This window comes from Paenibacillus sp. JL3B1040, assembly GCF_057063165.1.
In genome coordinates, this window is the sequence record NZ_CM169317.1 from 4,905,172 (window position 1) to 5,020,514 (window position 115,343).

The 115,343-nt window shown below is 52.9% G+C and carries 88 protein-coding genes and 1 pseudogene (2 of these 89 only partly in view); 13 read left to right on the forward strand and 76 right to left on the reverse strand.

The window, feature by feature from the left end; all coding sequences use genetic code 11:
* The 12 genes from ACZF99_RS22555 to ACZF99_RS22610 form a co-directional block, all read right to left on the reverse strand.
* Positions 1–720, reverse strand: the 5' portion of a protein-coding gene (locus ACZF99_RS22555; RefSeq protein ID WP_483607186.1) for a hypothetical protein. 138 nt of this gene lie to the left of the window's left edge; the window shows 720 of its 858 coding nt (coding positions 1–720); its start codon is at positions 718–720; the stop codon falls past the left edge of the window.
* On the reverse strand, positions 704–1,324 hold the full coding sequence (locus ACZF99_RS22560) for an RNA polymerase sigma factor (RefSeq protein WP_483607187.1): 621 nt from the start codon (positions 1,322–1,324) through the stop codon (positions 704–706). The genes ACZF99_RS22555 and ACZF99_RS22560 overlap by 17 nt, the downstream gene beginning before the upstream one ends.
* A 48-nt stretch (positions 1,325–1,372) precedes the next feature.
* A complete protein-coding gene (locus ACZF99_RS22565; protein WP_483607188.1) occupies positions 1,373–2,086 on the reverse strand; it encodes a hypothetical protein in 714 nt (237 codons plus the stop codon).
* A gap of 8 nt (positions 2,087–2,094) precedes the next feature.
* Positions 2,095–4,275: a hypothetical protein gene (locus tag ACZF99_RS22570; RefSeq protein ID WP_483607189.1), complete on the reverse strand. Its 2,181-nt coding sequence runs from the start codon at positions 4,273–4,275 to the stop codon at positions 2,095–2,097.
* The gene (locus tag ACZF99_RS22575; RefSeq protein ID WP_483607190.1) at positions 4,272–5,162 is read right to left on the reverse strand and encodes an ABC transporter ATP-binding protein; all 891 of its coding nucleotides are present in this window, start codon (positions 5,160–5,162) and stop codon (positions 4,272–4,274) included. Before ACZF99_RS22575 ends, ACZF99_RS22570 begins: the two co-directional genes overlap by 4 nt.
* A 221-nt stretch (positions 5,163–5,383) precedes the next feature.
* A complete protein-coding gene (deoC, locus tag ACZF99_RS22580) occupies positions 5,384–6,034 on the reverse strand; it encodes a deoxyribose-phosphate aldolase (protein ID WP_483612906.1) in 651 nt (216 codons plus the stop codon).
* A 77-nt stretch (positions 6,035–6,111) separates the two neighbouring features.
* Positions 6,112–6,693: a peptide deformylase gene (def, locus tag ACZF99_RS22585; RefSeq protein ID WP_483607191.1), complete on the reverse strand. Its 582-nt coding sequence runs from the start codon at positions 6,691–6,693 to the stop codon at positions 6,112–6,114.
* On the reverse strand, positions 6,686–6,877 hold the full coding sequence (locus ACZF99_RS22590) for a helix-turn-helix transcriptional regulator (protein ID WP_483612908.1): 192 nt from the start codon (positions 6,875–6,877) through the stop codon (positions 6,686–6,688). Before ACZF99_RS22590 ends, def begins: the two co-directional genes overlap by 8 nt.
* 68 nt (positions 6,878–6,945) lie before the next feature.
* The gene (locus ACZF99_RS22595) at positions 6,946–7,305 is read right to left on the reverse strand and encodes a hypothetical protein (protein ID WP_483607192.1); all 360 of its coding nucleotides are present in this window, start codon (positions 7,303–7,305) and stop codon (positions 6,946–6,948) included.
* Positions 7,306–7,431: 126 nt separating this feature from the next.
* Positions 7,432–7,701 carry a YqkE family protein gene (locus ACZF99_RS22600; RefSeq protein ID WP_483607193.1) on the reverse strand — a complete coding sequence of 90 codons (270 nt, stop codon included), beginning with the start codon at positions 7,699–7,701 and terminating at the stop codon, positions 7,432–7,434.
* Between the two features lie 138 nt (positions 7,702–7,839).
* Entirely contained in the window at positions 7,840–8,418 is a 579-nt protein-coding gene (locus ACZF99_RS22605) for a TetR/AcrR family transcriptional regulator (protein WP_483607194.1), read from the reverse strand.
* The gene (locus ACZF99_RS22610; protein WP_483607195.1) at positions 8,396–9,169 is read right to left on the reverse strand and encodes an MBL fold metallo-hydrolase; all 774 of its coding nucleotides are present in this window, start codon (positions 9,167–9,169) and stop codon (positions 8,396–8,398) included. The genes ACZF99_RS22605 and ACZF99_RS22610 overlap by 23 nt, the downstream gene beginning before the upstream one ends.
* 169 nt (positions 9,170–9,338) lie before the next feature.
* On the opposite strand from ACZF99_RS22610, the gene ACZF99_RS22615 reads away from it, so the two are divergent.
* The gene (locus ACZF99_RS22615) at positions 9,339–9,971 is read left to right on the forward strand and encodes a LysE family transporter (RefSeq protein ID WP_483607196.1); all 633 of its coding nucleotides are present in this window, start codon (positions 9,339–9,341) and stop codon (positions 9,969–9,971) included.
* Between the two features lies 1 nt (position 9,972).
* On the opposite strand, the gene ACZF99_RS22620 is transcribed toward ACZF99_RS22615, so the two are convergent.
* Entirely contained in the window at positions 9,973–11,367 is a 1,395-nt protein-coding gene (locus ACZF99_RS22620) for an amino acid permease (RefSeq protein ID WP_483607197.1), read from the reverse strand.
* A gap of 190 nt (positions 11,368–11,557) precedes the next feature.
* On the opposite strand from ACZF99_RS22620, the gene ACZF99_RS22625 reads away from it, so the two are divergent.
* Positions 11,558–11,860 carry a hypothetical protein gene (locus tag ACZF99_RS22625; RefSeq protein ID WP_483607198.1) on the forward strand — a complete coding sequence of 101 codons (303 nt, stop codon included), beginning with the start codon at positions 11,558–11,560 and terminating at the stop codon, positions 11,858–11,860.
* Between the two features lie 139 nt (positions 11,861–11,999).
* On the opposite strand, the gene ACZF99_RS22630 is transcribed toward ACZF99_RS22625, so the two are convergent.
* The 8 genes from ACZF99_RS22630 to ACZF99_RS22665 all read right to left on the reverse strand — a co-directional run bounded on the left by ACZF99_RS22630 (position 12,000) and on the right by ACZF99_RS22665 (position 21,021).
* On the reverse strand, positions 12,000–13,454 hold the full coding sequence (locus ACZF99_RS22630; RefSeq protein WP_483607199.1) for a SulP family inorganic anion transporter: 1,455 nt from the start codon (positions 13,452–13,454) through the stop codon (positions 12,000–12,002).
* Between the two features lie 274 nt (positions 13,455–13,728).
* A complete protein-coding gene (locus tag ACZF99_RS22635; RefSeq protein ID WP_483607200.1) occupies positions 13,729–14,661 on the reverse strand; it encodes a manganese-dependent inorganic pyrophosphatase in 933 nt (310 codons plus the stop codon).
* A gap of 636 nt (positions 14,662–15,297) precedes the next feature.
* Positions 15,298–15,759 carry a GNAT family N-acetyltransferase gene (locus ACZF99_RS22640; RefSeq protein ID WP_483607201.1) on the reverse strand — a complete coding sequence of 154 codons (462 nt, stop codon included), beginning with the start codon at positions 15,757–15,759 and terminating at the stop codon, positions 15,298–15,300.
* Positions 15,760–15,899: 140 nt separating this feature from the next.
* Positions 15,900–17,180: a GTPase HflX gene (gene hflX / locus ACZF99_RS22645; protein ID WP_483607202.1), complete on the reverse strand. Its 1,281-nt coding sequence runs from the start codon at positions 17,178–17,180 to the stop codon at positions 15,900–15,902.
* A 326-nt stretch (positions 17,181–17,506) separates the two neighbouring features.
* The gene (locus tag ACZF99_RS22650) at positions 17,507–18,202 is read right to left on the reverse strand and encodes an ABC transporter ATP-binding protein (protein ID WP_483607203.1); all 696 of its coding nucleotides are present in this window, start codon (positions 18,200–18,202) and stop codon (positions 17,507–17,509) included.
* The gene (locus tag ACZF99_RS22655) at positions 18,202–19,461 is read right to left on the reverse strand and encodes an ABC transporter permease (RefSeq protein WP_240271036.1); all 1,260 of its coding nucleotides are present in this window, start codon (positions 19,459–19,461) and stop codon (positions 18,202–18,204) included. Before ACZF99_RS22655 ends, ACZF99_RS22650 begins: the two co-directional genes overlap by 1 nt.
* A gap of 7 nt (positions 19,462–19,468) precedes the next feature.
* Complete coding sequence (locus tag ACZF99_RS22660) at positions 19,469–20,554, reverse strand: ABC transporter permease (protein WP_483607204.1); 1,086 nt, start codon at positions 20,552–20,554, stop codon at positions 19,469–19,471.
* Positions 20,555–20,652: 98 nt separating this feature from the next.
* Entirely contained in the window at positions 20,653–21,021 is a 369-nt protein-coding gene (locus tag ACZF99_RS22665; protein ID WP_240271038.1) for a hypothetical protein, read from the reverse strand.
* Between the two features lie 274 nt (positions 21,022–21,295).
* On the opposite strand from ACZF99_RS22665, the gene ACZF99_RS22670 reads away from it, so the two are divergent.
* The gene (locus ACZF99_RS22670) at positions 21,296–21,736 is read left to right on the forward strand and encodes a DUF2500 domain-containing protein (RefSeq protein WP_483607205.1); all 441 of its coding nucleotides are present in this window, start codon (positions 21,296–21,298) and stop codon (positions 21,734–21,736) included.
* Positions 21,737–22,002: 266 nt separating this feature from the next.
* Here ACZF99_RS22670 and ACZF99_RS22675 read toward each other — a convergent pair whose 3' ends face one another.
* Together ACZF99_RS22675 and ACZF99_RS22680 are read right to left on the reverse strand one after the other, a co-directional pair.
* Positions 22,003–22,131, reverse strand: coding sequence for a hypothetical protein (locus tag ACZF99_RS22675; protein WP_483607206.1), 129 nt, complete (start codon positions 22,129–22,131; stop codon positions 22,003–22,005).
* A gap of 152 nt (positions 22,132–22,283) precedes the next feature.
* Positions 22,284–23,177: an SDR family oxidoreductase gene (locus ACZF99_RS22680; protein WP_483607207.1), complete on the reverse strand. Its 894-nt coding sequence runs from the start codon at positions 23,175–23,177 to the stop codon at positions 22,284–22,286.
* Between the two features lie 127 nt (positions 23,178–23,304).
* Here ACZF99_RS22680 and ACZF99_RS22685 point away from each other — a divergent pair, with 127 nt between their 5' ends.
* Positions 23,305–24,282, forward strand: coding sequence for a helix-turn-helix transcriptional regulator (locus ACZF99_RS22685; protein WP_483607208.1), 978 nt, complete (start codon positions 23,305–23,307; stop codon positions 24,280–24,282).
* Positions 24,283–24,546: 264 nt separating this feature from the next.
* Here ACZF99_RS22685 and ACZF99_RS22690 read toward each other — a convergent pair whose 3' ends face one another.
* From ACZF99_RS22690 to ACZF99_RS22750, 13 genes are all read right to left on the reverse strand, one after another.
* Positions 24,547–25,407, reverse strand: coding sequence for an MBL fold metallo-hydrolase (locus ACZF99_RS22690; RefSeq protein WP_483607209.1), 861 nt, complete (start codon positions 25,405–25,407; stop codon positions 24,547–24,549).
* Between the two features lie 22 nt (positions 25,408–25,429).
* Positions 25,430–27,184: a glycoside hydrolase family 2 protein gene (locus tag ACZF99_RS22695; protein WP_483607210.1), complete on the reverse strand. Its 1,755-nt coding sequence runs from the start codon at positions 27,182–27,184 to the stop codon at positions 25,430–25,432.
* Positions 27,185–27,416: 232 nt separating this feature from the next.
* The gene (locus ACZF99_RS22700) at positions 27,417–28,355 is read right to left on the reverse strand and encodes an ArsR/SmtB family transcription factor (protein WP_483607211.1); all 939 of its coding nucleotides are present in this window, start codon (positions 28,353–28,355) and stop codon (positions 27,417–27,419) included.
* 90 nt (positions 28,356–28,445) lie between these two features.
* Positions 28,446–29,861, reverse strand: coding sequence for a family 43 glycosylhydrolase (locus ACZF99_RS22705; RefSeq protein ID WP_483607212.1), 1,416 nt, complete (start codon positions 29,859–29,861; stop codon positions 28,446–28,448).
* An 8-nt stretch (positions 29,862–29,869) separates the two neighbouring features.
* Positions 29,870–30,805 (reverse strand): carbohydrate ABC transporter permease, encoded by a 936-nt coding sequence (locus tag ACZF99_RS22710; protein WP_483607213.1) that lies wholly within the window; start codon positions 30,803–30,805, stop codon positions 29,870–29,872.
* Between the two features lie 14 nt (positions 30,806–30,819).
* Positions 30,820–31,791 carry an ABC transporter permease gene (locus ACZF99_RS22715; RefSeq protein WP_068783572.1) on the reverse strand — a complete coding sequence of 324 codons (972 nt, stop codon included), beginning with the start codon at positions 31,789–31,791 and terminating at the stop codon, positions 30,820–30,822.
* Between the two features lie 123 nt (positions 31,792–31,914).
* On the reverse strand, positions 31,915–33,660 hold the full coding sequence (locus tag ACZF99_RS22720) for an extracellular solute-binding protein (RefSeq protein WP_483607214.1): 1,746 nt from the start codon (positions 33,658–33,660) through the stop codon (positions 31,915–31,917).
* A 279-nt stretch (positions 33,661–33,939) separates the two neighbouring features.
* Positions 33,940–34,914: a glycoside hydrolase family 43 protein gene (locus ACZF99_RS22725; RefSeq protein WP_483607215.1), complete on the reverse strand. Its 975-nt coding sequence runs from the start codon at positions 34,912–34,914 to the stop codon at positions 33,940–33,942.
* Positions 34,915–35,117: 203 nt separating this feature from the next.
* Positions 35,118–36,887 carry a glycoside hydrolase family 2 protein gene (locus ACZF99_RS22730; protein WP_483607216.1) on the reverse strand — a complete coding sequence of 590 codons (1,770 nt, stop codon included), beginning with the start codon at positions 36,885–36,887 and terminating at the stop codon, positions 35,118–35,120.
* A 4-nt stretch (positions 36,888–36,891) separates the two neighbouring features.
* Positions 36,892–38,667 (reverse strand): glycoside hydrolase family 2 protein, encoded by a 1,776-nt coding sequence (locus tag ACZF99_RS22735; RefSeq protein WP_483607217.1) that lies wholly within the window; start codon positions 38,665–38,667, stop codon positions 36,892–36,894.
* A gap of 17 nt (positions 38,668–38,684) precedes the next feature.
* Entirely contained in the window at positions 38,685–40,115 is a 1,431-nt protein-coding gene (locus ACZF99_RS22740; protein WP_483607218.1) for an ABC transporter substrate-binding protein, read from the reverse strand.
* 32 nt (positions 40,116–40,147) lie between these two features.
* Positions 40,148–40,981: a carbohydrate ABC transporter permease gene (locus ACZF99_RS22745; RefSeq protein ID WP_483607219.1), complete on the reverse strand. Its 834-nt coding sequence runs from the start codon at positions 40,979–40,981 to the stop codon at positions 40,148–40,150.
* Positions 40,982–40,997: 16 nt separating this feature from the next.
* Positions 40,998–41,702, reverse strand: a complete 705-nt coding sequence (locus tag ACZF99_RS22750) for a carbohydrate ABC transporter permease (protein ID WP_483607220.1) — start codon at positions 41,700–41,702, stop codon at positions 40,998–41,000.
* A 561-nt stretch (positions 41,703–42,263) separates the two neighbouring features.
* On the opposite strand from ACZF99_RS22750, the gene ACZF99_RS22755 reads away from it, so the two are divergent.
* Positions 42,264–43,334, forward strand: a complete 1,071-nt coding sequence (locus ACZF99_RS22755; RefSeq protein ID WP_483607221.1) for a GntR family transcriptional regulator — start codon at positions 42,264–42,266, stop codon at positions 43,332–43,334.
* Positions 43,335–43,397: 63 nt separating this feature from the next.
* On the opposite strand, the gene ACZF99_RS22760 is transcribed toward ACZF99_RS22755, so the two are convergent.
* The 7 genes from ACZF99_RS22760 to ACZF99_RS22790 all read right to left on the reverse strand — a co-directional run bounded on the left by ACZF99_RS22760 (position 43,398) and on the right by ACZF99_RS22790 (position 53,905).
* Positions 43,398–45,470, reverse strand: coding sequence for a beta-galactosidase (locus ACZF99_RS22760; protein WP_483607222.1), 2,073 nt, complete (start codon positions 45,468–45,470; stop codon positions 43,398–43,400).
* A gap of 366 nt (positions 45,471–45,836) precedes the next feature.
* Positions 45,837–47,426 carry a DUF3502 domain-containing protein gene (locus ACZF99_RS22765; protein WP_483607223.1) on the reverse strand — a complete coding sequence of 530 codons (1,590 nt, stop codon included), beginning with the start codon at positions 47,424–47,426 and terminating at the stop codon, positions 45,837–45,839.
* A gap of 74 nt (positions 47,427–47,500) precedes the next feature.
* Positions 47,501–48,436, reverse strand: coding sequence for a carbohydrate ABC transporter permease (locus ACZF99_RS22770; protein ID WP_483607224.1), 936 nt, complete (start codon positions 48,434–48,436; stop codon positions 47,501–47,503).
* 83 nt (positions 48,437–48,519) lie between these two features.
* Entirely contained in the window at positions 48,520–49,440 is a 921-nt protein-coding gene (locus tag ACZF99_RS22775) for an ABC transporter permease (RefSeq protein ID WP_483607225.1), read from the reverse strand.
* Positions 49,441–49,652: 212 nt separating this feature from the next.
* Entirely contained in the window at positions 49,653–51,227 is a 1,575-nt protein-coding gene (locus ACZF99_RS22780) for a response regulator (protein ID WP_483607226.1), read from the reverse strand.
* Between the two features lie 86 nt (positions 51,228–51,313).
* Positions 51,314–53,017, reverse strand: coding sequence for a sensor histidine kinase (locus ACZF99_RS22785; protein ID WP_483607227.1), 1,704 nt, complete (start codon positions 53,015–53,017; stop codon positions 51,314–51,316).
* A gap of 294 nt (positions 53,018–53,311) precedes the next feature.
* Positions 53,312–53,905 (reverse strand): TVP38/TMEM64 family protein, encoded by a 594-nt coding sequence (locus ACZF99_RS22790; protein WP_483612910.1) that lies wholly within the window; start codon positions 53,903–53,905, stop codon positions 53,312–53,314.
* 237 nt (positions 53,906–54,142) lie between these two features.
* Between ACZF99_RS22790 and ACZF99_RS22795 the strand changes: the two genes are divergently transcribed.
* Positions 54,143–54,736 carry a Uma2 family endonuclease gene (locus ACZF99_RS22795; protein ID WP_483607228.1) on the forward strand — a complete coding sequence of 198 codons (594 nt, stop codon included), beginning with the start codon at positions 54,143–54,145 and terminating at the stop codon, positions 54,734–54,736.
* 29 nt (positions 54,737–54,765) lie between these two features.
* Here the strand turns inward: ACZF99_RS22795 and ACZF99_RS22800 are convergent, their stop codons facing one another.
* The 6 genes from ACZF99_RS22800 to ACZF99_RS22825 all read right to left on the reverse strand — a co-directional run bounded on the left by ACZF99_RS22800 (position 54,766) and on the right by ACZF99_RS22825 (position 61,653).
* Positions 54,766–55,383: a glycerol-3-phosphate acyltransferase gene (locus ACZF99_RS22800; protein WP_483607229.1), complete on the reverse strand. Its 618-nt coding sequence runs from the start codon at positions 55,381–55,383 to the stop codon at positions 54,766–54,768.
* Positions 55,380–56,474 carry a glycosyltransferase gene (locus ACZF99_RS22805; RefSeq protein WP_483607230.1) on the reverse strand — a complete coding sequence of 365 codons (1,095 nt, stop codon included), beginning with the start codon at positions 56,472–56,474 and terminating at the stop codon, positions 55,380–55,382. The genes ACZF99_RS22800 and ACZF99_RS22805 overlap by 4 nt, the downstream gene beginning before the upstream one ends.
* Before the next feature lie 233 nt (positions 56,475–56,707).
* Positions 56,708–57,754: a glycoside hydrolase family 130 protein gene (locus tag ACZF99_RS22810; RefSeq protein WP_483607231.1), complete on the reverse strand. Its 1,047-nt coding sequence runs from the start codon at positions 57,752–57,754 to the stop codon at positions 56,708–56,710.
* 17 nt (positions 57,755–57,771) lie between these two features.
* Positions 57,772–59,316 (reverse strand): DUF3502 domain-containing protein, encoded by a 1,545-nt coding sequence (locus tag ACZF99_RS22815; RefSeq protein ID WP_483607232.1) that lies wholly within the window; start codon positions 59,314–59,316, stop codon positions 57,772–57,774.
* Positions 59,317–59,798: 482 nt separating this feature from the next.
* Positions 59,799–60,677: a carbohydrate ABC transporter permease gene (locus ACZF99_RS22820; protein WP_483607233.1), complete on the reverse strand. Its 879-nt coding sequence runs from the start codon at positions 60,675–60,677 to the stop codon at positions 59,799–59,801.
* Positions 60,678–60,714: 37 nt separating this feature from the next.
* A complete protein-coding gene (locus tag ACZF99_RS22825) occupies positions 60,715–61,653 on the reverse strand; it encodes an ABC transporter permease (RefSeq protein WP_483607234.1) in 939 nt (312 codons plus the stop codon).
* A 271-nt stretch (positions 61,654–61,924) separates the two neighbouring features.
* Between ACZF99_RS22825 and ACZF99_RS22830 the strand changes: the two genes are divergently transcribed.
* Positions 61,925–64,255, forward strand: coding sequence for a helix-turn-helix domain-containing protein (locus ACZF99_RS22830; protein ID WP_483607235.1), 2,331 nt, complete (start codon positions 61,925–61,927; stop codon positions 64,253–64,255).
* Between the two features lie 392 nt (positions 64,256–64,647).
* On the forward strand, positions 64,648–69,423 hold the full coding sequence (locus tag ACZF99_RS22835; RefSeq protein ID WP_483607236.1) for a polysaccharide lyase family 8 super-sandwich domain-containing protein: 4,776 nt from the start codon (positions 64,648–64,650) through the stop codon (positions 69,421–69,423).
* A 126-nt stretch (positions 69,424–69,549) separates the two neighbouring features.
* On the opposite strand, the gene ACZF99_RS22840 is transcribed toward ACZF99_RS22835, so the two are convergent.
* Together ACZF99_RS22840 and ACZF99_RS22845 are read right to left on the reverse strand one after the other, a co-directional pair.
* Positions 69,550–70,230: a DUF554 domain-containing protein gene (locus ACZF99_RS22840; protein WP_483607237.1), complete on the reverse strand. Its 681-nt coding sequence runs from the start codon at positions 70,228–70,230 to the stop codon at positions 69,550–69,552.
* A 72-nt stretch (positions 70,231–70,302) separates the two neighbouring features.
* A complete protein-coding gene (locus ACZF99_RS22845) occupies positions 70,303–71,088 on the reverse strand; it encodes a methyltransferase domain-containing protein (protein WP_483607238.1) in 786 nt (261 codons plus the stop codon).
* A gap of 542 nt (positions 71,089–71,630) precedes the next feature.
* Between ACZF99_RS22845 and ACZF99_RS22850 the strand changes: the two genes are divergently transcribed.
* Positions 71,631–72,743, forward strand: a complete 1,113-nt coding sequence (locus tag ACZF99_RS22850) for an NADH:flavin oxidoreductase (RefSeq protein ID WP_483607239.1) — start codon at positions 71,631–71,633, stop codon at positions 72,741–72,743.
* A 122-nt stretch (positions 72,744–72,865) separates the two neighbouring features.
* On the opposite strand, the gene ACZF99_RS22855 is transcribed toward ACZF99_RS22850, so the two are convergent.
* The 8 genes from ACZF99_RS22855 to ACZF99_RS22890 form a co-directional block, all read right to left on the reverse strand.
* Complete coding sequence (locus ACZF99_RS22855) at positions 72,866–73,042, reverse strand: hypothetical protein (RefSeq protein WP_483607240.1); 177 nt, start codon at positions 73,040–73,042, stop codon at positions 72,866–72,868.
* A 114-nt stretch (positions 73,043–73,156) separates the two neighbouring features.
* A complete protein-coding gene (locus ACZF99_RS22860; RefSeq protein ID WP_483612912.1) occupies positions 73,157–74,236 on the reverse strand; it encodes a Gfo/Idh/MocA family protein in 1,080 nt (359 codons plus the stop codon).
* Between the two features lie 24 nt (positions 74,237–74,260).
* Positions 74,261–75,412: a Gfo/Idh/MocA family protein gene (locus tag ACZF99_RS22865; RefSeq protein WP_483607241.1), complete on the reverse strand. Its 1,152-nt coding sequence runs from the start codon at positions 75,410–75,412 to the stop codon at positions 74,261–74,263.
* Positions 75,413–75,427: 15 nt separating this feature from the next.
* Positions 75,428–77,047, reverse strand: coding sequence for an extracellular solute-binding protein (locus tag ACZF99_RS22870; protein WP_483607242.1), 1,620 nt, complete (start codon positions 77,045–77,047; stop codon positions 75,428–75,430).
* Between the two features lie 115 nt (positions 77,048–77,162).
* Positions 77,163–78,035 (reverse strand): carbohydrate ABC transporter permease, encoded by an 873-nt coding sequence (locus tag ACZF99_RS22875; RefSeq protein WP_483607243.1) that lies wholly within the window; start codon positions 78,033–78,035, stop codon positions 77,163–77,165.
* A 16-nt stretch (positions 78,036–78,051) separates the two neighbouring features.
* Positions 78,052–78,999, reverse strand: a complete 948-nt coding sequence (locus ACZF99_RS22880) for an ABC transporter permease (protein WP_483607244.1) — start codon at positions 78,997–78,999, stop codon at positions 78,052–78,054.
* A gap of 236 nt (positions 79,000–79,235) precedes the next feature.
* Complete coding sequence (locus tag ACZF99_RS22885; protein ID WP_483607245.1) at positions 79,236–80,852, reverse strand: extracellular solute-binding protein; 1,617 nt, start codon at positions 80,850–80,852, stop codon at positions 79,236–79,238.
* Positions 80,853–80,886: 34 nt separating this feature from the next.
* Positions 80,887–83,106: a helix-turn-helix domain-containing protein gene (locus ACZF99_RS22890; protein ID WP_483607246.1), complete on the reverse strand. Its 2,220-nt coding sequence runs from the start codon at positions 83,104–83,106 to the stop codon at positions 80,887–80,889.
* 194 nt (positions 83,107–83,300) lie between these two features.
* Between ACZF99_RS22890 and ACZF99_RS22895 the strand changes: the two genes are divergently transcribed.
* Positions 83,301–85,706 (forward strand): hypothetical protein, encoded by a 2,406-nt coding sequence (locus tag ACZF99_RS22895; protein WP_483607247.1) that lies wholly within the window; start codon positions 83,301–83,303, stop codon positions 85,704–85,706.
* Positions 85,703–87,259 carry a stalk domain-containing protein gene (locus tag ACZF99_RS22900; RefSeq protein ID WP_483607248.1) on the forward strand — a complete coding sequence of 519 codons (1,557 nt, stop codon included), beginning with the start codon at positions 85,703–85,705 and terminating at the stop codon, positions 87,257–87,259. Before ACZF99_RS22895 ends, ACZF99_RS22900 begins: the two co-directional genes overlap by 4 nt.
* Positions 87,260–87,282: 23 nt before the next feature.
* On the opposite strand, the pseudogene ACZF99_RS22905 reads toward ACZF99_RS22900, so the two are convergent.
* Positions 87,283–87,375 (reverse strand): annotated as a pseudogene (locus ACZF99_RS22905) (hypothetical protein); the annotation flags it as partial.
* 398 nt (positions 87,376–87,773) lie between these two features.
* Here ACZF99_RS22905 and glf point away from each other — a divergent pair.
* The gene (gene glf / locus ACZF99_RS22910) at positions 87,774–88,877 is read left to right on the forward strand and encodes a UDP-galactopyranose mutase (RefSeq protein WP_483607249.1); all 1,104 of its coding nucleotides are present in this window, start codon (positions 87,774–87,776) and stop codon (positions 88,875–88,877) included.
* A gap of 145 nt (positions 88,878–89,022) precedes the next feature.
* Here glf and ACZF99_RS22915 read toward each other — a convergent pair whose 3' ends face one another.
* The 10 genes from ACZF99_RS22915 to ACZF99_RS22960 form a co-directional block, all read right to left on the reverse strand.
* Positions 89,023–93,930, reverse strand: coding sequence for an S-layer homology domain-containing protein (locus ACZF99_RS22915; RefSeq protein WP_483607250.1), 4,908 nt, complete (start codon positions 93,928–93,930; stop codon positions 89,023–89,025).
* 73 nt (positions 93,931–94,003) lie between these two features.
* Positions 94,004–95,278 (reverse strand): ABC transporter substrate-binding protein, encoded by a 1,275-nt coding sequence (locus tag ACZF99_RS22920; RefSeq protein WP_483607251.1) that lies wholly within the window; start codon positions 95,276–95,278, stop codon positions 94,004–94,006.
* Between the two features lie 112 nt (positions 95,279–95,390).
* Positions 95,391–96,992 (reverse strand): response regulator transcription factor, encoded by a 1,602-nt coding sequence (locus tag ACZF99_RS22925; RefSeq protein WP_483607252.1) that lies wholly within the window; start codon positions 96,990–96,992, stop codon positions 95,391–95,393.
* Positions 96,989–98,782 (reverse strand): sensor histidine kinase, encoded by a 1,794-nt coding sequence (locus ACZF99_RS22930; RefSeq protein ID WP_483607253.1) that lies wholly within the window; start codon positions 98,780–98,782, stop codon positions 96,989–96,991. Before ACZF99_RS22930 ends, ACZF99_RS22925 begins: the two co-directional genes overlap by 4 nt.
* 104 nt (positions 98,783–98,886) lie before the next feature.
* A complete protein-coding gene (gene pgmB, locus ACZF99_RS22935) occupies positions 98,887–99,567 on the reverse strand; it encodes a beta-phosphoglucomutase (protein WP_483607254.1) in 681 nt (226 codons plus the stop codon).
* Complete coding sequence (locus ACZF99_RS22940; RefSeq protein ID WP_483607255.1) at positions 99,564–101,924, reverse strand: glycoside hydrolase family 65 protein; 2,361 nt, start codon at positions 101,922–101,924, stop codon at positions 99,564–99,566. Before ACZF99_RS22940 ends, pgmB begins: the two co-directional genes overlap by 4 nt.
* A gap of 29 nt (positions 101,925–101,953) precedes the next feature.
* Positions 101,954–102,769, reverse strand: a complete 816-nt coding sequence (locus ACZF99_RS22945) for a carbohydrate ABC transporter permease (protein WP_483607256.1) — start codon at positions 102,767–102,769, stop codon at positions 101,954–101,956.
* Positions 102,770–103,720, reverse strand: coding sequence for a carbohydrate ABC transporter permease (locus tag ACZF99_RS22950; protein ID WP_483607257.1), 951 nt, complete (start codon positions 103,718–103,720; stop codon positions 102,770–102,772).
* A gap of 920 nt (positions 103,721–104,640) precedes the next feature.
* On the reverse strand, positions 104,641–106,575 hold the full coding sequence (locus ACZF99_RS22955) for a hypothetical protein (RefSeq protein WP_483607258.1): 1,935 nt from the start codon (positions 106,573–106,575) through the stop codon (positions 104,641–104,643).
* A gap of 95 nt (positions 106,576–106,670) precedes the next feature.
* Positions 106,671–106,811 (reverse strand): hypothetical protein, encoded by a 141-nt coding sequence (locus ACZF99_RS22960; RefSeq protein ID WP_483607259.1) that lies wholly within the window; start codon positions 106,809–106,811, stop codon positions 106,671–106,673.
* 177 nt (positions 106,812–106,988) lie between these two features.
* Here ACZF99_RS22960 and ACZF99_RS22965 point away from each other — a divergent pair, with 177 nt between their 5' ends.
* Positions 106,989–107,816: a hypothetical protein gene (locus tag ACZF99_RS22965; protein WP_483607260.1), complete on the forward strand. Its 828-nt coding sequence runs from the start codon at positions 106,989–106,991 to the stop codon at positions 107,814–107,816.
* 132 nt (positions 107,817–107,948) lie between these two features.
* Here ACZF99_RS22965 and glmS read toward each other — a convergent pair whose 3' ends face one another.
* The 6 genes from glmS to sigW form a co-directional block, all read right to left on the reverse strand.
* Positions 107,949–109,781, reverse strand: a complete 1,833-nt coding sequence (glmS, locus tag ACZF99_RS22970) for a glutamine--fructose-6-phosphate transaminase (isomerizing) (protein WP_483607261.1) — start codon at positions 109,779–109,781, stop codon at positions 107,949–107,951.
* A 737-nt stretch (positions 109,782–110,518) separates the two neighbouring features.
* A complete protein-coding gene (glmM, locus tag ACZF99_RS22975; RefSeq protein ID WP_483607262.1) occupies positions 110,519–111,859 on the reverse strand; it encodes a phosphoglucosamine mutase in 1,341 nt (446 codons plus the stop codon).
* A gap of 100 nt (positions 111,860–111,959) precedes the next feature.
* Positions 111,960–113,348, reverse strand: coding sequence for a CdaR family protein (locus ACZF99_RS22980; RefSeq protein WP_483607263.1), 1,389 nt, complete (start codon positions 113,346–113,348; stop codon positions 111,960–111,962).
* Positions 113,341–114,171, reverse strand: coding sequence for a diadenylate cyclase CdaA (cdaA, locus tag ACZF99_RS22985; RefSeq protein ID WP_483607264.1), 831 nt, complete (start codon positions 114,169–114,171; stop codon positions 113,341–113,343). Before cdaA ends, ACZF99_RS22980 begins: the two co-directional genes overlap by 8 nt.
* 250 nt (positions 114,172–114,421) lie before the next feature.
* Positions 114,422–115,042, reverse strand: a complete 621-nt coding sequence (locus ACZF99_RS22990; RefSeq protein ID WP_483607265.1) for a zf-HC2 domain-containing protein — start codon at positions 115,040–115,042, stop codon at positions 114,422–114,424.
* A 135-nt stretch (positions 115,043–115,177) separates the two neighbouring features.
* A protein-coding gene (gene sigW / locus ACZF99_RS22995) for an RNA polymerase sigma factor SigW (RefSeq protein WP_483612914.1) crosses the window boundary here: on the reverse strand, positions 115,178–115,343 show its 3' portion. Its footprint extends 410 nt past the window's final position; only the last 166 of its 576 coding nucleotides appear in the window; its start codon lies off the right edge, out of view — the gene reads right to left on this strand; the stop codon is at positions 115,178–115,180.

Here is a 115,343-nt window from a genome sequence, read left to right on the forward strand (position 1 = left end):
CGCCAGCGTTCCGCTTTCGGCGAACAGCCAGAGAAGGTAAATTCCCGCCGCGGCAAATAGAGCCGTCTTGAGTCCGTAGCGAAACAAGGCATACATGGCGGCACCTCCGGTCAAGAGCGATATCCCCAGCCACTGCAGCAAAAACGGGATGAAAGGCATCGCGGCTTCCCCCACCGCCGTGACGCGGATGCCGACGACAACGGTGCTGATCAGCGCCCACCCGACCACGAGGGCGATCACCATCAGCATGCGGGTATAGACGACCAGGGCGGGCGGATACGGCGTAATGCTCTCCACGGCCCGCATACCGCGATCCCACGAGCGGTAGCTGTACAGCATGGAGGCGATCAGCATCAGCGGTGTAATCAGCGGGAAGACGCCCGGCAGATCGTCGCCGAACAAAAAATTGGAAAACGGACGCGCCGGATCAACCAGAAAGATCAGCATGAGAAAAACCGCTGCTCCGGTCAGCACCAGCGACCTCCGGTTCAGCCGGAACTGGCTCCACAGCAGCCGGCGCAGCGAAGGCGCCTCAACGTGCGGGTTGAAATCAAGCGGCCTTGCATCGCTTTGAGCCCGGAGCGCGTCAAATTCCGGCTGAAGCGCAGCGATCAGAGCAGCCGTTTCCGACGGCGCCGGCCCGGGCTGCAGCGCTTGCCGCAGCGGTTCGCGCAGCTCCCGCTCCAGGTGTTCCAGCTCTTTGTCAATGGATGGTTCCATGAATCGGCACCTCGCTTTCTTGTTCTTGGGATTTTTGAGGTTTGTCTTCCAAAGCGGAAAACTCCCCCGATTTGCCCAGCACGCGCTTCAGCTTGCGCAGCGCCCCGTACAGATGGGATTTCACCGAGCTGAGCGGCAATTCAAGCAATTCGGCGATTTCCTGGAGCTTCAGCTCATGAAAGAAGCGCATGCGCACGACTTCCTGCTGCAGCTCCGGAAGCCAGGCCAGCGACTCCGCGAGCTGCTGCGCCGTCTCCTGGCGTTCGATCAATTCCTCCGCCTGCGGGGATATATCCGCCCCTTCCATCAGTTCGACGGCGCCGACGGATTCCGAACGATAGGCGGCGCTGCGCCAGTAATCCCGGCACAAATTAAGCGCCACCTTGTACAGCCAGGGACGGAGCTGCTCCATCGCGCCGTGCCGCCTCAAATGCCGGATCAGCCGGATAAACGTCTCCTGGACAATGTCTTCCGCTTTGTTTCTGTCGTTGAGCTGGCTGGTGACATAGCTGAGCAACAAGCCGTGATACCTTGTCACCAGCAGCTCAAACGCTTCCTGATCCCCTTGTGCCATTCGCTCGGCCAGCAGCTGATCCGAAATCATGGTCGTCTCCCCTCCTCGTCAGCTCAAGTTCCGATCTATTCCTGAAAATTATTCCTCTTCCACCGCGATCCAGCGTTCCCGCCGTCCGATCAGCCAAACCGCAAAACCGAGCAGCAGCGCGGACGCCGTCAGCAGCGCGAACCGGTTCATCGGAAACGAATCCCCCGGCCGCAAATACGACGCGTACAGGGCCCATTGGCCCAGCCAGCTTCCTCCGCTGATCGTATCAAGCATCCAGACGGCAAATCCCAAGATCAGGCCGCCATAAATTTTGCGGAACACTACGATCCCCGCCATCGTCAGCGTAATGAGCAGCACATAAGCCGGCAAATTTTGCAGCAGCAAAGCGACGACGCTCATCTCGCTTTTCGGAATCGGGGCTGCGCCGCTCCACGGGTAGCGAACGGTCGTTATGGTTCCGAACCTCCCGAGATAGACCGACATAAGGACGGCCCCGAGGCCCAGCGTAAGCAGGATAGCCATCCCCCACTTGCGCAGTGCCAGCGCCCTCAGCGAGACGGGATAAGTGGCGATCAATTCCATGCCGCCTCCGCCAATTTCCCGTTGAAACTGCAGCAAGGTCAACATGATCGCGACCGGAAACATCCCCATTTCCGAGAAATAATAAACGGTTCGCGGCCGCTCCGGATCGCTGAGCACGATGCTGAGCAGGTACAGCCCGAATACCAGCAGCGTCACCCAGGCCATCGGCTGCTTGTGCAGCTTGACGTCAAAGCCAAGCCCCCGGCTCCAGCTTTTCATTTCCGTAATCACTCGCCCATCACCTTCTTCCATTCCCGTTCCCATGTTTCATACGGAATCTTGTTTTGAAGCGGCGCAGACTCCTTCTCTGGAGGCTCAATTTCCAAGCCTTTATCGTAAAAATAGTTCAGCACTTGCTTGACCCGCTTCTGTTTTCCTTCGTCAAGGGCGCGTCCCACCTCGTGAACCATCCGCAGCGCCAAGCCGTCCGGATCGCTCTCTTGCGGGTTGTTGTACAGATAATAGAGCATATTCCCGAATTGCCCTGTCTTTAATTCTTCCTCGGAGTAACCTTTATGTTCCCGGTAATACAGGTACCACATCAACGAGCGGATTTGCAGACGCACGTCCTCGCTTCTCTGCTCCACCCAAGCATCGCCCGCCATAGTGCCGAGCAGCATGTTGTTCATCAAAGTCTCCGCATCCTGCTCCGGCTCCCCGCTCATCCAGTACATATAGTAAGTCCGGTCGTTTTTCCGTTCAGACGTAGGCGTATGGGGATCATCGATCCAAAAATACTGCACGGTGTCCAGCTTCGGCTGATACCGCTCCACCCAGGATGTGAAATAAGCGTGCATATCCGCCCACTTCTCCAACAGTTCGCCGGCCACTCTCTCCTTGTAGGGGACGGTGATCATATTTACCGGAACTCCGGGATGGCTCAGCTCGATGAAATTTCCGCCAAGCAGCCGGATGTCGGCGACGTCCTTGCTTGCGAAGGTTTGCCCGTCGCCGTCCCGCCCGGTCTCCGTCAGATTGGCGTACAGCGGCGTTTTGAAGCCGGAGACGCGGAGGCGCACCTCCGCCGGCGGAAGACGCCGCTGATCCCAATTCAGATAGTCCGTCGCCAACTGCACCTTCGTTCGGTTAAATTCTTCCTTCAGGTACACCGAGCGGTGGCCCGCCAACGGATACCAGGCGATATATCCCGGCAGCAGAACGTTCTCTCCCTTTACGAAAGCGTAAAAAGCTCCTTGCGTATAATCCGTCGGCACGTAATCTTCGACGTTCCCGCCATATTCCATGTCCACCTCAAGGGCACCTTTCGGCGCTTCCTTCAAGTTGACGGTCAACGCTTCCCCGCGATGGGCAAACGATACCTCGGCGCCGTTTACCATGACCCGCTCTACGTTGAAAGCGCGGTTGAGCGTTAGCGGAAGCTCACGGGCTCCATCAAGCTGGCCGGCCGGAATTTCCAGCCGCAGCTTAACTTGAATTCGGTCGTTCGGTTCCCTTTTCAGGACGATATCATAACTCGAAATGCGAAAATTCGCCGGTTTCTCATCTCGAAATTGAGCTGCCGTCTTCACGGAGGGGTCATGCCATTTCGCCTCATATTCGGCATAACGCTCCTTCCAGATCATTCCGTAGGGAACAAACGCCCCGGCCGCCAGTAGCAGCGCGATTCCGGCCGCCATCCAGGACGCCGTCCGGCGCTGCGTAGGACGCAGCCGGTTCAAGACCAGTACGGACATCACCACCAACAGCAAGGAAAAAGCCAGTACAAACCCGCGCGAGGCGGCCAATTCATCGGAGATCAGACGAACCCCCCAGGTCTCGGAGTCCATGTCACCCGACACAAACAGCTTGCTGAGATGGAAAACGCTGAGGAAATACAAGGCGCTGCGGTTCAGCAGGAACAAATCCATAAAGAACGTGCCGAACATCCATGCGCAAAACGCGATCAGATAAACGGCCCGGTTGCCGATGCAAACCGCCAGCAGCATGGCCAGCGCCAGGGTAACCATATAGGACACCTCATAAGAAATCATGAAAAATGTCGCGTTATCCCACGTTATAGGGGAAGCGACGCCGGTTTGCGCCGAAGCCCAGGCATAAGCCGCGCCAGCCAGCAAAGTAAACAACGTGAAATACAGCAAGCCGGCGATATATTTCGCCGAGATGCGGGCGGCGTAAGAGACCGGCAGCGCCGCGCTCCATTCGTAGGCGGCGCGCCGGATGTCCCGGCGCACGGATAACACCCCCACCAGCATGACCAGTCCCAGGGTTAGCGTGTGCAAAAGCGACAGCAAAAGGTACGCGTCGCTATAAAATGCAGCGAACGGGCCCGTTATTTTGCCGAGGTTCCAGAACAGCAGAAGGCCAAACAACACCGGCAAAGCGAGCAGCCAAGGGTTGCGGAATATCATCCGCATTTCAAACTGAAACGGACGTTGCCATTTGTTCATCGCCGAGCCGCTCCTTCCGTCCGGCCCATACGCAACAGGGCCAAATAGCCGTCCTCCAGCGTGGGCTGGACGAGCGTCGTATCTGCCCCGGGTGGCGGCGCCGCACCGATGACCCGGCACAATAAGCCGCCGCCTTCGACCGGCCGCGTGGACACGACGGACATCGGGTCAAGACCGGCGAACTGGCTTTCCGAGAGCCGGCTCTCCCATACTTTGCCGCGCCCGAATTCCTGCAGGTCGGCCAATTCGCCGGACAGCTTGACTTTACCCTTGTCCAGCACGGCGATCTGCCGGCAGTTGCTTTCGATATCGGCGACGATGTGCGTCGACAGCAGCACGATTCGGCCAAGACTGAAGCGGGTCAGCAGGTTACGGAAGCGGACGCGCTCCTCGGGATCCAGACCGGCGGTCGGTTCGTCCACGATCAGCAACCGCGGCGAACCGAGCAGCGCCTGGGCAATACCGAGGCGGCGTTTCATGCCGCCGGAATAAGTTTGCACTCTTTTTCGCGCCTTATCCTTGAGGTTCACCTGCTCCAACAGCGCTTCGATTTCCGCCTTGCGCCGCTTCTTGTCCGTCATTCCTTTCATAACGGCAACGTAATCGAGGTATTCTTCGCCGGTTAGCTGCGGGTATACCTGGAACTGCTGCGGCAAATAACCGATGAGGCGGCGAATTTCCTCCGCTTGGCTAAGCGGCACGCCAAAGACGGTCGCTTCGCCCGAGGTAGGCGGCGTGAGTGTGGCCAAAATGCGCATCAGCGACGATTTGCCGGCACCGTTCGGGCCAAGCAGGCCGACCATGCCTTCGTTCAACGTTAAGGTGACGTCATCTAGCGCCAAACCGCCGCGCGCATATTTTTTCGATAAATGATCGATTTGTATCATAGTGTTCCTCTTTCCCGAAATAGTGATCATCAGCCTTCCGCGGTAGGCTTCTGTTCCTGTAACGGGAACGGCGGCAAAAAAGTTTTAAACTATAGTTCCCCGTATTCAAAAAAAGGATGCTACCCCACAACCGCTCTGGAATAGCACCCTGTTTCTCTATCTTTCTTCAGCTTATAGACCTATATACCGACCGGGATCGCACCGGGCCATCTTCAATCGTCTCAATAAGCGTTCTGCCCGCTTTGGCCCTGGGCGATCGCCACGCCGGCGCTCGTGCCGAGACGCGTCGCTCCCGCCCGGACCATCGCTTCGGCATCGGCCAGCGAGCGCACGCCGCCGGAAGCCTTCACCCCAACGTCCGGTCCGACCGTTTTGCGCATCAACGCCACCGCTTCCACGGTCGCGCCGCCGGTCGAAAAGCCGGTCGACGTTTTGACAAAATCCGCTCCGGCTTCGACGGACAGCTTGCTGGCCCGCACGATTTCCTCGTCGGTGAGCAGGCAAGTTTCGATGATGACCTTCACCAGCGCTTTGCCGGCGGCGGCCTGAACGACTCCGGCGATATCGCGGCGTACCAAATCGTCGTCGCCGTCTTTGAGCGCGCCGATGTTGATGACCATATCGACTTCGCCGGCGCCTTCGGCAATGGCATGGGCGGCTTCAAACGCCTTCACTTCCGGAGCCGAAGCGCCCAGCGGAAAGCCAATGACCGTGCAAACCTTGACGGGCGAGTCCTTCAGTACCTCCGCAGCGGTCTTCACCCAGGTCGGGTTGACGCAAACCGAAGCGAAGCCGTACTGCTTGGCTTCCTCGGCCAGCTTGACGATCGCGGCGCGTCCGGCATCCGCTTTCAGCAGGGTATGATCGATCATAGCGGTAATGGATAGGGCATGGGTTGACAAGGGAATTCCTCCGTTCGTGATTCAAAGTCTTTTGGGCTAAGTTAATCTTAATATAAGCTGGAAATCGTCACGCCGCTCGGCAGCTTGAACGGGTGCTCCGGATTGATATGATCATAAAACATGATGCCGTTCAAATGGTCGATTTCATGCTGCATCACGATCGCATCGAAGCCTTTGAACCGCAGCTTGACCTCGTTGCCCGCCTCATCGCAGGCCTTGATCTGAACCTTCTCATAGCGCGGAACGAATCCCTGTACCGGCCGGTCCACCGACAGGCAGCCTTCGCTTTCCGGCAAATACGTCATCGCTTGGGAATGGCTGATGATCTTCGGGTTATACATGGCGATTGGCCGATCTTGGCCGTTTTCGTCCGTCAGCAAGGCGGCGAACATCCGCTTGTTTAGTCCGATCTGATTGGCCGATAACCCCACGCCCGCGCGAAGCTTGTATTTCTTCGCCATCTCCGGATCCTGGCTGTTCTTCAGAAATTGCAGCATCGCCGCCATTTCCTCGCGGTCTTCCTCGGTTGGGGGCACGCTGACGGGCTCCGTCACCACCCTAAGAATAGGCTCCCCTTCTCTTACAATATCATCCATCGTAATGATATAATCGCGGTTGAATTTACTCATAAATAAACAGTTCATCCACCTTCGTCTGCAAAATATGCGCAAGCTTGAACGCAAGCTCTAGCGTCGGGTCGTACCGGTCGTTCTCCACGCTGTTGATCGTTTGGCGCGTCACGCCGCATTCCGCGGCCAGCTCATTCTGGGTTAAGCCCAGCCGCTTCCGAAACTGCTTGATCTTATTGTTCATCGGCATCACCAAAATGTCAAAAGTTTTGGACTTCTTCATGGTATCACGACCCGTGAAAGCTGTCAAAATCAAGATTTCATTTTGATCCCCCAGATCGAATCCTTCCGAAATCCCGCCGCTTCGCGCAGCTCCGGAAGCCGCTCATCCTCCGGATAATGCTGCTCCAAATAGCGGACGTAGGCCTCGCGCAAACGGACTTCCTGATCCAGCTTATTGTACTCGCTCGGATATCTCTCCAGCCGCTTCAAGGCGGCATCCCAGCGCGCCAGATCCGCTTTCGTCGTCCGGCCTTTACGGGTCCGGTCCGCAAGCGAGGTCAGCTCCTCGTAAGATTCTCGGAGCTTGGCCGAATATTTGAATTTTTGGTTAAACAACCCCAGCGCCACGATCAACAGGAAAAAGACGATCCACGCCCCGATGTGTTCCACTAACCGCCGCCTCCTTTTGCCTTTCGCGCAAAAATAAAAGCTCCCGCTTCCAGGAGCCGCAAGAGCCTTTGCATTCCTCGCGAATTGCTTTGTATTGTTGCTTTATTTGCTTTATCGCAAACCACCTTATTTTTTATACTTGTGCCAGTCCAGATCGCTCGTATTCAGCAGGTGCTCGAAATCGTTGTCGAGCCGTTTCTGCTCGGCCCGGCGCGCTTCCTCCTTACGGATGCGGGCCTCTTCCTGGCGGCGTTCTTCTTCCTTCTTCAGTTCATTGGCCTGCGTCTTCAGCTTGGCCAGCGTCTCCTCGCCAAGGAGGTCCTTTAGCGTGGCCGGCTTATCCGCAGCCGCATTGGCCGGGGCGCCTTGCACGGAACGTCCCTTCTTCTTACCCATGAATGCTTCACCTCGGTTTCCTTGCGATCCATTCGTTCAAGCCTAAAGTATCATAGTCGAAAAAATGTTGTCAATCGCAGGCTGCCGCGCAAACCGTCGGACGAAAATAAACCGTCCGTTCGGAGAGGGCTCGGCATTTCATCCCCGCTGCTGCGTGAGTCGTTCCAATCCGCCGAGGAACAGGCCGAGATTAAACTCCAGGCTGTCCCTCACCTCCAGCGGAAGGGCAAATGCTCTGCGGCGTTCCAGCGAAGCGAAGCCGTGAATCAAGCTCCGCAGCCCGCGGACCGCATGCAAGGCTTGCTCCTCCGTAAGCGGGTAGCTGCCGAGATAACGCAGGATCAAATCCACCAGGCGCCCACCGGCTTCCTGCAGCGATGGGTGTTCGGGACCCGGCGCCGCTTGCGCCGCATCGTACAATCCGGGAAAGACATGGGCAAACTCCAGATAAGCTTCGGCGAAAGCCCGGATCGCCGCTTCCCCCGTCCGCTCTCCGACGGCGGCGGAAATCTGTTCATATAGCCGATCCAGCGCATATTTGGCGAGCTCCGTGCGAATTTGCTCCAGGCCGTTCACGTGGTTGTACAGGGAGGGCGGCCGGATCCCCAGCTTCTTGGCGACCGAGGTGATCGTCACCGCTTCCGCCCCTTCCGCGTTGGCCACGTCCACGGCCGCCATCAGCACCGCTTTGCCGTCAATCCCGATTCTTGGCGACATGCCCATCCACCTCCCGGCCGGCCTCTGCCGCCGCGGTTGCCGCCGCTCCAAGCGCGCGTTCCGCCGCCGCGATCGCCCGGGCCATGGCGGCGGCCGGCCGCTCCAGCACCGGCCCGTGCCCGGCCGCCAGCAGCGAAGGCTTCAGACCCGCCAGTTTGCGGGCGCTGGCGAGCGCCGTTTCCTTGTGCCAGGTGGCCAGCGCGGGAAACGGAAACAGCGGGCGCAAAGTGCCGCTCACGGCGATGCCCGCCCGGGTTTGGAAGGCGTCACCCACGATGAGCGCGCCGCTGCGCGTGTCGAGCAGCGCAAACGAACCCGGCGTATGGCCCGGCGCCGCCACCGCCAGCAGCGAGCCGATGCGCTCCCCATCCGTAAACGTGACATCCGCGCGGGTCGCCAGCTTCTTCGGCACGCCGCCGCGGATCGGGGATGACGGTTCGCCCGGATCGAGCGAGACGTCCCCGCCCATCAGGCGCGCATCGCGGGCGGACACGTACACCGGAACATCGGGGAGCATCGCTTTGATGGCGTCAAGCGCACCGACGTGGTCGTCATGTACATGCGTCAGGACGATGCGGGTTAACGGTTTGCCGATGTCTCGGACCGCCTGAAGAATCCCTTTGGCGCTGTAAGGCAAAGCCGCGTCGATTAACGTGACGCCCTCCGCTTCTTCCACCAGATAACAGTTGACCGGAAACAACCGGGGCATAAACGACAGCTGCAGCAGCTTCCCGTACTTCGTTGTTCTCATCATATATCGCCTCTCTCTCATTAACTAATATCATTAGTTTAAGTTTAAACTAATGATATTAGTTTTTCAAGAAGCATTTTCCCTTTTTTTGAAGTCGTACAAGCGTACGTATTTGAATATGCTGTAGTACAAGCAGCTTTCCTAATTTCGACGGTTGGAGGTTTTCGCAATGAACAGCTTCTTTAGCTATGTGCTACTCGGCTTATCCCTATCCGCTCCTATCGGACCGGTAAATGCCGCCCAATTGGACAAAGGCATACGCGGCGGGTTCCTGCATGCCTGGTTCGTCGGTCTGGGCGCCCTCTCCGCGGATCTGCTGTACATGCTGCTCGTTTATTTCGGCGTCGTGCATTTTCTGGATACCCCGTTCATGAAAACCTTCCTCTGGTTGTTCGGCTTTTTCGTACTCACCTATATCGGGATCGACAGCCTGAAGCAAGCCGGCAAAATCCCGGCGGGCGAAATGAGGGGTAGCGAGCCGCTGAAAAAATCGTTCCTGTCCGGCTTTCTCATGTCCGTCAGCAACCCGCTGTCCATTTTGTTCTGGCTGGGGATTTACGGTTCGGTATTGGCCCAAGCCGCAGCAAGCGTGAGCACCCAAGACCTGATCGTCAACAGCGGTGCCATTATTCTGGGGCTGTTGCTCTGGGATTTCACCATGGCCGGGTTTGCCAGCGTATTCCGCAAGCTGCTGACGGACCGGATTCTGGTACTCGTTTCAGTGTTGTCCGGGGTGTCCCTGATCGGCTTCGGCCTTTATTTCGGCTATCAGGCGGCCTTGCTGCTGGCGGAACGGCTTTGATTCACGTCGTCCGCTTCGGGCGCAGGGCCAGGGACTTGGCCGGACGTCCCCGCCGTTTGGCCTGCCGCTTCGGTTTCCAGACGGCAAACTGCATGATCAGCGTCACGATCCCGATCACGCCGACAAACAACAAGCTGCCCCAAAACCCCGGCCGGCTCGTGTCATGGAACAAGGTTCCCGTTACCGCCAAGGCGATTAAGGCCATGCCTCCCCAGCGTTTGACCTGCCCAAAGACGCTGAGTTTGAGCAATTTGCCCGACGTAACCAGAATGAAGAACCAGTTATATAGCAGCAGCAATCCGGCCGACGTCGTAATGTACTCGTAAATGCGCCCCGGCATGACGAAGGACAGAACCACGGAAGCCGCAAGACCGGCTGCGGTCATGCCGATGGCAAACAACGGGCGTTCGCGCCAGCCCTTCCGGGCAAACAACGGCGGCGCATCCTTGTCTTTGGCGAGGGTGACCAGCATGGTCGTAACCGCGTACAGCGAGGCCACCATCGTGGAGAATCCGGCCACGATCAATACGCCGTTAAACACGTGGGGAATAAACGGCAGCGGATATTGGCCGAGGGCCGTTACGAACGGACTTCGCTTCGGGTCGATCGCGTTCCAGGCAACCAGAGTGACCGCAAGCCCCACCGAGAGCAAATACACCACCGAGAGCAACAGCAGCATGATTTTGCCGGATTTCGGAGCCTCCTTCGGATCACGCAGCCGAACGGCCATCATCCCCATGACCTCGATCCCGCCGAAGGCATAAAACGCAAAGATGAATCCCGACCACAAGCCCATTCCTCCGGCCGGAAAAAAGGTCTTCGCGGTATGCGGAAATTCCGGCGCCTTCCCGCCTCCCCCGGGAATCCAACCCATCAGCGCGGCTCCGGCCACCGCCAGGAACATCAGAATCGCGGCGATTTTGATGACCGACAGGACATTTTCCATCGAATCGAACACCCTGTTGCCCAGCAAAATTACGCCAAGCCCCAGCACGGCATATCCGATTGCAAATATCCACATCGGTACGCCGGGGAACCAAAACCGCGAGAACAGGGATAATGCCGTCAGTTGGCTGCCCATGATCAGCAGTTCCGAGCTCCAATAAACCCATCCACTGCCGAAGCCCGCCCAGCGCCCGAAAGCCCGTTTCGCGTAAGAACGGAAGGAGCCCTGCTCCGGCCGAGCCGCAGTCATTCGGGCCAACACCTCAAACACGGTATAGGTGCCGACTGCAGCCAACAGGAAAGCGATCAGGATAGAGGGCCCCGCCATGCGGATCCCGATTCCCGACCCGAGAAAATAACCGGTGCCTATGGTCGACGCCACCCCCAGCAAGGAGAGCTGCCACCAGCGCAGTTCTCCTTTTTTCTCCGCTCCGTTTTGCGCCTTCGCCATCACATCGTCCCCCGTTTCTTCGGATGTCTATTACCTTGTCATCCACCTATTGTGCGGACGGGGAGGGGGAAATATGTAACCCTGGTTTTACCTATAGGTTGCCGAACGGGGCAAACGAAAAATATGATATAATGTTTGCTCAGTGCAGGTTGCTCAAGGATATAACTAACTGTAAGAAGGAGGAAGGACTGTGGCGTTCGGCGTGTCGCGAGAAGAATTGGAAGCATGGAAACAAACGGTGGCCCGCGGCGAAATCGGCTTCCTGACCCACTTCTGGCTGGATCCGCGGTTTCCCGAAGCCAAGACCGTCACCAAGGTCGGCTGTTCCGATCTGGAGCGGCTCCAAGCCTGGTGCGAGGACCACGGCCTTCCCGCCCGGTACATTCATCACCGCTCGCCGTTCCCCCATTTCGACCTGATCGGGCCGAAGCAGCGGGAAGTGCTTCAAGAGGAGGGGCTCTGGAATCAACTGGAGCGGTTTCATCTTTTGTAAAGAACTATAAACAACTTAGCGCGGACACCGGGGCCGGTCGGGGAAATAACTGCAGACGTGTTTTGTTCAGCTATAGGTTCGCTTAAGTCTATCAACCGGCTCACCCCATGCTCACGCTATTTCAGGAACACTCTATTGATCAATGCCCCGACGGAGCGGACAACCCCACCCGTTCGATCAGTCTCGTGCTTTCCTCGTTCAGTCCGATGATGCGGATTTCCTTGCCGAGCTGACGATACTTGAGAATCAGCTTCGAGATGGCGTTCACCGCCGATTGATCCCATACCTGCGACTTCGAAAAATCGACCGCCACCCGTTCGGGATCGCCAGCCGCATCAAACTCCTGCAGAAAATGACTCACCGTTCCGAAGAACAGCTGACCGGCGACAACGTAGGTTTTGGCGCCCTGCTCCTCGTGAATGGAGGTCCGGATCCGGGCCATTTTCCAGGCGAAGGAAAGCGCGCTGAGCAGTATGCCGACGCCGACGCCAATGGACAGGTTATCCGTTGCCACGACGGCCACGACCGTCACGACCATTACGAGCGCGTCGGACACGGGCACTTTGCGCAGCGATTTCAAGGAAGACCAATCAAAAGTGCCGATCGACACCATAACCATGACGCCGACGAGCGCCGCCATCGGGATCTGTTGAACCACGTCCCCTAACACGATGACCAGGAACAAAAGCCCCGCGCCGGAGACCAATGTCGACAGCCTCGTGCGACCGCCGGACTTCATGTTGATCATCGACTGGCCGATCATGGCGCAGCCCGCCATGCCCCCGAAAAATCCAGTCACGACGTTAGCCAGCCCCTGGCCTTTCATCTCCCGGTTTTTGTCGCTCGGCGTATCCGTGATCTCGTCGATCAGCGTTGCGGTCATGAGCGATTCCAACAGTCCGACGCAAGCCAGCGACAGCGACACCGGGAAAATGGTCCCGAGCATTTCCCAGGACAATACGACCCCGGGAAGGTGGAACATCGGCAGCGCCGATGTCATCGCGCCCATGTCGCCGACCGTTCTGACGTCCAGTTGCAGCGTAATCGTCAAGACGGAGACCGCGATAATCGCTACCAGCGCGGAAGGAACCACCTTCGTCAACCGCGGAAACAGATAAATGATGGCGAGCGTTAACGCGACCAACGCATACATCAGCCAGCCTTGCCCGTCGAAATGGGTGAGCTGCGCCATAAAGATCAAAATAGCCAACGCATTCACGAACCCGGTCATCACCGGGTGCGGCAAAAAGCTGATAAATCGGCCCAGCTTGAGATAACCCATGATCATTTGCAATACTCCGGCCAGGACGGTGGCCGCAAACAAATATTCAATGCCGTGGTCGCGGACGAGTCCGCCCATCAGCAGCGCCATGGCGCCGGTGGCCGCCGAGATCATGCCCGGCCGACCGCCGGCGAACGCGATGACCACGGCAATGCAGAACGAAGCGTATAATCCGACCATGGGGCTAACCCCGGCCAGAATCGAAAACGCGATCGCCTCGGGAATCAGGGCAAAGGCTACCGTCAATCCGGACAATACGTCGCTCCGAACATTGGAAAACCAGGTCTGTCCGATATTCAATTGGTTGAACAAGCGAGTATCCTCCTCGTGATTTCATTTCTTTTTGGCATTCAAACAGGGGTCCGGTGCAACGCTCACGATCTCGATTATATAAAACGACGGCCTCCGCCTCAAACGGCGAGCCTGTCATAAAAACGCTTAAACGCGAGAAATGCTCGCCCATCCTGCCTGCATCCCCGGAATGCTTTAAATTTGATCGATCCCATGAAAAAAAGCCTTGCCTTGACGGCCGGCTGCTCGCCAACCTTCGCAAGACAAGACTTTGGGAAGTCGAAAAAAACAGGGATTAACGTTTATTGAAGATGTCCGTCAGCACCGGCACGATTTGCGATTTGCGGGAGACGACGCCCTTCAGCACCGCTTTGTTGTCGGCAAGCTTCACGTTATAGGCTTGCTCCACCGCATCGGCCGCTTTCCCCAGCGCCAAACCGACGGAATCGTTGTTCAGGATGTCGGTCACGACGAACAGGAACAGGTCGAGGCCTTTACTGGTGATGATCCCGTTCAAAGCGGCTTCGATTTCGGCTTGGCGGGACAAGACATCGTTTACGTCCACCGCGTTCACCTGGGCGATTTCCACTTTGGCTCCGCCCATATCGAACTCTTTGGCATCCAGCGTAATGAGCTGCTCGATCGTCTTATCGCTGAGATCCGCTCCGGCCTTCAGCATGTCCAGACCGTACTCTTCGGCGTTGACGCCGGCGATTTCGGCCAGCTCGCGCGCAGCGGCAACGTCCTGCTCGGTGCAGGTCGGCGATTTGAACAGCAGCGAATCGGAAATGATGGCGGACAGCATCAGGCCGGCAATATTGGCCGGTACGTCCACGCCGTTTTCTTTGTACAATTTATTCAGGATCGTTGCGGTGCAGCCCACCGGTTCAGCCCGGTAATACAGCGGTCCGCTCGTTTCGAAATTGGCGATCCGATGATGGTCGATCACCTCGACCACGCGCACCTGCTCGATGTCGGAGGCGCTTTGCTGGCGCTCGTTATGGTCGACCAGAATCACTTCCTTCACTTCGGCGGCCACCGCCTCGACCAGTCGCGGCGCTTCGAAGCCGAAACGCTCCAGCGCAAACGCCGTTTCTCCGTTGACGCTGCCCAGCCGTACGGACTCCACGTTCCAGCCCAGCTTGGACTTCAGGTCTGCATAAGCAATGGCCGAGCAAATCGTATCCGTATCGGGATTTTTATGACCGAAAATCAATACTTTTTCCATCTCATTACTCCCCTTTAACATGACTTCATGTCAAAAGTATAGCTTATAAGCCGAGGGGCAATCAAGAGCGCGGCCTCGGTGTCCCGTCGGCATTCAGCAAACGTTAAGCATCCTCGTCGCTGCAGCGGATTGCGAGTTGCAGGGGTCCGCTACCTCCATCGTGCATACTGGAGATATCGCAGATTAGACATGCAGGGATAGGCGCAAGGTGGATCGTTTTCGATAAAACAGATCAATGGGGCAAAAAGGGCACCTGTGCCGCGCCGCTGCGCATGTCGACTGGCGGCTGGAGCGAACGGCAAACAGCAAACAGCGAACAGCGAACAGCGAACGGCAAACGGCAAACAGCTAACAGCAAACAGCGAACGGCGAACGGCAAACGGCGAACGGCAAACAGCAAACAGCGAACGGCAAACAGCGAACAGCTAACGGACCGTAATGACGTTATTCGCCTATTTCCCGAATATTTCCCGATCTAACGGACTCAAAGGCCGTTACAACGCTCCAAATAGGGGGCTGACGGCCAATTTGAACCAGATAACGTCATCTGAGTCCGTTAGCTTTGGGCAAGGGTACGGTTCAGGCAAATAACGGCGCTGGAGTCCGTTACAACTGCTGCAAAAAAGGGATGTTGCATTATCGCAGCATCCCTTTGTAGATTCCGGGCTCCGAGCCCTCAATCACGACCGCGCCGGTCGCTTTGGCGTAGAAGTCCTTGGGGCCCGCTCCGCCGATCGCCGCATAACCGTACCCGTCCACCCGCATCAGGTAGAGCGTATGCATGAGCAGCTGTTTGCCGATGCCCCGGCCCCGCTCCTGCTCATCCACGCCGGTCGGCCCGAAGAACCCTTTCATCGTCGTGTCATAGCAGGCAAACCCGAGCAGCTTGCCGTTTTCCGTGGCAATGATGCAGGTAATCGGCGTACGGGCGAACGCCACCTCGCACTCGCTTACCCAATGCGCGTTGAAATGCTCGCCCACCCATTTGGCGACAACATGCTTCTCCGGCCCGATCGCCCGGCGGATCGTCACGCCCGTGCGCGCCTCGTACTGCTCCACCGATTCGAACGGGGGCAGATCGTATAACTTTACTAACATATCGGACATGCTTTCGATCTCCTTTGTTAGAAAGACGTGGTTTTGAGGGCTATTATACGTCTTCCTTTCCCATCCGACAACCGTTGTTTTTCGAACGATACACCCCGCCACAAGATCAGGCTAACCCCCTTGCTCTCCCCTCATTCCGCCGCCTCAATCACATATTCCTTATATCTTCCGAAGTCGCTTTGCTTACACTCCAGGGCCAACTTCGTGCCATCCTCCTCGTAGCTCGTCTCCATCACGTTGGCATGCTCGTTCAGGTAAGAAACCAGCGATCCCTTATCGTAGGGAATCAACATGGTGCACTTGATGTAGTCCTTGAAAATCCGCCGGCGGATTTCGTCCACCAGCTCGGCAATCCCGATGCGGGGCTTGGCTGCGAGGTAGATGATGTCCCCCTGAACGTCCGGGATCGTCTGTTCCGTTCGGTCGGACTTATTGTAGGCATAAATCGCCGGGATGTCGGTAATGCCGATTTCTTTGAGCGTCTGGTGGGTGATTTCGATCATCCGGGCGTATTCCGGGTTGGAATAATCAACGACGTGAATGAGCAGATCCGCCTCCGCGACCTCCTCCAACGTGGATCGGAACGCCTTCACCAAATGATGCGGCAGTTTGCTCACAAACCCGACCGTATCCGTCAGCAAAAATGCCTTATTGTCCTCCAGCGGAATGCTGCGGACCGACGTCTCCAGCGTGGCAAACAGCATATCCTTCTCCAGCACCTGCTTCTCCTGCCCGGGACTATACATCTCCAGCAACGCGTTCATGATCGTCGATTTGCCGGCGTTGGTATAGCCGACGAGCGAGACGACGGGCACGTCGTTCTTCTTGCGCTGCTTGCGCTGGGTTTGGCGGTGGGCCACCAGCGTCTCCAACTCGCGGCTGAGCGCGGTGATCTTCTCCTCGATCCGCCGGCGGTCGAGCTCCAGCTTCGTTTCCCCCGCGCCGCGGTTCTTCGTACCGACCCCGCCGCTTTGGCGGCCCAGCGATTCCCGCAGCCCGACGAGCCGCGGCAGCATGTACTTCAGCCGGGCCACCTCGACCTGAAGCTGGGCCTCGCGGGTTTTGGCCCGCTCCGCAAAAATATCCAGGATCAGCAGCGTCCGGTCAATGACCTTGCACTGCAGATCGGACTCCAGATTGCGGAGCTGCGACGGGGACAGCTCGTCGTTGAACACGACGAGATTCCCGCCGTGCGCCTCCATGAGCGCGCGAACCTCGGCGATTTTGCCCGTGCCGATATAATGCGATGGGGTAACTTTAGGCAGATTTTGCGTGAGCACGCCAACGACTTCAATGTCGCATGCCTCCGTCAAATTGGCTAACTCTTCCATCGAATAATCGAAATCCGCCTGATGATTCAAATTTACGCCAACCAAGATGGCTTTTTGCTCCAATGTTTGTTGTTCCGTCATATCTGAGTTCCTCCCTTTAGGAAAAAAATAAACACAGGCACGGCACCTGTGTTTACGCAAACGGTTCCCAAAACAGCCCGAAACCCGCCCAACGGGTGATAGCTCCCCCCGTAACGCGTTCTCGGCCAAATCAGGCATATTCTATTCTAAAGTTCCATGCGGTTCCCTTTATCATAGCACACCTATCCCGTTCGCCCTGCACAGGTGCAGAGCCTTTGGCAGTATTCAATTAGCCGCGCAAAGTGGTGAAACGGAATTTAATGTACAACACACGGAACCCTCCGTTCTTATCATAGTGATTCCAGTTTATCACAATTCGTATTCGTTCACAATCGAGGAGTTCCTTTAAGCTGGTCCGTATGGATTTTCCCGTCTACGATTTCAATGATGCGACGGCATTTTTTTGCAACCTCCATGTCATGTGTGACGATGATAATTGTCTTGCCTTCTCTATTTATTTCCTGTAATAAATCCATAATTTCCTCTCCGGTTTTTCGATCTAAATTACCGGTAGGTTCATCTGCCAAAATGATTTCAGGTTCCCCTACCAAAGCTCTTGCGATGGCAACCCTTTGTTGTTGTCCCCCTGATAATTCATCCGGCTTTTTATGCACGTGTTCTTCCAATCCCACTTTTTGGAGATAGTATCTTGCCTTGGCAACCCTCTCTTTATTTCTTAACCTTCGATAGGTGAGCGGTAGCATCACATTATCCTGTGCAGTGTAATCCTTCAGCAAGGCAAAATACTGAAACACAAAACCGATCATTTGATTTCTCGTGATATGAATCTTATGTCTTCTGACCTGATTCACAGATTGGCCCTCTAAAAAATATTCACCTTCGGAGGGGGAATCCATCAGGCCCAAAATATTTAACAAGGTGCTCTTACCGGAACCTGACGGGCCCATAATCGCAACCAACTCTCCTTGATTAATTGTCAGGTTAATGCCACTCAAGGCTAGAGTCTCATTGGATTTATGACGATACACTTTTTTAAGTTCGCGCAATCTGATCACCTCCATTATTCCATCCCTCCGATTAATGATTTGATCTCTTGTTTTCGAATATATGGATACACAATATAACTCGAACAGACCAGAATTGTCATTAAAATGATGAAAATGAGCAGAAAAATAGGACCATTCATTTTAAAATCCAATACACTAGCCATATCAAATTCGCTTGATTTCTGTAACAGTCTATTGAACTTCGATATGAAATACGCCAAAGATAAGCACGTGCCCATAACCCCAACAATTGAATTTTCAATAATGATTTGACCTAATATCCCTCGCGTGCTCTCACCTAGAGCCAATTTGATTCCAAATTCTCTTTTCCTAATCATAATGGACACGATTGTCGTAATTGCGATACTGATTATCGAGAATAGGATAAAGGAACAACCTAATATAAGTTGAGGAATTTGCGCATAGAAAGTGGCCTTTATATTTTCTCCAACATCTTTCCCTAGACTGTTTAGACTTATATTCACTTTACTCTCTGGAAGTTGAATAATCCGAGTTAACTCATTCAGATTTGCCCCTTCTCGCAACTTCAATACGGTGCCATAGAATAGCCTCGAATACATGGAATCATAGTTGTTGTATCGATCTTCAGGCATAGGAATTAACATGGCTTTATTCAAATTCAAATAAACGTTTGTAGAATTATTATTTACAATGTACTTGTCAGGCAAAAAACCGTTAATTCTGTATTGATCATTAATGAAATCACCTATTTTAAAATATTTTTTGAAATAAGATCCGACGAGAACATTGACTTGTTGATTGTGATTCTTATCGAAATCCTGTCTGGAAAAGCCTTGGCCTTTATCTAACTTCAGGTTTAAAAGGTGATAATAGTTTTCATCAATGACGATTGCATTTATATAAGGATCATCAAGCCCGTCGCTTTTGGTCATCTCCTTCATCAATCTGCTGTCGAGCGGGCCTTTTTTTTCGTCAAGTATTACAATATCCTCATAGTAAGTGCCATATGAAAGAACATCCTGATGATGATCAAGCATTCGATATAATTTCTCAACTTGTTGCTTATCATTTTTATATCTTTCAGTCTCAACCATCCCGAAATTTTTTCCGGGAACAACTAGATAAGTACTGTCCAACTCTAAAAGCGAGTTATTACTCAGGTAGTAAAAGTTATAAAATATATTGCCGGAACTTGTTATGGTAGATAATCCATATGTAAATTGAATCAGCAGAAGTACGGAAATTACCCATCTGTTTCGCAGCGCCTTCAAAGCATCTCTCATTCTGACCATAGCGCGTCTACTCCTTTAATGCTTTGGCAGGTTCAATTTTTAATATATGCAAAACCGGTACAATCGAAGTTATTAACGCAATTATCACGGTAACCAAACTCGCAAGGATAAAAACATATGAACTTGCGCTAATGAGGTAACTTGTATGCTGAAAAATTCCGGCACTTGATTTCGTCAAAAGCAACTGAATGAAGATGGAGCCAAGTGTCGCTAGAAACGCACATAACAATAACTGAGTAATAATATGCACAAATAAATTGAGATTGCTTGCTCCTAAAGCTTTTCTCAAAGCAATATCTTTTCTTTTTAGATAAATCCACAAATAGCTTACAATGATACAATTGATTAAAGCGATCGTAATAAGTTGATACGGGTAACTTAGTACTTCCTTCACCATACCCCTTGCGTCTTTTGCTTGTTTATAAACACTGGTTTCATCTTTCATGTTCGCTTTTACTTCATTATCAAGTTCGCTAATCTTGGAAATAAAAGAACTTATTTCGTACTTTGGATTTTGATTTGATCTGACCAACAACTTCAAAGATTTGCTTCGTTCGATGTTACTTTTAATTGGATCCGGCAAACTGTTCAAATGAATATATGCCTTTAAATGATATGCATCGCTTAGGCCCCTTCCAGCAATCCCTACGACATTATATTCACTGCCCAATACATTGATGGTCCCGACATGATTGGATACTATTTTACCAACGATTATCTCATTGGATTCCGACTCCATCATCGTCCCATTAAGTATTGGGGGGGACCATAACTTATTATTTAAGAGCCCTGTAATTATCATCAAGCCATGTTCCGGATCATTAACTGTGAAATCATTGGTAATTACACTTGAGTTACCAAAATTTGCTTTTGCGATTTTCTGTAGTTCATCGAGATTTATCTCCTTTAGGTTCGTTAATTCCAAAGAATAATAATATCGAAAATGACCGTTTAAGGAATCATAAAAGATTTCATCGAAATAGGACTGGGTTGAAAGAGCGATTTGTATCGGTAATATCGTGAAGAGAAATCCAACAAAAAGCATTATGAATATTTTTCTGCCTATAAAAATATCTTGTATGATCTGTCGCATTTTTCCTCCAAAATAACCAAAACATGAATAGGGCAGATTTTGCCCTATTCACATTCTGGGTTTTATTATTTCTAAGATGTTATATTTTAAAAATGGTCTTACTGAAATCGAATGCTTTTAGTAATTGGGGTACCACCATCTGTCGTGATCCACTCATGATATGAAGTACCACTGCTAACTGGACTGCTAGAAGTGAAAAAAAGACTAACTCTATCAGTCGAAGATGCTGGATTCTTAGGTACAAATCTGTAGTCGCCATTACTAAGACTAGCTGCAACAGTGATTTGGTAAGTATAAGGTTCATTTGCTTGAGCAGTGTATGCATGTACATCTGCAATTGCCCCAACTCCTGTCCAATCTGCCCAAGAGTCCCAAGTGATTGACGCAGATGCTACCGAAGAAATAGCTCCTACTAAACAGGCTGTCAATCCTAGCGTAGCAAACGATTTTTTTAATAGATTTTTCATAACGCAATCTACTCCTTTTCTTTTTTGTTGTGGCCACATCCATATTTTACCTTATGATTTCACCATATTCCATATATTTACTGAAATTTTACATATTTTACAATTTGCATCGTGCTTCACTAATTCTCTGCAATGCACCTTGCAGAGCAACCGAAACAAAGCCACTGAAACAATTTTTCCCTTTCCGCGTATATAAGGAAGAACGAAAGAACAATGGATGGCGCACGCAGTCGGCGGCCTTACGTTGTTGGTCAAAACAAAGGAGGCGGAGCATATGGGCGGATTCGATCCTTCTCCGTTTGGCGGAGGCGGCTTCGCGAGCGGCGGCGATATCATGTTTACGATCGTCCCCGTTTTTATGGTCATTATCTTTGTCATCTTCATCGTGCTGATGATTTCCAATGGGGTTCGTTACGCCAAGAACGCCCGCTCGCCGAGGGACACGAGATATGCGCGGATCGTCTCTAAGCGGATGGACGTGCGGCGCAGCTCCAGTCACATGAACGAGAATAACGCGATGCACCGCTCGTCCTCCCGGACCTACTATTACATCACGTTGGAGTTTGATAACGGCAGCCGTCAGGAATATTTGGACGTGAAAAATCTGTACGGCCTCGTCGCCGAAGGCGATATCGGTTATGCCGCCGTCCAGGGCGACTGGATTGTAGCGTTCGAGCGCGATACGGCGCCGCGTCCAAGCGGCGGTACTTGCTAACTCTGCCTCTATGCATGAGGCACCAGAAAAAGAAGGTGTTCCAAGGATGATCTTGGGACACCTCTTCGCTTGCTAGAATAGCGCGATAAAATCACCTAATTTCGCAGAAAAATAGCTAGCATTGAGAAATAGGAACATTTCATCACTCTATTTACTCCAAAAAGCCGCTTATCCGCACCCCACCTATGGATTAAGGTGATTTATTCACTCTATTGCACGCGGTTGACGCTCAATTAGGCCCAATAAGGTTAAGGCATAACGCTATTTCAATCTTTCTCCGCTTGTTGCGATTGCCCATAACCGGACGAGAACGGGCTGTCGAAACCGACATCCCCGGCGAGCTCCGCCGCCGCCTGCCGCAACAGTTCGAAGGCGTGGAGATTGCGAAATTCCACGACATCCGGGCCATCCCCCATTACTCCGCACGTCTGTGGCAACCGGTCGAGTAGCCGCATATATCCAAAAGCGCGAGTGGCGGGAGAAACTTCCTCACACTCGCGCTTCTTTTGCGCAGGCCCGGTTCCAATCCGCGTATTCAGTCGTTTGCTCAGTTCACCGGCAGCCCCCGTTCGCGCGCGAAGTTGCCCCAATGCGGTTTGCGACCGTCGATGTCGATGAACCCGTATTCGTCGGACAGCTCCCAACTCGTCAGCGCTCGGCCGGCTTTATCGCGGACGTTCGGGTCGGCCGCCAGGGCAGCCACCGCCTGCCCGACGAAATACGGCGTTTCGGATTCGGCGTATAACGGCTCCTTCTTAATAGCGTCCTGCCAATTGGATTCCTGGACGCCGAAGTAATCCAGCATCTGCTCGGACCGCAAAAATCCGGGCGTCACCGCCAATGCCGTCACGTTATGCGCCTTCAATTCCTCGGCCATAGCGGCGGCCAGGTGGATCGGCGAGATTTTGGCCAAACTGTAATAGACATTTCCCCGATAATTGTAGGTCGAACCGTCAGTTATTTCGATGACCAGACCTTCCTTCCGTCTGATCATCATCGGCACCCCGTAGTAGCTGGTAATGAGGTGGGTTCGGACGGCCCGCTCCTGCATCAGCAGTCCGTCGGCCAACGGCTGCTCCCAGAACGGCGCATTCCAATGGGTGAGGTTCTCGCCGCCCCAAATGTCGTTCACCAAAATGTCCAAGCGCCTGTCCTGTTCCTTGTCCACTCGCTCGAACAAAGCTTTGACCTGCTCCGGCGAGGTATGGTCCGTACGGACGGCGATCCCGATTCCGCCGCGGGCGGTCACCATCTCCGCCGTCTCGTCAATCGTCTCCGTCCGGCCGATGTCCGACGCCGCTCCCCGCACGCTCCGTCCGGTGCAATAAACCGTCGCCCCGGCCGCCCCCAGCATGACGGCGATGCCCCGGCCCGCACCGCGCGTCGCCCCGGCAACAACGGCCACTTTTCCCGCCAATGGTTTCTTGTCCATGGTTTTCATTCGCATCCTTTCCCGCTTGAATTTCGCACGTGCCATTGTAGAATAACAAACTATATATGACATCTATTGTCTTATATCCGTGATATAATCATTCCACTGAACCAAAAAGTTGGAGGGAGGGAATCTCGTGCGCGCGGACCGATTACTGAATCTACTGCTGTTGCTGCAAAACCAGGGAAAAATGAGCTCGCGCCAACTGGCCGAGCTGCTGGAGGTTTCGGAGCGAACGATCGCCCGGGACATCGAGGCGTTGAGCGCGGCGGGCATCCCCGTGTACGCGGAGCGCGGCTCCCGCGGCGGCTGGGTGCTGGCGGACAGCTATCGGACGAATCTGACCGGCATGCGGCCGGAGGAAATCGTCTCGCTGCTGTTGACGAACCATAACGAGCTGTTGAAGGATCTCGGGATTCAGGGGGATTTTCAGGCCGCTTACCAAAAGCTGTTGGCGGCCGCCCCCGCGCCGGTTCGGCAGGACGCCGAGCTGATCCGCGAGCGCATCCATCTCGACGGGGCCGGTTGGCATGCCCCGAAGGAGGCTTTCCCGTGGCTGTCCGCCGTGCAGGAGGCGGTATGGACCGAGCGAAAGCTGGACATCCGCTACCGCAAGGAAGCCGAGGTCGTCCAGCGCATCGTGCGGCCCCTGGGACTCATCGCCAAACGCAACGTATGGTACTTGGCGGCGGAGCAGGAACCGGACAGCGAATTTCGCACGTTCCGCATCTCCCGGCTGGAGGAAGTCCGCCTGCGGGACGAGACGTTCGTGCGGCCGGACGGATTCGATTTGGCGGCGTATTGGGAACAATCGACCGCCCGCTTCAAATCCGAGTTGCCCCGCTATGTCGCCCGGGTACGAACGACCGAAGCCGGGCTGAACCGGCTGCATAAGGAACGATTCATCAAGGTGCTGCATACGGAAGGACCGGACAACCAAGGTCGGATTCAGGCGGAGGTCGACCTCCAAACCTTGGACTGGGCGAGCGGCGTGATCCTGGCGGGCGGCCGGGAGATGGAGGTGCTGGAGCCGCCGGAGCTGCGGGAACGGGTCCTGGCCGAACTCCGGGCGATTCTCGCGTTGTATGAGGGCCCACTGCCCCTTGACGGTTAACGTCTTGGGCATTTGGGCAAACCCTCCCTGGCCGGACGCTTTGCATGATTATCCCTTTGGATCAGATGGCGAAGAGAAGAAAATCAGATTGGTTTCGGGATCGATTCGAAATTATAAGACCGGCTCGGTCCCCGCCCTAGCCTCCCCCTTAACGAAAGGGATAATGGAGCAAAGAGACCCAGCGAGGACCCCAACACACCATCCATCCCGCTAATAAAAATAGCCGATCGGAATGAAAACTTCCGGCCGACTATTTTTATATGGTTAATCCTGCAGGAAAGCGCGCGGCGATACGTAGACGAGGCGCTCGCCCCGTGCCATGACATGGACTTTTTGCTCGGGAAAATGCTCATACACATAATCCACGAAATGGCCCGGCTTCTCCGCATTCACCGCGAACAGATCATAATGCAGCGGGATTACGGTATCCACCTCGATTTCCCGGGCGAAGTGCACCGCTTCCCGGTAATCCATGTTGCCGACGATTCCGCGCTGCTGCCGGAAGTAGTCTCTGCCGTTGATCGGCAGCAAGGCAACGTCCGGCTTCAGAGCACCGACGCGATCGATCAAACCCGGATAAACCAGCGTATCTCCGGCATGGTAGAGCGTCACGCCGTTTAGCTCCAGGACGTACCCGACATAACGGGGAGAGCCGTCCGCATCCCGTTCCAGTTGCTCATGGGCCGCCGCAATCGGCGTCAATCGCAGCTTGGAGAACAGCTCCAACGGCTGCCGGTCGTCCGCGGCAACGAGCCCGGATGCCGATATCCCCATCTCCCGCAATGCCGGCATACAGCAAGCCGGCGCTACGATCGGCGCCGCCGGGCTGTTCCGGTGCAGCCAAGGCAACGTCCCGGCGTCCATGTGATCGTCATGCTCGTGCGTAATCAGGCATAGATCGACGCCTTGGATCTCTTCCGGCGCAATCGGCGCGGGGAATGCGCGCCGCCAATCGCCGCCGTCCAGATCGCCCGATACATAAGGGTCCACGTAAACCGTGATTCCTTCCCCTTTGACGATCACGCTCTCCTGGCCGAGATACCAGACGGCCAGCGTTCCGTAAGGGGCTTCCGTCCGGGCGATTTCCCGGATCAATGCGGCGCCTTTTCGATGATGTTCCGTCATTTCGTTCAGGTACTCCTTACTCTTAGGATCCCGCCACAATCGAACGGATGGTTTCCAGCGGCAGCTTCGGCTTGCGGTCATACGTCAGCAGGCCGTTGATTTCCTGCTCCACATCCGTAAACTGGGTATAGCAAAAGCCTTGAACCACCGGAGATTGCAGCATCGGTACGATTACATTCTGCAGCCGCAGCGAGAAATCCTCCTGGTCCGCCGCACCCGAATATCCCCAGCCTTCCCATTCATTCACCTTAAAAGAGATCCCGCCGAACTCCGTGACGAGGATCGGCTGTCCCTCGTAAGGGAAGCCGGGCACGAGAATCATCCGGTTGCCGGGCTGTGCGGACAAGGCCGTTTCGACATCGGCATACCGCTCGGCGAGCACCTCCCTGCGCCATTCGTAATCGTGGATCGTAACGAGATCGGTCGCGACCAGCTCCCATCCGTCATTGGAAATGACCGGCCGCGTCGGATCCAGCGATTTGGTCAGGTGGTACAGCGACAGCGCATGGTGCTGCTGCTGCTTGTCGATCAGGATATTGGTCACGCCCCAGCTTTCGTTGAGCGGGACCCAAGCGACGATGCAGGGATGGTTAAAATCCCGCTCGACGGCCTGCATCCATTCCCGGGTCACCCGGGCGACGTAAGGCTCGGTAAACCGGTAGGCATTGGCCATCTCCCCCCATACCAGCAAGCCCAATTTGTCGGCCCAATAGAAGTAACGGGGATCTTCGATTTTTTGATGCTTGCGCACCCCGTTCAGCCCCATTGCCTTCACCAGCTCCACATCCCGGCGCAAGTCGTCATCGCTTGGCGCGGTCAGCAGGCCGTCCGGAAAATAACCTTGGTCCAGCACCATTTTCATATAATAGGAACGATTATTTAAGTGCAGTTTGCCGGATTCTATGGAAATTTTGCGCATTCCGAAATAACTTTTGACCGTATCGACCGCCGCGCCGTCAACCAGCAGCGTAAGCTCCAGGTCGTACAAATTCGGACGCTCCGGCGTCCACCAGCGCCCCAGCCCATGATCGTTAAAATCGTCGAGGTGAATATGGCGGCGTCCCGACTCCTGACTTAAAGAGAAGCAATCCTCGGCGACGAATTCACCGTTAAAGGTAATAACGGCTTTCAAGCTGGCTTTGACCGGTGTGCCGCACCCCGACAAGAACACCTCGAGTCCGATGTCGTTCTTGTCGATGTCCGGGATCAGCCGAATCCGATCGATCCGCGTCTTTGGCACCGGCTCAAGCCAGACACTTTGCCAAATCCCGGTCGTCCGCGTGTAGAAGATTCCCGCCGACTGGTCCTCCCAATATTGCTTGCCCCGCGGCAGGGAGACGTCGCGGCTGTAGTCGGTTGCCTTCACGACAAGCGTATTCTCGCCTTCGCCGACCACGTCCGTGACATCGGCAGTAAACGACGTATGTCCGCCTTCATGCATCGCCACCAGTTGGCCGTTCACCCAAACCTTCGCCTCGTAATCGACGGCGCCGAAATGCAGCAGCAAGCGTCCCGTCTTGTAGTCTTCCGGGACGGTAAACGTTCTCCGGTACCAGACCTGGTCATGCACGGCCGTTTCGCCGATTCCGCTAAGCTTGCTCTGATAACAGAAAGGCACGTTGATTTTCCGGGTGAACTCATGCCCCGCATACCAAGCCTCTCTTTCTCCGGCGCCTTGGTCGTCAAATTCAAACTCCCATTCTCCGTTCAGATTCACCCACGCGTCGCGGACAAACTGGGGACGAGGGTATTCGCTGCGCAAATGCTGATTTGTCATTTTTCCGCTCCTTTTGATCTACGATAGACTTTTTGTTTTAATACATAATTTTTGTATTATTTAAGCTAAATATATCCTCGAACCCTCGTTTTGTCAACGCTTTCACTTCGTATCCCTTGGATATATCAGGTGATTTTTTATTTTCCGAACTTTTTGTAATTAAACGAACCGAAAACGAAAAAACCATCGATCCAAAGAGGAACGATGGTTTTCACACCTTTCGCCGGGCGGATTACGCTTCGTCATCCAGCGTGTACGCGACTTGGAGGAGCAAATCCTGGTCGTAATCGCCAAACTGCTTCCCGAACAAATTTACGCCGCCTTTGTGGATCGCCTCCGGCTTGACGCCGATTCGCACGCGCAAGCTTGGCCGCTGATCGATCCGCAGATCGTTTATCGTAATCTCGGAGACCTTCTGCATGTCCAACGTCGTGCGCTCGTGGTCAACTCGCCAAGTTTTCAATAAGCCGTATTGCGTCATCCAATCTTCCCACCAGGCCGGATTCAACGCGCCGCGCCGATCCCCGAAGTCGCCGGGACTCGTCCACATGCCGATCTCGACGCCATTGACCCAGACGGAAATGTCCGAAGGCCAGTCATTGTCGTAATTCGGCGCCTCCGAACACATTTCCATCGACAGCTCCAGCGACTGGATTCTCGCATTCTGCGGAACTTCCAGCGGAAATTGGTACTCCACATACCCTTTGCGAAACCATAAAATCTGCGCCGCTACATGCTTAGGATGGTAGAAGCTGGCCGGCTCGTCTTCCCTAACCAACATCCCTTCGCTGGACGCCATGCCGCACGTAGGATGAACCTCGCAATCGCTGTAATGCCCGATCGGCATTTCAACCTCGTAGAACTTCATCCCATCCTTTGACGTCCGGATGCTCGTGTTCAGCGAAATGAGAATATCATCGTAATTGCGGCTGCACACCTTCATCGCTCCGCGGACGGCCGGCAGCAATTCCGTATTGATCAGCTTGGCCGCTTCCAGCACCTTGACATTATTCGCCACCGTGGACACCGGCAGCCCTAAAGTCTCGGCAAGTTCAATGATATTCATGCTCCGCGTATTGAGCAGGCGAAGAATATCCACGCGGGAGCGCGTAGAGAGAGCGTGAGCCACTTGAACGAGCTTATCCGGCTCGTGTATACCGACTTCCAGCATAGGAACCTCCGTATCATATTCCCAGAAAATGATCTTTCTTTCTTGACTTTACTACAAAAAGCTGTAATAAATCAATATTCATAAATTTTATCATTTTCCCGGGAGCATCAACGGCACAATATCGAAGAAATCCAGCTCCAACTCCCCGCGATCCTTGGCGAACCGCAGCTTGTTCATCCCGTCCTCCAGACGGATTCTTGCGGTGGACAATCCCCAGTTATCCCACCCCTTTGCGATAACGGCGAGCGTAACGGTCATTCCCGAATTGACGCTTAATTCAACGTAAGACACCTCGCCGGCAGCGTTCCCGTTCGCAGTTCTTGCCAGCAATAAATATTCTCCCGCCGCCGCCCGGACGGAATACTCCGCATAACTATCCTCGGCCTCGAAACGCCCCGCCTTCTTCCCCCCGGAGGCCGAAGAACTCGTCAGCGCGGTCACCCCGCCGCCGAGCGTCCCCTTCTCCGCTTCATAGCGAGTGCGGCGCGCCTCCCCGGAAGGCAGGGGCAGCGGTACGTTCGGGTCGACGGGAACCCCGAGATCCGGGGTGTCGTCTTCCTTCCAAGTAAAGGGCTGCGTCCGCACTTCCCGGCTCCAGCCGGCATCCTTGTATTTGGCCACATGATAAACGATCCAATCCTCCGTACCGTCGGGAGACGTAGTGAAAGAATGGTGCCCCGGACCGTACAATCCGTTGCCGGAGACGAAAATCGGCTCATCCCTCTTGTGCCAGGAAGCGGGATTCAGCAAATCGCTGGTCACGTCCGCCGTGATCAACCCCAGACAATAATCGTTCGTCCAGCTTCCGCTCGCCGAATAAACGAGATTAATGGTTCCGTTTCGAACCGCCACCTGCGGACCTTCATTCACATGCGGGGAATGATTGGTTTCCCAGGCATGGGTCGGCCGGGCAATTTCCACGCGTTCCGAGTCGATCGTCCAAGGGTTGCTCATATGCGCGATGTACAGATTTTGACGGACATTGACATCCCCTTCCCAACCGGACCAAATAAAATACAGCTGTCCGCCCAACTGCAGGACGGTGCCGTCGATCGCCCATCGATTGGTCGAATCCGTGATTTGCCCTTTTTGCTTCCACACGCCTTGGGTAGGATCGGCCGAAGTATTCTCCATCACGTACATGCGGTGATTCACGTTGTCCCCGTCATCCATCGCGTAATAGATATACCAGGCCCCGTCGATATAATGAAGCTCGGGAGCCCAGATGCCGTGGCCGCCCGTCGGAATCACCCTCCGGGGAGCCGCATCCACGCCCGTCAAAGCGGCGGATTTCCAGACCGTGACGTCGCCGCCGGTCGTCTTCGTGAAGTAATAATATCCGTCCGTATGCTTGTAAACCCAAGGATCTGCCCCATCCTGCATCAAGAGGTTGTAGAAATCGCCCCGATCCGCGCCGTCGGCGCCGGAACCGGCACATCCCACCTGCGACAGGAGCAACAGACAAACGGCGGGCAGCAGCGCTTTTCCCATCTTTTTCTTTTCCATCCCAAAACTCATCCTTTAATCGATCCGACGTAGACACCTTTGACGAAATACTTCTGCAAGAACGGATAAACCACCAAAATCGGCACGGTGGAAACGACGATTGCGCAATACTTCACCAGCTCCCGGAAAGCGGTGGAGCTCTGGGCACTGTCGATCACGACGCCGCCCGCGCTGCCGATCGTCGTTGCCGTGGAATCGTTGGCGACCAAAATTTCTTTCATTAACAGCTGCAGCGGGAACAGCCCCCGATCCTTCAGCAGCACCATCGCGTTAAACCAGGAGTTCCAATTCCCCACTAAATAGTACAGGAAAATCACCGCCAAAGTAGCCTTGGACAGCGGCAGAATCACCCGGATCAAAATGGCGGCCTGACTTGCGCCATCAATGGTGGCCGCTTCCTCCAGTTCGGCCGGCAGCGCCTGAAAGCTCGTTCTTAAAATGATGATATTCCACGTGCTTAAAGCCGTCGGCAGTATCATCGCCCATAGATTGTTATACAAATGGAGGTCCTTCATCAGCAAAAACCACGGAATCAACCCGCCGCCGAAGAACATCGTAATCGTAATCAGAATCATGATGAAATTTTTGAAATACAAATCTTTTCTCGATAAGACGAAGGCCCCCATAATGGTCATGACCATATTGAGCAGCGTACCTAGTCCCACATAGATGATCGTATTTCTGTAACCGACCAGCAGGCTGTTGTCTTTAAAAACCAGCTTATATCCATCCAACGTGAATCCGAGCGGCTTCAGCAAGATTCCGCTATGCGCCATAAGGGCCGTCGGGTCGCTGACGGAAGCAAGCAAAATATGCAGCAGCGGATAAAAACAGATCAAGGTTATGGCCGTCAGCAAAGTGTAGTTCATTGCGTCAAAAATGCGATCCCCGGTCGTCTTCGGCTTCCAGTGCCGACGATGTTTTCTTAGCTTTCGACTGGACATGGTCGCCCCCCTTTCTACCATAAGCTCACTTCCGATGTGCGTCTGGCGATCCGATTGGTCGCCCAAAGCAGCGCAAAGTTGATCACGGCGCTAAACAAGCCGACCGCGGTAGAAAAGCTGAGACTGGCCTCCCTTAACCCCCTGCGGTAAACGTAAGAGGCGATAACGTCGGCCGTATCGTAAGTGAGAGGGTTGTATAGCAAAATGATTTTCTCGTATCCGGATGCCATCAGTCCGCCTATCGCGAAAATGAACAAGATGACGATGATCGGGGTAATTTGCGGCAGCGTAATGTACCACATCTTTTTAATTCTGCCGATGCCGTCAATCTCTGCCGCCTCATACAGGGCCGGATCGATCGAACTCATCGCGGCCAAATAAATAATGCTGTCCCAGCCGATGTTCTGCCAGATGCCGGAGAACGTGTAAATCGGCCTAAAAAAGGAGGAGTACCCGAGAAGCGAAGTGTATTCCTTGCCCGTAATCCACTGCACGACTTGCGTCACGACGCCTTCATCCGCCGTGAAGATATGAATGATCCCGCAGACGACCACCAAGGAAATAAAGTGGGGCATATACGTGATCGTTTGTACGGATTTTTTGAATTTCCCGTCGCGGATTTCGTTGAGCATTAACGCCAAAATAATCGGGGCCGTGAACCCGAAAACGATACCCCATACATTGAGGAGAAGCGTATTTTTGATAACTCTCCAAAAGTACGGTCCCTGAAAGAAATCAATGAAGTGCTTGAATCCGACCCAGTCGCTTTCGGCGAATCCAAGCAGCGGCTTGTAATCTTTGAAGGCAATGAGAACGCCCCACATCGGGCCGTAACAAAAGACGAGAAACCAAGCGACCACCGGAATGGCCAGCAAGTAGACGAACCAATTCTTCTTCAGATCCTTTTGAATCGTCTTTTTCGTGTTTTTAGGCTTCGGAACCCCGGCGGAAGGATCGATTTGACTTGATTTACGGACGATCTCCATGAACGAATCACCTACTCTTCTTATTCCGAATTCTCTGAAACAATAACGAGGGGCCCAAGGCTTATTAACACCCGGTCACCCTCGTTATCTATCGCGCATTTCCTCAGGCTGTCCGTCCTGCGATTATCTGTTGTTATAACGGTCCAACGCCGCCTGATGAATGCTCAGGAATTCGTCCAGCCCCATCTTTTTGGCTTCATCCAGGAACTTGTCATAAGCATCTACCGGCAGCTCGCCTTTGATGATTTTGGCGAAATATTCGCCTCGGAGCGTGGACAACTGGTTGCCCAACTCCGCTTCCCGCGAGGCTTCTTCTTTCGTAAACGAAATCGGAGGCATGGCCGGGCTCGCATCCATGTTCTCGGTCCAAACCTTTCTGATATCGCCGGAATAGCTGCCTTTGGCCACGATCAGCGCATTGGAATTGTGTTCGTCGCGAATGTTCGGCCAGCTGTGCCTGCGGTATTTATCCAGCGCAACGGCCACCGGTTGGCCGTCGGGATCGTTGTACATGTAGCTATTTTCCGGATAATAAGGCTTGCCGTTCTCATCGATCAGATGTACCGTACCGTATTCGCCGTAGTTATAGATTTCCCAGCCCTTTTTCGTGTAGGCGAAATCCAGCCAGGCCATCGCCGCTTCAACGTTATCGGCCTGGGTCGTGACCGCGGCTTCGGTCCCTGTACGCTTGAAGTTTCTATACGTCGTCGCGGCCTTGTCCCCTTTGTTCAGCACCGGATTCAGCGCTCCGACAAAGTCGATATTGTTCTGCTCTTTCCAGTAGCTCCACATCGTATCGGGAGAATCCATCATGACTGCGGTCTTGCTGGAAATCGCGCTGGACATTCTTTGGTTGAAGTCGGCGGTCGCCCAGTCTTTGTTCAGCAGCCCTTCTTTGTTCCATTGCTGCATCATGGCCAAATATTCTTTCGCTTTAGGTTGAGCCGGGCCCCAGGCCACCTTGCCGTTATTATCCAAGAACGTCCAGTCCCAAACACCGTAGGCGCCGTTCAAAATGCCGGTGAAAATCTGGCCATAGTTCGACCCGTAGTTCAGCGGTTCGCTGTAACCGACTTCCTTGGCTTTGGTCAGGAACGCATGCCACTCGTCAATCGTTTCCGGCACCGGAAGCCCCGTTTTGTCCAGCGCCTCCTGCTTGACCAGCATGCCGAACCACATCCATTCCGAATAAGGGGCAATGCCGTAGAAACCAAGCAGCTTGCCGCTATCGGTCACCGTCGTTTTTCTTCTCGTCTCGTCGGAATTCCGCCAGGCGGTGTAGTTCGGAGCGTTCTTCTCCATCAAATCGGTCAGATCCAAATACGCGCCGTCGTTGACGCCCGCCTCTAAACCTCCCGGATATCGGCCGGGTTCGATGATGATGTCGGGCAAGTCACCGGAAGAAATCATCAAGGTGAACGCATCCGCTTCCTGCCCTACCGGCGGGGTGATGAAGTTGACCTTGATCCCCGTCAATTTCTCCACTTGCTTCTGAATGGCGTGGTTGTTCATATCCGGAATATTGCGGTTGGCGGGCATCCAAACATCCAGCGTCACATCCCCTTTGAAAGGATAAGCGGAGTAGTCGTTCGGAATTTTCTCGTCAAAAATATCGCCCAAATAAGTATCGTTCAGCGTGGTATTGATCTCATTGATTTGCTCCGGAGTGGGCGCCGTATTCCCGCGGATGTCCGCGCTGATATCCGTAAACGTCGTGTTGTTGTTGCTCTGCGGCTCTTCGGGCGCATTCTCGGCGGTATCGTTCCGGGAAGCATTGTTCGAACCGCCCCCGCTGCACGCCGCAATCATCGAGACCGCAAGAATCATCACGAAGAGAAAACCAAAGATACGTTTCGATTTGTTGTTCATAGGATCCTCCCATAAATTAATCTCAAACTCAACGAACCCCCGATATCATCGCTCCTTCTCATCGCCCCTTTCGCATCGGTTCAGCCCCCTCCAACATCGCGTAAACACCCAAAAACCAACATTATTGTTTTATTACAATAATTTTGTATCTTTGCGTTGATTATAATCCCGAGTCAACCTGATGTCAACGCTTTCATTTAACTGATTTTTAATTTTCTTTAATGAATTCATATGGTATGGCAGATCAAACGGTTAGTTTCAAAAAAGCTGTAACTAATTTCACTTATTCGTTTCCTCTGCGGGCCGCGGAATTGGCGTGCCAATGCCGGTCGGTATCCCGAAATCCGGCATCCCGTTCGCTTTCCAGGCAAATTTTTGGATTCTTGTGCTGCGGGGTGAACCGGCCGAGCGTTGCCGATGCGCTTCGGAATAATCGTAAGCGTGGTAGACGATCCAGTCTTCGGTGCCGTCCGGGGACACGGTAAAGCTGTTATGTCCGGGGGCGTACACGCCGGATGGCGGATGCTTGGCGAAGACCGGTCCGTCGTGTTTGATCCAGGACTCTGCGTCAAGCAGGTCCGCGGCTTCCGGGATCATCGTCATGCCGAGACAGTAATCGTCCGACCACGTGGCGCTCGCCGAAAAAACGAGAAAAATCCACCCGTTGCGCCGCAAGAAGACGGGCCCTTCGTTAATCGCCATCCCGCCCTGCTTCTCCCACGATTCCGTCGGGGCCGTAATCAGCACATTCGGACCCGTCAAGGTCCACGGATCGGTCATGCGGGCCGCGTAAATCGCCGAGCCGTAATCGGGAAAATGGCCGTACCCGGAGTAGAAGAAATACAACTCCCCCCGATGCCGGATCACGGTTCCGTCCAGCCCCGGAAATTCCGTATTCACGGCGCCTCTAAACCTCCACTCGCCAATCATCGGATCATCGCCCGCGAGCTCGAGTACGCACACGCGCCTTGTCTCGTCCCCGCCGCCGTCGTTCGCCGTATAGTAGATGTACCAGCGCCCATCGATGCAATGCAGCTCCGGCGCCCATAAATTGCGGGGAAAAGGCCCGTTTGGCTCAGGAACCCATACCGTCTTCGGTTCAACCTGACCGAGGCCGCTCAGCGTTTGACTATGCCAAAGGGCGATGCGATCCCCCAGGGTAACTGTCATGTAATAACTTCCGTTGGGATGCCGAATCACCCAAGGATCGGCACCGTTTGACAAAATCGGATTCGCAAATGTTTTTGACTCCATACTCATCCTCCTAAACATAAAATAGGTCTAAAATCACAATAAAACTTTGTTTTATTACAAACATTTTATTTGGTTTTCATCACCATAATCCCTTATGGGGCGATTGTCAACGTTTTCATAGAGAGCGGCACAAAAAAGCTTATGCCAACGCTCCCTTGGCGTGACATAAGCTTTTTGTGACGGTACTTCAGTCCTCTCAGCTATTAAAATTCACGATATCCTTCGTTCATTTTCCGAATAACCTCTAACGGGATCTTGGGCTCCCTATTCCAGGTCAACAAGCCGCAAATTTCGGTTTCGGTATCCGTTAATTGCGTGTAACAATACCCTTGAATCAGTTGGGAAGACACGTAGGGATGAATCACATCAACCAATTGGGCAATAAACTGCTCATCGTTCTCCGCTTTCGGCTCCACTACAGGCGAGCTTGGCTCGACATGGTAGTTGACTCCCCCGAATTCGGTACACAGCACCGGCTCGCCTTGATAGGAAAATCCCGGGTTATAGATGAACTTACGCCCCTCGAGCCCCGGCATATCGGCAAGGATATGGTCAATGCTCGAGTATCGCCGCTCCAATATCTCAGGGTCTCTACAATAATCATGCACCGTACATAAGTCCGATTTGCAATGCTCCCACCCGTCATTGGAAATCACCAATCTCGTAGAATCAACCGATTTCGTGATATGGTACAGAGATTGCGCATGGTGCTGCTGTTTCTCGTTGTAATAGATATCCGCAACTCCCCAGCTTTCATTCAGGGGAACCCAAACGACGATGGAGGGATGATTGTAATCGCGCTCGAGGACTTCTTTCCATTCCTCGATCATTCGATAGGCATACAGCTCATTGTATACATAGGCGGCCGCCATTTCTCCCCAAACCAACACGCCTAGCTTGTCACACCAATACAGATATCGTGGATCCGCCACCATCATATGCTTACGCATTCCGTTGAATCCCATTTCCTTACACAATTCGACATCACGGCGCAGCGCTTCTTCCGTCGGGGCCGTCAACAGGCTTTGGGGAAAATAGCCTTGATCAAGCACGAGCTTCATCTTATAAGGCCGGTTGTTCAGGCATAGCTTCCCGCCATCGACCGAGATTTTGCGCATTCCGAAATAGCTGTCAACTAGATCCACCGTCTGCCCGTCCACTTTAAGCTCAAAACGAACGTCGTACAGGTTGGGTTTCTCCGGCGACCACCACCGACCCAGGCCGTGATCGTTAAAATCCCGCAGATTGACGCGCCAGCTTTCGGTTCCGGCAAGGAGGCGTCTGCGTTCTTCAGCGATCACTTCTCCGGCAAATTCGATACGCGTTTCCAATTCGATCCGATACCGTTCATCCCAGCCGTCAATAAAGGCTTGAATTTCGATTTCATTCGTATCCAGATGCGGCGTGAATCGAACCTTTTCCAAATAAACGTCATCCACAAACTCAAGCCAGACGGACTGCCAAATCCCGGTCATGTTCGTAAACCACATCACCTCTCCCTTGGCCTTCCAGTACTGCTTGCCCCGGGGAATCGTCAAATCCCGCAAATCATCCCGAGCCATCACGGTGATCCGGTTGTCCTTCCCGGCAATCAGGTCGCTGATGTCGAATGAAAAGGAAGAGAAACCGCCTCGATGGTTGCCTGCCGGCATGCCGTTCACCCAGACCCGGCACTCGTAATCCACTGCACCGAAATGCACAATCACCCGTTTCCCCGCGTATTCATCAGGGATCGTAAAGGTTTTCTCGTACCAGACGCGCTCGTGCACCCCTTTGTCCTCGATGCCGCTAAGCTCGCTTTGATAACAAAAGGGCACGTTGATTTCCATTGAAAATTCCGCTGCCCCTTGATACCACTTCTCCTTAACCCCGAGATTTCGATCATCAAACGCAAACGACCACGATCCGTTCAGGCTGCGCCACGATGATCTGACAAATTGCGGACGCGGATATTCCGATCTAGGTTCTGTCATGTAGTTATAACTCCTCCTCTGGTCCAAACTTCCCTTCGTTAAATCGCCGGATCGTATCCAAAGGAAGTTTCGGTACGCGATCAAAGGTTAGCAACCCGTTGATTTCTTGCTCCACGTCGGTTAGCTGCGTATAGCAGTAGCCTTGGATTAACGGCGAATCGTGCATGGCCTGAATGACGGCCTTCACCCGCTGTTCAAAATCCTTAAGATCGCTGGCTCCCGAGTACCCCCAACCGCTCTGAACTCCAGTCTGAAACGAAATTCCGCCAAATTCCGTCATCAATACAGGTTGACCCTCATAGCGGTAGCCCTTCACATACATATCCCGATTTTGCGGAGCGTCGAGCGCCGTTTCAATCCGGCTGTATTTTTGGGTTAAATCCTCGTAATCCCACCGATAGTCATGAATCGTGCACAAGTCCGATTGCGCATGCTCCCAACCGTCGTTGGAAATAACCAGCCGCGTCGGATCCAGCGATCTGGTGAAGTGGTACATCGCGATGGCATGCTGACGTTGCTGCTCGTCCACCTTTACGTTCGGGATCCCCCAGCTTTCATTCAGCGGCACCCAAGTGATGATCGAAGGACTGTTGAAATCGCGATGAATGGCTTCGGCCCATTCGGCCGTAAACCTTTTCGCATAATTCTCGCTGAAAGCATAGGCGTTGGCAGCCTCGCCCCAAACGACGAGCCCCAATTTGTCGCACCAATACAGAAAGCGTGGATCTTCGATCTTCTGATGTTTCCGGACGCCGTTGAACCCCATGCGCTTAGTCAGCTCCACATCGCGTCGCAGGTCCTCGTCGGACGGGGCCGTTAAGATCCCGCCCGGAAAGTAACCTTGATCCAGAACGGCCTTCATATAAAACGGACGGTTATTCAGACACAGCTTGCCGCTGTCCACGGATACCTTGCGCATCCCGAAGTAGCTGCGGACTGAATCGAGCCATTCGCCGTTAACGAACACCCGGTATTCCACCTCATACAGATTCGGATGTTCCGGGCTCCACCATCGTCCCATGCCATGGTCGTTGAAATCATGCAGTTCGATCCGTCGCTTCTGCTCCGGGGCTGTCATCTTGCATTCGTCGGCAACCAGCGTTTCTCCCTCAAAGGAAATGACGGTCTGCAGCGTGATTTCCGCCTTTTCCGTCCAGCCCTCCAGAGCGTAATGGATCCCGATTTCATTCCGGTCGATATCCGGATAATAATACACCTGGCGCAAATGTATCGGCGCTACCGCCTCTATCCATACAGGCTGCCAAATTCCTGTCGTCGAAGTATAAAAGATCAGTTCGGATTGTTCCTTCCAGTATTGCTTGCCGCGCGGCAAGGTGACGTCCTTGCTGAAATCTTGAGCACGCAACGTGATTGTGTTTGAACCGGACTCCTTCAGCGCATGGGTGATGTCCGCCTTAAACGGGGTATGTCCCCCTTCATGGGTTACCACCATCTGGCCATTCACCCAAACCGTAGAAGCATAATCCACCGCTCCAAAGTGTAAAATGATCCGCTTTCCCTTCATTTCCTCGGGAATATCGATCGTTCTCTTATACCATACGGTATCGTGGAATTCTGTAACGCCGATTCCGCTTAACTCGCTTTGATAACAGAAAGGCACACGGATCGTTTGTTCCAACTCCTTATCCCTATACCACCCTTCAGTTATCCCGACCTGTTGATCGTCAAACTGAAATTGCCATTCCCCGTTTAAGCTTAGCCACAAATCCCGCTCAAACTGGGGGCGCGGGTATTCCCCGCGCGGATTTATGCCGTTCATGCTGTTTGCATCTCCCCTCATGATTGCCCCAAGCCAACATAATTAATTTCTTTTTCAAATTCCTTCTCCATTTGATCCAGCGCTTCTTGCGGGGTTAGGAAATCCCTTAGAACCGCCTGAATCGCATTCTCCATAATATCGTTCAACTTCGATGAGACAAACGGTACGTCCGGATCGACCAGAATTTTAGCCGCCGATAAGGATTCCAGCAGGGCCGAATACATCGGATTGGAAGCCATCACTTCCGGACGTTCATAATTGGATGTCCGGGTCGGATCCATGGTGTATCCGATTTTCAACAATTCCCCGTCTTTCGAGGTAACGTATTCCAGGAATTTATAGGTCGCTTCGGGATACTTGGTCGTATTCGTCATCGCGATCGCCCAACCGCCCATCGTCGGCGACCCTCCTGGCGTAACACCAAAACCAACCTTCCCTTTGACCTTCGAGTGTTCGCCTTCGATTGTGCTGAACAGCCCAGGCCATTGTTCCATCATGGCCACCTCGCCGCTGGCGAACAACGCGTTAGCTTCATCCCATCCTAATTGAAGCCATTCCGACGGAGCATATTTGCGTAACTCAAGCATCGTTTCCATGGCTTTCAGGCCCGCTTCGTTATTGAATGCCGGTTTGAAATTTTCATCAACGTCTTTCCCGCCGAATGCCGCCAACCGGTTTTGCCAGATCAAACGGCTGTTGGTCTTGGATGCCATAGAACTATACCCGTATTGGGTCGGAGAATCGGGATTATATTTCTGCGTGAAGAACTCGGCCGTCGTCAGGAAATCCTCAACTGTAGTTGGCACCGCCAGCTCTTTCCCTGTTTTCTCCTTATACTGCTTCTGGATCTCCGGGTCTTCGAACAGGTCTTTACGATAGAAGAAAAGCTGCGAATCCGGCTTGTACGGGAAAGCAACCAACTTCCCTTTATATTTGCCATAGCTCTCCAACAAGCTTGGAATAAAGTCCTCCAAATCTAAATTAGGGCTTCCGATGGAATCAACATAAGGCTGCAAATCCTGGATCAGTCCACCTTCCGCATAACCGTGCACGTTAGCCACCGGCATCAAAACGGCATCAAAGTGATTTCCTGTATTCAGGTCGAGCTGGATTTTCTCCACGTCGGTTCCTGCCGGAAAACTTTGGACTTCCACCTTCGCGCCCGAAGCTTGTTCAAAATATTGGGCGGCATTTTTCAAAGCGTCCGCAAAATCACCCGCTCTTGTGGCAACTATAATCTTTTGTCCTTCGTATTGCCCTCCCAGTGTTCCTCCACCGTTCAGATCTTCCAACTTGATCCCAAGCACGTCAGGGGCCTGCACCGTGATTTCTTTGATATCTCCTTCGCCTTTCGGCGCTGCGGCCTCATCCTTTTTCGCACCGCATGCCCCAAGCACCAGTGTGGATGCCAATAAGCACGCCATCGTCAGTTTCCACTTTCTTCTCATCTTCAGTTCCCCCTAGAAAGTATATTCTTTTTTTAACCTTTGACTGCTCCGGCGGTAATCCCGGCTTGGACGTATTTTTGCGTCGTTAACGCAAGAATGAGGGCCGGTATGAAAGCGATGGTGCCCGCAGCAGCCAAGGTGCCGAACGGCGTGTCCTTCTGCAGTTGAATCATGCCGCTGATCCCAAGCGGAAGCGTCTTGTTTTGATCCGTGAATACGAGAACCAGCGACAAGCTGAACTCATTATAGGCCGCCAGGAATACCAAAATGGAAGCTACGACGATCCCTGGCACGATCAAAGGCAAGGCGATCCTCCAATAGGTGCCGAATTCGCTGCAGCCGTCAATGCGGGACGCTTCAAACATCTCGGTCGGCAACTCATCAAAGAAGCCCATAAACAGCCAGATGGCCAATGGCAGCGAGGCGGTAATGTAAACGATAATGAGCCCAAACAGCGTGTCGAGAATTCCTAGTTTTTGAAAAATAATATAGTATGGGATGATAAACACGAGCCCGGGAACCATCCGCATGACGATAATGGCATATTGCCAAAAGGCTTTGCCTTTGAACCTGAACCGCGAAAATCCGTAGCCGGCAAATGTGGCAACGAAACAAGTGCATACCGTTGTCGTTACGGCGACGATTAAGCTGTTCAGAAAATACGTTCCGATTTGATGCTCCGTAAAGACCTCGACATAGTTCCCTAATCCCCATTGGGAGGGAAATAATTCAGGAGGTACTTTCATGATTTGGCCCACCGACTTGAACGACGTCGTCACAGCCCAATAGATGGGAAACAAAAACAGGACGACGAATAGCAGCAACAGCAGGTAGAGCGCGCTTTTTTCGGCATAATGCTTTTTCATAGTTCTCCCCCCCTTTCTATTGTCGTTCGTTACGAAGCACTTTCAGAAATAACAGCGTGACGACGACGATGATCGCAAAGAAGATCAACGCTCCGGCAGACCCTGCCCCAACGTTCATATAACGAAACGCTGTCTTGTAAATCATCGTTCCCATCGTCTCTGTCGAGTCCCCTGGCCCACCGTCCGTCAAGATCATGATCGAATCGAATATCTTCAAAGCGTCCATCACCCGCAACGAAACGACCAGCGCTATAAAATTCCGAATCAGAGGCAGTGTAATCTTAAAGAACGTCTTGAAGCGGGTAGCCCCGTCGATATATGCACTTTCATAGATATCCTTTGGCACCGTTTGCAAAGCTGCGATCAAGATGAGCATACAAAATGGGGTGGAGCCCCAAACATCGATGATAATAATGGCGATCTTTGCCGGCAGCGTTTCTCCCGTCCAGGAGACCGCTTCCAGCCCGAGTGACTGGATTAAATAATTGATCGGGCCGTAAATGGCACCAAACAAGATCTTCCACATCGTTGTCGACACGACGGGAGCCAGCATCATCGGTAAAATAAATAGGCTTTTGAAAATCCTTGTCTGCCTGCTGACTTTCTCATTATTCAAAATCAGCGCCAGCACCATGCCTAACGTTACGTTTATAGCCACCGTGAAGAAGGTAAACACCAGCGTCCACCCGATCGACTTCATAAACGGACCATTGCTGAACATATATCGGTAGTTTTCCAATCCCCCAAACTTGATCATGCTGTTTGGTAATGAAAGGTTATAGTTCAGCATGCTGATGTATACGGAGTAAAGCAAAGGCACTATAGCCAATAAAGTGATTAGTAATACGGCGGGGCTAATGAAAATATAGGGCAGCATTCTCTCTGAAAGTTTTTTCATGCGCCCTGTATCCGCTTTCATATAAATCCCCTCACCCCTTTCTGTTGCGCTTTCCATTGCTGAATTCCTTCCCCGCAGGTTAGGTTTGTACTGCTTAACGTACTGTGCCACCTCCTAGTGAAAAACATGCAAGGTTCGAGGCAGGACCATTCAAACCCTTTGTAGAATTCATATTAGTATATATAAATAAATTATCATATACTAAATATAGTATAAAGTTTACGGTACCAAAAAAACCTCCTACTTATCACGACTTCTATCCAGAAAGTTAATATAAATGTGTGACTTCCAATTTTTGTGGACACTTCTTTGCATTAACTATATAATTAACTTAGTATACTAATTTTAGTTGGATGTGAGCGAGAATTGACCAAGGAGCAGCCATTGTATAAACAAATCCAGGAGAAGATCAAGGAACAAATTCGGCTGAGCGTATTGCGCCCCGGGGATCGAGTCGGATCGGAGAAAGAACTTTCCAAACTTTATCGTGTCAGTCAGATTACGACCAAAAACGCGCTGATTGGCCTTGCTGAAGAGGGCTGGGTTGAACGGATTCAAGGCAAGGGGACCTTCGTTTCCCTTCAATGGGACCATGCTCGCCTTCCCCCGGCCCATCCGATGATTATCGGGGTGATCTTCCCCAGCATGAAAACTCGAATTGATCAACAACTGCTGAACTATATTGAAAAATATGCCTACGAGGAAGGATTTCAAATTTTGCTGCGGATTACGCGGGAGTCTGTCGAGCGGGAAACCGAGGCCATCCGCCAATTGCTGGATTTTGGCGTAAAGGGCCTGATCATTTTCCCAACCGAAGCGGAGAACTATAACGAGACCATCATTCAACTGGCGTTCGATAAATTTCCGGTTGTCCTGGTGGATAGATTTTTCAAAAATATCCGTATGGCCAGTGTGACTTCAGATAACATGCAGGGAACTTTTGACGCGATCGACTATTTATTGTCCGAAGGACACCGGCATATTGCCTACATTTCGCCGGAAATCACGAACTCGGTCACGGAAGATCGGGCCGCTGGCTATGAAAAGGCTTTTCTTAAGCACCACTTCCCGATCGACAAAACCTTGTGGTGCACGCTTGATTTGCAGGTCCTTCAACAAAATCAGGCTAAACGGAAAATTGCTGATTTTTTAAGAGACAAGGAGCACATAACCGCCATTTTCACCGTAAATGTCCAACTAGCCAATAATGTTTACGAATACTTAAGCAGTCGGCATTTACTGGATCAAATCGAACTTGTGACCTTCGACAACCCGGAATTGCCCGGTGTGTCCTATGTGGCCCAGAACACGGAGGAGATCAGCCGCAAAACCGTTGAATTGTTGAAAAACCAACTGGACGGCCAGGATTCTCCACAACATCATCTTGAACCCGTAAAGCTCTATTTGAAGGACAGGAAGAAGATGTCGGCCGGCCTTATGCAAGAGCAGCAATAAATAAAACCCTGATTTCTTCACATGCAGAAATCAGGGTTTATTTCTTTCACCTACTAAACCACGCTAAACCTCACGCTTCAAAATGGCGATCCCGTTGACCGGCAGCTCGATCGCGGAATCCGCCGCACGGCCGGTTTCGACATCGGTATAGCTTCGTCCGTCCAGCTCGACGCGGGCCGCGCGGCCGGAGAAATTCTGCACGAAGACGTATTCGTGCTGGCCGTCCGTCCGCAGCTGCGCGGTTACTCCCGCCGGCAGGTCGGCATCCAGCGCCCGGCGTACGCCGGTGTTCTGAACCAGCTTGCCGTAGAGCGCTTCGTAAAAGGCCGGTTCACTGACGCGGGCGGCCAAATAATACGCTTTACCTTGGCCCAGCTCGTTCACCGTCAAGGCCGGCTTGCCTGCGTAGAAATCGTCACGGTAGACGCCGAGCACCTTAGATCCTTCCGCGTGGATATGCTCGCACAACTCATGAATTTCATACGTCCCGCTGAAGCCCAGCGGATTCCCGCCTTCCAGAATTAACGCGTTGCGGTCATGGTCATGCAGGCCGTCGATTTCTTCGGCCCACACGCCCAGCGTCTTGCGCAGCGGTCCCGGAAAGCCGGTCAGATGGCACAGGTCGTTCTCGTCAACGATGCCCGACCAATATGTCACAAACAAGGTGCCGCCGTCCTTGACAAACTGCTCCAGCTTGGCTCCGGTTTCCTCGCGGAGCAGGTAAGCCATCGGCACCACCAACAGCTTGTAGCCGCCGAAGTCGTCAAACGAGCCGACGACATCCGTCGGCACGCCCAACTCCCACAAGGCGCGATACTGCTGCATGACGGTCTCTTCATAATGGATCCCCTTGTTGCGGGGCCCCTGTGCATCGTTGATCGCCCAGCGATTATCCCAATCGAACAGGATCGCTGCTTCCGCCGGAACGGTGGTACCGAGCACCTCCGTTAATCCAGCAAGCGTTTGGCCCAGCGATGCGACGTCCTCAAACACGCGCGTATGCTCATGCCCAACGTGGTCGATGACCGCGCCGTGGAATTTCTCGCTGGAGCCGCGGCTTTTCCGCCATTGGAAATATTGCACCGTATCGGAGCCGTGGGCTACCGCCTGCAGCGAGGACAGCTTGTGCATGCCCGGACGTTTCAGCTTGCTGACCGGCTGCCAGTTGGTCAGGGACGGCGTGCTCTCCATCAGCATAAACGGTTTGTGCTTCAAGGAGCGGAACAAGTCGTGATTGAAGGCAAACCAGGAAGCAACGCCAGCGTCGGAGTCGGCCTCATGCCACGTGGGGTAGGCATCCCAGGAAATCACGTCCACGGCTTTCGCAAACTCGCGGTAATCCAGCCCGTAGAACAGGTCCATCATGTTGACTGTGCACGGCAGCTCCGGGTTGATTTGTTTGAGCGGTTTGATTTCATGCTTGTAAAAATCGATCGTCTGGTCCGACACGAACCGGCGCCAGTCGAGGTTCTGCCCGTGCACCATCATTTCGCCGTGCGGCGCCGGGGACTCCACCTGCGACCAGGAGGTGTACGTATGGCTCCAAAAGCAAGTCCACCAGGCGCGATTCAGCGCTTCGAGCGAACCGTATTTCCGCTTAAGCCAGGCGCGGAAGGCGTCCTGGCAGTAGTCGCAGTGGCACTCTCCACCGTACTCGTTGGACACATGCCAGCCAACTACCGCCGGATGAGCGGAGTAGCGCTCCGCCAGTCGGGTATTCATCTGCGTTACTTTTTCCCGGTACACAGGGGATGTAAAGCAATGGTTATGACGCATGCCGTGAAGGTTGCGCACGCGGTTCTTCTCGACGCGCAGCACCTCCGGATACTTCTCCGACATCCAGGCCGGCCGGGCGCCGCTTGGCGTCGCCAACCAGGCGTAAATACCGTTCTCGGCAAACGTGTCCAGCACGCGGTCCAGCCATTCGAAGCGGTAGACGCTCTCTTCCGGCTCCAGCGAAGCCCAAGAGAAGATGCCGACGGCCATCACGTTGCAATGGGCCAGCTTCATTAAGCGGATATCTTCAGCCAGCACCTGCGGATCATGTTGCCATTGGTCGGGATTATAGTCGGCCCCATGCATGAAGACCGGCAATTTGTCGCTGATTGGCGGGAATTTCATCGGTTTTGTTCTCATGGAATCGTCCTCTCCATTTCGTTTCGTATCTATATTGAAGTATATTGGATTCCCACTTGCCGCGAAATGCTAATGTGCAGTTGATTTTCCCCGTCACGCCCCGGTTGTGGCCCTTCAAATGCAAAAGTGCATCCTATTTTCAAGCCACAGTCCCTTTTTGCCTCAATCGCCTTCAACCAGATGCACTTATGCATTTCGCTCGCTTAAAGAGGAGATTTCCCCGAAAATCAAATGCACTTTTGCAGTTCGCACGCCCAAACGGTCATTAGATCATTATGTCGTTATGCCGTTAGGTCGTTAGGTCGTTCAACACAACCATGAATGAAAAGGAGGGGACAGGCGTTCCCTCCTTTCGCCTAAGCCTGCTTATTGGGATTGAGCGGCAAGGAATGCGTCGATTTGGCTCTGCAGCTCTTGTTGAATTTTATCCAGACCGGCCGCTTTCAACTGCTTGTTCAGGTCGGCTTGACCTTTCTCCAGGTCTTTGATCAGGCCGTATTCCAGCGGGATCGCGTAACGCAGCATGACGTTGCCTACGTTCGCGACTTCGTTCTTCACTTTGGTATCGTCAAACACGAAGGTTTCCAGCGGGAAATGGTACACTTTGGACTGCCAGTCATCCGACATTTGATTGCCTTCTTCCGGATAGGAAGCGTCGGTGCGGTTCAGCAGCGAGTTCCAACCCCAAACGGAATACGCCGAAAAGTTATAGTTGTTAACGCTTGGACCGGGACTGTATTTGTCGTCGCCAACCGGTTCGTAATGTTTGCCGGCAATTCCGTACATCGACAGATCATGGATTTCCTTGTCATTTTGCAGCAGGTCGATCAGCATTAGCGAACGTTCCGCGTTTTTGGATGTCGCATGAATCGCCATCCCGTTTTGCGTGGAGATCCCCCCGATTTTTTTCTTGTCCGGCGTCAGATCGGCCACCGTGACTTCCATCTCCGGTTTATCGCGGCGGATTTCACCGATATTGCTGGAGATCGTACCCAGATTATGCGAATAAGAAGAAGTTTTCCCGGCTTTAATGTCCTGGAACACGTCGTTTTTATTGCTTACGATGTTTTTGGACCAGCCGTTGTTGTCGGCCAAGTCTTTATAGTACTTCAGCAATTCGGTAAATTCCGGCGTATCGTAGACGTTGAACACTTTTCCCGCCGCATCGTCCATTTTATAAGCGAGCGGGAAGTTGAAGTCGACCAGGTTCCATTCGTTTTGCTGCTCCACTAAAATCTGGTCGAGCTCGTGCCATTTCCAGCCGTCGGCCGGTTTGGCTCCAAACGGGCTGATGCCCTTTTCGTTCGCACCGATCGCTTTCAAGTAGGCGGCGTAGGTTTCCGGGCTGTTCACCGGGTCCAGGTTGTATTTCTTGCGCAGGTCTTCGCGGATCAAAACGACCTTATCGGTCACTTCCTGGTTGTGGTTCGGCACCATGTACAGCTTGCCGTTTACTTTGGCTTGATCCCAGGAGGCCTGCGGCATGGCTTCCCAAGTCTTCGGCGCGTACTTCTGCAGCATTTCGTCGGTCAGCTCCAGGAATCCGCCCTTCAGCACCTGGTCGTTGTAGAAAGCCCAGTTCGCGGTGTAAGCGATGTCAAAATCTTCGTTGGCGGCGAATTTCAACGGGTATTTCTGCTGCCAGTCCGCCCAATCAAGGAATTCGGCCTCTACCGTCGCGTTGATTCTCTCTTTCAGCAGCTTGTTAAGCTCGCCATACACTTCATCATAATCCGTCGGCTTGGTGCCGAGCATCAAAAGCTTCAGTTTAACCTCTTGGGACGTATCGACCGCCCCTTCGCTTGCGGTATGGGCTGCCGCATTGTTCGGAGCCGCCGCGTCCGGCGTATTGCTGCTGCCGCCCGCGTTCTTGTTCCCGCCGCCGCAGGCGGACAGCAAAGCGGCCAGCGCCAATACCAGGGTCAAAAGAAACATTGCTTTCTTTTTCGGTTTCATGACTGAAGTACCCCCTAAATTTAGAATGGAGAGAATAAGAACTACCCTTATATGACAACCGGGTTTCCCCGAGGTTATCCTTTGACCGCGCCAATCGTCAAACCTTGCACAAAGTAACGTTGAATGAACGGATAAGCGATCATGATCGGGCCGGTCGCCACGATCGTCATGGCCATCTTCAGACTCTCCGTCGGGATATCCGAGGAGACGACGGCTCCCGCCGCCATCATCGCCTTGCGCATCCCATCCATGTTGCCGAGCAAGCGGTACAGATAGTATTGCAGCGGCATCAGGTCGGCATCGGAGATGAACAAGAGCGCGTTATACCAGTCGTTCCAGTAGCCCAGGGCGATAAACAGCCCGATGGTGGCCAGCGCCGGCTTCGACAGCGGAATCACGAACCGCATATAGATCTGGAAATCGCCCGCCCCGTCGATTTTCGCCGACTCGATAATCGCCTCCGGGATGCTGCTCATGAACGATTTCATCACGATAATGTAGAAGACGTTCATCAGCATCGGCAGAATCAGCACGATCAGCGTATCCTTCAGATCGAGGTAATTCACGATCAGCAGGTACCAAGGCACAAGCCCGCCGCTGAACAGCGTGGTGAAGAAGAAGAAAAACGAGAAGTGGCTGCGCCACTTGAAATCTTTGCGCGCCAGCACGTACGCCGTCATCGAGGTCAGGAACAACCCGAACAGCGTGCCCAGCAGGGTGACGGTAATCGTCACGCCGTACGCCTTCAGCATTTCCTGCGGATACTCGAACAGGATGCCGTAGGCTTCCAGCGAGAACGCGGTCGGGATGATTTGGAATCCGTCCTCGATGATTTTACTCTCCTCCGTCAAGGAGGAAGATATCACCAGGATGAAAGGAAAGAGACAAAAGACCGCCAGCAAAGTCAAAGCAACGTAGCCGATCATCTGCAGCAGCAGACGGTCGATCGATTTGCGTTTTCGGGCCTCCGGCTTAGCGGCCGGCTGCAAGTTGGGTGCCATCGTACTCATCAGCGTTAACCTCCACTCGTTTCAATCGTGTTGGATCATCCGGTAGCTAGGGGAGCTAGGGGAGCTAGCCGCCTGCACGCCTTCTAGAACAAAGCGCGGTCCTTGTCGTATTTGCGTACGGCATAGTTGGCCAGCATAATCGTTGCGAAGCCCAGAATGGACTGGTAAAATCCCGCCGCGGCGGACATCCCGATCTCGTTCGAGGTCGTGAGCATCCGGAACACGAAGGTGTCGATGACATCGGTCGAGGAGAACAATAATCCGTTGTTGCCGACCATGTTATAGAACATTCCGAAATCCCCGCGAAAAATGTTCCCGATGGCCAGCAGCACTAAAATAATCACCGTCGGATAGAGGTTCGGAATCGTAATTTTGCGAATCCGTTGGAACACGTTGGCGCCGTCGATCTCGGCCGCTTCGTACATCTCCGTATCGATGCTCGTGATGGCGGCCAGGTACATGATCGTCCCGTAACCCAGCGTTTTCCACGCCGACACTACGATGAGGATCACCGGCCAATAGGCGGCCGTGTTGTAAATGTCGATCGACTCCAGCCCGATCGCGTTCAGGAGCACGTTCAGCGTTCCGTAGTCGTAGTTAAACAGGTTATAGGCGATCGCGCCGACGACGACCCAGGAAATGAAATAGGGCAGGAACATCACCGTTTGCGTAATTTTGCGGAACCATTTGTTGGCCACCTCGAACAGCAGGATCGCCGCAAAAATTTGTACCGCGTTGTTCAACACGATAAACGCGATATTATACAAAGCCGTGTTGCGGGTTACGCGCCAGGCGTCCCCGGAGTCAAAGAAAAACCGGAAGTTGTCGAGCCCGTTCCAGGGGCTTCCGAACACCCCGCCCGTGTAGTTGTATTGTTTGAAAGCCAGGACGATTCCCGCCATCGGCACGTAGGCGAACAGCAAGAAGAACAGGACGGCCGGCGTCAGCATGAGCAGCAGAACTTTATATTTCTTCACGTCGTCCCAAAATCCGCTTCGCTTCATGTTTCGAACTCCCCTCTTGGTTGTCTCTATACCCTTCAGTATAGAGGAGAGCGCTTACTTCCGGGATTCAGGGAAACAACAAAAACTAATACAAATTCCACGATGCCAAACCATACCGAAAATAAAGGACCCCGCCTACCGTTAAGATACGGCGAGACGAGGTCGGGCAAACCTGAATTATAGGCGCACAAAAGTTAGCTTTAAGCTTCCGCTCAGATTTTATGGGCTTTCCGGTATTCTCCGGGGGTCATCCCGGTCGCCTGCTTGAATTGCCGGTTGAAGTAGATGATGTTCTTATAGCCCATCCGCTCGGCGATCTCATAGATTTTCAGCGTCGGATCGGTGAGCAGCTCGCAGATCCGTTTTGTTTTGAGCTCGTTCAGATAGTCGCTGAAATGCCGCCCCGTCTCTTCCTTGAACAAATAGCCGAGATAGTTCGGCGTAAAATCGAAATGGGCCGCAACGTCCTTCAGCGTCGTTTTTTGCTCAAGATTGCTTTCGACGTACGACATGATCTCCTGGATTAGCTTGCGTTTTTGCTTTTGCTTCTTCACGTACAGCAGCTCGGACAACTCAAAGAACCGTTTCCGCAACCAGGACGTGATGTCGTGGATCGTCTCGAACTGGAACAGCAGCACCGGCTGGTGCGAGTCCCATTTCAGCAGCTCGTACAAATTCTCGTTGATTTCGCGCAGGTCGGCATGAAGTTGGGTGGTGATGCGGATGATCAAATCGTAAACATCGTTTTTTTGCGCCAACGGAGAACCGTGGTAAAACAGCTCCAGCAGGCAGTCGTCGATCGTGACGAGATCATAGTGCAGTATCGCCTTCAGCATCCGCTCAAGAATGTCGTCCGTCCGCGAGCCGGCAAATCGGCTTTCGCCGGGATGAACCCGGCTTTCGCGGATCAGCCGGTCCTTGCCGACCAGCCATTTGGCGCTGAGCGCCGCCTGGGCATGACGATAGGAAGAACGCAGCCCCTCTTCGTCAAACGCGTAGCCTCCCACCCCGACCGTCACGGAAAACGGGGAGATCCCCCGGACCGCTCGAATCAGCTCCTCCAGCAGTTCCATAAACGTCGTCTCCGGTACGGCCGCGAGCAGGATAAACCGTGTCGGCTGGCTGACGATGAACGTGCCCAGCTTCATTTCCATGGCAAAATGCCGGATGAACGCCATCACCTTCTGAATTTGCCCGCGCCGTTCCTCCTCCGGCATATCGCAGGTCTTCCATTCGAGATCGTCGATCTCCACAAGGGCCGCCGCCGTTCCTGTTTTGAGAATCGTCTGCAGAAACCCGCGAATATGCCCTTCTACCTGTTCCGGGACAATCTCGTTCAGCCAGCGCAGCAGCAATTCCTCATTCACGAGGGTCAGCGCCTCCGTAAACGTGCGGTCCTGATCCCGTTCCCGTTCGATCGCTGCGCACAGCTCGCCCAGCATTTTGTAGAGCTCCTGGTCTTCCACGGGCTTCAGCAAATAGCCCGAAGCGCTGATCTTGATCGCCTCCTTGGCGTATTCAAAATCCTCATGGCCGCTGATGAACACGATTTTGACGCCCGGATGGATTTCCTTCGCTTTGCGGGCGAATTCGATTCCCGACATGATCGGCATGCGGATATCGGACAGAATCAGATCGATCCGCTCCCGCTCCATCGCTTTGAGCGCATTAAAACCGTTGTTGGCGGTTGCCGCGACCCGCAGATTCAAACCGCTCCCCAATACCCGGCGGCGCAGCCACTCCAGATCGACCGCCTCGTCATCAACCAGCAACATATTGATATTCATATCCGTCATTCCTTCTGGTTTTATACTCCTTACTTCGAGCATACTTGCCGTTACCCGTCCTGAACATCGCGGTTTGCAATGAAAACCTATACAAATTCACCGATCGCGGGAAGAATGATTTGGACCGTTGTGCCGCCGCCATAGATGCTGGCGATGCGGATGCCGTATTGGTCGCCGTAGCGGAGTTTGATCCGTTCGTTGACATTTTTAACGCCGTAGCCGCCGCTTTGGCTTGGACCGATCAGCAGACGGTTCGCCGTCTTCGGCCTCATGCCGATCCCGTTGTCGATCACCTTAAGCTCGATGTTGTTTCCCTGCCGTTTTCCCGTAATAACGATGGCGATCGATTCGCCGAACCAGGCATGCTTAAACGTATTTTCCACGAACGGCTGCAGGATCAGCTTCATGACCCGGACCTGCAAAATATCCGGGTCCACCTCCATATGAACGGTAAACGCGCCGGCATATTTAACCCGCTGGATGGCGAGATACGTCTCCACCTGCATCAGTTCGCTCTCCAGCGGGGTGAACACGCTGCCCTGGTTCAAGGTCAGCCGGTAAAACCGCGACAAGCCCTGCACCATGTCGGTCACTTTGGCCGTCTCGCCCAGGTTGGCCAGACTGCTGATCGTGGACAGCGTATTATAGAGGAAATGCGGGTTGATTTGCGCTTGCAGCGCCTCCAGCTCGGCTTGTTTCTTCTGGATCCCCTGCACGTATACACTGTTGATCAATCCTTGAATGTTGGCGGCCATGACGTTAAACGCGTCGGCGATATGGACGAATTCGTCGTTGCCGGAGAAGCGGATCCGCTTCTGGAAGTTCCCTTCCTGGAACGAACGGACGAGCCCGACGATCCGTTTCATTTTCCGTCCGGACAGCCGGGCCACAATATAGCCGATAAAAGCCATGCCGGCGAAGCTGAGGCCGCATACGGCAAATATCACCCGCTGCAGCTTTCCGGCATCCTTGGTCAAATACGCTTTCGGCACCAGCGCTTCAATCACGAAATCCGAACCGGGAATCGGCTCGTGCAACCTTAAGTAGCCATCATGCCGCGCTCCCATTTCGGCGTTGCCCCGCTGATATAGCAAGGCGCCGTTTGCAGCCGCGTCGGTCAGACGCACCGTGATTCCTTGCTCCACGGGGAAAGTGGAGAAGTCGCCGAGCAGGTCGTCCAGCGAGGCGGTAATGCGAACGTAGCCGATGACGGTCATACTGCCGCTGTAGGAAACGAGCCTGCGGATATGCGAGATGTTCCCGAGCCGCTGGTCCGTATCGATCTGCAGCCAGATGTTGTCCCGCTCGGAATCTTTGAATTCCTTGTACCAGGCGCTGTCCTGGATGTCCTCGAACGGCAGGATGTAGTAATCGCTGTCCTTGATCGGCTCATCCAGATTGTCGCCCGAAACGATGTTGAGCTCGCTGTTCAGCGTATACAACATCAGGCGGATATCATTCCCAAACAGCTTCAGCGGGGCGGTGATTTCCGGGACGATCTGGTCGAGCATGACGAGATAAATGTCGTAGGGTTCTCCTCTGGTCTGCAAAGCCCGCTGGAACGCCAAATTGCCGAACAGCGTGTCCGACATCCGCTGGATTTCGTCCATTTGGTAGCGGATGTTGTTTCGGGCCTGCTCCATCCCGGTCCGGATGTTCGTCTCGGCCATCTCCGTGCGGGACTGGATCAGCATCGTATACGACACGTACCCGATGATCACATCCGTCAGCAGCACGAGCAGCAGGTAAGGAATCAGCATCTTGTACGTAAAGGGGATATATCTTTTCATGGGATGAGCCCGGCTCCCTTTTCGTGAAATATGGATACATTGATGAACTCGATTGAAGGGGCGTTGCAGACGATTGAGCTGGAAGGACAAGCAGTATTGAATAAGGCGGTAAAGGATGAGTTATAGGGGGCGCGCCTTGATGTCCCTCTTGCTGCCTTTGCACGATTATCCCTTTCGTTAAGGGGGGCAGGAGCCCGGTGTGAGGCGAGCTCTTGTCCATTTCTCGGCGTTCTGATCAAAGGGGATAATCGTGCGATGCGTCCAGACAGCGTGGGGTTGATCGAAAAAGCCTGCCTATTCGGCAGGCTCGGCCGCGGCCGCCGTGAAGTAGCTCTGCATCTTCCGGTTCAACCACAAGGAAGCTGCAATAAACGCCGCGATACCAAGGAGCTTGAAGGGCTGCGCGGCAAAATCGGACAAATGCGTGCCGATATAGGACACGCAGAAGACCATCACGGCCTTGCCCAAAGCTACCGCCGCGCCGAAGGAAACGGCCGACATCCGCGTGAGTCCCGCGGCCATGTTAATTACGACGAACGGGCCTATCGGCAGCATGCTGAGCAGAAATACGAAGCTGAAGCCGTTCCTGCGCGCCCATATCATCGCTTTCCGCACCTTGGGTTTGGCCGCCCAGCGGAGCATGACGGGAGTTTCGGCCGCTTTGCGGATCAGCAGAAAGGTCACCAAACTCCCGGTTACGAGTCCGATCCAAGAATATAAAAAGCCCAGCCACATCCCGTAAATCGCGGCATTGGCCCCCACGAGCACGATCGTCGGCAGCGGCGGAACGAACGATTTCAGGAAGGTTAGCAGGATGCCGGGCAGCGGTCCCATGGAGCGGAAGCGCTCCAGAAAAAGCTCTATATTTTGTTCCGTAAAATAATCCATCATGCCAAGTTCCGTGCCTGACAATAAACTTCACCTCTTCTCTCCGTGTCCCCATTATACGCCATCCTAACAATCCCTGCCGTTTCAAATTGCAAGATTCACTAGTCCATTCCACTGGTACAAGCAGGTAATCGCCTCCAACGGCGCCGATCTCCAGTAGCTTTATCGCTCTCCGAAAGCGGCGTTTGACGAAACTGTGGTATAATTGAGAATAAACGTCGGACTAAGGAGGAAGCTATGAATTCACGGGATGACAAGGATAAACCTGTCGTCAAAGAGCAGCCCGCCACCTACGACGATTACGCCCGGTTGCCCGATGACGGAAAGCGCTACGAATTGGCGAACGGTGTTTTGGAGTTGATGACGCCTGCGCCGACGCCCAAGCATCAAGCGATCAGCTCGCAAATTCAGAATCTGCTCATGAATAGTTGCCAACAAGAATATATCATCTTTGACTCGCCGATTGATCTCATCTTGTCCAAAACCGAGGTACGCCAGCCCGATCTCATCATGATCCACCGCAGCAACCTCGAGATCATCACCCGCCGGGGCATCGAAGGCATTCCCGACCTGGTCGCGGAAATTCTGTCGCCCCATTCCGTCAAGCGGGACAAGCAGAAGAAGTTAAGGGTATACGCTGCCTACGGGATTCCGGAATACTGGATTGTCGATCCCGCTCATGAATCCCTGGAGCAGTATGTATTGGGAGACGGCAAATACGAGTTGCTGAACGTGTTTGACCGCGAGGAGCCGGTAAGTTCGGAGCGGCTTCCCTGCGTGTCGTTCACCATGGGACAAGTCGTTGACGCGGCGGCCGATTTGCCCGGGTAAACGGATCATAATCTATAAAGCGGCGGTCCTTAAGGACCGCCGCCGTCTTGTTGTCGTGCGAACGCCGTGATCGCTTGCCGGTTGGTATATGCCAACACCAGCAGGTTCATGAACCAAACGCCCCATAAGGCCAACGAATAGCCCGCAACCGTGAGGTAGATCGACAACAGCAGCATGCCGGCCACAACCTGGAACCCGTCCGCTTCCTTCGACGAATACTTCCCTTTTTTATAAAACGTAAACGCCGTCAGCAGCACCGCCAGAATCACCGCATAGGCCAAGGCCGCCTCGAACCGGGTCAAGGCGCTCCAAACCCCGAAGGTCACGGCAATCGCCTTGCCCCCTCTGAATTTCAGAAACGGCGAAAAGGCGTGGCCAAGAATCGGCGCGGCGGCGACGATCGTCAACCCGTAATCCATCCTCAATGTTCCCGATTCCACCAGAAACACCAGCGGCACGTACCCCTTCAGAAAATCCAGCGTGATGCCCGCCAAACCCCAACGGTAACCGGCGGCCCGCCACAAATTAAACGCCCCCGGATTGCCGTCCCCGACATGCTTCAAATCTTTCCGAACCGTCTTGCCGAGCCAATAGGAAAACATCAGCGCCCCGCACAGGAACTCGGCGATCGCCAGCCAAAGGATCATCGGTCTCCCCTGCTTCCTACCTGCACGTCCCGGCCTTTCCAGGCGACCGATCCGCAAAACGCCACCCGATAAGCCGAATAGAGCAGCACCACCAGAAAGAATACCGTGGACAATACGTGAAGCAGCGGCATGAACTTGCCGAATTTCCCCACGTAACGCACCAGGAAATAGAGCTGCGCCGCGTACAGCAAATACCCGAACAGCAGCGGGTAGACCCATGCCGTATTCCAAAGAAGCAACACGCTCTCCGAGGCGATCAACCCCAGCAGCCATGCGGCAACCAGCAGGGTGGTGGCCGGCCGGAGCTTGGCGGTGCTCAGCACCGCGCCTTTGCCGAACCCCTCCAGCTCGCTGTGAATCCCGTTCGGATACATGCGGAAGGAGACAAGGCCGGCGCCGAGAAAATTGGTCACGCGGATCCCCGCCGCCCGGAACTTCGCGCCCAGATTCAAATCGTCCAGCAGCTCCGAACGGATGCTGTCATGCCCCCGGATTGCCTCGTAATCGCGGCGCGTCGTCACGATGCAGGAGCCGTAAAGCCCCTTTTGCCGGCTGTTTCGCTCAAACGGCGACGTAAACGCAAATACGCCCAGGACGTTGGTGATCAGCGCCAGGCGTTCGTAGAACTTCTCCGTAACATGGAACGGCACGGCGGAAATGACGCCTCCCGTCTCGGCCCGCGCCCGCAGCAGCGACTCCAGCGCCCGGGGCGCCAGACGGATGTCGGCATCCAGAAAGGCGAGCGTATCGCCGGAAGCTTGCCGGTACCCGTTCCAAACCGCCCAAGTCTTGCCCGTCCAGCCGGGAGGCAATGCCTCGTTTCGGATCACTTTTGCCCCGTAACCGGCAGCAATGCCGTAAGTTCCATCCTCCGAAAAATCGTCCACCACGATAATCTCGTACGGTGGATAGGTTTGCCGCTGCAGCGAACCGAGCAGCTGCGGCAAATTTCCCGCTTCGTTCCGCGCCGGGATGATGACCGACACCTTCTCGCCGCCGCGATACGGCTCTTCCCGACCGGGCAACACGACTTTGCGAAACAATATAAAACCCGCGACACACCCGAATGCCCATACGATCCAAATTCCCATTGCCGCCCCACCTCTCCGTTTGCCGGATATAAAGTGAAATCACGTATATGAGTATTCTATGTACGTAAAAGCATAGATGTCCGAAAAAGAATGAGAGACTACCGCTAGTGTAGTCGACAATCCCGGATTTTTCAATGAATCCGGGCGAGATTTAAAAGAAGAGGGCGTCCCGAAAGTCATCATGGATGACTGAGGAACACCCTCTTTCTACTCATCATACCGCTATTATGATCTTAAGATAGCGTGCCAAAGATGTCGTCCAGCGGAATATCCGCCACCGCCATCACTTCGTCCGCCGCCCCATAATACATGCGGACGGTATCTCCGACCAGCAACGCACCGCAGGAGAACACGACTCCGCCGAAAAATCCGTTTACCTCATAATCCGCTTCCGGCTCGATAAACGGCCGAACCGATCGCCCGATGACTTTTCCCGGATCTTCCAGATCAAGCAGCACCGCCCCCATACAGTATCGATGGCTGGCATCCGCCCCGTGATACAACGCGAGCCAGCCGCGCTCCGTACGAATCGGAACCGCGCCTCCGCCCATTCTCGCCGAATCCCAGCCTTGCTCGCTGAGGCCCATCAGGAAGCGGTGGTTGCCCCAATGCAAGAGGTCCGGCGATTCGGCGATCCACATCTCGGGGGCACCGAACGATTTCGGAACCGGACGGTGCAGCGCGTAGTATTTGCCGCCGATTTTTTCCGGGAACAGCATGACGTCTTTATTCTCGGGAGCCAGCATCAGCCCGTGCCGTTTGAACGTGCGGAAGTCTTTCGTCTCCGCCAGACCTGCGCCAACGCCGCGAATGGACGCGGAACTGTAGGTGATGTAATACGTATCCCCGATTTGGGTGACTCGCGGATCTTCCATCCCCCAAGCTTCCAGGGCATTCTCCGGGAACAAGGCAGGCTGCGGATCGATGTCGAAATGAACGCCGTCCTTGCTTCTTGCGACACGGAGATGGGAGAGGGACGTAAGCATGATCACCCGTCCGTCCATCGCCACAAAGCGTGAGTCGGAGAAATCATAACGCGGATCGGTATCCTCATAACGCTCCACGATCACCTCGGTACCCGCTTCGTTTAACCGGGGAACCAGCACTTCACCGGACCGGACCGTAACCGGCGCTTCCGCGACGCGAAGGAGCAGGATCGTTTCGTCTTTGTATTGGGCAACACCGGCATTGAATGCTCCCAACACTTTAAAATCAGGGCGCGAGGGCTTAACATCCTCCGTTCGGATCACAGGGTTTTGCGCGCAGCGTTTAACATTCATAGATGAAGTACCTCTTTTCATTTGCCGGATACCACGGCATCGATTTGCGCTTGAATCTCATCGATGACTTTTTGCCCCCCCACGCCCATGATTTTCTCCTCCAACATCGCTTTGCCTTTATCCGCAGGCAGCACGCCTTGAGCCAGCGGCAGGAATAAAGAGTCGTGGAACGGCGTGATTTTGGCGTATTCGGTTTTCACTTTTTCAGCGTCGAAGGTGAATCCTGCCGTTGGGCTGAGCGTAAAGTTAGCCGGGTCGGCGGAGAAATCAAACCACTTCTTGTCGTCCGCCATCATCGTATCCGGCGTACGGTTGAGCGTAGGACGCCAAGTCAGCGTATAGCCCGGGAAAACATAGCTCGAAAGCACTTTATAACTTGAATCGCCGACGGGCTCCCAATCCTTCCCTTGGATACCGTATTCCATCAAATCGTGGTTTTCCTTGATCGACAACCAGTTGGCTACATCCATAGCCAGATCGGCATGCTTGGAGGACGCGGGAATGCAAAGGAAATTCCATTGTTGGAAGGCGGTATACGGTTTAGCTTTATCGCCGTTCGGCACGAAAACCTCCAGCTTGTCGCTTCCGTCCTTCAGCATTTCCGCATATTTCAGCCCCTCCACACCGTCGGCCGCATAATAAGTGGCCGCGTATTTTCCTTGTTTGAACAACGTTTCGGCATTTTGCTCCTGGGCGATGTTTTTGGACAATATCCCGTCTTTATAGAACTTGGTAACACGTTCAAAAGCGTCCGCGATCATCGGGCTTTCCCATTGCCCCACGACTTTCTTGTCTTTGGTGGAATAGGCGAACATGTTGACGCCGATTTCGAGCACTTCATCCTGGGCCATATTGGCGGAATCGCTCAGGATAAACGGCAATTTGTCCGCTTTGATCCCGTTGATGACAAACGGTTTGATGTCTTTTTCGTTTTCCTTGACCGTATACAAAAACTTCTCCAGATCGGCCAGCGTTTTCAGCTCGGGCAACCCGTATTTTTCGCGCAAGTCCTTGCGGATCAGCAGGCCGTATACCGATCCTTGCGTCGTTCCGAGCGGGATACCCATAATTTTGCCGCCGAACTTGTTGTATTCCCACATCTCGTCGGGAATGGATGCCTTCAAGTCAGGCCGCTCCTCTACCATCGCGTCCAACGTTTGGAGCGAATTGCTGGCGATCATCTGGTTCATGGACAGCCATGGCGCATCCAGGTACATGTCGAAATCCTCGCCGGCGGACATTTTAACCGCTACCGTGTTGCCGTAATCCGACCATGGGAGGAAGTTGATATTCAGTGAGGCGCCGACGTTGTCCGTTTTTAATTTGTCATTGACAGCCTGCAGCACCTCATCGAAACCGACCGGTTTATCCCCCGGAAGATAGGCCTTCAACTCCACGATTTCTTTCGGAGCATTGGAAGCGGAGCCTGCCCCCGTATTCGCATTGCCCCTATTCGCATCACCCGGCTCCGCATTTCCGCCGTTGCCTCCGCAACCGGCCAGCAGCAGCGTTGAGGCCAGTACGGTAGCCATGATTGTGCCAAACCTTTTTTTGAATTTCATTTTGTTAACCTCCTTTTAATTGTGTGTTCAAAAAGTCGGGTTTCTAGGACCGAGAAGATTGAATGAAGCTAGAAACGCCCTGTAGCACGGCTGCGTAACGGACCGTAATGACCTTATTTACCCATTTCCCGGCTATTTCCCGCTGTAACGGACTCCAGAGACTTTATTGGTCTCTCATGGCGGCCATTTAGCCGCTTTTGACCGAAATAAGCTCTCCTCGGTCCGTTAGAATCGGAAACTGCCCAAAAGCGGGCAATAGCGTTTCTGGTGTCCGTTAGCTTGCTGGAGGCTACGTGAGCAACTGAAATGTTTCCACAGGAAACACTTCGGAAGCATCCGCTTAGGCCAGGCTGAATTCAAGATTCGACGTCCAATCCTCTCCCTGAAATACTTCGTCATGGGAAGACGACTTTTCGAACAACCTCTTTAAATCATTCATCTATGCTTAACCGGAAGATTCCGGTTAATGCCGGAATCTTCGGTTACCCTTTCACGGCTCCTACCGTGAGGCCCTTGACAAAGTATTTCTGCAGCATCGGATACAGCAGAATAATGGGTCCGATCGTCAGAACGGTCGTTGCCATGCGCACGCCGTAAGTCGGAGGCGTGATCGCGATGGCTGCGCCTGAAGGAATCAGGTTTTTCGCGGCCTCCATATTGGATACCATTCGACGCAAAATCAACTGCAGCGGAAACAATTTTTCATTATCCACGAACATAAGTCCCATAAACCAGTCATTCCAATAGTTCAAGGCATAGAACAGGCCGACGGAAGCCAGAATCGGCTTCGAGATCGGCAGGATGATCTGGAAGAAAATTCTCATTTCGTTGGCCCCGTCGATCCGGGCGGCTTCCTCCAGTTCCTCGGGAACGGTGCGGAAGAAGCTGACCAGCAGAAAGACGAGAAAAGGCTGGCATAACAGTGTAAGAATAAGCACCCAGACGGTATTTTGCAAATGCAGCCACTGGCTGACAACGATATAAAACGGAATGATGCCTCCCGAGAACAACATCGGCAGATAGCAGAAGAGCAGGAAAGGCGTCCGCAAGACATTCCGTTTGTTCGCCAACGAATAGGCCAGCATGGCCGAGATGCAAAGCGCGCTTAGCGCCCCGACGGCGGTGACCAGAACCGTCACTCGGTAGCCGCTGAACAAGACATCGGACTGAAACACCGCTTCGTACGCGGCCAAAGAAAACTTTTGCGGAAATAAGGTATACCCATGCGCGATCAGTTCGCCCTCATCGGTGAAAGAACCGATGACCATCAGCAGAAAGGGGAACAGACAGAATAGGGTGAACAATAGAATGATCGTATAAGCGGTCACCGAAAAAATCCGGTCCGAAACACTCTGTCTCATCGTTTTGCCTCCTAGAAAAGTGTGCGTTCAACAACCTCTAAAATAGTGCGGATTCTTTGGATACCTTGCGGGTTACCCCGTTAGCAACGAGCACGAAAATCAGGCCCATCACCGATTGGAACAGCCCGACCGCCGAGGACATCCCGAAATCGTGCAATTGTCGCATCGAGCGGAACACGAAGGTATCGATAACGTCGGTTGTCGGATACAGCAGGGAGTTGTCCCCGATAATGGCGTAGATCATCGCAAAATCCCCGTTGAAAATCTTGCCTACAGCGAGCAGCGTCATGATCATGATGGTCGGCACCAGCAACGGCAAGGTGATGCGGAACATAATCTGCAGCTTGGAGGCTCCGTCGATGCGAGCCGCCTCATACAAATCCTCCGGAATACCGGTAATCGCCGCCAGGAATATAATCGAAAGATATCCCGCTCCTTGCCAGACCCGAATCACGGTTAGAATGGCAGGCCACAACCTCGACTCAAACATCCAGTTGACCGGTTCCATGCCGATATTTTGCAGCCAAGTGTTAAGCATCGGCTCTTCCCCGCCGAACATGGACTGAACAATCATCCCGACGACGATCCAGGACATGAAATAAGGCAGGAAGATGAGGGATTGCGAGATCCTCTTAAAATACTTGTTGCGAATTTCATTGAACATTAGCGCGATAAGCACGGCGGCGACTGTCGTAAAGAAGATAAACAGCACGTTTAGCACCAAAGTGTTGCGCAAGACGGTCCAAAAATCGTCCGAGGTGAAGAAATAGTCGAAGTTTTTGAAGCCGACCCACTCGCTTCCCGTGATCCCTTTGGAGAAGTCATAATCCTTGAATGCAATCGTGATCCCGTAGATGGGAAGATAACTGAATACGAGGAAAAACAGCAGGCCGGGAACAGCCATCACGTAAAGGAAAGGATTTCGAGCGATATGTTTTAGTTTGGATCCTCTCCCTTTGTTTCGATCGTACTGCATGGTTTCAAGTCCTCCCTTGTGTGTCTAAAATCGGTTTCCGGTATTTTGGCTATCTGCGGTCCGATGTCGCCACCATAACAAGCCCCGGGTCGGGAAGACAATTCCGGCAAACTCGGATTCTTCCCGCAAACGCGAATTTCGCCTTTTCCCAAAAGCATCACTTTTCCAAAAAGGAACGATTTTGCTGACGGAAATCCGCAATATGCTACAATAAGTCTGCACTTTAATGCTACCTCTTTGGCAAAGAGAGAGAAGTAACGGGGGTTAAGGCATGTCGAAATTCAACTTTCCGCTCCTCGCTTCATTCAAGAAGCATCCAACCTACATGAAAATCATTTTTTATTTTGTCGGCGCGAATGTGCTCGTCCTGGCCATCTCCTTCCTGCTGCTGTACTGGCAGTCGTCAAGAACGCTGCTGAAGGAAATCGGCGATCATTCCGAATCGCTTCTGCTGAATAGCGCTCGAAATACAGCCGGACTCATGGAATGGTCCTTGGATTACAGCTTCGCCTCAAGCAACGACAGCGACCTGAAAGTGTACGCGCTTTCCGATCATTACACGGATTTTGAGACTTATAACGTATGGAACCGGCTGGGGGAAATCAAGAACGCCAACCCCGCGATCGATTCCGTCTACTTGATCAACGACTACACCGACACGGTGGTCGATTCCCGGCTAGGCCTCAATGACGCCGCTGCTTTTTACGATCAGGATATTTTGGAGCGGCTGCGCGATTCGAAGCTGGCGGACCGGGCCGTTCCCTTACCCCGGACACTGACGCTCCCCCTCAGCGGTGAAGCGGCAAAAGATGTCATTACCATCATCAGGCTGTACGAAAAGGGCAGTTCCATTTCCGCCTTCGTCATGAATATAGATACCGATAAATTAATGAACTTGCTTCAGAACAATTCGAACTATCCCAACCGGCAAGTTACGGTGTTCAATGATCGGAATGAAGAAGTGTTCAGCACCGCCCGCCTTAGCGGCGAGCAAGTTTTGGAGCTTAGCCGTCAGGGCGAGCTAAGAAAGAGCGGCTGGGAGTTGTTTAAACCCCATGATCAAGAAGAGCAACTGATGGTTTACTCGACAACTTCGATCAAAGGGATACAAGACTGGACGTTCATGGAGAGCATCCCGAAGGCGGTCATTCTGGGCCGGATTTCCATGCTCCGCAACATCAGCCTATCCCTGTTTCTAGGCCTGTTCGTTGCCTCGCTAACCGTCATCATCCTGATCTCCAAACGGGTATACTCCCCCATTCAGGAATTGGTCAGCAGTGTCATGCGGCAGTATCGGGCCGAGCAGCTAGAGGAACGAAAGTCGGGAACCGAGCTTGATTATTTATCCAGTGTCTTTACGGCGCAAAAAGAACAGATCGATGAATTGACCGAGCATTGGCGGCACAACAAAATTCTCGGCAAGGAGCGGTTTTTGCGCGAATTTTTAGGCGACGAAGCCGGTTCCCCCGCTGAAATCCGCAGGCATTTCAAGGAGTGGGAGATCGATCTGCCGGAGACCCATTTGTCCGTTGCAATCTTTCGGATTGACCGCTTTCCGGAGTTTACGGAGATGTATTCGGAGAAAGACCGCCGACTGCTCCGCTTCGCGATGGCGAATATTATTCAGGAGTCGCTGCATGCCTCGGATCACCGGCTGCAAACCGTCGATATGGGGAACGACCATATCGCCGTAATCCTGTCGGCGGCAGCATTGTCCCCCGATTTTGCGGACAAGCTGCGCGGATCACAGGAACTGCTGCAACAGTACTTGTCGATCGGGACGACCGTGGCCTGGGGCAGAACGCTCCATAGCCTGACCGACATGCGCGAAGTGTATTTGGAGACCTACGAATTAACGCAGGAGCGATTCCGGTTTGGACACGGCGCGATGATTCTGAAGAGCCAGTTGTCGGGCGCCCCCGGCGTACTGTTCCATCTTCCGCTGGAGAAGGAGCGCCAATTGTCGCAAGCGATCCAGAAAGGGAACCGGGATACGGTACTGCAGATTATGGCTTTTGCCGTAGAAACGCTGAGGGAGCTGCCCTATTTTGAGTGTAAAATGTCGCTGATCGCTTTGTTTAGCGATATGCGCCGGTTGATGCAGGATCAATTGCATCAGCCGCTGCCTAGCTCATGGGGATTGACCTCGCTCGAAAATCAGATCATTCGGCTGGAGACGCTTGAAAACGTTGCCCTCTGGATGGAAAAGCTGCTGGACAAAACGTTGGAGGACATCTCGGCTGCTCGCAGCCTGTCCAGGAACGCGGTGCTGATCGAGCAGGTGGAGCGTCTGATCGGAGAACGGTTAAACGATCCTAACCTCTCCTCTAAAATGCTGGCCGATGAGCTGGGGTTGTCCGTAAACTATCTGCGTAGCTTATACAAAGCGGAAACGAACCGATCGATCACGGACACGATTTCGGAAAGACGGCTGGATTTGATTTGCCGCGAGTTGCTGACTTCCGATTCGCCGATTGAACCGATCATCCAAAATTATGGGTTTTCCTCTTTAAATACCTTTTACTCCGTCTTTAAGAAGGCGTACGGAATGACTCCGGCTCAGTATCGGAGAGCGCATAAGAAGGACATGAAATCAACGTGAAATACAGGTTGTCCATCCACAAAAATCGTTAGTTTTTGAAAATGTGTTGTTTTTGGGAAGTCCGTAAATCTGCGCTTGCAGGAAAAATTGGAGCTTGCCGGAATTGTCGCTGCAGCGGGGGCTTGGAAAGGTTACGACACAAATAACGGGACGCCGATGTGATGCCGGTCCCGATGAAAGGAGAACAAGACAATTCGGAAAGCGCTGTCATCAACTTTTTGAGTTTTAGTTAAACAAAGGGGGTCATGTGGATGGCTAACCCAAATCAAAGGTTTGTAAAGAGGTGGATCTGTCTTTTTGTTGTTTGTTCCATGATATCGTCCCTATTTTTATACTCCCCCGTATCGGCGAGCACTCCCGGGCAGACGAATGCTTCTCAAGAGATCGCGGATATGAAATTGATGAAACAGCGCATGGTTGATTATTACATCTCTAGAGACATCATCAACGACGGAACGAACGGTCGGGTCGAATGGACCTTCAAATCCAAGGCGGGCACTTACTTATCCAGTCAAAACCCGGATGGAAGCTGGGGAGATGTCGATTACAAGAGCACAACTTCCGCTGCCAATGGGAGAGGTTGGTCGCCCTACCTTGCCTTAGACCGGATGCAGTCGATGGCACAGGCATTTGCCGACCCGAGTGATCCATACTATCGTAACCCCGAGCTGTTAGAGGGGATTCAAAAGGCACTGGATTATTGGTTCACGGTAAAGCCGACTTCAACCAATTGGTGGGAGACCGGAATCGGCAAACAGCTAAGGCTGGAGAAAATTGCGCTTCTCTGTGAAGGTGATTTAACGGCAACCCAAGTCTCCAATATTATCGATACGTTGGACAGCAGCCCTCACACGGTCGATGGAGCGAATTCGTCCTGGTACAATCAAAATTATATGTACCGCGGCTTATTGCTGGAAGACGCCCAGATCGTTCGGAACGCCGTGGATGCGTTCAACATCCTGTCGAATGTGACGACGACGGTGACGGGAATCCAGTCGGACATGTCTTTCTTCATGCATGGCAAAACGAATTATACGACGGGCTATGGGAGAAGCTTCGCCAGAGATATGTCGTTCTGGGCCTACATTACCTCGGGCACCGTGTTCTCCTACAGCGAGGCGGCGATTGATTCGTTATCGTCCTACTTGTTGGACGGCACAAGGTATCTCGTGAAGGGCGATGTTGCCGATCTGGGCATGGGGATGAACGGACCGGATTGGCCGGATTATGCGAGCGCGGCTTTGACCTTCTATGAAGATCCGATGCAATGGATGCTGACGGCCAATCCGAAGCGGGCTGCGGAGTTTGCAAGTTTCCTTGACAATATTCGCATGATCGGCACGAACACGAGCAACGGACTGGAATTGAGCAATATGACGCAATGGCAGACGCTTGTCTCCTCCCATATGCGAACTGACTACGGAATTACGGTCAAGATGGCCTCCAGCACGGTTAAAGGCGGCGAATGGAGAACGATTAACCCCAGCGGTTACAACCTGTTGTATTGGACGCCCCAAGGAGCCACCGCCATTCAGAGAACCGGTGACGAATACAGACCGGTTTACCCTTTAATGGATTGGGCTCACGTCCCCGGCACGACGGCTCCGTACACACTCACGAAAGACGGCAATTTCAACAATCCGAAAACCTTTGTAGGCGGGGTAACCAATGAACGTTATGGGGCCACCGCATTTGATTTCAACAAGCTGAGTACGAGTGGAAAAAAAGGTTATTTTTTCTTCGATGATGAAATGGTGGCGCTTGGCGCAGGAATCGCTTCGACGAATGCCGCGCCGATTCACACGACATTGAACCAAAGTCAAGCGGTAGGAGAAGTTCTCGTAGATGGCCATCCGATCGCGGACGGAACGATGCAAACTACCGGACGCTGGGCTTATAACGATAACATCGGTTATGTATTCCCGAATCCAACGGAGTTTCAAGTACAACGAGAGACAAAAACCGGAAAATGGAGCGACCTCATCTCGGGAAGTTCAACGGATCCGATGACCAAACCGGTTTTTTCGATTTGGCTCGATCATGGCGTGAAACCCGCAAACGCATCCTACCAATACATTGTATTGCCGAACAAAAATGCGGATGAAGTCAGCAACTACGCGAGCGACAACCCGGTAAGCATCCTTTCGAATACATCATCCATCCAGGCTGTGCGGCATCAATCTCTGGGAATTGCGGAGTTGCTGTTCTATCAACCCGGGACGGTGAGGGTGAGAGACGGTTTGACGGTTACCGTTGATCAACCCGCCTTGGTGATCATTGACGAATCCACGGCACCCATCCGTATTTCAGTCGCCAACCCCGAAACACCGGGGATCACGGTAAACGTGACGCTGGATCGAAATGGAACAACATCCACGACAAGCTTCAGGCTCGGCAAAGATACGTTCACCGGCCGAAGCATGACTTTGAATGAAGGAGAATCCATTGACGACAGCGGATTCGATCTCGCTTACAGTAAAGGCGCGGTCGCTTCATCCAGCAAAGACAACCATTTTGCCTCGAATGCCACGGATCTTTACAGAACCTCGTATTGGAGTTCAAACGATTCGGATCATGAATGGATTTATGTTGATTTGCAAAATCAATATTCGATCAATCAAGTTAGGTTAAAATGGGAGAACGCGTACGGGAAGAGTTATAAAATCCAGGTATCGAACGACGCTGTTGACTGGACGGATATTTACTCGACGACGACGGGGAACGGTGGAATCGACGACATCGCTTTCAGTCCGGTCACTGCCAGATACGTCCGGATGCAGGGCGTTCAGCAAGGCGCCGGAAATGGATACTCCCTCAAAGAATTTAACGTATACGAAGCAGTACCGCCCAATCTTGCCGAAGGCAGGCCGGTAACGGCAAGCTCGTCCAAAGCCGCGGACGTGAGGCCCGAAAATGCGGTTGACGGCTCACTCAACACCCGTTGGGGATCTAACTACTCCGATCCGCAGTGGATCTACGTCGACCTTGGCGCCAGCAAGTCCATTCAGGAGGTCGAACTGCATTGGGAAAGCGCGTACGGTAAGGAGTACCAACTTCAGGTTTCCGACGACGCAAAGAATTGGACGACCGTTTACAGCACCACAACCGGGGACGGCGGAATCGACAAAATCTCCTTCGCACCCGTGAATGCAAGATACGTTCAGATGTATGGCACGAAAAGAGGGACCACATACGGCTACTCCCTCTGGGAACTTAAAGTATATTCGGCTCTTGCTACCGCCCCGGATACACCTACCGACGTGCATGCCGTCGGTCATGACGGGTCCGCCGAGGTAAGCTTTACCGCACCGATCCATAACGGCGGAAGCGAAATTACGGGTTATCAGGTAACCGCGTGGGCAAACGGAGTAGCTGTTGCGACGGCGGAAGGTTCGGGCAGCCCGATCACCGTCACCGGATTGACGAACGGTACAGCGTATACCTTTACGGTGATCGCAAGGAACGCCACATGGGAATCGGCCTCGTCCGCGCCGTCGAACGAAGTGATCCCATCACCGGATGGGGCATCTGTTCCGGCTCCGCCCGCGAACTTGACGGCGGCGTCCGGCGACCAATCCGTAACCTTAAGATGGGACGCTTCGCCGGAAAGCGTCACCTATTCCGTATACCAATATGAAGGCATGGCGGCGCCGGCCAACCCGAGCAACTGGCAACTGGTTCAAGCCAGCGTAACGGATGCCACATATACGGTAACCGGATTGACGAACGGGATGAGCTATGCGTTTGCGGTGAAAGCCGCAGATGCGAGAGGCGAAAGCGACTTCTCCAATGCCGTTACGGCGACGCCGAATTCGACCTTGTCGCAGGTTCCGGCAGCCCCGGTTCATCTTGCCGGCTTGGCGGACGACCGGAAAGTTTCGCTGAGTTGGGATGCCGTGGCTGGAGCGGATCACTATGTCGTTTACAAGTATACAGGGGCTGCGGCTCCGGTTGACCCGGCCGATTGGGAGCAAGTGCAGGCGAACGTAACGGAAACTGCATACACCGTAACCGGTCTAACGAACGGAACGCGATACGCGTTTTCGGTGAAAGCCGTAGGTCCGGGAGGTGAAAGCAAGTTCTCCAAAGCCGTGACGGCGATGCCAATGGCTCCGCAACCGGAGACGCCGAAAGATCCGCAACCGGAGACACCGGTCAGCGGCAGCAACGACACTGGTTATGGCAATGATACTTCCGTCATCGAATCGACGAACGGCAGCATTCTTATTCCGAGCGGACGGGCCGGAGAGGTCAGCCTCGATAAAGAACTTATTCTTACAATAAGCGCGGGGACAGCGGAGCAGGATCTGCGCATCGAGATCGAGAAGCTGCGCAGTACGGCAAATCTCGTATTCGCTAAGGAAACGCTCGTCAGCAACGTTTTTGAGTTGACGAAAAATACGACCGGCAACTTCAATAAGCCGATCGTCATCTCGATGAAGTTCAATCCATCTCTCGTAGGGGACAATCAAAGAGTCGCCATCTTCTACTATGACGAAGCCAAGAAAATGTGGATTGAAATCGGCGGTGTCGTGAATGGCGATCGAATTACGGCAGAGGTGGACCACTTCACCAAGTTTGCGGTCATGGCTGTTGGCGAGAAGAAGGACGATAGCGGCGAACCGAACGCACCGGCGCCATCGTTCACAGACATCGCGGGACATTGGGCGCAGAACGCCATCCTGAGCGCGGCGGGCATGAAGCTTGTCAGCGGTTATCCGGACGGATCGTTCAAACCGAATGCCGCCATTACCCGCGCCGAATTTACGGTCATGCTGACCAAGGCGCTTAAGCTGGAGGGAGCAGGTACCGCGACTACGTTTACGGACGAGGCCAAAATCGGCGGATGGGCGAAGCAAGATATCGCGAATGCGGTTGAAGCAGGCATTGTGAGCGGGTACGCGGACAGCAGCTTCCGGCCGAATGAGCGGATTACCCGAGCGGAAATGGCGGCGATGAGCGCTAGAGGGCTTAGGCTGTCTGCTGAAGCAGACGCAACGACCGGCTTCGCGGACGATCAGAACATTCCGAATTGGGCGAAAGGCGCAATTGAGGCGGTCCACAAGCTGGGCATCATGAGCGGCCGCGGCGACAATAAATTCATTCCAAACGATACTGCGACCCGGGCGGAAGCGGTAACCCTATTGGTTCGGATATTGGAACAGTAAAACTTAAATAACAGCAGGCACAGCGCAGGAACGGATTTGTTCCTCATGCTGTGCCTGCTTTTTTGCAGTATCTCCGCGAGCTTCCGCTATCGGGAGCGGTTTAATCGAGACCGGTTCGTCAGCACGCTAACCGAACAACCCCTTTAACAAAAACCAGATTACCGGCACCAGCAGTGACGGAAGCATGTTTAGCGTTTTGGCGTCGATGATCTTTAAAATAGACAAGCCCGAGCTTGCAATCAGTATGCCGCCGACAATCGAGATTTCCGTCAATAACGGCGCGGTCAGAAACGGCGCCATATAATCCGCGCTCATATAGATGGCCCCCTGCCAAACGAACAGGACGCCGGCGGTGATGGCGATTCCGATGCCGTAGGTGGAAGCCAGCACCATAGAAGTGACCAGGTCCAGCGTGGCATTCATGTACAGATAGGTATGATCGCCGTGTATCGCACTTTCGATCGGTCCCAGGATCGACAAGGTGCCGATGCAAAACAGCAGAATTCCCGTGGAGAGCCCTTGACCTAAATTGGAGGTGGAGAAACGCCCGACCAGCCTTTGAAAACTTCCGTCGATATCCAGCGCCGTTCCGATCAGGCTCCCCGCCGCCAAACTGATGATAAACAGCACCGGAAAAGAGCTGTCCTTCATATGCGTCACCGCGGCGTTGATTCCCAGCAGCGTCGCGGCCAAGCCGATCGCGGTAAACAGCGCGGCTTGATACTTTTCCTTCAGCCCTTTCTTGAAAATGCTGCCCAGCACGCTGCCCGCCAAGATGGCTGCCGTGTTCACAATCGTTCCGATCATCTTCCTGCTCCCATCCTATAAATCTTGCGTCTAGTAAATGATAGCGCAATGCCGATTTGCCGTCTAGCCAAGTTAGGTATGCTGGTCCAGCAGCAGATCCAAGTCTACGGTGATCTCCGCGTTGTCCCGGTTCGTAAACGCCGCGATTTTCGCTTGCTCCGCAGACCAGGCGAGCGGGCTCATGCGCACCAAGTCGCGAAGTTCCTCGGTTTCAAGCCGCCGCCGGTACTTCAAATGCACCACTTCCATCCTGGGAAAATGCCGGCGGAACAACGTCACGGTTTTCGCGTTGGAATAATCCCTATTCTTGCCGTCGGCATGCAGCGCCTCCCGCAATTCCCGCAAGTAATGCGCGCCCGGAACGACTTTGACGATGACCCCTTCCGGGGCCCGAATTCGCTTAAACTCCTGATAATTGGCCGGGGACAGCAGGTTTAAGATCACTTGAGCCGATTGGTCCCGCAGCGGTGCTTGAGCCAAATCCGAAACGAGCCACAGCCCGTTCCCGTATTGCCGGGCCGCCATTCGGACGCCTTCCTTGGACAAGTCGATCCCGAGGCCCCGCCAATCCGGATGGCCCAGCCTGTTCACCACTTCCTGCAAATGCGATCCTTCCCCGCAACCCATGTCGACGACCAGACCGCCAGAGGCGGGGACACCGATGCGGTTAGCGATCATCCGGGCGATCGTCTCGTGCATCGGGGCGTATAACCGACTCCCCGTGATAATGCTCCGCCTTGCGGCGAAGAGCTCTTGATCGTAAAGACTGGGGACCGGACGAGTCGTCAGGTTGATGTAGCCTTGCTTCGCCATGTCAAACGCGTGGCCTTGGGAGCAAACCAAGCTTTCCGGGTTCACTGCCTGAAACCGCCCCCCGCATACCGGGCATTTTAAGATTGATGTATATGTTCTCGCGCGTTCTGCGCCGTTCATTGGTTGATTCATGCTTTTCCTTCCTTTCCCTCGCCGTACAGAGTAAAGGGGAAGAAGAGCCCATGAACGTGGAAGCCGCGTCGAGCATGCCTAAAATAAGCCCCATTGGGCGCAAAAAAAGAAGGCAGCACGACCGCCTTCCTTCATTCATCTATTCGTTATATCCATGATGAGTGATGAAAAATGGGCAGACTGATCCCGTTTACCCTGTTCCGGCGAACAGAGCCTTTGAACATATGAAATTACTTGTTCAAAGCGGAATAACGCAGTCTGATGTAATGCACCATTTAACTTAACCCACCTTATTCATATTTGATATACTCTCTCATTATAATCCAACTCCGGATAAAATCAAAACATGCCGGAGTACCCATGCCACAACCTCGCTTTCTCGATCGGCCAAAGTTTTGTTATACTGGGGATATTTAGATATATGTATAAGATAATCGCTAAGAGGAGAGATTCCCATGTCCATTTCCAAAACGGCAGCCCCCCTGTTTCAACCTTTTGAAGGCGGTGGACTGAAGCTTACCAATCGGGTTGTCATGGCCCCCATGACCCGATCCTTCTCGCCGGGCGGCGTTCCGGGCCCCGACGTGGCCGGCTATTACCGCCGCAGAGCGGAGAACGGCGTCGGGCTGATCATTACGGAAGGTACGGTCATCAACCATCCGGCAGCACCTGCGGATCGGAACGTGCCGCATTTTTATGGAGAAGATGCCTTGGCGGGATGGGAGCGGATCGTCCGCGAAGTACATGAAGCCGGCGGGAAAATCGCTCCCCAAATCTGGCATACCGGCACCGCCCGCCAGCGGGAGACGTTCCCCGAATCGAACGCCGATCCCATCGGTCCGTCGGGTCTCGGCTTAAACGGCAAGCCGGTTTCCGAACCGCTGACGAAGCAGGAGATTCGGGAGCTGGTTCAGGCTTATGCCGGGTCCGCCGCGGATGCGAAGCGCCTTGGCTTTGATGCCGTCGAAATCCACGGCGCGCACGGTTATTTGATCGACCAGTTTTTCTGGGAGGTCACCAATAAGCGTACCGATGAGTACGGCGGCGACCTTGTCGGGCGCACCCGCTTTGCCGTTGAGGTGATTGAAGCGGTCCGTGCCGCGATTGGACCGGAGTTCCCGATCATTTTCCGCTTCTCGCAATGGAAGCCGGTCGATTACAGCGCCAAGCTGGCCGCGACCCCCGAGGAGCTGGAGCGCTTCCTGGCTCCGCTAAGCGCTGCCGGCGTTGATATTTTCCACGCCTCCACACGGCGATTCTGGGAGCCGGAGTTCGCGGGCTCGGAACTGAACTTGGCCGGCTGGACGCGCAAGCTGACCGGTAAACCTACCATCACCGTGGGGTCTGTTGGTTTGAACTCCGAGTTCACCAGCTTGTTCGAGTCGGGCCGGGGCGGAGAAACGACCGGGATCGAGCAGTTGATCGAACGCCTCGATCGCGGCGAATTCGATCTCGTCGCCGTCGGCCGCGCGTTGCTGACCGATCCAGCCTGGGCAGCGAAGATCCGCGACGGACGCGTGGATGAACTGCAGCCGTTTACGAAGGAAGCCCTTGCTACGCTGAGCTGAGCTGTTGTACTGCTGATCTGTTGTTCTAGTGCTTCTGCAGCCCCCTTTGCACGATTATCCCTTTTGTTCAGTTGACAGGGCTAGGGTTAGGGACAGGACACGAGATACGAAAAAAAGAGGTGCTAACTCAAACCGAGCTGCATTCCCCAACCCGATTTTTCGAGTTTATCTTCTATCTTGCTACTGATCAAACGGGATAATGGCGCAAAGGGGGCGACAGCAGGAGTTCGCGATGAAATTGCGCTCATGCATTCATCCGCCCCTCCATTTTCGAGGTTCTTTTTACCGTTCGTTCTCATATGAAACTCCATCGGATCGCGGACGTCTCGATGGCTGTGCTTGAGAGCAATCCAACAGATAGCCCGCAAACGAATCGTTTGCGGGCTTCGTTATCAGTTCTCCATCGGAAACGATCAAGCCGTTTCAATCCGCAACGCTTGCGTTTGCGCCTCGATGCACAAAGCCGCCGCTTTAAAAGCATGCTCCTGCGTCATCGCGGTTTCCGTCCCGTTCAGGATATCCATAATAAAGGCACTAAAATAAGGATACCCCACTTTACCAGAGCAATCGTAATGGAATTCGCCCTCATGATTAACCAAATAGAGATGATTGCCGGATGTTTCCCGGGCAATGTCAATGTACTTGCGAATTTCGATATAGCCATCCGTCCCCAGGATAAGCGTTCTGCCGTCGCCCCATGTCCCCAATCCATCCGGAGTCAACCAGTCCACCCGGAAATAGAAGGTAGCCCCGTTATCCGTCACCAGCGTGGCATCGCCGAAATCTTCGAACCTCGGATACGCCTTGAACTTGTAGTTGGCGACCTTGCTGTGCAGCACCTTCGCGTCCTTGGCGCCCGCATAATGCAGAAATTGCTCAATTTGATGAGACCCGATATCGCATAAGATCCCGCCGTAACAGTCCGGGTCAAAGAACCAATCCGGGCGAGCCTGAGGATTGGCCCGATGCGGTCCCGTACCGATCACCTGTACGACCCGGCCGATGGCGCCTTCCTCGACCAGTTGGCCGGCAAAAACCGCACTTTCCACGTGTAGCCGTTCGCCGTAGTAGATCCCCCATTTGAGTCCGGTCTCTTCCGTTTTCCGGCGGGCCTGATCGACCTGCTCCAACGTGGTAAAGGCCGGTTTATCCGCAAAGTAATGTTTGCCGCGTTCCATCGCCCGAAGCCCCAGTGCACATCGCTCGGAAGGAATGCAGGCCCCGGCGATGAGCTTGATCTGCGGATCCTCCAGAATCTCTTCCTCGGACTTCGCCGCCTTCGCTTGCGGAAAGGCTTCGACAAATCGCTTTACCTTCTCCGCATCCGGGTCATAGACCGCCGCCAGCTCCGCACCGGCTTCGATCAACCCGTTGCACATTCCGTAAATATGCCCATGATCCAATCCAATAGCCGCAAACCGGAATTCGCCCTCTCCGACTACCGGGTTGGGTTTTCCTTTCGGCGCGTAATTCATCCCATCCTGCTTCTGCATCATGGCGTCTGCCCCTTTCCGCCCTCAGCTATTGCCTCCCGAGGTGATCGTATGGTCGCTGAAGTTCTCGATGCTGGTTTTCTTCTCGTAAAAATAAGTCGCATTCTGCAAAATCCCCTGCCTCGTATAAAAGGGACTATCCGGATCAAGCGGCAGCTTCACCGTTTGCCCGGTGCTGGCCGATTGATAAATCGCCGTAATCAGCTCCAGCGTTCTTCGGCCTTGAATGCCGTCCACCAGCACGGGGGCGTTCCGTTCGATCGCGTTCAGTACATCCCGGATTTGACCGCGATGCCCCTCGTACGGAAGCGCGGGCTGTTCGTCATAGACCTGCTGGATCTTGGCTTCCAGCTCCTCGTCTTGCTCGGGGAATCCGTTTGGCCTCGAAACAGAGGCGGCCACTTTCCACGGCGCGGACACGCGCGCGTGCTTTCCCTGGAAGATCAACTGTTGCTCCTGGCCGTGATGCACGACGGAGCTGGTAAGCTGAGCCAACGCTCCGTTGTCGTAGCGGGCAATAGCGATGGAGATATCCTCCACCTCGGCATTATCATGAGAGGTGTTGCTCATCACCGCGGTGACCTCGGCAGGCATGCCGTTCATCCATTGGAAAATATCGATATGATGCACCGCATGGTTCAGCGTGCAGCCGCCGCCTTCCTTCTCCCAGGTTCCTCTCCACCACAGATCATAGTAACAATGGCCTCTCCACCAGTAAGAGTCGACTTGCGCATGCACGATGGGCCCCATCAGCTTCGTGTCCAATACGCGTTTCAGCTTCATCATAGGGGTCGTGAACCGGTTTTGCGCCACGACGGATAATATTCTGCCGCTGCGCGCCGCCGCTTCGTTCATCCGATCGCATTCCTCCAACGAGGAAGCCATCGGCTTCTCGACGATCACGTGTTTGCCCGCGTCCAACAAGGCGATCGCCGCATCCGCGTGGGTATAGGGCGGAGTGCACACGGATACCAGGTCGATATCGCTTCGCTGGAGCCACTCCGTATAATCGGCGCAGATCTCCGCATCCAACTGAAATTGGTCCGCCTTTTGCCGCGCCTTCTCCGGGTAAATATCGCAGAGCGCCACGATGCGGCACTGCTCCGGAAACTGAAGATACGCTTGGATATGAGCCGGAGAAATGGCGCCGGCACCGATCACCGCTACGTTTATCAATCGGGTTCCCTCCTGTTACTTCTTGTAAAACTCGTCATAGGCCGCCTGCTTGCCTTCCATAACGGCTTTACCGCCCATGGCCATGTACTCCTCGACCTTCTGGTCATAAACCTTGTCGAATTGATCCGGTTTGGCCGTAACGATCTTGGCCAGCATTTCTTTTTCGAAATCCTCCAAAATTTTGGCGTATTTGATCTCGGCCTCCACCGCGACATCGACACGCGGCAAGGTATACCCGTCATTGGTCCCCACCTGGATGCTCTTGACGGTAAAGTCCTTGAAATCGGGATCGAAAGCATTAGCCTCGATGTTCTTGTTCGGGTCCTCCGTCGAAATGTACTTGCCATTCAAAATAATGCAATAATCATAGTAGTTATACAGCAGGTTCTGAGCCTCCGGCGTATCCAGCAGCATCGGCAGCCCGTCTTCGCTCATTTCGTACGATACGCCCTCCTCGCCGTTCTGAAGCACCAGAATGTTGTTCGGATCGGCCATCCAGTTCAGATACTTAATGGCTGCCTCCGCATTTTTGCTCGTCGCCGGGATCATAATGTATGCTCCAATCGGGTCATACACCGGCTTCGGATGTTTCCCGTCGGCGGTGGAGAACGGATCGATGGCCTCCAGCACCGCATCCGGATTGTTCGCCTTCAGATTGGCATAGTACCCGTTGTACACCGGTTCATTGGTATTGGGCGTGCCCGCCCCGGCAACGCTGTTTACGACTTGCTGGGCAAAGGCTTGGCCGAAGTCCTCGCCGAGCGCGAAATCCGGGTCGATCAATCCTTCGTTGTACATCTGGTTCAACAGCCGGTAGCCTTCTTTGCTTCCCGGCTGCAGCCAGCGGGGAACCGCGTACAGGTCTCTATCCGTGATTTCGTCCCATTTCCAGAAGGAGTTCACCAAAGGCATCATATGAAACACACCGATATGGCTGTAAGGAATGACTTTGCCTCCCGTCTTGCCGGGATCCTTCTCTTTGAAGGCACGCAGGGCATCCACGAATTCCTCCGTCGTTTGCGGAAGCGGAAGATTCAATTGATCCAGCCAGTCCTTGCGGATGAAGGTGGTGGTTTGGGCTTGAATTACGCGCAGCGTGGGAAGGGTGTATTGCTTCCCGTCAAACACGCCGTAGGGCAGGGAAGGCTCCAGCACCTTTTTCAGATTGGGTCCATGCTGGTCAATGAGCGGTCCCAGATCGGTTAAGCCTCCGCTTTTCACGTAGTTTTGCACGGTTGGCTTGTTATACGTGAACACGATGTCCGGAGCGGAGCCCGAAGCCATCAGGACGTTCAGCTTATCCACCTCTTCGGCGCGCGGCACCGTGACGAATTCGACGTCGATGTTGTTCGGGTCGCCGAAATTTTTCTGGATATACTGGGTCATGAAGTTATCCGTAATGGGCGGCTCTCCCGCCGGCGTATTGTTTCGGTCGAACAGCTCCACTTTTAACTTAATCCGTTCGCCCTTAGGTTCGGATTTCTTATTGTTCGCCGCCGCGGCATTTCCGCCGCCGTTCCCTTCTCCCCCGGTTTGGCCGTTGTTCCCCCCGCCGCCGCAGCCCGCCAAAGCCAAGCTCGCGGCCATGACCAACGCAACTAGGGCGAACATCGAAGAGCGTATTGGTTTACGCATGGTGTTGCCTCCCTTTTAATTGGTTTTGTATATAGTGATCTTCGGCGCAGCCGTTCAGGAGCAAGGGTCCGCCGAAGAGCAGCTATCAAATCGAACTGCCTTGCTTTCTGCCGGGCTACCCTTTGACGGCCCCCTGCAGCATGCCGGAAATGAAATATTTCTGCAGCCAAGGATAAACCAGCAAAATCGGCACGGTGGCAAACATGATGCTGGCCGACTGGATGCCCTGGGGAATCGGGGTCGCAGCGTTAAAGCCTTCTTGCGCAGTAGCATCGTTCACCTGGCTGTTGATCACCATCTGATAGAGCTTGAGCTGGAGCGGATACAGGTTTTTATCGTTGATGTAAAACAAGGCGTCCTGAAACATGTTCCACCGGTCCACGGCCGAATACAAGCCAATGGTGGCGAGGATCGGCAGTTGAAGCGGCAGGACGACCTGAAGCAAAAACCGGAAATGGCCGCAGCCGTCCATCCAGGCCGAGTCCTCCAGCTCATGCGGAACCCCGGAAAAGGAAGTCCTCATAATGATCAGCAGAAACGCATTGATCATCAGGGGCAAAATGAGCGACAGCGGCGAATTCAGCAGGCCCAACTCTTTGACAAGCAAATAATTCGGGATAATCCCGGGATTAAAAAACATCGTGACCACGATCAATCCGAACATCACGTTTCGGCCCGTAAAGTTCCTCCGGCTTAACGCATACGCAGCCATAACGGTCATCACCAAAGCGACTGCGGTATAGACAACGACCAGAATCACCGTCAGCGCCAGAGAACGCATCATGGAGTTGTCCCCGAATACCGCGGAATACGCATGGAAGTTCCAGTCGACCGGCCACAGGAACACTTCTCCCGACATAATGGCCCGGTTGCCGCTGAAGGATAAGGCGAAAATATGGATCATCGGCACTACGCAAAATAAAGCAAACAGGCCGATGAACACAATGACGAAGGTATCGATCACTTTATCAACCGGATTCCGGATCACGCGAGCCCCTCCTTTGCTAGAAGATGCCTTGCTGGTTTACTTTTCTGGAAATGAGTTCGGCCGTGAGCAGCAAGACTAGACCGATGGCCGACTGGAACAATCCAACGGCCGTAGCCAGCGCAAATTGCGCCGATTGAATCCCAACCGTATACACATAGGTGCTGATCACCTGGGCGACATCCATGACGTAACCGTTCTGCAGGGCATACGGCTGCTCAAAGCTGATGTCCGCCATATGGCCGATCTGGATAATGAACAACACGACGATGGTCGGCTTAATTCCGGGGAGGGTGATATGCCAAATTCTTCGCAGCCGGCTCGCCCCATCCACCTCGGCGGCTTCGTACAGCTCCTTGTTGATGCCGGTAAGCGCCGCCAAATACAGGATCGTTCCCCAGCCCGCGTAGTGCCATACCCCGGCTCCCGTGTAAGTAAGAATCCACAGCACCGTATTTTCCAGGAACGGTATGGGTTGGCCGCCGACGTTTTTGATGAATTCATTCACGCTGCCGGTATGGGTCGCCAGCAATTGAATGACCATCCCGCCGACGATGACCCAGGAGATGAAATGGGGCAAATACAGCAGGGTTTGGCTTACGCGCTTGTACCACTTGACGCGCAGCTCGTTGAGCATGATCGCTAGGATGATCGGAATCGGAAACGTAAGTAAAGAGAATACATTAAGCATCAGGGTGTTGCGCAGCGCCTTGTAAAACTGCGGCATCCCAAAAATCTCCCGAAATACTTCCCATCCGACCCACTCGCTGGCCCAGATCCCCTTGAAAATGTTGTAATCCTTGAACGCAACCACGACGCCCGCCATAGGAATGTACTTAAATACGATAAAGAACGTCATCGGCAGGAACATTAGAAGATACAAAGGCCACTGTCGCCTTAAGGCGGCCATCTCCTTGCGGCGTTTGACGGGGAGCGGCGAACGCGCCCGCCTGACTTCGGTTTGCATCGGCATCCTCCTTTCGGGTGGTAAGTCTATGGCTTGGTTGCTGCTTACTATACAACAGGGGCGAACGATGTGAAATTCTCCTTTTTTGGGGCCTCTTCTCTTTTTTAAACCGGGGTTTTCACCATTTTTATATGCCTAACCTTTGTTCGGACGGCGGGCAAATAAGCGGCATTAAGCAAAAAAACGCCCCATTCAGGGAATGCTCCCTGCTTGGGACGATTTCATTGAGGTTCGATTTATCGCGTGCCGCTGCTCTGCTCTTGATAAGCCCGATGCTTCTCCTCGCGGACCTGCTGCCCGCCCATCGTTAAGTACTCGGCCACTTCCTCGTCGTAGACGGCGTCAAACTCCTCCGGCTCGGCCGTGAGGACCTTCACGAAAATCTCGTCATTCTTCTCGTTCAAAATTGCGGAGTACCGGATCTCGGAAGGAAGGATCGCATGAATTCGCGGGGGCTCGATACCGTCGGTCATGCCGTACTCCACGCTCTTCGAAGTAAATTCCTCGAACCTCGCATTGGACGCATTCGCTTTCAAATTCAAACGTTCGTCCTGGCCGCTGACATATTTGCCGTTCAAAATGATGCAATAGTCGAAATAATTGAATAACAGGCGGTCCGCATCCTTGTTCTCCAGAGTAACCGGCACCCTGTCCTCCATCCGGTACGTCACCCCCTCGATTCCGTTTTGCAGCGTGATCACGTTTTCCGGCTGCGCCATCCAATTTAAGTACTTGATGGCGGCCTCGGCGTTTTTACTCGTTTTCGGAACCATGATGTACATCCCCGTACTTTCCAGAATCGGCTTGGGCTTCTTGCCGCCGGCGCTCGTGAAGGGATCGATCGGCGTCAGGATGGCGTTCGGATCGCTCCTTTGCAATTCGGCCAGATATCCCATATACACCGGTTCATTCGTGTTCGGAGTCCCGGCGCCTACGCGTCCGTTCACCAGGTCCTTCTGAAATTGCTGGGCGAACCGGTCCAAGTGAAAGTCGGGATCGATCAAGCCTTCGTGATACAGGCGGTTCAGAAACCGGAACGCTTCCTTGTTCCCGGGCATCGTCCAGCCCGGTTCGGCGTACAAGTCTTCCTCGGTGATTCGGTCCCAATCCCAGAACGAGTACTGCAGGGGCGCGGTATGATAATAATCGATATGACCGTAGGGATAAATCGTTTCTCCGTCCTTCCGCAGCCGGTTCTCTTTAAACGCCCGAAGCGCGCGGTAGAATTCCTCCGTTGTCTCCGGCAAAGGCAAACCGGCTATGCGGAGCCAGTCTTCGCGGATCAAGGTAGTGCTTCGGGCCGTCAGCACCCGTTTGGCCGGAATCGCGAATTGGGTCCCCCGAATCCGACCGTAGCTTAAGATCTCCTCACCAAGGAGTTGTTTCAGCCGTGAACCGTGTTGGTCCAATAAAGACGACAAATCGGTTAATTTGCCCTGCGTGTAAAAATTGTAGACGGTTGGCAGGTCGTACGTAAACACGAGATCCGGCGCTTGATTCGCGGCCATGAGCACCTGCAGGCGCCTGACCTCTTCCGCTCGGGGCACGGTGACGAATTCAACTTTAATCCGCTCCGGGTCCCCGAAATGCTCCTGAATGTACTGCGTCATTGCGTTATCGGTAATCGTCGGCGCGCCGATCGGCTTGTTGCTGCGCTCAAACAGTTCGATGCTTAGCGTCGTCCAGCCTTCGTCCCCCGCCGCGAATCCGTCCGCATCAAGGAGCGGAACCGAGTCCGGCGCCCCCCTCAGCCTTTCCGCCCCCTCAATTCCGCTGCAGCCCGCCAATAATCCCGCCAGCACAACGGCTAATGTCAGTTTCGATAACCACGACTGCGGCCTTGGAAGCGGCATGTCGATCCTCCTCCCTCGTTTGGGTCACAACGTATTAAATTGTACGGTACATATTGCGGTACTCCCCCGGCGGGATGTCCTGATATTTCTTGAATGCGCGATAGAAAGAATTCACGTTTTGGTAACCGCTACGTTCCGCAACCGACTGGATCGAATTCTCGGTTTCCAGCAAGAGCTGTTTGGCGTGCTGCATCCGGACTTTTAAGACGTAATCCACGAATTTCTCGCCCATTTCCTCTTTGAAAATAACGCTCAGCGCGCTGGGCTGAAGGTTCAGGTAGTCGCTCACTTGGACCAGAGAGAGGCCCGGATCGGCAAAATGCGCATCGATATAATGCTTGGCCTGCATCGCCAAACTATGATGCCTGCGAGCTTGGCGGTCCTCTTCCACGCACGCCTCGAACTGGTTCATGAGGCTCATGAACTGTTCCTGAAATTCTTCCAGCGTCTCCGCCGTTTCGGCCAGGCTGGCGAACCGCTCCTGATAATCGCCTTTCCAGCGGGCTTGAATCGGGGAAGACAAGGCCAGCACCGCTTTATCCATCCGTTTGATGAACGCCTGGGCAAACTCCGCCATATCCCGCTTGCGAAACCGCATCTTCCCGAGCTGGGCGAAGAGCTGCGTTAATTTCCCCCGCCATTCGCTTTCATTCGTGCGGAAGGACTGGGCGGCGTAATCCAAGGCTTGCAGGTAAGCGTATCTGTCCGGATTTAACATGCCCGCGCTTTTCCGGTTGTCGATGATCGAATGGATGCCGACAACGGTCTTGAGCTCCACGTTCTCATACGCGTTCCGGTAGGAATCCGCGATGGTTTCGATCGATTTCGAATCCGCTCCGATGCCGATCGATATCGTCAGCTCGAGATGCTGATGGATCCATTTCTTGAATTCCTCCGCATAGGCGGCGATCGCCCGGCTGCTGCGCGGATCGGATGCCGTATGATGCACGACGAAGGCGATCCGGTGCGGTTCCATCCAAGCGTGCCAGACATAGGCATGATGGCTTTGTCCCAGATCGCGAAAGGCGCTTTCGATGATAAATTTGAGTAAATGCTGGTCCCTTACCTTGTATTTGTCCGTAAACCCGGCGTACCGGTCCAATTCCGCCACCATCACGCCTAACCGGTCATACGGCGCGGACAGGTTGAACTCGGCCAGCCGCTGCCTGAATTCCTCGTCCGTCAAAACAAGATGCCCTGCCAGCAAATCATGAAAAAGCCGCTGCTGCCGCAGCAAGCTGTCTTCCTTATGCAGATTCTCGTAATCCAGCGACCGCTTCAGCAGATGGTCCAACGCCGTCTCGATGAAAGTAAACTCATTGTTCGCCCCTTTGATGCCGAGCTCCTCGCTTTTCCGGTTCGAAAACTGGCTGACTTTCTCCATAATCGATTGGATCGGCTTGTAATGGATATGAGTTACAATCGTAAACCCGATCAGAGCCAGCAGGATCAAGATCACCCAAATGACCATCCAGGCGTTCGAGAAAAGGGACAACCAGCTGTAGCCCTGATCATTGACCCCCTCCGAGATATAAGTCCAGCCGGTATAATCGGATTGAACCCGTAGATCATTCACGGCGTGGCCCGAGTCCGGTCGGCTCTCCTCTGAACTAGCGTCAATCAGACGGACTTGATTGTAATCGCTTTCACTTAAGGAATTGAGATATTCCAGAAATGAGCGCTGATACACGTTCACCACGAGGGCCCCGCGCATGTCATCTCCGGTATAAGCGAATTTCACCAGCGAGACGACCTGCTGCTGCTCCTCCCCTTGAGGCAAATAGGCGAAGGCGCGCGGATTAAACCAGCCTGCGGAATCTTTCCGGCCGTAGTTGGCCATCAAGAAATCCGCATCGCCGAACGCATCCAGCGAATACGACCCCAAATCCGAGATAATTCGCTGTCCGGCTTCATTATAGATGTAGATGGTGTTGGCAAAAGGCAGGGCCAAGCTCAATTCGATCATCTTCTTCTGCAGCAGGAAGTCATCCAGCGCATCCTTGGGGCCGCTCGTGAAATAGTCCTGGATCTCGCCGTCCATCAACAATTTGCTGGCGACGTTGCGCTCGATCAGCATCAGATTCGCATCCGCATTAAATACGATCCGATCCAGAATCGCCTTGTTGGTCTCCAGGTATTTTCGCTCGGAAGCGTTGTTCAGGGCCAGGAAAATTACGAAGATCATCGAGGAAATGATGACGAAGAGAATCGGTGCATAGGAAAGAATCGTGCGGTAATACCAGTTCATTCTCATATAGCCAACTCTCCCAAACCGTTTCATTCATTATAAGAGATCCCTTTCCTGTTGTTAATTCACAATTTATTCGAGACTCACATTTTTTATTTAAGTTTTTAGATACTTATTGCGCTGCATTGCTGTAAGGCATTAAAATATTAATTAAGTAAAATTTTCATTTTGTTATATAGAACAAATTAGGAGATGATCTATTGAGGACAATCAAACGCCTAGCTTTATCTTCCGTCATTCTGGGTTTGATTCTTGCATCCGGTGTCACGGAAACGGCCTATGGTGCAGTTGCCAGCCATGCCGTCGCGGCGGAAGTCGTCGGCGACGTTTATGTGGCGAAAAGCGGGGGGACGAAGGAAGTTCGCGTGTTCGACGGGATGACCTTCGAGGAAGGGGATTTCCTCCATGTCGGAAAAGGCGGAAGCTTGAAGCTTCGGATCTCCGATCGTGACGACGAGATCGTCCTCGGCGAGAATTGGAGCGGGACGTTGTCCAAACTGCGGAAGAACGCTTCCGGCGCAACAGAGACAGCCTTTCATACCTGGTCGGGCTCAATGATGAACCACGTCCAGGACCTGAACGGAACGAAGGGCTCTTACCGGGTCGAGACGCCGACGGCCGAAATGAGCGTTCAAGGGACGCACTTCATGGTCGGAACCGACCCGGTTCTCGGGACGACATACGCCGCCGTATTGTCCGGCAAGGTTGCCGTATCGCCGATGATTCCCGGGACAACCGACCATTCTGACGCAACGAACGCATCCAGAGAGATGATCGTGTGGCCGGCGCAGCAAATCGAACAGTATCCCCAAGTCTTGCCGGCCAATCACCCGATCGACCCCAAGCAGTTGACTGCTCTGACCCCCAAATCGGTCTTGGCCAGCCTGATAGGTTCCACCGGCAAGATCGATCAGGAGAACCGGCAGGCCCCAGTCCCGGCAGGGCAAATGCCCCTCTCTCCCGATTACTATCAAGATTCCGTCCAGCAGATCATTAATCAAGCAAACGGCCTGCTGACTCAGCAAGAGATCCAAGGGCTTCTGAATCAATACAACCCAAGCGGCGCCCCGTCTCCCTACGAGCCGTTTCGGCAGGTTGCCCCTCCGGCGAATCCTTTAGCGAACGATCCGGAATATCGGAAGCGGCAGGAGCAATTAGCGGAAGCGAAAGCACGCATGCAGCAAAAAGCCACTGCGAAAGAAGAAACGAAACAGGCCGTCATCGATTCAAACCAGGCGCTTATCCGGCAAATCCAGCAGCAGGCGGAGGCGCTCAAGCAACAAAACGAACAACGGGCGCAGGAAAAAGCGCAAGAAGCCAAAGACAAGTACTTGTCCGAGCTGACTGATGCCCAAAGAAACGCGTTGGAAGATCGCATTCAACAGAAAGAGGCGGAAAAGATTCGTCAACAGCAAGGGACGAAGAACCCCGGCACCGCGAATCCTCCCGATACGAAACCGCCTTCCGGCGGAAGTTCAAGCGGCGGAAGCACGGGCGGAAATTCTTCCGGGCCGATCCGGCTTGCGACATCAACGACGGTTCAAGTCAGTCCCGCCTCGATTTATGCAGGCGAGCCCTTCGTTCTGACGGCCCACGTGACGATCTCTCAAACGGAACGACCCGTTCCCGACGGTACATCCGTAGCCTTCCGCATAGGGACGCAAACGATCGCGACGGGATCAACGGTTAACGGCATCGCTACGGCCCGCATCTCCTCCGAAGAAAGCTATGCACGGCTTCATCCCGCAGATTACCGTGTGAGTGCACAAACCGCGGAGTCCCCAACGATGCAAGCGAGCACTTCCTTCCCGGTCGTGCTGAATGTCAAGAAGGCCGAAACGTCAACGGCGGTGAAGGTACCTCACCGGGAAGTCGCGGTCGGCGAGACGATTCCGTTTACCGTCAGCGTAACGCCGCTGCATGGTCCCGTACCGGTCTCCGGGAGCGTAAAGCTGTACGAGGATGACCGGGAGCTCGCAACCAAGCCAATCGGCGCGGACGGCACCGTCGTCTTCGACATACCGATCGAAGGGACGGGATCGGACGAGCCCCGAACCTATAAAGCGGAGTTCGCCGGCACAGAGAAACTCGCGGGGAGCGAAGGCACGATCCAATTGCTCGTCACGGAGATGGAGTTACCGGCTTACGCATTTATGCGAATCGACCGGATCTCACCGACGCAGTTCCAAGCGGTGGTTACGCTCGATCGGTTCACCGGCGAAATGGAGCTGTCCGAGGCCCAGCTCGAGTTCGTCTACGCCCGCGGCGTGGAGCTCGAGCAAGGCGAGGGAACCACGTATTACAATCCCGGCAAATTCTCGCCGTCTACGGTGACGGAATCGGTATACGTCAGCGAGAGCGAGCATGACGGCGAAGAAGTGTACATGGCGGAATATTCCTTCAAGGTGGAGAACGGAGCCGCCTTCGCAACCGAAGAAGCCTTCGTCGTACTTCCGTTTATGATCGTCGATGCAGCGGCCAGCGACAGAATCATGATGATCGCCTGGAGATTTTACGGCCTAAACGGCAATCCGATCGAGGTCCGTACGGAGGAAGAACAAGCAAATATGCAGACCCAATTCCTAAAGAATGAGGAGAACTTATGAAAATCTATCGAGCATTTGGCGTCTGCGGATTGACTGCCGCTTTTCTTCTGGGAGGCGCCCTCCCTGCCGGAGCAACGGTATATTCGCCGGAAGGCAGGCCCCTGATCGAAACGACGGAGGCGGCCGGCAGCGGCGAATACGAAGAGTGGAACGGTACCGCGGCGGAGGCGGCATTCCGTCATCCCGGCGCGGTGCTGGCGCTGACGGATGGAACGGTGCTGGCGTCCGATACGGACAATCATCGGATTCGCATCATTCGGAACGGCCGTGCGGCCGTTTACGCCGGAACGGAACATAATATCCTGACGGGAGATGGCGGTATCCCGCAAGGGGCTTACGCCGACGGGCTAGCCGATACGAGCTTCTTCTCAAGCCCGCTCGGGATGGCTTCCGACGCCTTGGGAAATGTGTATGTTGCCGACCGTGGAAATCATGCGGTCCGCAAAATCTCTCCGGACGGTGTCGTATCCACCCTTGCCGGCAGCGGGTTAATGGGGAGCACGGACGGGAAAGGAGGCGCCGCCGCCTTCTACGCCCCGTCCGACGTCGCGGTTGATCCGGCAGGCAATGTCTACGTCGCCGATACGCTGAACCACGCGATTCGAAAGATCGGCGCCAACGGCCAAGTAACGACGCTTAACGCCCTGCCGGAGCGGACAGCCGAAGTCTTCAGCGGCGTCGTGGAAGGGACCGGCGATTTTCGGGATGGTCCGATCGCCGAAGCGCGATTCAACGAGCCTAGCGGGCTGGCGCTCGACGCGAAGGGCAATCTGTATATCGCCGATACCGGCAACCAACGCATCCGTTATATGGATTTCAACGAAGGAACCGTCCGCACAGTCGCGGGCGGCGGCGAGTTGGACGAAGACAAGCTATACGTCGAAGGGGCTTATGCCGACGGCCCCGCCACCGCGGCTCGATTTTACAGTCCCCGCGGCATTGCCATTGCCGCGGCGGGCGGCGTCTACATCGCCGACAGCCTGAACCACGCCGTTCGCTATTTGAAGGACGGACGCGTGACGACGATCGCGGGTCAGGCTGGCGAGTACGGCAACGCCAACGGGCTCGACGAGACGGCGAGGTTATACCGGCCGTCCGACGTTTCGATTGATCAGGATGGCAATCTCTACGTTGCGGATACGTTAAACAACAAGTTACGCAAGATCGAATTCTATGCGTTGCCGAGCGGCTGGGAAGCAAACGGGGCGATCCGAATCCTTCATAACCGCCAGGAAATTGCGCTAGACACGCCTCCCGAATTAAGGGACGGGCGAGCGATGCTGCCATTGCGCGCCGTGGCGGAGACGCTCGGTTACACGGTAACCTTCGAAGGCCAACGGATCGGCTTAAGCGGGCCAAACGGAACGGTATCCTTTAGTCCCGGCTCCCCCGAGTTAACCTTGGGGACGGCTCCCGGGACTACCGTACGACTAGAAGCCTCGCCTTATATTAACAAAGGAATCACCTATGTCCCCGTCCGATTGATCGCCGAATCTCTGGGCACCTCGGTCGACTGGCACGCGGAAACCAAGACGTTGTTGCTGCGGGATTAATATCCGATATAAAGGACCGGCTCTCATGCCTTGCAAGCTTGGCATGAGGGCTGGTCCAATCTTTTACCTCGGCCGATCCGCGCCTCCGCATGTTCGACGAGTCGACGGCCGATGCCTTTCCCATGATGATCCGGATGAACAAAAAGGCTTCGATCTTAGTCCCATTCAGTCCAATAAACCCCACCGGTTCATGGTTCTCATGATATGTCCAAATCTCCACCAGTTTGTTATCATCCTGATTGTTATTTAACCCGTTCCTCCGGGTCCTCACACCAGGAAGCCGCAACATAAAAGCATTGCAAAGCGGACCATCGAAAATCGGACAGCATGCTCCCCAAGGGTAGTTAAACACGCCGAACTCTACGAGTTCAATTATACCGTCTATTCCTGGACCGCCCAGCGCCACCATGCCGATCTCTCTATTCTATCTTCATATTTTATTTTCCGATTACCAAGTTGCAGGCTGATTCTATATACTAGGAGTTGAACAGAATTTCTTGAAGGAGATTACACCATGTACGATTACTTAATTGTAGGTGCCGGCTTGTTCGGCTCCGTATTTGCCTATGAAGCACGCCAAAGGGGCAAACGCTGCCTTGTTATCGATAAAAGGGATCATATCGGCGGGAATGTCTATACCGAGCCCGTGGAAGGAATCAACGTCCATAAATACGGCGCCCATATTTTCCACACGAACAGCAAGCCGATCTGGGATTACGTCAATCAATTCGTTGAATTTAACCGGTATACCAACGCGCCTATCGCCAATTACAAGGGCGAGCTGTACAACTTGCCTTTCAACATGAACACCTTCAACAAATTATGGGGCGTGATTACGCCGGCTGAGGCAAAACAAAAGATCGAAGAACAGAAAATGGCGGCCGGCATTTCGGAGCCCCAAAATTTGGAGGAGCAAGCGATCTCGCTCGTAGGGACGGATATTTACGAGAAGCTAATCAAGGGCTACACGGAGAAGCAATGGGGACGATCCGCAAAAGACCTGCCCTCGTTCATCATCAAGCGTCTGCCCGTTCGTTTCACTTACGACAACAATTATTTCAATGACCAATATCAAGGCATTCCTAAGGGCGGCTACAGCTTAATCATCAAAAACATGCTGGAGGGGACGGAAGTCCGGCTGAACGCCGATTTCTTCGAACGGCGCGAGGACTTTACGAAGCTGGCGAACAAGGTTGTCTTCACGGGGATGATCGATCAATATTTTGACTACAGATACGGCGTTTTGGAATACCGGAGCTTGCGGTTTGAGACGAAGGTCATGGACCATACCGACAACTTTCAAGGTAATGCCGTGGTGAATTATACGGACCGGGAAACCCCTTATACCCGCATCATTGAACATAAGCATTTCGAGTTCGGCATCCAGGAGAAGACCGTCGTGACGGAAGAATATCCTCTGGAATGGAAACCCGGGCTCGAACCGTATTATCCGATTAACGACGATAAAAACAATGAAACCTACAAGCAGTACAAGCGGTTGGCGGATCAAGAGCCTCATGTTATATTCGGCGGCCGGTTAGCCTCCTACAAATATTACGATATGCATCAGGTCATTGCCGAGGCCCTGACCGCGGTTCATAACGAATTTGGAGAATAAATCGTTCTTCAATTTGAGAATGGTTACTTTTTGCTTAACGACATAAAAAGAGGGGCGTCCCTTCGTCATCTATGATGACTTATAGGAACGCCTCTTCTGGAGTAGGGTCAATCATTAAGTCTGTTGTATGTCGGTTGCCGTAAACTTAATTATCAGCTTGATTATGAGCCAATCTGAGCAGCAGGGTTACGGCTTCCGCCCGCGTCACAGGATCGTTGGGGGCAAAACGGTTGTTCTCTTTGCCTTCGATCAGCCCGGCTTGATACAGCGCCGCAGCGTAACCCGCTCCCCATGAAGGAATTTGATCCGAATCGGCATAAGGCAAGGTAGCATTGGTTTCGGGCTGCAAATTCAGCGCGCGTGCAACCAGGGCTACGAATTCCATCCGAGTGATCTTGGCGCCGGGACGAAAAGTTCCGTCCTCGTAACCGTTCGCCAATCCGGATTTGACCGCACCGGCAATATAAGGTCTCGCCCAGACCGGGATCTTGGCGGCATCCTTAAACGAGAGCGTCATATCTTCCTGTTCCAAACCAAGCGCACGGCCCAGCATCACCAGTAATTCACTGCGCGTCACCGCGCCATTCGGGCGGAACGTCCCGTCTTCATAGCCTTTGATGATTCCGCTCTCGACCGCTGTAGCAATCGCTTCACGCGCCCAGTGGTTCGCAATGTCCGTAAACTGCGGCAGGGTCGTTTCCGTATTTCCATCAGCGCCGCTGTTGTTGCCGTTACTAGTATTCCCATTGTGGGTGCCATTTCCATTGGTTCCGTCATTACGGTGGCTGCCATCGCTATTGTTGTTGGTTCCGCTATTGGCACCGCCGTTGCTTCCGCCGCCGTTGCCTGGATTTCCGGGATTTCCGTCAGGCTTCGCCTTGACGGTCAGAACGAAGGTCTTCTGCATCTTCACTCCGTTCTTTTCTAAAGTAGCGGTCAGCGTTACTTGCGTCGTGACGGAAGGACGCTTAACGATCCCCGTTTCTGAGATCACCCCCGGATCGCTGGAAGCCCAGGTAATTGTACTTCCATGCTCCCCTGTCTTCCCCAACGTTACGTTTTGGGTTACCGAGGAATCCGAGTCTCCGGCAGCAAATCCAATTTTCAGTGCCGCGTAATCCAATTCGACATCCGAAAGCCCCGGCAAATCGGCTAACGTAATGGTGACCGAATCCGTGTTGATTGGAACGGTAACGATTCCTTTCCCCTCATCGACCACACCGACGGAGGTTTCCAGAATATTGTTCACCATGCTAGGCAACTGAATACTGAAGCTGGCGTTGTCCGTATCCGCTTTCGCTTGCTCCAAACGGCGGGTTAATGTAACGATGAGTTGGTTTGCTTGTCTTTCGATTTTATAGCCCACTCTACCGCCCTGGAAGGCAGGATAGTTCTGTACTTCGGCCACGACATGATTAGGCAACGCGGCGTTCTCAACCCATTCTTTAGGGATCCCGCGGCCAATGATAATCTCGTACTTCTCGTTTTGATCAAAAATCCTTTCGGCAATAAGCGAATCCCTCAACACCTTGGAGTTGACCGCCTGCCCCCACATATGCTGGGCCGATCCGCCGCCGCCAGGCGTATTTTGAAGGCCTAGCCACTCATTCGTCGCCGTCCATGGACTTGATGCCGCAGGATAGGCAACGCCTTCCCACCAGCTGAACGGTCCGCTCATAGAATTTTCAATCATAAATTCATACGCTTTGATTCCCATATCTCTGTACTGTTCCCCGCGAAGCGCCGAGCTGCCGTAACCGGCATTATAAGCGCTGGAATAGAAGCCATGCGGATAACCGCCAAAGTTATAGGGCGAGTCGGTTGTTTGCTCGTTCATGCGTCTTTCGATGCCATACGTATAAGTATCATCCATCATCGTCAGGTTGATATTGTCTTCCGGCTGCTCCGCACCGTATAGATAACCATCCCACAGCCATCTTCCGAACAGGTACATGGAAGCCCAGTTGGCATCCCTGGAATCCCTCATCCGGTTTTTGTCGTTGCTTTCAACCACAGAGGCCGGAATGTAGCGGAGGCCGTTATCGGCAATCGTCTTTTGCAATTTGTCCGTGAATTTTGTCAGCAGATCGGCATGTTGGGCTTCGGCCCAATCGGCTTCCGCCAAATAGCTTGCTTCCCCTTTGATCCGATAGAGTTCGCGGGTAATGTACTCATAAGCCGCCAACCCCATAAGAGCGGAATAATTGTCAATGGTCCAATAGCCTTTATCATCGATGGCATAGGTTTCTTTCATAATGCCGCCGTCGCCCATGCGATCGGTTTCAATACTCCTTGCCCCGATCTTGACTCTTTTCTCAAATACGGTTCCCTGCGAACCGTCGTCCCCCGTCATCATTTTATCAAAAATGGAGGCATCCCCTGTTTTGCTTAAATATACGGCATAGGCCCAAGGAAGCTTCCAGTTGGCATCCCAATATTGGTCGGGATCCACTTCACCGGTCTCGATATTGATTCCCCCGGTCAATGGAATACTGTTCAAATAATCCTCGGCATAAGCAAAATCGCCGCTTTCGATTAATTGCACCAGGATGCCGATCGTGTCGTGAGAAAATAATCTTGCATACCCGTTCTCCCCGACATGCAGATATGTGTCGTCTTTGATGATTAAGGTATAGATATAACCCGCTTTAAAAGCATGAACCAGTTCCTGATTCGGCAAATCAAGATCTACAATGGCGGAGAGCCTGTTATTCCAATATAACTTCATCGCATTGTAGTTATCGTCAAAATTTCCCTGTCCAGCTACTTGCTCTCTGGTTAAAGAAGTGAAGACTGTTTTACCCTCGTCAAAATATTCGTACTTATCCGCTTCGATCGCATAATCGCGGATCACGGTTTCCCCCGGAGCAATCGTATGCACCAGATTGGCCGCCTCATTGATGGCAATCAAGTTGTTCGATACGACGGGCAGCAACCTGGTCTCGCCGGAATGATTGGTAACGGTCATTCTGGAATAGTTGATCACGTAATCTTTTCCGTCCACCGTATGTTTATTGGCAAAAGATTCGATTTTATATTCCATGTCATTCTTGGCATATTCGTTGATGAATGCCGGCAGATAACCCTCGGCATTATACCATTTGATGTTTGATGTATCCGTTACACCGAAAGTAACCATCTGTTTCGGAGCTACAGGTCCATGTTGATAATGACGGTAACCCCCGATTTGATACGAGCCGTCAAGAAAAGCCAGCGAAGCGTTCTTGTCTCCCTCGAACCCGAATGCAGCCGTCATTTGCGGATGGGCTTCAAATTGATATTGGCCTTCCCCGCGCAATGACTCCAGTGCGTTCAGCACCTTGGAATAAGCCATGATGCGATCCTGATCCGCAGCTCCTGCACCGAGTGCCAGCGCTTCTTGGACGGCCTTCTTCAATTCGTCCACCGATTCCGCCGTATAGCCGGTCACAACCGAATTTCGAATGGAACCGATCTGTTCCGCCACTTCATCCAGCCCAATGTTCAGCACCAGGCGGCTTATGGCTAACTCTAACTGATCATAGGCCAGATCCAGATCCGCTTGCCTTACATCCATATTGTTCAATTGAGCACGGGCTTGTGTCAGCGCGAGTTCAACTTGAGACCAGCTCGAACTATTGAACAGCCTTCTGTTATAATGTTCGGCGTCCTTGACGAGAGACTGCAAACCGCTTCGATCCACATCGCTCTTCTCGACAATGCGCAGCATTCCCGTGCCGAGATCCGATTCGGATTTGAAAACGCCGGAAACCGATTTGCCGAAATACTCGTTTTGCGATTCGAAGCTTTTGTTCATTACCTTCCAGCGGTATTCGCCCGAACCCAGCGCTTGCTGCGATAAAACAAGGGCGTACCGCGTATTTTGTGTTAGAGCATACTGGAGCGGAACCGTTGTGATCGCGCCGCTTATCACCTGATTCTGAGCGACGGACGTCTCGGCCAATGCCGTCCCTGTCGGCAGTCCTTGGCTGTCCGTCGCATACAATTTAACCAACAGATCGCTGACCGGCTCGTTCGCTCTATTGACTACAACCTGAACATATTCCATCTCGAAACTTTCATTAACCGTAAACGTCTGATATCGGTCTTGCTGGTCCCCTCTAGCGCCGAAAGTATATTCTTTCGATCCGCTGCCCATAAAGTCAATTTTAATCCGGGTCTCTCGCTTTTTGAGAGCCGCCTGAGCGTCTAACAAAGCTTGGAGAGCGTCATCGACTTCCTGCTGCGTTGCATCCGGTTTCTCAAGGAGGGTCTTGGCGGTTTCCCTCGCGGTTACGAAAGCTTGCCAGGAAACGTCCGTGAATAGCCCCTTCGTCATATCCTTAACTTTGCTATATTCATTGTGCAGGGCAATTTTATCGACAACGTCCGCGCTGCTTAGCGCCAATCCGGAAAACGTCATGTTCCCGTCTCTTGCTTTGGCTTGTGTCAATCTGCCTTCCACTTTCAAACTAACGTTCGCAGGGATCGCGATCTGATATTTATAGATCTGCGGAGTACCGCCCGCACCTAATTTTATTGTCTTGAACCAAACATCGTCACTGTAAATGTGGATGTCCGCATCCGCTTGCCATACCCCGACTCCGAATACGACAGTGCTCTCCTGCGGCTGCGGAGCGATTTCAAAATTCCAGCCTACATTGTCGTAAGTCCCCGGATCGCGGCTTGCTTTTGGAAAAAAGATGGCAAACCCGGTGTCCTTGTCGCCTTGCTCGTACCCGGCCATGCCATCCGTCCAGGAGTAAGACAAGTAATTGGCATCCCCGCCCTTGTCGGCTTTCCCTTCGGTTCCCGTGTCTCCATACACGCTGAAAGTGACGGTACTGGAGGACGCTTTTTTGATTTCTATCATATTCCCTTGAGCGTCCCCTTTAAGATGCAGCCAGTCCTCATTGCCGACCTTCGACAGATCCAGCTTGTATTCGCCTTGAACCTGGCCTTCCGCAATCTTCAGCGCCGGCGCGGCGTGGGCAGTTTGAAACGGGCCAATCGACGTAACGAGCAGACCTCCCAACAGGATCAGCGAGGTTAGTTTGGTGAGCGTTTTTTTCATTGCCCCTCTTGCCTCCTTCTTGATTTTCGAAAAACGGCTGAACCTTGGCATAGCCGAAAGTCCAGCCCGGTAATTAATTTTCTCCGTATTCGTCTTGCAGATGGTTCAGCAGTTGCTCCACCGTCAATCCGTCTTTTTTGAAAATAATTTCCTCCACGCCTTTCAACAGATCGGCATGAAACGCTTTGGTTTGTTCCGGATAAGCAAACGGCATCCCGACTTTTTCCATATTGTCAAATACCGGTTTCAATTCCGGGTTTTGTTCCAGATATTTCGGAAGAAGCGCGGATACGGCCGGCGAGTAACCCACCGCATCGATCGCGTTGACTTGCGCTTCATCCCTTAGCGCATATTTGATGACCGACATCGCTTCTTCTTTATGCTTGCTGCCGGCCAGAATGGACAGGCCGTGGGAGTAAGCGCTTTGCGCTTCAACCGTGCCCTTCGGCATGGGCAAAGCGATCATTTCCATATCCGGATTGGCTTCTTTCAAGTGGCCGACATACCACGGGCCCGCCGTGGACATCGCGCCTTTCTCCTGGCTGAACACTTCGCCGTCCCATGGGGCTCCCACTTCGATCGGGGCAATAGCAACCTGATTTTTCAGGAACAAATCGACAAAGAATTGCACGCCGGCCACGTTTTCTTTGGAATTGATCGTTTTCCCGAACCCCCAATCTCCACCGAAAGCGTGTACATATTGCGTGATATGGAAAGGATCGATGCTGCCGATGATTCCTTTGACATCGTTGGTGGTCATGGCTTTGGCCAGTTCAACCACCTCATCCATCGTTTCCGGATATTTCGTGATCCCCGATTGCTCGAACATGGTTTTGTTGATCGCCAGCATAGAAGTGGAAGAATCGTAAGGAATGCCGTACAGTTTATCGTCGTCCGTCCAGCCTTTGTATAGCGAAGCGGTAATCCGGTCCTTCTCGAACCCAACCTGGTCGATGAGCTCATCCAGCGGGGCTAAAACGCCCTTTTTGATATACTCGTAGTTTCCTTCATCAGACATGGCGATAATGTCGGGACCTACGCCTGCAGCAATGGCCGATGGAATCGCTTTCCAAAATTCATCGCTCGTAGGATACATTTGCATTTTGACTCTAATGTTCGGATATTCTTTTTCAATCCCGTCCACCATAAACTCAAAGTTCTTCTGCTCGGACGCATTGGCCCAATACGCCATCGTCACCTCGACGGTTTCCTTCTTTTCTTGCTTGGCTCCTTCGCCATTGCCTGAAGCGCTGTTGTTCGTGCTGCCGGCATTGGAATTCGATCCGCACCCTGCTGCGGCAAGCATCAGCAATAGGGAGCATAATAACAGGACTACGTTCTTTCTCATCTGTCACTACCCCTTTAATGAGTATGAATTTCACCTGAAGCGGTGTTACCTTCATCTTAGCTGGGCGGAATAACGGGGCAAACAGAGGATATTTACATATCTCCGCGATTTTTTACTTTCCCAAGCAAGTTTTGCGATATTCGTTTGGCGGGAGCCCGTATAGCTTCTTAAAGCAGATATAATAGTTATCAATGCTATTAAACCCGACCTTCTCCGCAATCTCATAAGTTTTCAATTTCCCATCCTTCAATAATTCAAGCGATTGCTTGACGCGGTAGCGGTTGATGTAAGGAATCAGCATAGAGCCGGTCTCTTCCTTAAAAATACGACTCAAGTAGCTGTGATTCAGACCGACGTAATTTGCCAGTTCATCCAAGGTCAGATCATGCGCATAATTTTGGTGAATATAATGGATCACCCTTTTGATTTTGTAGTTCGTGGAAGCCCCGTCCGCACGGGTCTCCCGGAAGGCCTCCAGTTCCCGAACCAAGAGGAGGCGAAGCTCCTCCACCCGCTCCGCTGCCATAATATCCCGCATTCCTGCGGAGTCCTCCTCTCCGCTTCCTTCCTTCAGGAACGACTGGATCAGATAGTGCAGGTTTACGCAGAACTCCAAGGCTTCACGACGCCCGACACACCGCTTTCCCTTGATCTCGTCGAACAACCCATGAATAACAGTGATCGCCTCCGTTACGTTCTTTTCGGTTAAAGCCTTTTTGACGCCCTGCTCGGCCCGTAAGAATAGAGGTTTGGCATCCTCCCCTTTTAGGGCACCGGGTTCGAAAGCTACCACATTGCCCCGATCCTCAAAAAACAGCATTTCCGAAGCTTCCCGCGCTTCATGATACGCCTTGGGGATTTCAAGCAGATCGGGATGGAGACCGCTGACGCTGAAACTGACTTGGATATTCAGAAATTGCTTTAGCGTCTTTTCGATTTTGCGGATCAATCTCCAGCGATCTTCCCATATCTCGTTCATACTTCGGGTTTCCGAATCGGATTTCAGGATGACGATTTCCTTCGGCCCCATTTGAAACAGTTCCAGTTCCTTGTACCGGTTCAGCACTTCATGTAGAATATTTAGGATCGAAAAACCAAGCAGATGCTCCATGCCTTTCTTATAGCGCTCTTTTACTTTCTCGTACTGGTCGATACTCACCAGGATGCAGCATACATTCGGCTGCTTCAGATTCAGGCCGTACAACTTCTTCTTTTGTTCAATCTCCCATTGATGCCGAACGACCCCAATCGCCAGATCGCGCAAAAATAGAGTTTTCAATTCATTGCGGTTCTTCTCCATGTTTTGTTGAAAAGATGCAAGGTGATCCTCCTTTGGCCGGTGATGGAGCAGCTTCTGAACGCGAACCATAGCATCGAACACGGCCGCCCGGGTTAAATTGGGCTTATGAATGTAATCGCTGGCCCCCAGCCGCATGGCTTCCCTGACGTATTCAAACTCGTTATGGCTGCTGAGAATAATGACTTTGCCGGAATACTCCCTTTGCTGCAGCTCTCTCAGCACTTCAAGCCCATCCATCAACGGCATTCGGATATCCAGGAAGAGGACATCCGGACGGAGCTCATCGATCTTCTCCAACGCCTCCCGTCCATTCGAGGCCTCCCCAACCAGATAATAACCATGCTGCTCCCAGTCCAGAAAGGTCTTGAAATTCATCCGGATAAAAGACTCGTCATCCACAATCATGATTTTCATATCGCCGTTCCCTCCTCACGGACTTGATTGAGTTCCGAATGGTGCAAGATCGCGGGGATCAGAATGCGCACCGTTGTTCCTTCATCCGGATGACTATGAATGGATACCCCATACCTCCGGCCAAAATGAAGCTTCAATCTCCGGGACACATTCCCGATCCCGATCGAATTCATCGTCTGTTCATTGGACGTTTCCTGTTGCAACAGCTCATTCAGCCGATCTGGCTCGATCCCGCATCCGTTGTCGGAGATGGTGAATCGGATATCGCTTTCCACAAGCTCCGCATGGATGTTCAGAATGTATTGCCGGTCATCCCCGGCAAACGCATGAAATACCGCATTTTCCACAAACGGCTGTACCAAAAACTTCAGTGTTCTGTAGGGCAGAACCTCCGGCGCGACATCCATCTCAAAGTCAAACACATTATAGTAGCGCAGCTGGAGCAGTTCGAGATAACTCCGAATAAACGTCATTTCCTCCTCAATCGAGACAAATTCCCGGGTATTGCGCGTGGAAAAAGACAAAACCCGGATCATATCATCAATCGCATCCGTAATGTTGTCCGCCATCTGGGCCTGGGACATCCATTTAATGACCGAAAGCGTATTGTAGATGAAATGGGGATTAATTTGGTTTTGAAGCGCATTCATCTCCGCACTTCTTTTTTTCTTCTCCTCCAGTTTGATTTGTTCAATCAATTCCTTGATTTCGGCCGTCATCCGGTTAAACGAACGGGAGAGATGCCCCACTTCATCCAGACTGTCCTGCCGGGAAACCACATTAAAGTCGCCTTTCTCGACCTTGCGCATTAAGCGGTTCAACCTGCGGATCGGATTGGAAATGCTGCCGGATACGAAGTACGCCGTTACGAATCCGAGTACAACGAGCAACCCTACCAGTAACATAGCAAAATTGCGAATCCGATTGATTTCGGCAAACAGCTTGTTGCGGTGAATAAGACTGTAAAACTCCCAGCCCGAAACGCTCGATGTATGATGAACGACATAGTAATTGCGATTTCCCCGTTCAATTTCACCCATCAGCTGATGGAGATCCGCCCCAATCATTCCCGGCGTCGCGCTGAACACCACCGTTCCTTGTTCATCCACGATGAATTGATTAACATCCCGCTTGTCCGTAAGTCCGCTAAACAGCTGTTCCAGCTGCTCCACCCGGAAGTTAACCAGCAGCACCCCCAACTTCTGATAGTTGTTTGCATCCACCAGCACCCTGCCCACGGACAATACGGAACGGGGTTTGGCGTACATCTGCTTCTCCTCGTGCATGCCGATCAGAACCGGCTTCTCCGCATTGTCCAGAATCTTCCGGTACCAGGGTTCATTCACGGGACTGTATTTATAATTAAAAGTCGTATCATAGCCCCTTCGATAAATTAAAGCGCTGTTCACGGGATAGATTAAAATCGAATCGATGCTTGGATTAAACGTCATCAGATTCTTAAATACGCTGTCGCTAATATAGCGGTAGTCCATACTCTTCTCGAAGGTTTCATAAGGCACGGCGGAGTAATCCTTCGATAGAATTTCCATCAGCGTTTGGTCATAGAACGGCTGTTCCGACGATTTGATCATGCTGCTGACGAAGGAATCCGCCGTGGAGACCATTTGCCGATTCGTCTCCTGAAAAGATTTGACGATACGGGATTCGAATATCGACATGGCATAGGTATAGAAGTAAATGCTGACCACCACTAGAGGGACAATCATGAGTATCGAATAGGTCAAAAACAGCTTCTGCCGAATGCTTCGATCCTGAAATCGCTTCCACATTAACGCATATCGACTCCTTTACGCGACAATCCATAAACTATGTAAGTTGAACGTTATAGACGGTCGAAAAGCAACGTTCAACTTACATAGCGGCTTCTGTTCTACTATCTTGCAAATTGCTTTCTTATTTTTTCAAGTGTAAGCAATCCGGTCTCTGCCACAATAAAATCAGCGGCCGATAGCGCATCGGCGTCTCCCACGCCTACGGCAAACATGCCGGCGCTTTGGATCGCACGTATTCCCGCCTCCGCATCCTCCACCCCAACGCAGTAACGGGGATTCACCCCCATTTCCTCCGCCGCTTTCAAAAAAATATCGGGAGCGGGTTTACCGCGCGCCACGCTCGCCGGATCTACGATCGCGTCAAAGTAAGACTCCACCTTTAACTGCCGCACGAGGGTTCTGGCGTTACGGCTTGCCGAGGCCAGTCCGCTCGGAATTCCCGCCTGCTTGAGATCGCGAAACAGGTCGAGGATGCCCGGCAAAATGTCCGATTCGTCTACCCGCTTAATCAGAAGCTGATAATATTCATTTTTTCGAGCGGCCCACTCCTGCTTCTGCTCCATCGTGTAAGATTTGCCCCCGTCGGGGAGTTGGCTCAGTATCTTCTCCAAGGAAGCCATGCGGTCAATTCCTTTCAATTGCTCGTTGAACTTCCGGTCAAATGGAAAGCCAAGCTCATCGGCGAGAAGCTTCCAAGCTTCATAATGGTATTTTGCCGTATCTGTAATTACGCCGTCGAGATCAAAGATCATTGCCCGAATTTTCCGATGCTCTTTATTCATTCGCCGATCACCTCAAGTAGATTTACCACAATGGTATCCTTCAGCCTGTGGGTCTGACCGTAAATGGACAGACTCAACGGTTCCAAGCCTTGGGTCAGCCGCTGAATCGTCAGCTTGTCGCGGGTTACCTTCACCTGCAGACTTTCGCCCCGCCAGGAGAGCGGGAAGGATAAAGACTCCCAAGCCGGCGGAAGCTTCGGATTCAGGCGCAGCGTTCCCTCCCAGGATCGGACTCCGGCAAAGCCCATAATGACCGCCTTCCAAATCCCTCCGATCGAAGCGGCGTGGATTCCCTCGTCGCTGCTGTGCATATTTGGCCCAAGGTCGACCCGGGCAGCCTTGGCGAACATTTGATACGCCAGCTCCACTTCATGGACATCGCAAGCCAGAATACTGTGCGTGGACAAGCTTAGCGAAGAGTCGTGCAGCGTTTTCGGCTCATAATAATGCCAATTCGCCGCCTTCGTTTCCGGGGAGAACCAGTCCTCAAGCAAATAGAACAAGACCAGAATATCCGCCTGCTTGGATACCTGAATATCGCTGAGCTGGGTCATGCTGTAGTCGGCCAGTATGGTCGCCACCTGCTCCTGCTTCCGGTATTTCTCCAAATCAATGACTTGTTTATGCAAGTATGTGTCGTCCTGCGGAATGAGAAGCGTCTCCGCATCCGGCTGCGGCAAATAGATAAGGTTAACGATTTCCTCCCACTCCTGCAATCTCGCGGGCAGATCGAAGCGGCCGTTTAGCGCAACATAAACCTCGCTTTGCGTTTGCATGAATTTGCGGGTACACTCGATCGCCTTTGTAATATTCCAGTAAGCCAAATAGTTGGTGAATGCGTTATTGTTGACATGTTCCTTGTATTCATCGGGGCCGATAACGTCACGGATATGATATTTTCGCTCCTCTTCATTCCACTCCAGCCGGCTTGCCCAGAATTCCGCTGTCTCCAAAATGATTTCATACCCGTAACGGTCCATAAATTCCTGATCACCGGTTGCTTGATAATAATGCCAGATGCCGTACGCCACATCCGCGGTAATGTGCTGCTCGATTTTCCCGGTCCAGATAAAAGTCGGCATCCCGGTCTCCACGTCAACGGGTCCCCACTCGGGTGTTTCCTCCTCGCCGGTTGCGGCGGACTCCCAAGGATACATCGCCCCGCGATATCCATTGTCCTTCGCCTTTTTTCTCGCGCCGTTCAAAGTGTGGTAGCGGTACTCGGCCAAATTGCGGGCGACCTTCGGATCCGTATATATAAAATAAGGAAGAATGAAAATTTCCGTATCCCAAAACACATGCCCTTTGTACCCCTCCCCCGTTAACCCCTTGGCCCCCACAGAGAACCGGGGGTCATGAGCCGGCGTCATCAGGAGCAAATGATACTGGGCAAAACGGATCGCCAGTTGATCAAAAGGGTCTGCGCTCCGGACTTCAATCCGCGCCTTTGCCCATTGCCGCTCCCAGACCTCTTCACTTTCGGCGAAAAGCCGTTCAAAGCCTTTTTGTGCCGCTTCCGCAAGGTAATTGCGGGCGATTTCCGGCAAGGGACGGAGATTTGCCGGCTGTTCCTCAGTCCACTCCGGATCGATGCTTGTATGAACCGTCGCCAGCTTCTCTAAGGCAATGCATTGACCGGATTCCGCTTTAACCCTATAAGTCAGCATGACTTTTCGCCGTTCCATGGACGGAACGGGGAATGAAGTCAGGCGGGCTCCATCCCGGGTCAACCGGTGATGACAGGTATGCACAAAATCAATCCCGGACTCTGTGGTAGTGGCCGTAAGCTGGAGCATCTCGCGATCAAAAATTCGCCGTTCCCCTTCCAGAAAGTGCTGTGCGCCCGAATTGGTCATTTGCCCGTTAATTCCCGACCGAATCGTAATATCCGCCTCCCGATTCAATGGGGTGATCTCCATTCGCATCCCGATCAAATGACGATCCTTCATCGAAACGAAGCGGCGAAACACTAATTCGTACCTGACACCTGCTTCGTCCTCCCAGAGGATTTCACGCCGGAGTTCCCCTTGCCGCAGGTCCAATTCCCTGCGATAACGGTGAATCGTGCCTCTCTCCAAATGAAACGGGGCGCCGTTCAGGGAGATGTCCAGCTGCACCATATCCGCCGCATTCGGCAGTTCTGTAACCTCCCGATGGGCAAATCGGTTAAAAGTGCCCGCAATCAATAAATTCCGCCGCTCCCCGGGATATGCCTCTTCCGTGGCAGCTCTAAGCCCGAGATAGCCATTCCCTTGGCACATGATCGTCTCAAACTTTGCCAGAAATCTAGGATCAAAGGCGTTCTCCGCGATCACCCAGCCTTCACTCCCGCGCGCGCTCCCTCCATATTCAATCATGCTTACTTCTCCTCTCCGGTCAAATTCGGTTATCCTTTTAATCCCGTCGTTGCAATTCCCTGCACCATATGACGCTGAAAGAACAGGAACACAATAATAATCGGCACGGTTAACAGCACTACCCCGGTCATGGTCAGGTTCGGCCATTCGAAATACCGGTTCTTTATTGTGTTCAGCCCCACGGTCAAGACATACCAGCGGCTATCGTTCACCAAGGTTACCGGCCAGACGAAGGAGTTCCAGGTTCCGGTGAAACTGAAAATGATCTGTGTGCCGATCGCTCCTTTGGACAGGGGCAGCATAATGCGGGTGAAAATACCGATTTTGTTCAAGCCATCTACCTCTGCCGCTTCTTCCAGTTCCCTTGGAACCGTCATAAAAAACTGGCGCATCAGAAAAACGAGAAACCCCTGGAACAAAAAAGGAACAATGAGTCCCTGATAGCTGTTCAGCCATTTCAAATCCACAATCATGGAAAAAATCGGAATGATCATGACCTGGTACGGAACCATCATCATCCCGATCACCAGGAAGAACACGACGCCTCTGCCCCGATAGTTCAAGCGGGCTAAGGAGTAAGCGGCCATCGTGTTGACGATCAGGTTCCCGACCAGAATGCCCAAGGTTACGATGATAGAGTTTTTATACCAGATGAGGACGTCGGAATTAACGAAAATATCCTGATAGTTTTCAAACGTCCACCGCCCCGGAAGGACCAGATGGCCGATATCCGCTTTGGACAATAGAGACGTATAGATGGCATAACCAAAAGGCACGATGAAGAAAATGGAAAACGTGCACAGCAACAAATAACGCAAGACATGAACTTTCCGGCTGTCCGCCACTCAAATCTCCTCCCGAACAAAGCGTTTTTGCAGCATCGACAACACGATGATGATCGCGAATATAATAAAGGCCGCCGCGCTCCCGTAACCCGAGCGATTGAAGTTGAACGCCTGACTGTAGAAATAAGTCACGATCGTGCTGGTTGCCCCGGCCGGACTGCCAAGCGATCCGTTTCTCGCCAAGGCATAAGGTTGGTCGAACAACTGCATGACATTGATAATGCCCGACATCAGGACCAGAAAAGTCACCGGCTTCAGCATCGGCACCGTAAGTCTCCAGAATTGCTGCCAGCCATTGGCGCCATCCACGCGCCCCGCTTCGTAAATATCATTCGGAATCGTTTGCAGTCCCCCCAAGTACACCACCATATAGAAACCTACGTAAGTCCAAATCGTTAAAATCATCAGGAAAGGCAACGCATAGGTCACGTTGGCGTACCACGAAACATCGGGAAATCCAAACCAAGTCAACAGCCTGGTGGCAATGCCTTCATGCTGCATAAACAAATACATAAACACCGTCGTCACCGCAATCGTCGAAGTGATATACGGCATGTAATACAGTGTTCGGAACATCCCTTTCAAATGGAGCACCTTGTTAAGGTTCACGGCAATCACTAGGGCGATGATCGCTTGCAGCGGAACCGCGACAACGGTCAAAGTCATGGAATGGCCAAAGGCCGTCCAAAAGTCCGCATCTATTATAATTTCCGCGTAATTGCCCAAGCCAACGAATTGCGTTGCCTCCGGATTCAGGAAACTGATGTCCTGCAAACTGTAAATAAAGGACTGCGCCAATGGGTAATAAAACCAGATGCCCATCAAGATCAAGATGGGGGCGACAAACAAATAGCCTACAAAAGTCGATGAATTTCCCAATCCGGCCACTTTGGAGGCAAATCCCCGATGGGGCCGTTTCAGGGAACGCTGCGTTTCTAAATTCGGCGTCATGGTGTAGCTCCTTCCGCTTTTACGAATCCCTTGTTCGTATAATGTAGTAGACTTCGAGCCCCATTTCAGAGGAATCGAAGCTTCCACTTCATCATAATAAGAGGACTGGGCTCGTTAAACAGAGGATATTTACAAGACTCCGAGGATTTTTACCTCATTCCTTCCGGAAATCGGCTTTCCATCTCCTGATCAAATTCATTTAGGTAGATGTTTGCTAATGGCGAGGACAGCGGCCCGCCCTAAAGCGAGCCTTCTTCCGTTGCCCGGCGCACGCCGTTCTCCATAACTTCGCTTTTCAGGTACTTCTTCATCAGGTCGATGACGCGCTTTTCCTAGGTTTGTTTGCGCAGCAGATTCAAAAGCAACTCATGGTTCAACATGTCGAAGTATTTCGACAGGTCGATTTCCACGGCATAACCCTATTGCTCCGCATAAGCTTTCACGCTTTGAATCGCTTGCTGTGCACTTCGCTCCGGGCGGTAGCCGTAGCTTCCCTGCCGAGAAGAGCCGCTCGAACACCGGTTGCATTTGCTGGACGATAGCTTGCTGAATGATGCGGTCTACCACGGTAGGAATACCGAATTTTCGCACGCCGCTTCCATCTGGTTTGGGGATCTCATTGCGTCGCACCGGGCTGGGCGCTTGTAGCTCCCCTCTCGGATGCTTCCCCCGCCTAGTTATCGCCCATGCCGGGCGAACACGACAAATGGCTTCCCCCCTTGATAAAAGGGGTGAAGCCATTTAGTCAGTTCTTTTCAAAAACGATGTCCCCGTCCGATTGATCGGGAACAATAACCAATCACCGCAAATTTCGAATTGAATGGTTATTGGTTCCTTAATTGAATCCGAATGAGTACTGATCGTGTTAACACACTCGCTACTCATCCTTTCGTTCCAATAAATAAGGAGACAAAGTTATTTTACAACCTTGGAAGATCTATGTTGGGAAATCTCCAGTTTGCCGGGTTGTAGATGTTTGGATCCAAAATACCGGTACTTTCTATAAGCTTACCTGCTTTGTCGTATACTGATTTCCCCCACTCTCCAGCATCATTGCAAGCTTCTATAATCGATTTATCATCTAATATTGTCAATCGCTCAGCTACTTGTAATTTATTACCGATTTTTCTCCATGTTTCTTTTACATATTTCTCGGGACCACGATCCCAATACTCATCGGTGAGAACATCATCTGCATTGATAATGGAGCGTGCGATCATTTTGTAGTCATTCCCGATCTTTTTCCAAGTACCCTTCCAGTACTTCTCTCCCTTGTTCCAATATTCCTCGATTCGCTCCACACCCGATTCGGCCCAGTGAGATATATTTTCACCAATTTTATTCACTACTTTCTGCTCAATTATATTGCCACCGACTAAAACCTCGACTTTAAATTCCATTGCTTCATTCCAGGTTTCGCGAATCATTTGACCGGCTTCATTCAACTTCTCCATGGTATATTGACCGAATTTTTTGAAGTTATCTTTAATTCCTGAAACAATGCGGTCTATTATATCCTGAATGATATCCCTTACTTTTTCGTACAAATCTCCAATGATTAGATCAACCGTCTTCGGGGCCCCTTTCTCGAACAGGCCATCTAATACGAGGTAATCGATGCGTGAAGACTTCTTTTGACTATGACCCGCCAAATCTGCTGACCATTTATTATAATCGTCCGGTCCATAAGCGAAACTATTCCAATTACGAGGATCATTGGATTCAAACAAAACGAGTTGCCTTCTAACTTCAGTTGAGTCCCCGGCTAACCAAGCCCATAAGCCGTTAGGGTTGTTATGATTTTTGATGAAGTCATAGTATTGTTCGATTGCCGGCGTTAAAAATGTTCTAATTTCTACTCGATTTTCACATTCAACCGCAAACGCCCAACTGGTGAAACTAATATTGCTCTGTTCTTCACCTAACCGCATTTTTGCTAAAACAAGCAGAAAAGCACTTGCTTCATTCCAAATGGATCCAGTTATCCAAGGAAGTACCTTTTGAATACCATCGGTAAGTACAGTTCTCCATGAATCCCTTGAAAGTTCCTGAGGGAATAAGTCCAAAATTTTATTTAGTACCAGTCCCATTAGATCAAAAGATTGCTCGTCTTTATATTTTTGTAATCGATAAAATTCTCGAAGTACATCTGTCACTACACTTTTCACTCGATCCTCAATTATATCTTTGATATGATCGGGAATTTCGATTTCAAAATTCCATTTGATTTTTCCTAAGTTCCAATCATCTGGTCCCAAGGGAATTTCGACAGGTATGGATAAGTTTAATTGATCGAGAACCAGCCTGAATGATCTCCCTGCCAAGTCCCCCATATAAAGTGCTACGTAATCTACAATAGCACTCTGAATCTCAATTCCTAAGTTGACCCAGGGATTCCATGTTGCTGCCGGCATTCCGACGGCTGATGCTACATTCTGAAAAGCATAAATTTCATGCGGGTATAACATAAAACCATCTGGGCCTACATAGTTATTTTGTTCATTGGATTCTTTACCATTATATAAGTTCCGATATTTTACTCCATCTTGTTCAAACTCCCCTTCTATGTATATGGAGTGAGTTCTCCATTGGAATTCAATTAAATACTCCGCCCATTTGGTGCAGAGTTGAAGTGCTAACGATCTAACTTCATCCGTGCTGTGCGGGCATTTATAGGCATAATAAATAGCTGCTGTTATTGGAGCAAAACTGTCTTTAGATAAGGGACGAAGACGCAATTTATTACGATCTTTATCATAGTCGTATAAATCAGCATGTCTGACAGGATGTACTCTTCCTAAGTGATCTTCATTCCCCCATGCTTTCTCTAAAAGTGTTCTTAATAATTCGGACAACAATTGATTTGCAGAGGCTTTTTCCCATTCGTCTTGACTATAGTTACCTGTTGCAATAGCGATGGCAGCTATTGCTGTATGATAAGTCCCTTCCCCTAAGGTTCAGGGGTTTCATCTCCAAGTTGATCTTTAGTTGGATCAATAAGATCAATCACAAAACCATGTTTGTCCCTAAATTTTAGGCGTTTATCTTGATGTACGTCCAGTTCATCTCTTACATCTTGTTTGTAACTCATCTCAATCCCTCCATGGAAAGGAATGCATTGCATATCCGTTATTATGTGAAGTAACAATAATTCAATGCACACTGCAAACTGCGGGTTATGGAGAGGTAATAATACTGGACATATTAACTAATAAGACATCAGTTTCTTGTTAAAGCTTTAATTAAAATTTGAAAGCAGGGGTAAATCTTGTTTATTGTGCCGCTAAATGAGTTTATTGATCTGTCCAGTAACTACAATGAGGTTCTAATTGATGATGGTTTCAATTATATAATTAACTTTCTTTTCCAAGTGGTCGAGGGATCTCTTGGGGGGGTTTATGTATGCGGGATTACGAGAGAAGGCTCCTTAGGATTGAAGGTACAATTTTTCAATAGGAGTCAAACCTCAACAAAAATTAGGCTGTACAAAATACTGGATCCTCATATACTCGCTACGAATCACAAAAGTGACAACCCAGCTGTTATTGGTACAAAGAAAAACTTTTTGAAAATTCCGGTTGGATACACCGAAATTCCTGTGGTTATTCATTCAATCGAGGAAATTGAAAGGAGAGATTTATACCACTTTTTGTTTCAGATAATTGACGGTTCAAAGCAAATCCATGTGGCGAATATGAAACTCGATAGTATTCACTCAGTATCTCTACTAACGCTTGGTTTTAGTAATTCAGGTCAGGCGGAATCCATCATAAATTTAAATATTTTGAGCGTCGACTTTCAGGTTTGCCACAGCTCTGAGCCCCCGCCTATGGCAGGGATAGACCTGAAAGAAGTTGGCAAGCAAGAGATTACTATTGACAGCAATTCCTCTGGAAAAATTGAAATCCCACCAAGTAAGCCAAATGCAACAATTCTTCATTACACATTCAATAACAAAAGTGAGAAGAAAAATGCATACGTCTGTGGTCAATATTGGAACGAGAAAGTACTTATTATTGAGTTTTTTAATGAATCAACCGAGAATGCCACTATTGAGGTTAGTGGCTGGGAGACATATCCTTATGAGTCAAATTAGAAGAAATCCTTTCACGATTATGGTTGCGATCAATAAATTTGTTAACAAAAATCGGGCCGTCCTACGCTTGTAGGAGGCCCGTGTTGACAATTATTTTACCAGATACAATATACTATTATAATTCTCTCCCGCTTACTCCACCGTCACGCTCTTCGCCAAGTTCCGCGGCTTGTCGACGTCGTTGCCGCGGGCCAGGGCCGCGTAGTACGCGAGCAACTGCAGCGGTACGACGGACAAGGCCGGCGTCAGCAGCGGCAGCGTCTTCGGAATGGCCAGCGCTTGGTCCACGGACTTCAGCAGGTCAGGCACGTGTTCCTCGTGCGTGATGGCCATGACGTCCGCGCCGCGGGCCTTGACTTCCTTGATGTTGCTGACCGTTTTCTCCAGCACGGATTCCTGGGTCGCCAGCGCGATTACCGGAACGCCTTCTTCGATCAGGGCCAGCGTGCCGTGTTTCAACTCGCCGGCGGCGTACGCTTCGGAGTGAATGTAGGAAATCTCCTTCAGCTTCAGCGAGCCTTCCTGCACGACGGAGTAGTCCAGACCGCGGCCGATGAAGAACAGATGCTCATGACCGGCGATTTGCTCGGCATAAGCTCTCACCGTGTCGGCTTGAGCCAGCATGCTTTCCACCTGCTCCGGCAGCGACTGCATGGCCGCGATGACATGAGCCACCTCATCCGCGCTTTGCGTTCCGCGAACTTGGGCCATGTACAGGCCCAGCAGATAGAACGCGATCAACTGCGACGTATACGCCTTCGTCGAAGCGACGGCGATTTCCGGTCCGGCCAGCGTCGCGATCACATCGTCCGCGTCGCGGGCAATCGAGCTGCCGACTACGTTGGTAATCGCCAGCACATGTGCGCCGTTCGCCTGCGCTTCGCGCAGCGCGGCCAGCGTATCGGCCGTTTCGCCGGATTGGCTGACGACGATGACGAGCGTATCCGGCGTAATCAGCGGCGAACGGTAACGGTATTCCGAAGCGACGTCGTTCATCACCGGAATGCGTACCAGTTGCTCAATCGCCGTCCCGCCGACCAGCCCGGCATTATAGGCCGTACCGCAGGCGATGACATGAATCGAGGTGAGGCTGCGAATTTTCTCGTCCGACAGCTTAAGACCCGGAAGCACGACTTTACGTCCGCTTTCGTCGATCCGTCCCAGCATCGTGTCGCGGTATGCCTTTGGCTGTTCGTGGATCTCTTTCAGCATGAAATGATCGAAACCGCCTTTTTCCGCGGTCACGGCGTCCCAATCGACACGAATCATTTCCCGAGAAATAAAATTCCCCTCGATCGTCATCAATTCGACAGCATCCTTCGTCAGCACCGCCATCTCGCCGTCATTCAAAATATACACGTTCCGCGTATAATTCAACAAAGCCGGAATGTCGGAGCCGATAAAGTTCTCGCCTTCACCGAGACCGATAATGAGCGGGCTGGCTTGCCGGACGGCCACCAGCTTCTCCGGTTCATACTCCGTCAGGACCCCAAGCGCAAACGCGCCGCGCATATAACGGATCGCTTTCTGAACGGCTTTCACGATATCGCCTTGATATTCGCGGGCCACCAGATGGGAAATGACCTCGGTATCCGTTTCCGATACGAAGACATACCCTTGCTCGATCAGTTCTTCCTTCAGCTCCAGATAGTTCTCGACGATCCCGTTATGCACGACCGAAAACTTCTGGGTATGGTCGGTATGCGGATGGGAATTCACGTCAGACGGTTTGCCGTGCGTTGCCCAGCGGGTATGGCCAATCCCGGCCGATCCCTTGAGCGGCGCCCCTTCCAGCTTCGACTCCAGGTTCGCCAGACGCCCCAACGATTTCGCGATTTTCAAGCCATCCGACGTAAACACCGCGATGCCCGCCGAGTCGTACCCGCGGTACTCCAGCTTCTTCAGCCCTTCAATCAACACTGACTGCGTATCCCGATTCCCAATATATCCAACGATACCACACATAATATTTTTATCCTCCGTTTCATTCTTACAAGATGGTTTTGGTCCGTAAGATGCGGAATGCGGAAGATCTATTCACGCGGTATACCGAGACAGAACTATTCAATTGTCAAAAAAACATCTCGGTCAAAAGCAGACCCTTCTGCAATTTTCAACCGTTTTTTTCACGAATGCCCATGTTGCTCCGTCTACCGCGGATACTTCCGCGTTGCTTGCTTACGCACATTCATGAAAGTTCGATGAATGTTGTGATCCATCTGCCCGCACGGTTTGTGGGAAAGGTCGCCCCTTCCTTTTGCCGATGCGGTTACGGTGCGATGCGGCACCGGGAGGCCCCCGCCGAACATTCCGAACACCTCCACCTCGTCAACTTCGCTTTGCCGTCCCCTAGGTTCGATCACGCCTCAAGATTCCCTGCTGTCGCGGCAGGCTGGCCTTCCGCCCCTGCCCGTTCGACAAACGTCTCCTGAGTGTGTAGCTGTTGCCCTCATCGATCCTAACGTACGCGCACAATGAAGTTCTGGCGCTTAACTTCCGGTAAACCTCACAACCCTCGCTTTCCGTACTCGAATATGCTTAATTATATGCACCTTCACACGATTTGGCAATGATCATCTTGTCCCGATTTGGTTCATCGCGCCTTTTGTCCTTACGGCCCAGACGCAAAAACCGCCAAACAGGAATACTCTCCCGTCCAGCGGTCCTTGAAGTCCTATATGAAAAAACGAAAAATCAGGCCATTATACCAGCTGCTTCTCCACGACTTCCACGATTTGTGCGACTAGCTGCTCCAGCTCCACCCTTTCCGGCCCTTCGGCCATAACGCGGATCAGGGATTCCGTCCCCGACGGACGAACCAGCACCCGCCCGTTATCGCCAAGCTCTTGTTCGACTTCAGCGATCGCCTCGGCAATGACGGCGTTCCCGGCAAACTTGCTCTTGTCCTGCACCCGGACGTTGACCAGTACCTGCGGATATTGCTTCATGACCTTCTTCAGCTCGCTAAGCGGCTGGCCGGAAGCCAGCAGCGTATCCACCAGCTGAATCGCCGTCAAAATCCCGTCCCCGGTCGTATTGTAGTCCAGGAAAATCACGTGCCCGGATTGCTCTCCACCCAAATTGTAGCCGCCGCGCAGCATTTCCGCCATCACGTAACGGTCGCCGACCGCGGTCTGCTGGGTAGCGAGCCCCAGTCTCTTGGTCGCCTTGTAGAAGCCGAAGTTGCTCATGACCGTCGATACGACCGTACTGTCTTTCAGTTTGCCGGCTTTGTTCATCGCGTCGCCGCAGATGCACAGGATATAGTCGCCGTCTACCTCTTCGCCCAACTCGTCGATGGCGATCAACCGATCCGCATCGCCGTCGAAAGCAAGCCCGAGATGCGCGCCCAGGCGGACAACTTCTTCTTTGAGCCGCTCCGGATGCGTGGATCCGCAGTGGTCGTTGATGTTCAGGCCGTTCGGCTCCGCGGCCAGCGTATGCACCTCGGCGCCAAGTTCGCGGAACAGCCTCGGCGCCAGCTCATAGGCGGCCCCGTTCGCGCAATCCAGTACAACCTTCAGCCCTTGGAACGAGGAGCTGATCGTCGTTTTCAGGTGATCGAGGTACTTCAGCTTCGACTCGTTATCGACCGTCACCGACCCCAAACCGCCGCCGATCGGACGCGGCAATTCGTCAACGGTCTTGTCAAGCAGCTCCTCGATTTGCAGCTCCGTTTCGTCCGACAGCTTAAAGCCGTCGCTGCCGAAAAATTTGATCCCGTTATCCTCCACCGGATTGTGGGAGGCCGAAATCATGACGCCGGCGTCGGCTTGAAGCAAGCGCGTCAGATAAGCCACCGCCGGTGTCGTAACGACGCCCAGGCGGATGACGTCCGCACCGATGGACAGCATCCCCGCCACCAGCGCCGACTCCAGCATCACGCCGGAAATGCGCGTATCCATGCCGATGACGACCTTTGGCTTGGGAACCTGCCCAGCCAGCGCATAACCGCCGCAGCGGCCGATCTGGTAAGCCAGCTCGGCCGTCAGTTCTTTATTTGCAATGCCTCTTACGCCATCTGTTCCAAAATATTTCCCCATGGTTTCACTCCTTCAACATTTTGCCAACACCGCATCGTTCTCCTCATCTCCCGATGGCGATTGTCCGGTCTATATTCTTGATTGTCCGCTTAAGTTCTCGTTACATCCCGTTGCCCGAGGAGGTGACGTCTTCTGTCGTATTGTCGCCGCCTTCCTCCTGCCCCGATGGCGTGCCCGGTGGCGATTCGTTCCCGGACGAGTTCTGTCCGCCCTCTGCCGGATCGGCATGATCCTCCGGTGCACCGGAGGCCGGATTTCCTTTCTCCGTCAGCTCCACATCGACCGTCATTGAATGGCCCGGATCGGCCAATTCCACACCCTCCGGCAGCTTGATCTCGATCGGGACCGTATGCGTTCCCGCCCCCAGTTGCGCCAGGTCTGCCGTAATTTGAATATCCTCCGGTTGGAGCGCATCCAGGGCCGCGCTAGCCCCGGCCACCACCAGGCTCAGCTTGGGCTCGATCGGCCGGATCCATTTCACATCATACAAGGACCCTGCGTTTTTTAACGTAACCGGGATCCCGTCAAGCTGCTTCTGCCCGCCGGGCATCACATGCAATGTAATCGTGACGGAGCTCGGCTCGATTTTCTCAAAACCTTCCGGAGGAGTCAAGTCCACCGAGTATTTAGTCTCAGTCGACCCGTCAAAACGGCTCAGATCGACTGTCACCGGATAGGAGGATATACCCTCCAGCGCTTCCTTGGAGCCGTACAGAACGACTCCTTCCACGTCGGTTTCGATCCCGGTTAAGACGTACCCGGAAGGAAGCTGTCCCTTCTTGCGCACCTCGAGCGGCACATTTTTGTATAGCTTATTGATCGGTACATCCACATCTACCGAACCAGGCGAAATTTTCGCATTCTCCATCGGCTGACCTTGCTTATCATATGCCGTCAGCTTGACGCTTTTGCCTTTGACCGACTCCTTCAGACCGGTAACATCCACCGTGCCTTGAACTTTGCTCAGCTCCTGCACTTCGCTCGCCGGCAAGGTAACATCAACGGTTCCGCTCCCGGCGACAATCGGAGTCCCAAGCACTAATCCATCGGCCGGTTCTCCTTTGGTGACGATCGTCACGGGGACAGACCGAGTCTCTTTGGCTTCGATCGTTACCTTCACGATGGAGGGATCCATCGAGATTAATTGGACACCGGGAGGAAGTTCATGGGTCAGCGGGAGCGTAAACGTTCCCGGTCCCAGATTTTCAAGATTCAGCCTTACCTTATAATCGGAGAAGTTCGTCGTCAGATCGATCCGCTTTCCTTTGACCTCCATGCGTACCGTGCTCGGCTCGAGGTCGTACAAAATATACTTTTCCTCGTCAAAGCCGGTCACTTCGATTTTGACGTTGTCGATAATTCTCGGCTGTGCCAGGGTCGTAGAATCGACAGGGGTGGCGCTGTCCAGATGCACCATGGCCCACAAGATAATGCTAAACACAAGGGCCAGAATCTTGGCAAAATTGTTATGGGTTAGCCATTTATCCATTTTTGCCAGCCTCCTTCCGTCTGCGGAACGGGCTGCGCTTTTCTTTCACGCTCGAATTCGGGCCTAACTCCGCATACAGTTTGGAAATCAGCGATTCTTCGTTGATGTCCCTAACGACTTGGCCGTCAATCGCCAACGATATTTGCCCCGTTTCCTCGGATACGACAATAGAGACCGCATCGCCGACCTCGCTGATCCCGATGGCCGCCCGGTGCCTTGTGCCCAACTCCTTGCTGATGAACGGATTTTCCGACAGCGGCAAATAGCAGGCGGCAGCGGAGATCCGGTGTCCCTGGATAATCACGGCGCCGTCATGCAAAGGCGTATTTGGGATAAAGATATTAATCAACAGTTGTGAAGAGATGATCGACTGCATCGGGATCCCCGATTCGGTATATTCGTTTATCCCCGTATCGCGTTCAAAAACGATAAGGGCCCCTATCTTTCTACGCGATAAATAATTAACGGCCTTAATTATTTCGCCGACCTCTCTGCCGAATTCCTCTTCGTCCGCGCTGTTCCTCCCGAACAGCTTGCCCCGACCAAGCTGCTCCAACGCACGTCGAAGCTCCGGCTGAAAAATGATGAATATGGCCAGAACGCCAAACGTAAACATCTGATTCATCAGCCATTTCAACGTATACAAGTCGAACCAAGTGCTCACCGCCCAAATAAACACTAAAACCAAAATCCCCTTGAGCAGTTGAACGGCCCGCGTTCCACGTACAAGCAGAATCAGGTGGTATATGATATAGGTAACGATGAGGATATCGATAACATCCTTGACGGTATCCTGCCAAGTCAGATTCACAAAATAGTTCATGCTGCGACCCCCGGAATGTTCCTTGCGGGCGTTTCGGTCCGCCGGCAAGGAAACAATATGTACAGCTTATAGGCTTGTCTCTATAAGTTTCCCCTAACTATTAGGTTATAACGTTCACAAGTCAGATGCAAGCGTCTAGTAAAAATAGGTTCAATCCGTATCAATTTCTAATTTTTACCTATTCAGCCAAATAAAAAAGCGCCGAAGTCCCCAAAGGGAGGCGCCAATTTTATTTAACATTGTCCAATGATCACCTATAGGCGACTTCCGTCACCGTATTGATGATCCTATACCAGATCCAGTCCAGCGCTTGGTCAATTTGCTTGACTTCGCCCGAGATATGCGCCGTGGAGGCTTGATAATAGGAACCGTCAATTACCGTCAAGTTGCCTTGAACTTCGCCGTAAATTTCGGCTTTACCGTTCTCGACCGTCAAGTTCCCGACAATTTTGGAATGACTCGGCACAGTGACCGTATTTCCTTGAATAATGACCTGATCCAGGTCCGATCCTTTAACGATAAGCTGATCGTCACTATCCCAAAGCGATACCGCACTGAACAGCATCACCAGCAAAAACATCGCTGCCGCCGTCAACGCCGGATGGTGTTTGATCCATTGGATCCATGCCTGCTGCTTAGGCTGACTCGGAATCTGGCTGATGATCCGGCTTACCAGTTCATCGGGAGCCGAGATGTTCGTATGCTGCTTAATCGTTGCAAACAACATCATTTCGGTTCGTTCCAATTCCCGGAATTCCCTTAGGCAATCCGGACACTGGTCTAGGTGCAGCTTCAGCTGTTCGACATGGTCGCGGCTCAATTCGCCGTCCAGGTAATCATGCATCATGGATGAGGCATGTTTGCATTCCATATCAGCCAATCCTTTCAGTAGTATCAATCTATGCGAAAAAGCGGAGGGCACGGCTAAGATCATAGTCGTCCTACCTTACAATACGTAGCGGTTCCTATTTCGTTTCAAAAAATAATCCCCTCGGAGGAGCCCATTTCACAGCACTTTATGTTCCAGTTTCTTGCGCAAAAATTCCCGTCCGCGGTGAACGCGCGTCTTGACCGTCGTCACCGGCATGTCCAACACTTCGCTAATCTCCTGAAGCGACATTTCCTGCAGATAACGGAGTACGATCACCGACTTGTATTTGGCAGGCAAGCCT

What these genes read in the sequence shown, in the direction of transcription:
- ACZF99_RS22590 (WP_483612908.1), bottom strand. Translation starts at nt 6,877, where the DNA reads ATGAACAATAAGATCAAGCAGTTTCGGAAGCGGCTGGGCTTAACCCAG.
- def (WP_483607191.1), bottom strand. Translation starts at nt 6,693, where the DNA reads ATGAGTAAATTCAACCGCGATTATATCATTACGATGGATGATATTGTA.
- ACZF99_RS22610 (WP_483607195.1), bottom strand. Translation starts at nt 9,169, where the DNA reads ATGAGAACAACGAAGTACGGGAAGCTGCTGCAGCTGTCGTTTATGCCC.
- ACZF99_RS22740 (WP_483607218.1), bottom strand. Translation starts at nt 40,115, where the DNA reads ATGAGAAGAAAGTGGAAACTGACGATGGCGTGCTTATTGGCATCCACA.
- ACZF99_RS22855 (WP_483607240.1), bottom strand. Translation starts at nt 73,042, where the DNA reads ATGAGAACGAACGGTAAAAAGAACCTCGAAAATGGAGGGGCGGATGAA.
- ACZF99_RS22915 (WP_483607250.1), bottom strand. Translation starts at nt 93,930, where the DNA reads ATGAAAAAAACGCTCACCAAACTAACCTCGCTGATCCTGTTGGGAGGT.
- ACZF99_RS22655 (WP_240271036.1), bottom strand. Translation starts at nt 19,461, where the DNA reads ATGGTCAGAATGAGAGATGCTTTGAAGGCGCTGCGAAACAGATGGGTA.
- ACZF99_RS22615 (WP_483607196.1), top strand. Translation starts at nt 9,339, where the DNA reads ATGAACAGCTTCTTTAGCTATGTGCTACTCGGCTTATCCCTATCCGCT.
- ACZF99_RS22850 (WP_483607239.1), top strand. Translation starts at nt 71,631, where the DNA reads ATGTCCATTTCCAAAACGGCAGCCCCCCTGTTTCAACCTTTTGAAGGC.
- ACZF99_RS22810 (WP_483607231.1), bottom strand. Translation starts at nt 57,754, where the DNA reads ATGAATGTTAAACGCTGCGCGCAAAACCCTGTGATCCGAACGGAGGAT.
- ACZF99_RS22790 (WP_483612910.1), bottom strand. Translation starts at nt 53,905, where the DNA reads ATGGATTATTTTACGGAACAAAATATAGAGCTTTTTCTGGAGCGCTTC.
- ACZF99_RS22735 (WP_483607217.1), bottom strand. Translation starts at nt 38,667, where the DNA reads ATGAACGGCATAAATCCGCGCGGGGAATACCCGCGCCCCCAGTTTGAG.
- ACZF99_RS22565 (WP_483607188.1), bottom strand. Translation starts at nt 2,086, where the DNA reads ATGAAAAGCTGGAGCCGGGGGCTTGGCTTTGACGTCAAGCTGCACAAG.
- cdaA (WP_483607264.1), bottom strand. Translation starts at nt 114,171, where the DNA reads ATGAACTATTTTGTGAATCTGACTTGGCAGGATACCGTCAAGGATGTT.
- ACZF99_RS22680 (WP_483607207.1), bottom strand. Translation starts at nt 23,177, where the DNA reads ATGAAAACCATGGACAAGAAACCATTGGCGGGAAAAGTGGCCGTTGTT.
- ACZF99_RS22885 (WP_483607245.1), bottom strand. Translation starts at nt 80,852, where the DNA reads ATGCCGCTTCCAAGGCCGCAGTCGTGGTTATCGAAACTGACATTAGCC.
- ACZF99_RS22715 (WP_068783572.1), bottom strand. Translation starts at nt 31,791, where the DNA reads ATGGAGATCGTCCGTAAATCAAGTCAAATCGATCCTTCCGCCGGGGTT.
- ACZF99_RS22605 (WP_483607194.1), bottom strand. Translation starts at nt 8,418, where the DNA reads ATGTCGCCAAGAATCGGGATTGACGGCAAAGCGGTGCTGATGGCGGCC.
- ACZF99_RS22830 (WP_483607235.1), top strand. Translation starts at nt 61,925, where the DNA reads ATGTCGAAATTCAACTTTCCGCTCCTCGCTTCATTCAAGAAGCATCCA.
- ACZF99_RS22890 (WP_483607246.1), bottom strand. Translation starts at nt 83,106, where the DNA reads ATGAGAATGAACTGGTATTACCGCACGATTCTTTCCTATGCACCGATT.
- ACZF99_RS22720 (WP_483607214.1), bottom strand. Translation starts at nt 33,660, where the DNA reads ATGAACAACAAATCGAAACGTATCTTTGGTTTTCTCTTCGTGATGATT.
- glmM (WP_483607262.1), bottom strand. Translation starts at nt 111,859, where the DNA reads ATGGGGAAATATTTTGGAACAGATGGCGTAAGAGGCATTGCAAATAAA.
- ACZF99_RS22840 (WP_483607237.1), bottom strand. Translation starts at nt 70,230, where the DNA reads ATGATCGGAACGATTGTGAACACGGCAGCCATCTTGGCGGGCAGCGTG.
- ACZF99_RS22705 (WP_483607212.1), bottom strand. Translation starts at nt 29,861, where the DNA reads ATGGAAAAGAAAAAGATGGGAAAAGCGCTGCTGCCCGCCGTTTGTCTG.
- ACZF99_RS22700 (WP_483607211.1), bottom strand. Translation starts at nt 28,355, where the DNA reads ATGCTGGAAGTCGGTATACACGAGCCGGATAAGCTCGTTCAAGTGGCT.
- ACZF99_RS22825 (WP_483607234.1), bottom strand. Translation starts at nt 61,653, where the DNA reads ATGCAGTACGATCGAAACAAAGGGAGAGGATCCAAACTAAAACATATC.
- ACZF99_RS22835 (WP_483607236.1), top strand. Translation starts at nt 64,648, where the DNA reads ATGAAATTGATGAAACAGCGCATGGTTGATTATTACATCTCTAGAGAC.
- ACZF99_RS22880 (WP_483607244.1), bottom strand. Translation starts at nt 78,999, where the DNA reads ATGCAAACCGAAGTCAGGCGGGCGCGTTCGCCGCTCCCCGTCAAACGC.
- ACZF99_RS22980 (WP_483607263.1), bottom strand. Translation starts at nt 113,348, where the DNA reads ATGGATAAATGGCTAACCCATAACAATTTTGCCAAGATTCTGGCCCTT.
- ACZF99_RS22805 (WP_483607230.1), bottom strand. Translation starts at nt 56,474, where the DNA reads ATGGGAATTTGGATCGTATGGGCATTCGGGTGTGTCGCGGGTTTTATA.
- ACZF99_RS22870 (WP_483607242.1), bottom strand. Translation starts at nt 77,047, where the DNA reads ATGCGTAAACCAATACGCTCTTCGATGTTCGCCCTAGTTGCGTTGGTC.
- ACZF99_RS22725 (WP_483607215.1), bottom strand. Translation starts at nt 34,914, where the DNA reads ATGGAGTCAAAAACATTTGCGAATCCGATTTTGTCAAACGGTGCCGAT.
- ACZF99_RS22560 (WP_483607187.1), bottom strand. Translation starts at nt 1,324, where the DNA reads ATGATTTCGGATCAGCTGCTGGCCGAGCGAATGGCACAAGGGGATCAG.
- ACZF99_RS22775 (WP_483607225.1), bottom strand. Translation starts at nt 49,440, where the DNA reads ATGAAGCGAAGCGGATTTTGGGACGACGTGAAGAAATATAAAGTTCTG.
- ACZF99_RS22950 (WP_483607257.1), bottom strand. Translation starts at nt 103,720, where the DNA reads ATGACGCCGAATTTAGAAACGCAGCGTTCCCTGAAACGGCCCCATCGG.
- ACZF99_RS22650 (WP_483607203.1), bottom strand. Translation starts at nt 18,202, where the DNA reads ATGGAGGTGATCAGATTGCGCGAACTTAAAAAAGTGTATCGTCATAAA.
- ACZF99_RS22690 (WP_483607209.1), bottom strand. Translation starts at nt 25,407, where the DNA reads ATGACGGAACATCATCGAAAAGGCGCCGCATTGATCCGGGAAATCGCC.
- ACZF99_RS22665 (WP_240271038.1), bottom strand. Translation starts at nt 21,021, where the DNA reads ATGAAAAATCTATTAAAAAAATCGTTTGCTACGCTAGGATTGACAGCC.
- ACZF99_RS22920 (WP_483607251.1), bottom strand. Translation starts at nt 95,278, where the DNA reads ATGAGAAAGAACGTAGTCCTGTTATTATGCTCCCTATTGCTGATGCTT.
- ACZF99_RS22760 (WP_483607222.1), bottom strand. Translation starts at nt 45,470, where the DNA reads ATGAGAACAAAACCGATGAAATTCCCGCCAATCAGCGACAAATTGCCG.
- ACZF99_RS22900 (WP_483607248.1), top strand. Translation starts at nt 85,703, where the DNA reads ATGAAAATCTATCGAGCATTTGGCGTCTGCGGATTGACTGCCGCTTTT.
- ACZF99_RS22745 (WP_483607219.1), bottom strand. Translation starts at nt 40,981, where the DNA reads ATGAAAAAGCATTATGCCGAAAAAAGCGCGCTCTACCTGCTGTTGCTG.
- ACZF99_RS22815 (WP_483607232.1), bottom strand. Translation starts at nt 59,316, where the DNA reads ATGAAATTCAAAAAAAGGTTTGGCACAATCATGGCTACCGTACTGGCC.
- ACZF99_RS22765 (WP_483607223.1), bottom strand. Translation starts at nt 47,426, where the DNA reads ATGAAACCGAAAAAGAAAGCAATGTTTCTTTTGACCCTGGTATTGGCG.
- ACZF99_RS22770 (WP_483607224.1), bottom strand. Translation starts at nt 48,436, where the DNA reads ATGAGTACGATGGCACCCAACTTGCAGCCGGCCGCTAAGCCGGAGGCC.
- ACZF99_RS22990 (WP_483607265.1), bottom strand. Translation starts at nt 115,042, where the DNA reads ATGGAATGCAAACATGCCTCATCCATGATGCATGATTACCTGGACGGC.
- glf (WP_483607249.1), top strand. Translation starts at nt 87,774, where the DNA reads ATGTACGATTACTTAATTGTAGGTGCCGGCTTGTTCGGCTCCGTATTT.
- ACZF99_RS22750 (WP_483607220.1), bottom strand. Translation starts at nt 41,702, where the DNA reads ATGTTCAGCAATGGTCCGTTTATGAAGTCGATCGGGTGGACGCTGGTG.
- ACZF99_RS22575 (WP_483607190.1), bottom strand. Translation starts at nt 5,162, where the DNA reads ATGATACAAATCGATCATTTATCGAAAAAATATGCGCGCGGCGGTTTG.
- glmS (WP_483607261.1), bottom strand. Translation starts at nt 109,781, where the DNA reads ATGTGTGGTATCGTTGGATATATTGGGAATCGGGATACGCAGTCAGTG.
- ACZF99_RS22800 (WP_483607229.1), bottom strand. Translation starts at nt 55,383, where the DNA reads ATGATCCTTTGGCTGGCGATCGCCGAGTTCCTGTGCGGGGCGCTGATG.
- hflX (WP_483607202.1), bottom strand. Translation starts at nt 17,180, where the DNA reads ATGACGGAACAACAAACATTGGAGCAAAAAGCCATCTTGGTTGGCGTA.
- ACZF99_RS22860 (WP_483612912.1), bottom strand. Translation starts at nt 74,236, where the DNA reads ATGCAGAAGCAGGATGGGATGAATTACGCGCCGAAAGGAAAACCCAAC.
- ACZF99_RS22960 (WP_483607259.1), bottom strand. Translation starts at nt 106,811, where the DNA reads ATGAGTTACAAACAAGATGTAAGAGATGAACTGGACGTACATCAAGAT.
- ACZF99_RS22820 (WP_483607233.1), bottom strand. Translation starts at nt 60,677, where the DNA reads ATGAGACAGAGTGTTTCGGACCGGATTTTTTCGGTGACCGCTTATACG.
- ACZF99_RS22570 (WP_483607189.1), bottom strand. Translation starts at nt 4,275, where the DNA reads ATGAACAAATGGCAACGTCCGTTTCAGTTTGAAATGCGGATGATATTC.
- ACZF99_RS22660 (WP_483607204.1), bottom strand. Translation starts at nt 20,554, where the DNA reads ATGCGACAGATCATACAAGATATTTTTATAGGCAGAAAAATATTCATA.
- ACZF99_RS22925 (WP_483607252.1), bottom strand. Translation starts at nt 96,992, where the DNA reads ATGAAAATCATGATTGTGGATGACGAGTCTTTTATCCGGATGAATTTC.
- ACZF99_RS22620 (WP_483607197.1), bottom strand. Translation starts at nt 11,367, where the DNA reads ATGGCGAAGGCGCAAAACGGAGCGGAGAAAAAAGGAGAACTGCGCTGG.
- ACZF99_RS22670 (WP_483607205.1), top strand. Translation starts at nt 21,296, where the DNA reads ATGGGCGGATTCGATCCTTCTCCGTTTGGCGGAGGCGGCTTCGCGAGC.
- pgmB (WP_483607254.1), bottom strand. Translation starts at nt 99,567, where the DNA reads ATGAATAAAGAGCATCGGAAAATTCGGGCAATGATCTTTGATCTCGAC.
- ACZF99_RS22635 (WP_483607200.1), bottom strand. Translation starts at nt 14,661, where the DNA reads ATGGAAAAAGTATTGATTTTCGGTCATAAAAATCCCGATACGGATACG.
- ACZF99_RS22600 (WP_483607193.1), bottom strand. Translation starts at nt 7,701, where the DNA reads ATGGGTAAGAAGAAGGGACGTTCCGTGCAAGGCGCCCCGGCCAATGCG.
- deoC (WP_483612906.1), bottom strand. Translation starts at nt 6,034, where the DNA reads ATGATCGATCATACCCTGCTGAAAGCGGATGCCGGACGCGCCGCGATC.
- ACZF99_RS22795 (WP_483607228.1), top strand. Translation starts at nt 54,143, where the DNA reads ATGAATTCACGGGATGACAAGGATAAACCTGTCGTCAAAGAGCAGCCC.
- ACZF99_RS22930 (WP_483607253.1), bottom strand. Translation starts at nt 98,782, where the DNA reads ATGTGGAAGCGATTTCAGGATCGAAGCATTCGGCAGAAGCTGTTTTTG.
- ACZF99_RS22780 (WP_483607226.1), bottom strand. Translation starts at nt 51,227, where the DNA reads ATGAATATCAATATGTTGCTGGTTGATGACGAGGCGGTCGATCTGGAG.
- ACZF99_RS22785 (WP_483607227.1), bottom strand. Translation starts at nt 53,017, where the DNA reads ATGAAAAGATATATCCCCTTTACGTACAAGATGCTGATTCCTTACCTG.
- ACZF99_RS22730 (WP_483607216.1), bottom strand. Translation starts at nt 36,887, where the DNA reads ATGACAGAACCTAGATCGGAATATCCGCGTCCGCAATTTGTCAGATCA.
- ACZF99_RS22940 (WP_483607255.1), bottom strand. Translation starts at nt 101,924, where the DNA reads ATGATTGAATATGGAGGGAGCGCGCGCGGGAGTGAAGGCTGGGTGATC.
- ACZF99_RS22640 (WP_483607201.1), bottom strand. Translation starts at nt 15,759, where the DNA reads ATGTTAGTAAAGTTATACGATCTGCCCCCGTTCGAATCGGTGGAGCAG.
- ACZF99_RS22695 (WP_483607210.1), bottom strand. Translation starts at nt 27,184, where the DNA reads ATGACAAATCAGCATTTGCGCAGCGAATACCCTCGTCCCCAGTTTGTC.
- ACZF99_RS22710 (WP_483607213.1), bottom strand. Translation starts at nt 30,805, where the DNA reads ATGTCCAGTCGAAAGCTAAGAAAACATCGTCGGCACTGGAAGCCGAAG.